This window comes from Pseudocitrobacter vendiensis (genome assembly GCF_943590815.1).
In the GTDB taxonomy this organism is placed as follows: Bacteria; Pseudomonadota; Gammaproteobacteria; order Enterobacterales; family Enterobacteriaceae; genus Pseudocitrobacter; species Pseudocitrobacter vendiensis.
This window is the reverse complement of the sequence record NZ_CALSBS010000010.1, coordinates 57,072-155,162: the sequence shown is the minus strand read 5'-3', so window position 1 is coordinate 155,162 and position 98,091 is coordinate 57,072. Positions and strand designations below refer to the sequence as shown.

Below are 98,091 nucleotides of genomic sequence, written 5' to 3'. Positions count from 1 at the left end.
TCTCCCTCTCTCTTAGGATGAGGGGACCAACCGAACCGATTTTGCAGATCTGCGCTGGTTTTCTCCCTCTCTCTTAGGGTGAGGGGACCGACCGAACCGATTTTGCAGATCTGCGCTGGTTTTCTCCCTCTCCCTGAGGGAGAGGGCGGGGTGAGGGTGCTTTACTTCGCCGTCTGCACCGGCGCATCCGGCACCGTATCGCATGGTTTCTCTTTCGGGCAAATCAAATCCAGCATCTTCAGCGTCACGCCGTTGGTCCAGCCAAAGCCATCCTGCAACGGATATTCACCGCCACCACCGCCCGTCCCGGTGGAGGTAATATCATATTTTTCCACCAGTTTTTTCTCTTTATCGTAAGTGTGCTGAACGTTGCTCAGGAAGCGCCAGGTGACATCCATTGCCACTTTCTCCTGACCATAGTTCTGCAACCCTTCTACGGCGACCCACTGCAATGGCGCCCAACCGTTTGGCGCATCCCACTGTTGCCCGCTGTTAATGGTGGTAGTGGTAATGCCGCCAGGTTTTAACAACCGGCTATTCGTCACCGCTGCCATCTTCGTCGCTCGCTCATGTGAGGCGGCATTCACGTACAGCGGGAACAGGGCGGCAGCAGTGAGCTGATTACGCACCTTGTGCGACTTCAGATCGTAATCGGCGTACCAGCCCTCTCTATCGTTCCACAGATATTTTTCGATAGCCTTCTGGCGTGCGTTAGCTTCCGTATCATACTGTTGACTTTTCGCCGTATCGCCCGCGGCTTTACTCCCCTCAGCGATCAATTTTTCCATTTTAAACATCAGCGCGTTCAGATCGACGGGCACGATGCTGGTGGTACGAATGGTGTCCAGTTGTTGCGGGTTATCCATCCAGCGTGAGCTGAAATCCCAACCTGATGCAGCGGCGGAGCGCAGGTCACGGTAGATTTCCGTAGCGGGTCGATTCGGGTTTTTCTTCGCGGTGGTCACATCATCAAGCCACGATTCTGGTCGGGGTGTATCGTTATCATCCCAGTAGCGGTTGAGCAGGGTGCCGTCGCGCAGTTTAACCACCCGCTTATTGGCGTCGCCAGGCTGAAGACTTTCCGCGCCGTCCATCCAGTACGCGTGCTCTTTTTCCATCTGCGGCAGATAGGTTTTCAGCGCGTCGCTGTCATGTTTTGCCAGTAACTCAACCATCAACGAGAAAAACGGCGGTTGTGAACGGCTTAAGTAGTAGCTGCGGTTGCCATTGGGGATATGCCCCCAGGTGTCGATTTCATAAGCGAAGTTCGCCACCATATCGGCCACTTTATCCCAGTGCCCGCTCTCCGCAAGGCCAAGCATGGTGAAGTAACTGTCCCAGTAATAAACCTCACGAAAGCGCCCGCCGGGCACGACATAGGGTTTTGGCAGCGGCAGCAGGGAGCTCCACTTTTCCGCCGTTTCACTGGTGCGGGTCAGCACCGGCCAAAGGCCATCAATGTGCTGGCGCAGCGTTTGCCCTTTGGGCGGCACATAGGTTTCGCCCGCCTGCGGTAGCGCAAAGTTCATCTCTACAAAGTGGCGCAGATCAAAGCTGGTCTGGCTCTTCTGCATGCGGTAATCCGCGAGGATCATCAACGGGTCGCTTTTAGGCACCGCGTCGGCGAAGGTTTTTTGATCGGGAAAGAGTTTCGCGCTTTGCACATCATTAAACAGCGGCCCAAGCAGAATATCAGGGGAGGCCGGGTACTCCTCCTGCGCCTGGACGGCAAAGGCCAGCAGCAGAGCGCTTAAGGTCAGGGTATGGCGCGCAACAGGATGCGCAGCAACGTTCTTCATCGGTTTTCTCCATTTCGACAAACAGCAGGAGCGCTGAAATCAACCTGATGAAAACCTTAGTTGAAATTCCTCTTCACCGTGGCGGTTTACGTGATTAATTGCGGTTTTTTCAGCGCGGATCGCATTGCGTCAGGTTAATAAGGTGAGCTCTTTGCTCATTGGAATATCTTTTCGCTGCCCGTATTGGTCATTATTTTTACTGATGAATATTTGCACAGTTATCGCTCGTGGATGTTCTGAAAAGGTGCAGCTAATTCTTATAAACAATAAAGAAAATTATTTAATTTGTTTTAAAACAATGCATTAATTATTTGGCATGCCAGTTGCTATATGAATTCCATCTTGTATACCAACAGGAATTCCAACATGGCAGTGATGACCGGAAAAACACTTGGCGAATGGCAACAGGCCATTGCGCGTAATAGTGACAACGTATTTGCCTTATTAAATGACCATCTTCAGTCGCTGACTGCGCAGGATAATGCGTGGATCGTGCTTGCCAGCGAAACGCAGCTTCGCGAACAAATTGACGCCCTGTTGCCGCATTACCAACAGCAGCCAGAACGGTATCCGCTGTTTGGTATTCCCTTTGCGATTAAAGACAACGTTGATGCCGCGGGGTGGCCAACGACAGCCGCCTGCCCGGCGATTGCCAACGTCGCAACACATGACGCCACCGCCGTAGCGAAACTGAAAGCGGCGGGCGCGATTCTGATCGGCAAAACGAACCTGGACCAGTTTGCGACAGGTCTGGTGGGCACGCGCTCTCCCTACGGGGCCGTCGCGAATACATTTAATCCGGCTTACGTGAGCGGCGGTTCCAGCTCTGGCTCTGCGTCGGTGGTAGCGCGCGGGCTGGTGCCGTTTTCATTAGGTACCGACACTGCCGGTTCAGGCCGCGTTCCTGCCGGGTTTAATAATATTGTCGGCCTGAAGCCGACCAAAGGCTGGCTCTCAGCGACCGGGGTATTCCCGGCCTGTCGTCTGAACGATACGCTTTCGGTGTTTGCCCTGACAGTAGATGACGCCTGGCAGGTCGCCACGATCGCCGGAGGGTTCGACGCCGAGGATGCCTATTCCAGAATCAACCCGGCCACTGCGCCTGCGACTTTTTCGCAAAATCCGGTACTCGCCATTCCGGATGCGCTGGTGTTCTTTGACGATTGCGCGGCAGAGCAGGCGTGGCAGGCGGCGCTCGGCGCGCTGCGCGAAAGCGGCGTGACCCTAAAGCCCATCGATTTCTCGGCGTTTTATCAACTGGCGGAACAACTTTACCAGGGCCCGTGGGTGGCCGAGCGCACCGCCGCGGTGGGTGACACGCTGAATCATCCCGACCAGATGGACCCTACGGTTCATACCATCATCGCCGCTGGCCTGAACTACAGCGCTGTTGAAGCTTTTAAAGCCGAATATCTGCGGGCAGAGCTGGCACGCAAAATTCAGACCGCGCTCGCCGGGGTTGATGCACTGGTGGTGCCGACGTCACCGACCATACACACCCTGGCGGATATGGCGCGCGAACCCATTCGCTTTAATTCGCAGTTTGGCACGTACACCAATTTCACCAACCTTGCCGATCTCAGCGCCCTGGCGCTGCCGGCCCCGTTCCGTGCGGATGGCTTACCTGCTGGCATCACGCTGCTCGCCCCGGCCTGGCATGACCGTGCACTGGCCGATTTTGGCCGCCGCTGGCAGCAACAGCTGGCTCTGCCGCTTGGCGCAACCGGGCATGCCTTCCCGGCTATCTCTCCATCGTTGCCGCCGTCCGCGCATCACGTTCGCGTTGCTGTTGTCGGCGCACATCTGCGCGGCATGCCGCTCAACTTCCAGTTGACTCAGCGCGATGCCGCCTTTGTTGAGGCGACAGAAACCGCCGCTCGCTACCGACTCTATGCACTGGCCAACACGCAGCCGCCAAAACCAGGCATTGCGCGTGACGCCGACGGCGCGGCGATTCAGGTGGAACTGTGGGATATCCCGCTGGCGCGCTTTGGCGAGTTTGTCGCTGAAATTCCCGCCCCGCTAGGTATCGGCTCGCTGGAACTGGCCGATGGGCGCTGGGTGAAAGGCTTTATCTGCGAACCGGCGGCGTTATGTGACGCCATCGATATCACTGAATTTAAAGGCTGGCGCCACTGGGTTGGCCGCAAGGAGACGCATCATGTTTAACACCGTCCTGATTGCCAACCGGGGGGAAATTGCCTGCCGTGCGATTCGTACCTTAAAGCGGCTCGGCGTGACCAGCGTCGCGGTCTATTCCGATGCGGATAAAAACGCGGAACACGTTAAACAGGCGGATATTGCGATGGCGCTGGGCGGAGAGAAAGCCAGCGACAGCTATCTGCGCATCGACAAAATCATCGCCGCCGCGCAGGAAAGCGGGGCGCAGGCTATCTGGCCGGGTTACGGTTTTCTCTCGGAAAGCCTGGCGTTTGCTGATGCCTGCGAGCAGGCGGGTATCGCGTTTGTCGGCCCGACGGCGCAGCAGATTGGCGAGTTCGGGTTAAAGCACCGGGCGCGTGAACTGGCAGCACAGGCGGGTGTGCCAATGACGCCCGGTACCGCGTTGCTGGACACTATTGAAGAGGCGCTAAACGCGGCGCAGAAAATTGGCTATCCGGTGATGCTTAAAAGCACGGCGGGCGGCGGCGGTATCGGCCTGACGCGCTGCGCTGATCGCGAGGCGCTGGTACAGGCGTGGGAAAGCGTGCGTCGTCTTGGCGAACAGTTTTTCAGTGATGCAGGCGTGTTTATTGAGCGCTGTATCGATCGCGCTCGTCATATCGAAGTGCAGATTTTTGGTGATGGCAACGGTAATGTTGTCGCCCTGGGCGAGCGCGACTGCTCTCTTCAGCGGCGCAATCAGAAGGTGGTTGAAGAGACGCCTGCGCCGAATTTGCCGCAGGCCACGCGCGAAGCATTACTGAAGGCCGCCGTTGAGCTGGGCAAGCTGGTGAATTACCGCAGCGCAGGTACGGTGGAGTTTATTTACGACCCCGAACAGGACGCGTTCTACTTCCTCGAAGTGAACACCCGTTTGCAGGTGGAGCATCCGGTAACCGAGTGCGTTACCGGGCTTGATTTGGTGGAGTGCATGCTGCGCGTCGCCGCGGGCGAAAGCATCGACTGGGCTCGTCTGGCGCAAGCCCCGCAGGGCGCGGCGATGGAAGTGCGCATCTATGCGGAAAACCCGCTGAAAAACTTCCAGCCGAGCCCCGGCGTGCTGACCGAGGTGGTCTTCCCGGACGGCGTTCGTATCGATAGCGGCGTGGCGACGGGCAGTGAAGTCTCAGCATTTTACGACCCGATGATCGCCAAACTGATTGTGCATGCGGATACCCGCGAGGCGGCGCTGGCGAAACTGACGCAGGCGCTGAATGCCACGCGGTTGCACGGTATTACCACCAATCTTGATTATCTGCGTCAGATAACGTCAAGCGTGGCATTCACGCAGGGCAGTGTCTGGACTCGCTGGCTTGATAACGTGGCAGCAGAATCGCCGGTGATTGAAGTGCTGCAACCGGGCACCTGGAGCAGCATTCAGGATTATCCGGGACGCCTCGGTTACTGGGATATTGGCGTACCGCCGTCCGGGCCGATGGATGATTATGCCTTTCGACTGGCGAACCGCATTGTCGGCAACCATCATACCGCCGCCGGGCTGGAGTTCACGCTTCAGGGGCCGGTATTACGTTTCCACACGGACGCGGTGATCGCCCTTACCGGGGCAGATTGTCAGGCTCTGCTTGACGAGACCCGCGTGCCGCTCTGGCAGCCGGTCACGGTTAAACGTGGACAAACCCTGAGCCTTGGGCGCGCCAAAGCGGGGTGTCGTGCTTACCTCGCGGTGCGTAACGGTTTTGATGTGCCGGAGTACCTGGGAAGCCGTTCCACCTTCGCCCTGGGGCAGTTTGGCGGCCACGCCGGACGCACGCTGAAAGTTGCCGATCTGCTGCCCGTTTCGCGCCCGGAACTGACTGCCTGCACTACGCCTGCGCCGGTGAGCGAACCGCAGGCGCTGGCGGCGTCGCTGGTGCCAGAGTATGGCGATAGCTGGCGTATCGGCGTGCTATATGGCCCGCACGGCGCACCGGATTTCTTCAGTCAAAAGTCGATTGATGACTTTTTCGCCAGTGAATGGCAGGTGCATTACAACTCTAACCGCCTTGGCGTGCGCCTGGTGGGGCCAAAACCGGAATGGACCCGCCCGGACGGCGGCGAAGCCGGGCTGCATCCCTCCAATGTGCATGACTGCGAATACGCCATTGGTGCGATTAACTTTACCGGCGACTTCCCGGTGATCCTGACGCGCGATGGACCAAGCCTGGGGGGATTTGTCTGCCCGGTCACCATTGCCAAAGCGGAGCTGTGGAAAGTGGGGCAGGTGAAGCCGGGCGACACGATTCGCTTCTACCCGATAAGCGTGGCCGATGCCGTCGCACGGGAAAAGGCGATGGATCGCACGATCGATACACTCCAGTCCAGCCAACAGGCGACATTTGCCGTGCCATCGCTGGCCGCGCGTGATGGTGTCTCGGCGGCGGCGCTGGTGTCGCTGCCTGCCAGCGCGACCACGCCCGCCATTGTCTATCGCCAGGCGGGGGATAATTACATCCTGATTGAATACGGTGACAACGTCCTCGATCTGGCGCTGCGCCTGCGGGTGCATCTGCTGATGGCGCGACTTAACGATTTATCACATCCGGGCATTAAAGAACTTTCGCCGGGCGTGCGCTCATTACAGGTGCGCTACGACAGCCGTGAAATCAGTCAGCAGGCGCTGGTGGCGATACTGCTGGAGCAGGAGTCGCACATGGGCGATGTCAGCGAAATGAAAGTCCCGTCGCGCATCGTCTGGCTGCCGATGGCTTTTGAAGACACCGCCACGCTGGATGCCGTCAGCCGCTATCAGGATACGGTTCGCGCCAGTGCGCCGTGGCTGCCGAATAACGTTGATTTCATTCAACGCATCAATGGGCTGGCGAGCCGCGAGGCAGTGCGTGACACGATTTTCGATGCCAGCTATCTGATCCTCGGGCTGGGCGATGTTTACCTCGGCGCACCTTGTGCGGTACCGATTGATCCGCGCCACCGCCTGTTGAGCTCGAAATACAACCCGGCGCGCACCTTTACCGCTGAAGGTACGGTCGGCATTGGCGGCATGTATATGTGTATCTATGGCATGGACTCTCCCGGCGGTTATCAGCTGGTGGGGCGCACGCTACCTATCTGGAACAAATTCCTCAAAAACCGTCAGTTCGCGGCGGGCGAACCGTGGCTGCTGCGCTTCTTTGACCAGGTGCGCTTCTATCCGGTCAGCGAAAGCGAACTCAATCAACTGCGTGATGATTTCCGCGAAGGCCGCGCCGCCGTGCGCATCGAAGAGAGTGAATTCGATTTTGCTGAACATCTGCGCTTTCTCGACGTCAACGCCGAAGCGATCCGTGACTTCCGTGAGAAGCAAGCACTGGCCTTTGAAAGCGAAGTGGCGCGCTGGCAACAAGATGAACAGATCACCGAGGCGGAACGCCCACGCCAGCCCGTCAGTGAGGACGCCGATGATGATGCGTTTGCCGTGACTGGCGATATGAACGGCAACATCTGGAAAGTGCTGGTGAAACCGGGCGATGAGGTAACGGAAGGGCAGCCGCTGATCATCGTCGAAGCGATGAAAATGGAACTGGCTATTCACGCACCTCAGGCGGGAACCGTGAAACGCATCGGTTGTCAGCCGGGGCATCCGGTGAGCCCCGGTGATGCGCTGCTGTGGCTGGCGTAAGGAGGCGTCATGGACAGCAGCAAACGTAGCCCCGGCCTGGGCGAGCGCATTTATCACGCGCTGAAAAACGACATCTTCGATTTTCGCCTGATGCCCGGTGAGCATTTCAGCGAAAACGAAATTTCAGAGCGAATGTCCGCCAGCCGTACACCGGTGCGCCAGGCCCTGTTTCGTCTCGAGCAGGAGGGCTACGTGCAGGTGTACAGCCGGAGCGGTTGGCAAGTGAAGCCGTTTGATTTCGCGTGGTTCGAGGCGCTGTACGACTTTCGTATCGTACTGGAGTGTGAAGCGGTAAAGCGCCTGTGCGACATGCCGCTCGCGATATGCAAGGACCACCTCGCGCCGCTGGTGGATTTCTGGATAGACGCCCCGCGCATGGCGCCGGGCAAAACCCTTTCACGTCAGGATGAAGCTTTCCACACCACGCTGGTGCGCGCCAGCGGCAATGAAGAAATGGTGCGCGTGCATATCGAGCTGACGGAAAAGATTCGCATTATTCGCCATCTCGACTTCACCCGCGAGGACCGCGTAGAGGCCACCTATCAGGAGCACGCGCGCATTTTGCAGGCGGTGCTGCGTCAGCAAAGGGAAGAGGCGCAGCGGCTGCTGACGGAACACATTTCACAGAGTAAAGCCGAGGTCAGGAAAATTACCCTGCACCGGCTCCAGCAGGCCAGGTTGTAAGACGTTCCCGCTCCGCATATGCGGAGATATTAATCAATATTATTTAGGGGTTTAGTGATGAAAAGACGTTCTTTACTGAAAGCTTTTGCCCTCTCCGCGACTTTTTTGAGCATGGGCTTCTCGTTACAGGCATACGCAGCAGACACCATTAAAGTCGGCATCATGCACTCGCTCTCCGGCACGATGGCGATTTCAGAAACGCCGCTGAAAGATATGGCGCTGATGACCATTGATGAAATCAACGCCAAAGGCGGCGTGCTGGGTAAAAAACTGGAACCGGTGGTGGTTGACCCGGCGTCTAACTGGCCGTTGTTCGCGGAAAAAGCGCGCCAGTTGCTGAGCCAGGATAAAGCTGCCGTGGTGTTTGGCTGCTGGACGTCGGTGTCGCGTAAATCGGTGCTACCGGTATTTGAAGAACTGAACGGCCTGCTGTTCTATCCGGTGCAGTATGAAGGCGAAGAGATGTCGCCAAATGTGTTCTACACCGGGGCGGCGCCGAATCAGCAGGCGATCCCGGCAGTCGAGTACATGATGAGCGAAGATGGCGGCGGAGCGAAGCGCTTCTTCCTGCTGGGCACTGACTACGTTTATCCGCGTACCACCAATAAAATTCTGCGCGCTTTCCTGCATTCAAAAGGTATTCAGGATAAAGACATTGAAGAGGTGTATACGCCGTTTGGTTACAGCGACTATCAAACCATTGTCTCCAGTATCAAAAAATTCTCCGCAGGCGGTAAAACGGCGGTGATCTCTACCATCAACGGCGACTCCAACGTCCCGTTCTACAAAGAGCTGGCAAATCAGGGCATTAAATCTACCGATGTGCCTGTGGTGGCTTTCTCCGTCGGCGAAGAGGAACTGCGTGGCATCGACACCAAACCGCTGGTGGGCCACCTTGCCGCATGGAACTACTTTGAATCGGTCAGCAACCCGGTGAACACCAAATTCGTGGCGGATTATCGCGCCTATGCCAAAGCGCATAAATTACCGAACGCCGATACCGTGGTGACCAACGACCCGATGGAGGCGACCTATGTCGGTATCCACATGTGGGCGCAGGCGGTGGAGAAAGCGGGCACAACCGATGTCGATAAAGTGCGTGAAGCGATGGCGAACCAATCCTATGCCGCGCCGAGCGGTTTCACCCTCACCATGGATGCCACCAACCACCACCTGCATAAACCCGTGATGATTGGTGAAATCGAAGATAACGGGCAGTTCAATGTGGTGTGGCAGACCGAACAACCGGTGCGCGCGCAGCCGTGGAGCCCGTACATTCCGGGCAATGATAAAAAATCGGAAAGTCCGGTGAAGACGGGCGGTAAATAATCGCAGCGGCAGGGGCGGATGGCGCCTCTGCCAACGGTTGGCTGGCCCGATGCAGTCGGGCCACAAAAGAAGACACCGACACGATGAAAATTTTAGGCTCTCTTTTTATTAGCTGTCTGTTGATAGCAACCTCGGCGCTGGCCGGTCCCGCCGAAGATTACGGCAAGGCGAACCGCAGTCAGCAGGCGCAATTGCTGCAGCAATGGGCGCAAACGCCGGACGCCTCTCGCCTGACGCTGTTACAGGCGTTGAGCCGTGAAACGGTGGTGATGGACACCCAGGGGCAGCTTTTTTCACAGCGACAGGGCAAGCTTACGCCGCTGGAGGGCGATGCGGTGCCGGTAGGTAATACGAAAAAAGTGTTCATGAATAACCGTCTGCGTGGGCTGGTTGCCAGCGCGCTGTCGGCACATCAACTGGTGAGCCCGGACGATAACGTGCGGCTACAGGCAGCGCAGGCGTTGCAGACCAGCGCGCAGGCGGATCAACTGCCGTTCCTCAGCCAGCGTCTGGCCGCAGAGAAGAATGACGATGTACATCAGGCGCTGGGGATCGCGGTCGCCGGATTACAGTTAACCGATAGCCGCCCGGCTCAGCGCTTACAGGCGGTGAAATTACTGGGCGAGGCCAGCGACCCGCAGGTACAGGCGAGTCTGTATCGTCTCACGCAGCCAGAAAACGAACCGGATGCGGCGGTACGCGATGCGGCGGCCGATAGCCTGAAACAGATCCAGCAGCGCCTGAAATGGGGCGAGTGGCTGGGGCTGGCGTTTAGCGGCTTATCGCTGGGCTCAATTCTGCTGCTGGCGGCGCTGGGTCTTGCCATTACTTACGGCCTGCTGGGCGTCATCAATATGGCGCACGGAGAAATGCTGATGCTGGGCGCATACGCGACCTGGCTGGTGCAGGACGTGTTTGCCCGTTACGCACCGGACTGGCTGGCGCTTTATCCGCTGGCGGCGCTGCCGGTGGCTTTCGCCATCACCGCCGTCATGGGGATGCTGCTGGAGCGCACAATTATTCGCCATTTATATGGGCGTCCACTGGAAACGCTGCTGGCGACGTGGGGAATCAGCCTGATGCTTATCCAACTTGTGCGCGTGATATTTGGTACGCAGAACCTGGAAGTGGCGAACCCGGCGTGGTTGTCCGGTGGCTGGAACGCGCTACCGAATATGGTGCTGCCGTATAACCGTATCGCGGTGATCATTTTCGTGGCGGGCGTGCTGGGGCTGACCTGGCTGCTGCTCAATAAAACGCGTCTCGGGATGAACGTGCGTGCGGTCACCCAGAATCGTCGGATGGCAGATTGCTGTGGCGTGCCGACCGGGCGCGTGGATATGCTGGCGTTTGGGCTGGGTTCCGGCATCGCCGGGCTGGGCGGCGTGGCGTTATCACAGTTGGGCAACGTGGGGCCGGAGCTGGGGCAGGGTTACATTATCGACTCTTTCCTGGTGGTGGTGACCGGCGGGGTTGGGCAACTGGCGGGCACCGTGGTAGCCGCGCTGGGTCTGGGCGTGTTGAATAAGTTTCTCGAACCGCAGCTTGGAGCGGTGCTGGGGAAAATCGCCATCCTGGTGATGATCGTGCTGTTTATCCAGAAGCGTCCACAGGGGCTGTTTGCCTTCAAAGGGAGGGTGATTGACTGATGTGCCAGCCACTGACACTGACTTTAGCCCGCCGCGCGCCGCGTGTGTCGGGCGCACTCGGCGCGTTGATTTTCATCGCGCTGCTGATTCTGCCCTTTCTGGCGCTGTTGCCTGCGGCACATCCGCTGGCGGTTTCAACCTACACCCTTACGCTAATAGGCAAAATTCTGTGCTATGCGATTGTCGCCGTGGCGCTGGATCTGGTGTGGGGCTACGCCGGGCTTTTGTCTCTCGGGCACGGGTTGTTCTTCGCCCTGGGCGGCTACGCGATGGGCATGTACCTGATGCGCCAGGCCTCGGGCGACGGTTTACCCGCCTTTATGTCGTTTCTCTCGTGGACGGAACTGCCGTGGTTCTGGGCCGGTACGCAGCATTTTGCCTGGGCCCTGTGCCTGATCATTCTGGTGCCTGGCCTGCTGGCGCTGCTGTTTGGCTACTTCGCTTTCCGCTCGCGTATCAAAGATGTTTACTTCTCGATCATGACCCAGGCGCTGACCTACGCTGGAATGTTGCTGTTCTTCCGTAACGAAACCGGTTTTGGCGGCAATAACGGCTTTACGGGATTCACCACTCTCTTGGGCTTTCCGGTATCGGCGACGGGCACGCGCATCGCGCTGTTTATCGCCACCGTGTTGCTGCTGGCGGGAGCGCTGGCGATCGGTGTGGCGATCACCCGCAGCAAGTTTGGCCGGGTGCTGACCGGCGTGCGCGATGCGGAGAATCGCCTGATGTTTTGCGGATACGATCCGCGTGGATTCAAATTGTTTGTCTGGACGCTGTCTGCGGTGCTGTGTGGCCTGGCGGGGGCGCTGTATGTGCCGCAGGTGGGCATTATCAACCCCAGCGAAATGTCGCCCACTAACTCTATCGAGGCGGCGATTTGGGTGGCGCTCGGCGGACGGGGTTCGCTGATTGGCCCGGTACTGGGCGCGGGCATCGTAAACGGCGCGAAAAGCTGGTTTACCGTCGCATTCCCGGACTACTGGCTCTTTTTCCTCGGCCTGATGTTTATTCTGGTGACGCTATTTTTACCGCGCGGCGTGATTGGCCTGCTCAAACGGAGGAAGCATGACTGATTCCCTTTTTACCCAGCCGCTGCCACAGGACCGCTATCGCGAAAAAACCGACCCGGTGCTGCAACTGGAAAAGATCAACGTCACCTTTGACGGCTTTCGTGCGTTAACCGATCTCTCGTTGTCCATCGGCGTGGGTGAGCTGCGCTGTGTGATTGGCCCTAACGGCGCGGGAAAAACCACGCTCATGGATGTTATCACCGGAAAAACCCAGCCTGATAACGGGCGGATTTTTTACGATCAGACTATCGATCTGCGCACCTTATCCCCTGTTGAGATTGCCCGTGCGGGGATTGGCCGCAAGTTTCAGAAACCCACTGTTTTTGAAGCGCTGACGGTGCTGGAAAACCTCGAAATCGCGCAGAAAAACGATAAATCCGTGTGGCACAGCCTGCGCGCTAAACTGAGCGGCGAGCAGCGGGATCGCATCCATGAGGTGCTGCATCTACTGCGTCTTAACGACGCCAGCCAGCGCGCCGCGGGGTTGTTATCTCACGGGCAAAAGCAGTTTCTGGAAATTGGCATGCTGCTGGTGCAGGAGCCGCATCTGTTACTGCTGGATGAACCCGCCGCCGGGCTGACGGATGCGGAAACAGAGTACATCGCCGAACTGTTTCGGACGCTGGCAGGAAAGCATTCACTGATGGTGGTTGAGCACGATATGGGGTTTGTCGAAAGTATTGCCGACCACGTGACGGTGCTGCATCAGGGGCAGGTGCTGGCGGAGGGATCGTTGCGTGACGTGCAGGCCAACGAGCAGGTTATCGACGTTTATCTGGGGCGCTAATATGTTGCAGGTTCAGGATCTTAATCAATATTACGGCGGCAGCCACATTCTGCGTGGCTTATCGTTCGACACCACGCCGGGGGAAATCACCTGTCTGTTAGGGCGAAACGGCGTGGGCAAAACCACGCTACTGAAATGTCTGATGGGCGTCATTCCGGCAAAATCTGGCGAAATCCGCTGGAAAGGGAAGGTGATTAACGGGATGAGGCCTCATCAGCGCGTGCAGCAGGGGATTGCGTATGTGCCGCAGGGGCGCGAAATCTTCCCGCGTTTGACGGTAGAGGAAAACCTGTTGATGGGGCTGGCGCGTTTCTCCGGGCGTGACGCAAAAGCGGTACCGGAAGAGATCTATGCGCTCTTTCCTGTGCTCCGTGAAATGAAGCAGCGACGCGGCGGGGATTTATCTGGCGGGCAACAGCAGCAGTTGGCAATTGGCCGCGCGCTTGCCTGTCGCCCGGAACTGCTGATTCTTGATGAACCTACCGAAGGGATTCAACCGTCGGTGATCAAAGAGATTGGCACGGTGATCAGAAGTCTCGCCAGGCGCGGTGACATGGCGATTCTGCTGGTGGAGCAGTTTTATGACTTTGCCGCTGAGCTTGCAGATAACTATCTGGTGATGTCTCGCGGGGCGATTATCCAGCGCGGGCGCGGTGATGAAATGGAGGCGCAGGGGGTTCGCGGGCTGGTGGCGATTTAGCGCGCCTGTTCCTCTTTCAGCCGTCGCCAGAAGGTGGTGCGGCTGACCCCCAGATAACGCGCGGCGGCGCTGCGATCGCCGCCACACTGCGCCAGTGCGTCAATGGCTGATGGTGAAACTGTGAGCGTATTTTCCGCGTCATACAGTTCTGGCAGAAGTGCGGGAAGGTCCCGCTCATCGCCGATCATGTCACTGCTGAGCAGCAGCGCCAGCCGCTCGCAGAGGTTGCGAAGTTCGCGAATATTGCCCGGCCAGGCGTAGCGCAACAACGGCGGCAGGCAGAGCGCGATGCGTCGCTGCAGGGCGTCGCTCAGCGGTGCATCCAGCGCCGCCAGCGATTGCGTCAGGTAGCGCCGCGCCAGCAGCGCGATATCGTCGCCACGCTCGCGCAGGGCGGGTAAGCGCAGACGCAGAGCGCTGAGGCGGAAAAAGAGATCGGCGCGGAAACGACCCTCGGCGACGGCTTGTTGCAGGTCGCAATGCGTCGCGCTGATAACACGAAACTCAACGTTCAGCGGCTGCTGCCCGCCGACGCGCGTCACCCGTTTTTCCTCCAGCACGCGCAGCAGGCGCGTTTGCAGATGCAGCGGCATTTCGCCGATTTCATCGAGGAACAGCGTGCCGTCGTTGGCGGTTTCCAGCAAGCCGCTGCGTCCGCCGCGCCGTGAGCCGGTAAATGCGCCTTCTTCATAGCCAAACAACTCAGCTTCCAGCAACGACTCCGCTATCGCCCCGCAGTTAATCGCCACAAAGGGCGGCGAGCCACGGCCCGCGCGTGGGCGATGGTGAGCAAAATACTCCTGATGCAGTGCCTGCGCTGCCAGCTCTTTCCCGGTGCCGGTTTCGCCTTCAATTAACACCGCCGCCGGGGATCGCGCATAAAGCAGAATCGTTCGGCGAAGCTGTTCCATTATCCCTGATTCACCCACCAGATCGCCCAGGCCGTAGCGGGTACGCAGGGTGTCGCGTTGAGCGCTGCTGCGGACGGTAGCGGAAAATCGGGTCATATCCAGCGCATCGCTGAACGCCTGGCGCACCGTGGCAGCAGAATAGAGAAAGACCGCCGACAGCCCCGCTTCTTCGGCGAGCTCTGTGACTAACCCTGCGCCGACCAGCACGCGGATCCCGGAGGCCTTCAATTCGGTTATCTGGCTACGGGCATCTTCTTCAGTGACGTAGCTGCGCTGTTCAAGCGGCAGCTGAAAACTTTTCTGAAACTCCTGTAGCGCAGGCAGCGGCGCTTTGTAAGTAATGACGCCGATCCGGTCGGCTACGCGGCGTGCTTTGCCCAGCGCCTGCAACAGATCAAACCCGCCGGGACGGATCAGAATGACCGGCACCGAGAGGCGGCTTTTCAGATACGCGCCGTTCGAACCGGCGGCAATAATCGCGTCGCAGTGTTCGGTGAGCAGTTTCTGGCGAATGTACTGCACGGCTTTCTCAAAGCCGAGTTGAATCGGCGTAATCGTCGCCAGATGGTCGAACTCAAGGCTGATATCGCGGAACAGATCAAACAGGCGCGTCACTGAGACGGTCCAGATAACCGGTTTCGCAGCGGGCGTGAAGTTATCGGTCATGATAACGCACTCAAATGGGGGAGACCTGATCTGTTGTAGTTGTGTTTCATTGATGTTTCAAAAACAGAGGGTGAAACAATCTCTTAAACGTTAGCTGAAGCGCTTTACCCTCATGCTTAAGCGATATGGCGAGAAAGAATATATTCAACGGCATGATTTTATTATCAATATTCTTCTGTTTTTATTTTTGTGAACTGACGCGGTCGTTCTGGCACATCGCTTGCTCTTTTGTTGTTACGCAAAAATAACATTTAAACAACAAAGAGGTGTGCATGAGCACTCAATCACCGGGTCAGGCATTCCGACAGGCGCTGAGCAAAGAATCCCCGCTACAAATTGCAGGCACCATCAACGCTAACCACGCACTGCTGGCGCAGCGGGCCGGGTTTCAGGCGATTTATCTCTCCGGCGGCGGCGTGGCGGCGGGATCGCTTGGCCTGCCTGATTTAGGCATCACCGGGCTGGACGATGTGCTGACCGATATCCGGCGTATTACGGATGTTTGCTCGCTGCCGCTGCTGGTGGACGTCGACAGCGGGTTTGGCGCCTCGGCGTTTAACGTGGCGCGCACGGTGAAATCGGTGAGTAAAGCCGGTGCGGCAGGGCTGCACATCGAAGATCAGGTGGGGGCGAAACGCTGCGGCCATCGCCCGAATAAAGAGATTGTCTCAACCGAAGAGATGGTCGATCGCATTAAAGCCGCCGTGGATGCCCGTACCGACCCGGACTTTGTGATTATGGCGCGCACTGACGCCCTGGCGGTGGAAGGCCTGGACGCCGCCATTGAACGCGCCCGTGCGTATATCGAAGCCGGGGCTGACATGCTGTTCCCGGAAGCCATCACCGAACTGTCGATGTATCGCCAGTTTGCCGATGCGGTGCAGGTGCCGATTCTTGCCAACATCACCGAATTCGGCGCGACGCCGCTGTTCACCACCGACGAACTGCACAGTGCGCACGTGGCGATGGCGCTCTATCCGCTGTCGGCGTTTCGCGCCATGAACCGCGCCGCGGAACAGGTCTACAACGTACTGCGTCAGGAAGGCACGCAGAAGAGCGTTATCGACATCATGCAAACCCGCAGCGAACTCTACGAAAGCATCAACTACTACCAGTTTGAAGAGAAACTCGACGCCCTGTTTGCCAGCAAACGCGGCAAGTAATCGGTTTTACCCTACACATCCATAATAAGACGAGGCCAGTATGAGCGAAGCGACCATTTTGCAAAACACGACTGCCACAAAACCGAAAAAATCCGTGGCGCTTTCCGGTGTGCCTGCCGGAAATACCGCCCTTTGTTCCGTGGGCAAAAGCGGCAACGATCTTCACTATCGCGGCTATGACATTCTCGACCTCGCGAAGCACTGCGAGTTTGAAGAGGTGGCGTATCTGCTGATTCACGGCAAACTGCCCAATCGCGATGAGTTGCATGCGTATAAGACACGGCTGAAAGCATTACGCGGTCTGCCTGCCAACGTGCGCATCGTGCTGGAATCGCTGCCGGCGGCATCGCACCCTATGGATGTACTGCGCACCGGCGTCTCTGCGCTGGGCTGTACATTGCCAGAGAAAGAGGAACACTCGGTTTCCGGGGCGCGCGATATTGCGGACAAGCTGCTGGCGTCGCTCGGCTCTATTCTTCTCTACTGGTATCACTACAGCCACAACGGCGAGCGGATCCAGCCGGAAACCGATGACGACTCCATCGGCGGCCATTTTTTGCACCTGTTACACGGCCATAAACCGCCGCAAAGCCAGGTGAAGGCGATGCACGCGTCGCTCATTCTCTACGCCGAACATGAGTTTAATGCCTCAACGTTCGCCTCGCGGGTGATTGCCGGAACAGGCTCGGATATCTATTCCGCTATTATCGGTGGGATTGGCGCGCTACGCGGGCCGAAGCACGGCGGGGCCAATGAGGTGTCGCTCGATATTCAGCAACGTTATGAAACGCCGGACGAAGCCGAGCAGGATATTCGCCGTCGCATTGAAAACAAAGAGGTGGTGATCGGCTTCGGTCATCCGGTGTATACGATTTCCGACCCGCGCCATGAGGTGATCAAAACCATAGCCTATCAGCTCTCCCGTGAAGCAGGCTCCATGAAGATGTATGACATCGCCGACCGCCTGGAAACGGTGATGTGGGAAACTAAGAAGATGTTCCCCAACCTCGACTGGTTCTCGGCGGTCTCCTACAACATGATGGGCGTCCCCACCGCGATGTTCACGCCGCTGTTTGTGATGGCGCGCGTGACGGGCTGGTCGGCCCACGTCATTGAACAGCGCCAGGACAATAAAATCATCCGCCCGTCTGCCAACTATACCGGGCCGGAAGATAAACCTTTTGTCACGCTGGAAAATCGCCAGTAATTCATCTGCTTACCTCTGACAATAACCAAAACAGGAAAACAAACATGTCTCAGCCGATTACCCATCTTCGTGCGGAATTCGATCAGGAAATCGTCGATATCGTGGATTACGTGATGAATTACCAGATTGATTCCACCGTGGCGTGGAACACCGCGCATTATTGCCTGCTCGATACGTTGGGCTGCGGGCTGGAAGCGCTGGAATATCCGGCGTGTAAAAAAATGATGGGGCCGATTGTGCCGGGAACGGTCGTGCCCAACGGCGCGAAAGTGCCGGGCACGCAGTTTCAGCTCGACCCGGTGCAGGCAGCATTCAATATTGGTGCGATGATCCGCTGGCTGGATTTCAACGATACCTGGCTGGCGGCAGAGTGGGGGCATCCTTCTGACAATCTGGGCGGTATTCTGGCGGTGGCCGACTGGCTGTCGCGTAATGCCGTGGCGACGGGTAAAGCGCCGCTCACCATGCAGAAAGTGCTGGCTGGCATGATTAAAGCGCATGAAATTCAGGGCTGCATCGCGCTGGAAAACGCCTTCAATAAAGTTGGGTTAGACCATGTGCTGCTGGTGAAAGTGGCCTCGACGGCGGTGGTGGCAGAGATGCTTGGCCTGAATCGAGAAGAGATCTTAAATGCCGTTTCTTTGGCGTGGGTTGACGGGCAGTCACTGCGAACCTATCGCCATGCGCCCAATACCGGCACGCGTAAATCCTGGGCGGCAGGTGACGCCACGTCGCGCGCGGTACGGCTGGCACTGATGGCGCAGACCGGTGAAATGGGGTATCCCACGGCACTGACTGCCAAAACCTGGGGCTTCTACGATGTCTCCTTCAGGGGCGAGACGTTCCGCTTCCAGCGTCCTTACGGTAGCTACGTGATGGAGAACGTGCTGTTTAAAATCTCCTTCCCGGCAGAGTTCCACTCGCAGACGGCGGTTGAAGCCGCGATGACGTTGCATCAAAAAATGGTCGCTGAGGGGAAAACGGCGGCGGATATTGAGCGCGTGAGTATTCGCACACATGAAGCCTGTATTCGCATTATCGACAAAAAAGGGCCGCTCACCAACCCGGCCGACCGCGATCACTGCATTCAGTATATGGTCGCCATCCCGTTGCTGTTTGGCCGCCTGACGGCGTCGGACTATGAAGAGAATATCGCCAGCGACCCGCGCATTGATGTTCTGCGCGCCAAAACCCATTGCCATGAAGACCCGGCATTTACCCGCGATTATCACGACCCGCAAAAACGCTCAATTGCCAATGGCTTAACCGTCGAGTTTTCGGACGGTAGCCGCTTTGAGGAGGTGGTGGTGGAGTACCCGATTGGTCACGCGCGTCGCCGCGAAGAAGGGATCCCGCTGCTGATTGAGAAATTTAAAACCAACCTGGCACGCCAGTTCCCGGCCCGTCAGCAGCAACGCATTCTGGAGGCCTCCCTGGACAGACAGCGCCTGGAGCAGATGCCGGTAAACGCGTTCCTTGATCTGTTCGTCATCTGATCCGTTCAGAAGGAGACTTCTATGTCTTATGAGACGTTCTATCAGCGGTCGATTAACGACCCGGAGGCATTCTGGGCCGAGCAGGCCCGGCGCATCGACTGGCAGATGCCGTTTACGCGTACGCTCAACTATGACAATCCACCGTTTGCCCGCTGGTTTTGCGGCGGCACGACCAACCTGTGCCATAACGCTATCGATCGCTGGCTAACGACCCAACCTGAGGCGCTGGCGCTGATTGCCGTGTCGGCGGAAACGGGCGAGGAGCGAACATTTACCTTTCGCGAACTGCACGCCGAAGTGAATCGCACAGCAGCGATGCTGCAAACGCTTGGCGTCTCGCGCGGTGACCGGGTGCTGGTGTATATGCCGATGATCGCCGAAGCGCATATTACGCTGCTGGCCTGCGCCCGCATTGGTGCGATCCACTCAGTTGTGTTTGGCGGTTTCGCCTCGCACAGCCTGGCGGCGCGGATTGATGATGCGCGCCCGGTGCTGATCGTCTCAGCGGATGGCGGATCGCGCGCCGGGAAAGTGATCCCTTACAAAAAGTTGCTCGACGATGCGATTTCGCTCGCAGAACATCCGCCGCAACGGGTGCTGCTGGTTGACCGTGGGCTGGCACCGATGCAGCGCGTAGCTGAGCGTGATGCCGATTACGCGATACTGCGTGAGCAGCATCTTGATGCCCGGGTGCCGGTTGTCTGGCTGGAGGCGAGTGAAACCTCCTGCATTCTTTATACCTCTGGCACGACGGGAAAACCGAAAGGCGTTCAGCGCGATGTCGGCGGTTATGCCGTGGCGCTGGCGACGACGATGGCGACGATTTTTGGCGGTAAAGCGGGCGGCGTGTTCTTCTGCACCTCCGATATCGGCTGGGTGGTGGGGCATTCGTATATCGTTTATGCGCCGCTGCTGGCGGGGATGGCGACAGTGGTTTTTGAAGGCACGCCGACCTGGCCGGATTGCAGCGTCTGGTGGAAAATCGTTGAAAAATATCAGGTCAGCCGGATGTTCTCCGCGCCGACTGCCATTCGCGTGCTGAAGAAATTCCCCACCGCGCAAATACGCAATCATGATATTTCATCGCTGGAAGTCCTGTATCTCGCCGGAGAACCGCTGGATGAACCGACCGCCAGTTGGGTGACCGAAACGCTGGGCATCCCGGTCATCGACAACTACTGGCAGACTGAATCTGGCTGGCCAATTATGGCTATCGCCCGCGAGTTGAGCGATCGCCCGACACGCCTCGGCAGCCCTGGCGTGCCGATGTTTGGCTATCACGTCAAACTGCTCAATGAACATACCGGGCAGCCATGCGGTGCGAATGAAAAGGGCATGGTCGTGATTGAAGGGCCGCTACCGCCGGGCTGTATTCAGACCATCTGGGGCAATGATGAGCGTTTTGTGAATACCTACTGGTCACTGTTCGAGCGCCCGGTATACGCGACTTTTGACTGGGGCATTCGGGATGAGGACGGCTATTACTTTATCCTTGGGCGCACGGACGACGTGATCAACATCGCCGGGCATCGGCTCGGGACGCGCGAAATTGAAGAGAGCATCTCGGGCTACGGTAACGTCGCGGAAGTGGCGGTGGTCGGCGTGAAGGATGCGGTGAAAGGGCAGGTAGCCGTGGCGTTTGTTATCCCCAAACAGGGCGACAGCCTGCTGTTGCGCGATGTGGCGCAGGAGGAAGAACAGGCTATCCAGCATCGGGTGGATGACCAGATTGGTCACTTCGGGCGACCGGCGCGGATTTACTTTGTTTCACAGTTGCCGAAAACGCGATCCGGCAAAATGCTCAGGCGCGCGATGCAGGCGATTTGTGAGGGGAGAGACCCGGGGGATCTTACGACGATTGAGGACCCGAATGCATTGGTGGAGATCAGGCGGGCACTGGGGGAATAGGGTTAGTTTGCGAAAAATCCACGTGGTGGCGTGGATTTTTTACAGTGAGATTTTCCCTCGGTCTGACGTGCAATATCTGAAAGTAGACAAGAAGCTCTATACATATCTTTACAGTTAAGAAGTTTTAGGAATACTATCTTAAGATGAGATTAATACGATCACTTTCAATGGAAGAAATATGAATATATTTGAACAGACTCCACCAAACCGTAGACGTTATGGCCTCGCTGCTTTTATCGGTTTGATTGCCGGTATCGTGTCAGCATTCGTGAAATGGGGGGCTGAGGTGCCATTACCTCCACGCAGTCCTGTTGATATATTCAATGCTGCGTGTGGCCCTGAATCATTAATTAGAGCGGCGGGGCAAATTGATTGCTCACGCAATTTCCTTAATCCTCCTTATGTTTTTCTTCGTGACTGGGTGGGGCTTGCGGATCCTAATGCGGCAGTTTATACCTTCGCCGGTCATGTATTTAACTGGGTTGGTGTCACGCATATTATCTTTTCAATTGTATTCGCTTTGGGCTACTGCGTCGTTGCTGAAGTTTTCCCGAAAATTAAACTCTGGCAGGGGTTATTGGCTGGTGCATTAGCGCAGCTTTTTGTGCATATGATCTCTTTCCCATTAATGGGGCTGACTCCTCCATTGTTTGATCTTCCCTGGTATGAAAATGTCTCTGAAATTTTTGGGCATTTAATCTGGTTCTGGTCTATTGAAATTATCCGTAGAGACCTGCGTAACCGAATAACGCACGAGCCTGATCCGGAAATTCCGCTCGGCACTACTCGCTAATACGTTTCTCAAAATGAAAAACTGGCGTTGAAAAGGCGCCAGTTTCCTTAAAGCACGGCTAATGTTAAACCTCAATGTTGCGCTGTCACTTTTCTCGCTCAGCCGCAAACAAAAAAATCCACGCAAATGCGTGGATTTTTTATTGTGTTCATTGAGACCAACAGGCCTGACAAACCACCTTACACGTTAAACAAGAAGTTCATCACATCGCCATCTTTCACGATGTACTCTTTCCCTTCTGCACGCATTTTACCGGCTTCTTTCGCGCCTTGTTCACCCTTGTAGGTGATGAAGTCTTCAAACGCGATAGTCTGGGCGCGGATGAAGCCTTTTTCGAAGTCGGTGTGGATTTTACCGGCAGCCTGCGGTGCGGTCGCGCCGACAGGAATGGTCCACGCGCGCACTTCTTTCACGCCTGCGGTGAAGTAAGTTTGCAGATTCAGTAGGGCGTAACCGGCGCGAATCACGCGGTTCAGACCTGGCTCTTCAAGTCCCAGTTCCTGCATAAATTCGTCACGCTCTTCATCGTCGAGTTCGGCGATATCAGATTCAACGGCAGCACACACCGGAACCACCACGGAACCTTCGGCGGCGGCGATTTCGCGTACTTTGTCCAGGTATGGGTTGTTCTCGAAACCGTCTTCATTGACGTTAGCGATGTACATGGTTGGCTTCAGGGTGAGGAAGCTCAGGTAGCGGATGGCGGCCTTGTCTTCTTCTGTGAGATCCAGCGCGCGCAGCATACCGGCGTTTTCCAGTTGCGGCAGGCATTTTTCCAGTGCAGCCAGTTCAGCTTTCGCGTCTTTATCGCCGCCTTTGGCTTTCTTCTGCACGCGGTGGATAGCGCGTTCGCAGGTATCAAGGTCAGAGAGCGCCAGTTCGGTGTTGATGACGTCGATATCTTCTGCCGGATCAACTTTGCCAGAAACGTGGATGATATTGTCGTTTTCGAAGCAACGAACGACGTGGCCAATGGCTTCGGTTTCGCGGATGTTGGTCAGGAACTGGTTACCCAGACCTTCACCTTTGGACGCGCCTTTTACCAGGCCTGCGATGTCCACGAATTCCATGGTGGTTGGCAGGATGCGCTGCGGTTTAACGATTTCAGCCAGCTGGTCCAGACGCGGGTCGGGCATGGGTACAACACCGGTGTTCGGCTCAATGGTACAGAACGGGAAGTTCGCCGCTTCAATACCTGCTTTCGTGAGCGCATTGAACAGGGTGGATTTGCCCACGTTAGGCAAACCGACGATACCGCATTTAAATCCCATGTTTAAATCACCTTAATCTTTTGATAATCAACCTGTTATTGATAACAGGTATCAGAAAAGTAAATAACTCTGCCTATTATACACGGCATGCGGAAAAAATGCCGCAGTTCAACGGTTATTGCGCCTTAAAGGCGTGCAAACGGTTGGTGGCTTTGGTTAAGCCATCCTTCAGCCAGATCTCGGTACAGCGCGCCGCTTCGTCTACCGCTTCGTCGATTAGCTTCTGTTCAGAAGCCTGCGGTTTGCCGAGAACGAAACCGACAACTTTGTTTTTATCCCCCGGATGGCCAATTCCGATGCGTAAGCGATGAAAATTGGGGTTATTGCCCAGTTTGCTGATGATATCTTTAAGCCCATTATGGCCGCCATGACCACCACCCAGCTTAAACTTTGCGACGCCTGGAGCCAGGTCGAGCTCATCGTGCGCCACCAGAATTTCATCCGGATTAATACGATAGAACGTCGCCAGCGCGGCAACCGCTTTTCCACTCAGGTTCATAAAAGTGGTGGGGACCAGCAGGCGCACATCTTCACCCGCCAGATTAATGCGCGAGGTGTAGCCAAAAAATTTACTTTCTTCTTTCAGCGGCGCACGGGCGCGCTCCGCCAGCAAATCGACATACCAGGCACCCGCGTTATGGCGCGTCGCAGCATACTCTGCGCCGGGGTTAGCCAGGCCGACAATCAGTTTAATCGTCACGTTATTATTCCTGAACAGGTCGTATTTCTGGCGCGTAGTTTACGTGGTGATCGCGCACTTGACAAAAATAAGCGCCCAAAGGGGCAAAAACCGAATAGTTCATTCGAGTGACCATTTGGACTTGATGTAATTCAGTAACTTAAATGTAAAGTTTTGTTGCGTTAATGTTCGTAATTGCGATCGCCATCGCACAAATTGCCAAAAGTGGTGTCTATACTTTACACACAAGGAGAAGGGATATTTCCCTTAAGCCCAAAAGCTCGGAGGTGACATATGAAACGTAAAAACGCTTCGTTACTCGGTAATGTGCTCATGGGTCTGGGCCTGGTCGTAATGGTGGTCGGCGTCGGCTATTCTATTTTAAACCAGTTGCCACAGTTCAATTTGCCACAGTTTTTCGCGCACGGTGCTGTCTTAAGCATCTTTATTGGCGCAATCCTCTGGCTTGCCGGGGCGCGTGTCGGGGGACACGAACAGGTCTGCGACAAATACTGGTGGGTACGCCACTATGATAAACGTTGTCGCCGGGACAAACGCACCAGTCACTGATATCTGACGAAAAAAATGGCTCCCGCAGGAGCCATTTTGCTATTTGATATCGTCCAGCGCCGCTTCTTTATTCGGGAAGAAGGTCAGGCGGCCCGGAATCGGTTTAATTCCGGCGCGTGCCATCGTGCGCAGCGGCTGGAATTCCATATTTGACACTCGCAGTTCACATCCTTCCGGTAGCTTACTCACAAATCGCTGGAACGCATCCAGCCCACCTGCATCGAGCACCGGTACGGCATCCCACTTCAGCACTACGATACGCTTGCCTTCGATACGTGATTCAAGGTCAGTAAACAGATTTTCGGCAGCGGCAAAGAACAGCGGGCCAATCACGCGTAGCACCAGCACGTCATCCGGTACATCCACATTGACCGGTGACAGGCGGGTCATTTGCGCGATACGGCGCATAAACAGCAGCGATGCGAGTACAATCCCCACGCTAATGGCGATAACCATATCGAACAGTACCGTTAGCGACATACAGATAAGCATCACGATGATGTCATCTTTCGGCGCGCGGCGAAGCAGGTTAACCACTTTATGCGCTTCACTCATGTTCCAGGCCACCATCAGCAGCAGTGCGGCCATTGCCGAAAGCGGCAGCCAGGAGAGCAGTGGCGCGAGGATCAGCAGCGCCAGAATAACCAGGACCGCGTGGATGACCGCAGAAACCGGTGAAGTCGCCCCGGCACGCACGTTGGCGGCGGAACGGGCAATGGCGGCGGTCGCGGTGATGCCACCAAAGAACGGCGCGGCAATATTTCCCAGACCCTGACCAATCAGCTCACTGTTGGCTTTGTGTTTGGTGCCGGTCATGCCGTCCAGCACCACGGCGCAGAGCAGCGATTCAATTGCTCCTAACATAGCCATGGAGAACGCGGCGGGTAGCAGAGCGCGCAGCGATGCCCAGCTCAGTGTGAAGTCGGAGCCCGGCATATCCCATGGCAGCACCAGTTGCGGTAGCAGTTGCGGAATACCGTTACCCTGCGAGCCGTCCGCCAGCACGTAGTGGAACTGAGAGCCAATGGTGGCGACGTGGCCGCCCAGCATATTAACAATAAACATCACCACGCAGCCTGCAATCAGCGCGGGCAGGTGACCCGGCAGGCGAATGCCAAGGCGAGGCCAGAAAATAAGCGTGCCGAGGGTGACGATACCAATCGCAGCATCGCCCATATTGATGGTCGGCAGCGCCATCACCAGCGCCCCGACTTTTTGCAGATAATGTTCCGGCACGTGCGTCAGTTGCAGGCCAAGGAAGTCTTTAATCTGCATCGTCCCGATGGTGATACCAATACCGGAGGTAAAGCCCAGCGTGACGGAGAGGGGAATGTATTCAATTAAGCGGCCAAAACGCGCAAGGCCAAAAAGAATCAAAAATACCCCGGACATCAACGTGGCGACCAGCAACCCGGCAAGGCCAAACTGTTGTGATACAGGGTAAAGAATGACGACAAAGGCGGCCGTCGGCCCGGAGACGCTAAAGCGTGAGCCCCCGGTCAGGGCGATAACAATCCCCGCAACGGCAGACGTATACAGACCATACTGCGGAGCGACGCCGCTGCCGATCGCCAGCGCCATCGCCAGCGGGATAGCAATAATACCGACAGTGATCCCGGCGATAACGTCGCGAGTAAAGCGGGATACGGTGTACTTCTCTTTCCAGCACGCGTCGATGAGAGCGCGGAAAGGCATCACCTGTGAGGAGAAGATCTTATTCACAATAATGTTTCATCCGTGAGCGCATCATCTGTCATGTGAATGGCAGGTGAAGGAGGCATAGGTCATACAAATAGTTACTATAGACAAAAAAACCCGCCGCAGCGGGTTTTTTAACCAGGCTCGATTAATGCTCGAACATGGCGGAAATGGATTCTTCGTTGCTGATACGACGAATCGCTTCGGCCAACATCCCGGACAGCGTCAGTGTACGAACGTTAGGCAGCGCTTTGATTTCATCCGACAGCGGGATGGTATCGCAGACGACCACTTCGTCGATGACTGAATTGCGCAGGTTGTTTACCGCATTGCCAGAGAAGATCGGGTGGGTTGCGTAAGCGAATACGCGTTTTGCACCACGCTCTTTCAGGGCTTCAGCTGCTTTGCACAGTGTGCCGCCGGTATCGATCATGTCGTCAACCAGAACGCAGTCACGGCCAGCAACGTCACCGATGATGTGCATCACCTGAGAAACGTTCGCACGCGGGCGGCGTTTGTCGATGATAGCCATGTCGGTATCGTTAAGCAGTTTAGCGATGGCGCGAGCACGAACAACGCCGCCGATATCCGGGGAAACCACAATCGGGTTGTCCAGATTCAGTTGCAGCATATCTTCGAGCAGGATTGGGCTACCGAATACGTTATCTACCGGTACGTCGAAGAAGCCCTGAATCTGTTCAGCATGCAGGTCAACGGTCAGTACGCGGTCAACGCCGACGCTGGACAAGAAGTCAGCGACAACTTTTGCCGTAATTGGCACACGCGCGGAACGCACACGGCGGTCCTGACGGGCATAACCAAAGTAAGGGATAACGGCTGTGATACGGCCTGCGGAAGCACGACGCAGAGCATCAACCATAACAACCAATTCCATCAGGTTGTCGTTGGTGGGAGCACAAGTGGACTGGATGATGAAAATATCACCACCGCGTACATTTTCGTTAATTTGTACGCTGACTTCACCATCGCTAAAACGACCGACAGCGGCGTCGCCAAGAGAAGTGTACAGGCGGTTGGCAATACGTTGTGCTAGTTCCGGGGTGGCGTTACCAGCAAAAAGCTTCATATCAGGCACGAGAAGAACCTCAGGCATGCGTCCATTGGTGGAAAGAATCAGCCAAAAACTGTGCGGGCCAGGCTATATTCTTCCCAGGCGGTGTATTAAAGAGCGCGATGCAACGTCTGGAACAGGGTGACGTTGTCACCGAAACTCAGCTTGCCCGGCTAAAGCATGGATTGATGGAGTGGAGAGAGGTTTACACCCTTAGCCACAAAGCCATTAAACCATTCCGGGGCTTGCTCCAGCACCTGACGAGCAGCGAGTTCTGTGTCAAATTCAGCAAAAACACAGGCCCCTGTGCCAGTCAGGCGCGACGGCGCGTATTCTAACAGCCAGGAAAGCACCTCATCAACCTCGCGAAAACGTTTTCTTGCGATAACCTCGCAATCATTGCCAAATTCACATTTTAATAACGTGTCTATTGACCTTTTTGGCGTATTTCGGGGCAAGTCAGGATCGTTAAAAATCACCGGCGTGGGAATGCTGACGCCAGGATGAACCACCAGGTACCATTTTTCAGCCACATTTATCGGCGTGAGCTGCTCGCCAACGCCTTCGGCAAAGGCGGCGTGGCCGCGAACGAAGACCGGCACATCGGCGCCCAGCGTTAAGCCAATCGCTGCCAGCTCATCTTCCGATAAACCACACTGCCAGAGCTGATTCAGGGCGACCAGTACCGTAGCGGCGTTAGACGAACCACCGCCCAGGCCACCGCCCATCGGCAGCCGCTTTTCGATACTGATGTCGGCGCCGCTGCCTTTTGGCAGGCGCTGCGTTTGCGCCGCCGCTTTCATCAGCAGACGCGCGGCACGTACAATCAAATTCTCTTCGTCCGGCACGCCCTCAAGCGGCGTTAACAGGCGTAGTTGCCCATCCTGACGCGGTTCGATGGTTAACGTATCGCCGTAGTCAAGAAACTGAAACAGGGTCTGCAACTCATGATAACCGTCAGCGCGTTGCCCGGTGATATATAAGAACAGGTTCAGCTTTGCGGGAGAGGGCCAACGGGTCATCATTTCACGATCCAGTTATCCATTTTCAGCTTGATGCGCTGGGAACCTTCGGTCAATTCCATATTCGCAGGCAGCGCCGGTTTCTGGTCGTTATAGCCGCCGTACACCACTTTCCAGGTTTTGCCGTTTTGCGTGTAATTCACTTCGCGCAGGCGATACTGGTCGTCAAGTTTGTAATCGGTCGCGTCGCCTGGCAGGCCTAAAATCCACTGACGCAGGCTGTTAAGCGGAATCGGCATACCGGTGAGCTTGCCAATCATCTCTTCGCCGTCCACGTCGGTGTAGGTTTTGCCCTGGTTATCGACTAACTGCGCCGAGCCTGGCTGCGCGGTGAGCGACAGTTCGGTACTGCCCAGCGGGTTAGTCAGCAGCAGTCGGTAATGATCCTGACCGGTCTGCTGCCAGAAGAAGCGTGCATAAACTTTTTGTTCATCAGAGAGATAGGCGAATGCGCCGCGGGTTTGATACTGGTTCAGCTTGCGAATTTCCTGCTGATGCTCACGCCACTGAGGCGAGTCCGGGCTTTTCCCCGGGCCTTGTGGTGTCGTGGTCACACAGGCGGTTAGAACGAGGCTTGCCAGCGGCAGCAGACGAATCAGGCGAAAGTCAGACAGGGTCATGATAATGACAATCCTTGCGATAGGTAGCAGTTATAACCCTTAATGCTAGCGTCGCGGCGAAGCAGCGTCTACGCTCAAGTTGTCTTAAATCATTAAATTATCTTGGCTAACCGTTTGTTCACAAGGTGAGCGATGGCACTACCCCAAAAGGGGAGCGTCTCTTTTATTGATCTCGCGCATCCTGTATGATGCGCTCAGACTAACCTTATCAACGCTGGTACTACTCCCGCAACATGACCCTTTTAGCGCTTGGCATCAACCACAAAACAGCTCCGGTAGCGCTGCGAGAACGTGTTTCGTTTTCGCCGGATACGCTTGACCAGGCGCTGCAGAGCCTGCTGGCTCAGCCAATGGTGCAGGGGGGCGTGGTGTTGTCGACCTGTAACCGCACCGAGCTATATCTGAGTGTGGAAGAGCAGGACAACCTACACGACGCCATCGTGCGCTGGTTATGCGACTACCATCAGTTGAACGAAACCGAGCTACGTGAAAGCCTGTACTGGCATCAGGATAATGATGCCGTCAGCCACCTGATGCGCGTGGCCAGCGGCCTCGATTCGCTGGTGCTGGGCGAGCCGCAAATTCTCGGACAGGTTAAGAAAGCTTTCGCGGATTCCGCGCAGGGGCATCTGCATGCCAGCGAACTGGAGCGCATGTTCCAGAAATCGTTCTCGGTCGCCAAACGGGTGCGCACCGAAACCGATATCGGCGCCAGTGCGGTGTCTGTGGCATTTGCGGCCTGTACACTGGCGCGACAGATTTTTGAATCACTTTCTACCGTTACCGTGTTGCTGGTTGGCGCAGGCGAAACCATTGAACTGGTGGCGCGTCATCTGCGTGAACATCACGTCAAGAAAATGCTGATTGCTAACCGTACCCGCGAACGTGCGCAGGTACTGGCGCAGGAAGTGGGCGCGGAAGTGATTGCTTTAAGCGACGTCGATGAGCGCTTAAAAGACGCGGATATCATCATCAGTTCTACCGCCAGCCCGCTGCCGATTATCGGTAAAGGGATGGTCGAGCGTGCATTAAAAGCCCGCCGTAATCAGCCAATGCTGCTGGTGGATATCGCCGTACCGCGTGACGTCGAGCCCGAAGTGGGCAAACTGGCGAACGCCTATCTGTACAGCGTGGATGATTTGCAAAACATCATTCAGCACAACCTTGCCCAGCGCAAAGCCGCTGCGGTGCAGGCTGAAACCATTGTTGAGCAGGAAACCAGCGAATTTATGGCCTGGCTGCGCGCGCAAAGCGCCAGCGATGTCATTCGCGAATACCGTTCACAGGCCGAAATGGCGCGTGAAGAGCTCACCGCAAAAGCGCTCGCTGCGCTGGAGCAGGGCGGCGACGCCCAGGCTATTTTGCAGGACCTGTCGCGTAAGCTGACCAACCGCCTGATCCACGCCCCAACCAAATCTCTTCAGCAGGCCGCCCGTGACGGGGATGATGAACGCCTGCATATTCTGCGCAACAGCCTCGGGCTGGAGTAGCACAACTCTTTTTATTACAAGGTGCATTTACGCCAATGAAGCCTTCTATTGTTGCCAAACTGGAAGCTCTGTACGAGCGCCATGAAGAAGTTCAGGCGCTGCTGGGCGATGCGGAGACTATCGCCGATCAGGAGCGATTCCGGGCGCTGTCGCGTGAGTATGCGCAACTGAGCGACGTTTCACGCTGTTTTACTGACTGGCGTCAGGTTCAGGACGATATTGAAACCGCCCAGATGATGCTGGACGACCCGGAAATGCGCGAAATGGCGCAGGAAGAATTACAGGACGCCAAAGCGCGGGAAGAGGAGCTGGAACAACAGCTTCAGGTTCTGCTGCTGCCGCGCGACCCGGATGACGAACGTAACGCCTATGTTGAAGTGCGTGCCGGTACCGGCGGCGACGAAGCTGCGCTGTTTGCGGGTGATCTCTTCCGGATGTACAGCCGCTATGCAGAAGCGCGCCGCTGGCGTGTGGAAATCATGAGCGCCAACGAAGGCGAGCATGGCGGATTTAAAGAAGTGATCGCCAAAATCAGCGGCGAAGGCGTGTATGGCCGTCTGAAATTTGAATCTGGCGGGCACCGCGTGCAGCGTGTTCCGGCAACGGAATCGCAAGGGCGTATCCACACTTCGGCGTGTACCGTTGCGGTGATGCCGGAGCTACCGGAAGCCGAGCTGCCCGATATCAACCCGTCAGAGCTGCGTATCGATACTTTCCGTTCCTCAGGCGCGGGCGGTCAGCACGTTAACACCACCGACTCGGCAATCCGTATTACCCACTTGCCAACCGGTATTGTGGTGGAGTGTCAGGACGAACGTTCGCAGCACAAAAACAAAGCCAAAGCGCTGTCCGTGCTGGGTTCGCGTATTCGTGCCGCTGAAATGGCCAAACGCCAGCAGGCGGAAGCGTCCACGCGTCGTAACCTGCTGGGTACGGGCGATCGTAGCGACCGTAACCGTACCTATAACTTCCCGCAGGGGCGCGTGACCGATCACCGTATTAACCTGACGCTCTACCGTCTGGATGAAGTGATGGAAGGCAAACTGGACATGCTGATCGAACCTATCGTTCAGGAATATCAGGCTGACCAGCTTGCGGCGCTATCTGACTAGGAATGATGAGTTACCAACAGTGGCTGAAACAGGCAATTGCACGGCTGCGGGAGAGCGAAAGCCCGCGCCGTGATGCCGAGATCCTGCTCGGGCACGTCACCGGCAAAACGCGAACGTTTATCATGGCGTTTGACGAAACAGTATTAACGCCCGCCGAACTGGCGCCCCTTGATGCGCTGCTGACGCGCCGCGAGCGCGGTGAACCGATCGCGCATTTAGTGGGTATGCGCGAATTCTGGTCGCTGCCGCTGGCGGTGTCTCCCGTCACCCTGATTCCTCGCCCGGACACCGAATGTCTGGTCGAGCAGGCGTTAGCTCGCTTGCCTGGAGAACCCTGTGAGATCCTCGATTTAGGCACCGGCACTGGCGCGATAGCACTGGCCATCGCCAGTGAAAGACCGGATTGCCGTGTGACGGCTGTCGATTTTATCGCCGATGCCGTCGCCCTGGCGCAGCAGAACGCGCAAACGCTGGGCATAGACAACGCTACCTTTCTGCAAAGTGATTGGTTCAGCGCACTGGCCGGGCGACAGTTCGCCATGATCGTCAGTAATCCTCCCTATATTGATGAACAGGATCCGCATCTCTCTCAGGGCGATGTCCGCTTCGAACCAAAAACGGCGTTGGTTGCCGCCAATGAAGGGCTTGCCGATCTCGCGCATATTATCCGTGAAGGCCGACAGGCGTTGTTGCCGGGTGGCATCATGCTACTGGAACATGGTTGGACGCAGGGTGACGCGGTACGTCACCTGTTTACCGACGCAGGTTATCTTCAGGCGCAAACCTGCAAGGATTACGGTGGAAACGATCGTCTGACGCTTGCCATCTGGCCAGGAGCCGCGCAATGAGCCTGTTTAGCGTTATTCTGCCGATACACGTCGTCAGTGCTATCTTTTCGGTCGCACTATTTGCGCTACGCTACTGGTGGACGTGGAACAATGATTCACGTCTGAAATTGCGTTGGGTGCGTATATTACCGCACACTATTGATAGCGTGCTGCTGCTGAGCGGTATCACGCTGATGGTAATGGCCCATGTTTATCCATTCACCCCACAAGGTACGTGGCTGACGGAGAAACTGTTTGGCGTTATCATCTACATCGTTTTGGGTTTTGTTGCGCTCGGACGTCGCTGTCCGCGCAGTCAGCAGCGAGGCTTTATTGCCTTTCTACTGGGGCTGGTGGTGTTGTGCATCATCGTTAAACTCGCCATCACTAAAGTTCCGTTGTTGGGGTAAGGTATGAAGTCATTGGCTGATTTTGAATTTAATAAAGCGCCGCTGTGCGAAGGCATGGTCCTGGTGTCAGAGTTAATCCGTGATGATTTCCCGACACAGCGCGTAAATGAGCAACTGGAGTGCCTGCTGGCGCTGGCGCAGGAGGAGATCAGCCCTTCCTGGACGCTGACCCGGCAGATGGAGCGCTTGATTGAACTCTTCTACCACGAATGGCATTTCAGCGATTCCAAAGGCGTGTACCGTCTTTCGGACGCGCTATGGCTGGATCAAGTATTGAAAAATCGCCAGGGCAGCGCCGTCTCGCTTGGCGCAATTATGCTTTGGCTCGCCGAGCGCCTTTCCATTCCCGTGGTACCGGTGATTTTCCCGACGCAGCTGCTGCTGCGGGCGGATGTCGACAACGAAGAGTTATGGCTCATCAATCCGTTTAACGGCGATACGCTGGATGAACACACGCTGGAAGTGTGGCTGAAAGGCAATATCAGCCCAATGGCTGAACTGTTTAATGAAGATCTCGATGAAGCCGATAACGCAGAAGTGATCCGCAAACTTTTGGATACGCTGAAATCGGCATTAATGGAAGAGCAGCAGATGGAACTGGCGCTGCGTACCAGTGAAGCGCTGTTGCAGTTTAATCCGGAAGATCCGTATGAAATTCGCGATCGCGGGCTTATCTATGCTCAACTTGAATGTGAGCATATTGCATTGAATGACCTGAGTTATTTCGTCGAACAGTGCCCGGAAGATCCGATTAGCGAGATGATTCGCGCGCAGATAAACACTATCGCGCAAAAACAAATTACCCTTCACTAAAATCCAGGGATTCCGGTTATACTCGCGGGCAATTATGTAACGTCATTATTGGCAGGACTGCCTGGACGCATCCCGAGATAACTGGAGTATTTACCCTAATAAGGCGATCTTATGAAACAGAAAGTGGTCAGTATTGGTGATATCAACGTAGCAAACGACTTGCCGTTCGTGCTGTTTGGCGGCATGAACGTGCTGGAATCGCGCGACCTGGCAATGCGCATCTGTGAGCACTACGTTACCGTTACCCAGAAACTGGGTATCCCTTACGTCTTCAAAGCGTCGTTTGATAAAGCTAACCGTTCCTCCATTCACTCTTACCGTGGCCCGGGCCTGGAAGAGGGGATGAAAATTTTCCAGGAATTGAAACAGACCTTCGGCGTAAAAATCATTACCGACGTACATGAAGCCAGCCAGGCGCAGCCGGTTGCCGACGTGGTGGACGTGATTCAGCTGCCTGCATTCCTCGCTCGCCAGACCGATCTGGTGGAAGCGATGGCGAAAACGGGTGCGGTTATCAACGTCAAAAAACCGCAGTTCGTCAGCCCGGGTCAGATGGGCAACATCGTCGATAAGTTCATCGAAGGCGGCAACGACAAAGTGATCCTCTGCGATCGCGGCGCGAACTTCGGTTACGACAACCTGGTCGTTGATATGCTGGGCTTTGGCGTGATGAAAAAAGCGTCTAACAACTCTCCGGTTATTTTCGACGTTACCCATGCGCTGCAGTGCCGCGACCCGTTTGGCGCAGCCTCTGGCGGTCGCCGCGCGCAGGTCGCTGAACTGGCACGCGCCGGTATGGCGGTCGGTATCGCCGGTCTGTTTATCGAAGCGCATCCGGATCCGGACCACGCTCGCTGCGACGGCCCGTCCGCGCTGCCGCTGGATAAACTGGAACCTTTCCTGAAGCAGATGAAAGCGATCGACGACCTGGTGAAAGGGTTCGACGAGCTGGATACCAGCAAGTAATCACGCTGTACTGCATTTTATCGAAGCCTTACCGTTGTGCGGTAAGGCTTTTTTGTTTCTGGCACGAACAAAAAAGGCCGCAGGCGATTACCCCTGCGGCCTGTTTCGGGCGCATGTTGTCATCACGACAGCCTGACGCCCGCCTTCACGTTACTTCCTGTTACGCTACCAGCCAACAATCGCTGCGGTGATAATACCCGCAAGAATTGGGGCTGCCAGGTCGTGCCAGAACATCACGCTAAACTGCACGAGCGTCATATAGCCGCCTATTGTCATGACAACGTTTCGCGGCTATTCTTGACTTGTCTGGGTTCAAGATTAGCCCCCGTAATGTTGTCAGGTTTACGCCTTACAACGTGCGGGGGTTTTCTCTTTCCAGCAACCAACGCCGCCGGGGATCAAGCCCCCGCAACATTGCGCCTCACCGGAAGAGTCCGGCTTGGTGCGGATTCTACGTCGCCTGCTTTATATTCTTCACTGGCGAAATACGGACGCTGCGTGACGTCTTCCGATCTTTCGTCATTTTTGCAGCCGTTTCGGTCGCATTCTCGCTGATGGTCGCAATTACGGCTGCCGACATGCTTATCAGGCGAATATGGTCATCAGATAGGCGGCAAACAGCGCCAGATGCGCGGCTCCGTTCAGCACATTGGTACGCCCTGTGGAGAACGAGATATGGCACAGCACCAACGAGGCGACCATCACGATCATTTCTGGCGCGCCGAGACCAAACACCAGTTCATTGCCCGTCATCCAGGCGATCAGCGTCACGACCGGAACGGTCAGTGAAATGGTGGCCAGCACGGAACCAAAGAACAGGTTCATCGCACGCTGCACCTGATTATTCAGTACCGCTTTCAGCGCACCCAGGCCTTCAGGAGAGAGAATCAACAGAGCCACCAGGAAACCGGTAAATGCGACAGGCGCATTCATTGTGGTGAGCAGCGTCTCCAGCGGGTTAGCGTTCATCTTGGTGACCGCAATAACGGCAATCAGATGCACAATCAGCCAGGCAGCGTGCCAGGCGTTACTGTGAGCGGACGGTTTACCGTGGTGCGGGTCATCGTCGTCGCCATCGTCTTCATGTTCGTACACAAACAGGCTCTGGTGCGTTTTGGTCTGAATCAGCAGAAACACGCCGTACATCGCGGCAGAAATCAGCGCCACCAGCAGAGATTGACCGATAGTGAAATTCGCTTCAGGCAGCGCCATCGGGAACACCAGTACGATAATCGCCAGCGGGAAGAGGGCAATCAGATACTGTTTGATGCCGAACAGATTGACGTACTGCGTCGCAAATTTGCGCCCACCCAGCAATAGCGAGAAGCCTACCAGGCCGCCGGTCACAATCATAATGATGGAGTAGAGCGTGTCGCGCATCAGCGTAGGGGCGGCATCGCCCGTCGCCATCAGTGCGGAAATCAGGCTCACTTCCAGAATGACCACGGAAAGACTTAAGATAAGCGAACCGTAGGGTTCGCCGAGGCGATGCGCCAGCACGTCGGCGTGGCGAACAACACTAAATGCGCTGCTGAGAATACCGATAAGCGCCAGGATATTAATCCCGACAACAACTGGCAATGATTGACTACTTCCCCAGAAGAACAATATTGCCAGTGCAATAACCGGGAAAATGAGAGAAGTCTCCTTATGGCGGGTTTTTACCGCCTCTTGTACATGCGTCATGTCCATCTCCGTTAGTGCAGGTGTTTATAATTATATACTTAGAATATTTCTAATCGTCACAGCATAAGTCTATAAATTAACAGATTGTGGCTTATATATAACGATTTTTTACTAAAGTTTACCCTGATTGATAACTTTTATATGAAGCTATTGAAAAGTGTTGTTATGTTATTTTATCCATTAATTAACATCATGTTATGTGTTGAAGGTGAGTAATATTCTTAATTAAGTTTTGTCTGCGGTTCAGTGAGCCATACTTATCATGAAGCCACTAACAGGAGGACTTATGCCCTATAACAGCAAATCTGATTTACCCGACAGTGTGCAACATGTTTTGCCAGCTCACGCCCAGGAGATATACAAAGAAGCCTTTAACAGTGCGTGGGAACAATACAAAGATAAATCTGACCGTCGGGACGATGCCTCCCGCGAGGAGACTGCTCACCGTGTGGCCTGGGCCGCAGTGAAACATGAGTATGAAAAAGGTGACGATGACAAATGGCATAAAAAGAAATAGGCCAATAGCACGATTATCCTAAAGCCCTTTGTCACGGTTTAATACTCTTGCCGTCAGATGCGCAATTGCATATTGCTTAATAAAGCTGGATAATATTTAAGCAATAAAAACTCAGGGAAAGGCAAATGCAGATGAGAATTTGCCTGGTTCGCTATTAGCCAAAACCAGAGGTCTGAATAATACGCACGGACGTGATGTAGTGGCGGAGGTTGAGAGTGATTACACGTGATTTCTTAATGAAGGCAGATTGTACAACAGCGTTTGGCGCTATTGAGGAATCGCTGCTCTGGTCTCCAGAGCAACGCGCGGCATCCCTGGCCGCTACGCTTGCGTGTCGGCCAGATAACGGGCCGGTGTGGATATTCGGCTACGGCTCGCTGATGTGGAATCCGGCGCTGGAATTTACCGACTCCTGTACCGGTACGTTGGTCGGCTGGCATCGGGCATTTTGCCTGCGCCTGACCGCCGGGCGCGGGACGGCCTGCCAGCCAGGCCGCATGCTGGCGTTGAAAGAGGGCGGGCGCACCACCGGTATCGCCTATCAGTTGCCCGAGACGACGGTTGAAGATGAGCTTTCGCTGTTGTGGAAACGTGAGATGATCACCGGCTGCTATTTGCCCACCTGGTGCAAGCTGGAACTCGACGACGGGCGCAAGGTTAACGCGCTGGTCTTTATTATGGATCCCCGCCACCCGCAGTACGAAGCTGACACCAGCGTACAGGTGATAGCACCGTTAATTGCGGCAGCGAGCGGCCCGCTGGGCACCAATGCGCAGTATCTTTTCTCGCTGGATGAAGAGTTACAGAAACTCGGTATGCCCGATGAAGGGCTCAATGAATTGATTAAATATGTTCGCGGTTTACTGGGGATCAACCCACAACCGGGGCTGGCATAAAAAACGCCCGGAAGTTTCGGCTTCCGGGCGCTTAATCAGGCTGCAACATAGCTGATTGAGTGTTCAAGCGACTGGCTGTGGCTGTCAATCAACACATTCCAGGTACCGCTGTAAGGCACCGTAAGATAGGCGCTCTCTCTGTTTTGTACGCTCAGAATATCGCTGTTGCTGCTTTGTGCGCTCATTAAATGAATATGGCAGCGCTCTGAGCAACGCACCACCACCGTATCCCCACCAAATAACGTCAAACTTGCCTTAACCATCGCCATCTCAACCCCGAATCTTTCTGTGAATGCACTCCCTGCGACGGATATCCTGCATGTGATGTTGTTCACAAATCACTCATTGATAACACCAAATAGGGAGGGGGAAGATGATGATTTCGATCAACAAATCTGACAACGATTCAACAAAAGTGAGAATTCTCCTGAAACCATTCAGCCTGGCGCGTGATTGACCAGATAACGCGCGCCAGCCGGGAAGAATCTGCGGCAATCGACGGTAATTTCAGTAAAGTCGACTAAATAAACGCTTAAAACGTCAGCACCTTGTCAGCGGCCAGCGTCCATTGGGCCAGTTCGACCAGCGTACCAATTTCCACCCCATCAATCAGCGGCAGCGCGGTAATGCCCCGGCCATCGGTGCAGGTTTTACACAGTTTTACGGGGACGTTTTGCGCGGTGAGGATCTCCAGCATCTGCTGAATGTTGTAGCCTTCCGCAGGTTTTTGCCCACGTAACCCGGCGGTGACCGCATCAGACATTAAAAACAGTTTCAGGTCGAGGTCACCCTGCTGTTCGCGCAGGGCAATGGCCAGGCGCAGGCTGTTGAACAGGGATTCACTGCCGTAGGCGGCACCGTTAGCGACGATCACAATATGTTGCATCTCTACTCCTTCAAAAAGGCACGTTTATTGCTTTGGTTAATAAAAGAGACGTTACCGGGAGGGAGCATGATCAATCGTGCTGACACGACACCCGGCGCAATCGAGTGGTTTCGTTATGCGCGCCAGGTTCAGAAAGGTAAGCTTCAACAGCTGGCGCAGCAGGGCCAACTGGTAAGCCAGTTGAGCCATCTGGTACACATGTTACAGTGCGAACGCGGCGCGTCCAATATCTGGTTATGCTCGGGTGGACGTTTATATGAACCTGAACGCCGGGCGAGTGCGGCACTGGTGGATGAGCGGGTGCGCGAATTCTTGCAGTTGCTTGACCCGCAGGCGGTACCTGCCGCATCCGGGCTGTGCCAGCGCATCGCCAGCGCCGTCTGGTCTCTGGAGCAGTTGCCCGATTTGCGCCATGCCATTAACACCCAACGTGTGGATGCCGGTACCGCTACCGCCCGTTATAGTCGGGTGATACGTCATCTGCTGAGTATTATTCCCCAACTTAATGACACCATCGACAACCCCGCGCTGGTCGGGCGACTCGTGGCACTTTACAGCTTTATGCAGGGCAAAGAGCTGGTGGGGCAGGAACGTGCGCTGGGGGCGCTGGGCTTTACGCTCGGGCAGTTTAGCGACGATCTTCGCCAGCAGTTGGTAGACAGAATTGATGGTCAGCAGCCCTGCTTTGACGGGTTTATAAGTCTGGCAAGCCAGACATTGAAAACGTTGTTCAATGAACACGGGCAGGCGGGCATTGCTATTGAACAGTTGCGTCGCATCGCCTGCACGCGTCAGCCCGCGCCTGACGGCGGCGAGGCGGCACTGCGTTGGTTTAGCCTACAAACTCAGCGTCTGGAGCAACTTCGCAGCCTTGAGGAATCACTGATAAGCGATCTCATTGCGGAGGTCGTGATATTGCTGCGCGACGATGACGCGCAGGCGCAACACGCTGCACCGCTCGATGATCCTGCCAGCGATAACCTGCTATTCACCCTGGATCGGCAACTGCTGCCGTTGGTGCGCCAACAGGCGCGAGAACTGGAAGTACTCACCGGGCAACTGGCGTCGCTAAAAGAGATGCTCGAAGAGCGCAAAGTGATCGATAAAGCGAAAAGTGTGTTGATTGCGCATCAGCAAATGAATGAAGAGCAGGCATGGCACTGTCTGCGCAAAATGGCGATGGATAAAAATCAGCGCATGGTGGAAGTGGCGCGCGCTCTGTTAACGGTCAGTGCACTCTGGCAGCGCGATCTTTCTGCCTGATTGCACTCTTCGCGAGCAGAGCATGCCTGCTGAAAGTGCATTGAAGGCAGTCGCTCAGCCACGTCAGGCCGATTTCACGGTCATTTACGACCTGGCATCTGAATTGCATTATCACCTGTAAATCATCGGTAGCGGGCCAACGGCGGCCTCAAACCATCAGGATAACGGCGTCCCGCAGTGCGTAAGCACTGCCGGGCGCTTTTTTTTTACATGTGGGAGCAGCTATGGGCGATGCATTTTCACTCTCTCGACGGCGTTTATTGCAGGCCGGGGCGGCATTGGGGGGCGCGATGTTGCTGCCGGGTTTGATGCATTCGGCGTGGGCGGCGGGCTCAGACAAGCCCGAGCAGGAGACGGTAAGAGTGGGATTTATCCCGCTAACCGATTGCGCACCGCTGGCAATTGCCTCGCTGAAAGGCTTTGACAAAAAGTACGGTATTACGCTGGTTCCCAGCAAAGAGGCGAGCTGGGCGGCAGTACGCGACAAACTGGTCAATGGCGAGCTGGATGCGGCGCATGTGCTTTATGGGCTGCTTTACGGGCTGGAACTGGGAATCGCCAGTAAGCCGCAGGCGATGGCAAACCTGATGACCCTCAACCGCAACGGGCAGGCCATTACGCTTTCTGCTGAGTTACAGGAGAAAGGGGTGACTGATCTTCCTGCGCTGAAAAAGCTGATAGGTCAGAGCGCGCCGGGCGCTTATACCTTCGCCCACACCTTCCCGACCGGCACCCACGCCATGTGGCTCTATTACTGGCTGGCGAGCGGCGGTATTCATCCCTTTGACGATGTGCGCACCGTAGTCGTACCGCCGCCGCAGATGGTGATGAACATGCGTATAGGCAACATGGTGGGCTTTTGTGTCGGCGAGCCGTGGAACGCGCGGGCGATTAATGACCGCATCGGCTTCACGGCGGCCACCACGCAGGATATCTGGCCGGAGCACCCGGAGAAAGTGCTTGGCACGCGTCGCGAGTGGGTTGAGCAAAACCCCAATACCAGTCGCGCGTTGGTCGCGGCGCTCATTGACGCCGCCCGCTGGATTGAAGCGTCAGCGGAAAACAAACGTGAAACCGCACAGATCCTCTCGCGTCGTGGCTGGCTGAACACCAAAGAACAGTACCTCACAGGCCGCATGCTGGGTGAATACGATAACGGCATCGGTCGTCGCTGGCAGGATGCACATCCGATGCGTTTTTACGCCGAGGGCGAAGTGACCTTCCCGTGGATCTCTGACGGGATGTGGTTCTTAACCCAATTTCGCCGCTGGGGACTCCTCAAAACGGAGCCCGATTATCGGGCCATCGCGCAACGCATTAATCGCACGGATATCTGGAAAGACGCGGCACAGGCGGTCGGCGGCATTACGCCGCCTTCCAGCCTGTTTCGCAGCAGCACACTGATGGACGGAACAGTGTGGAACGGAAGCGACCCGGAAGGGTATGCCCGCAGCTTTGCCATTCAACGTAGAGGAGCCTGAGATGAAACAGACGCAAAATGTCAAACCGGCTGCCGCACCGGCTGTTCCGGGTGAAGTGATTACGCTGCCGCCGGTACAGGTGCGCCGACGTGCACCTGCTTCGGGGCGCATGCTGCGCAATATCGCCGAATGTACCATTCCTGCGGTGCTGGGGCTGGGGTTGTTGGTGCTGGCCTGGCAACTCGCCGCCATTAACAGCAAAGGTTTCCCGACGCCGCTTAGCACACTGGATTCCGCGCTGACGCTGTTTGCTGACCCGTTCTATAACAATGGGCCGAACGATGTGGGTGTGGGTTGGAATGTGCTGGCCTCTCTTCAGCGCGTGGCGGTGGGTTTTGGCCTCGCGGCGCTGGTGGGTATTCCTCTTGGCTTCCTGATTGGGCGCTTTGTCTTTTTTTCTCGCATGTTTTCGCCGCTGATTGCGCTGCTGCGCCCGGTAAGTCCACTTGCCTGGCTGCCGATTGGCCTCCTTCTGTTCCATAAAGCGGAGCCTGCGTCCAGCTGGACCATTTTTATCTGCTCGATCTGGCCGATGGTTATTAATACCGCGGAAGGTGTGCGTCGTATTCCGCAGGACTACCTCAACGTCGCGCGCGTGTTACAGCTCTCAGAATGGACGGTAATGCGCAAGATCCTGTTCCCGGCGGTGCTGCCAGCGGTACTAACCGGCGTGCGTCTCTCCATCGGTATTGCCTGGCTGGTGATCGTCGCCGCCGAAATGCTCACCGGTGGGCTGGGGATCGGTTTCTGGATCTGGAATGAGTGGAACAACCTCAACGTCGAAAACATTCTCATTGCCATCGTCATTATTGGCGTGGTTGGGCTGGTGCTGGAGCAGGGGTTGATGCTCATCGCCCGCCGTTTCAGCTGGCAGGATAAATAAGGAGCGCATGATGAAACCCTTAATTCAGGTTCAGGCCGTCAGCCAACGATTCCATACCGCCAGCGGTGAGTTTCTGGCGCTGCAAAACGTGTCATTCGATATCCACGAAGGTGAAACGGTAAGCCTTATCGGTCACTCCGGCTGCGGTAAATCGACGCTGCTTAATCTGATTGCCGGAATAACGCTCCCGACAGAAGGTGGCCTGATTTGCGACAACCGTGAAATTGCGGGCCCGGGCCCGGAGCGCGCCGTCGTTTTCCAGAACCACTCACTGCTGCCGTGGTTAACCTGCTTCGACAACGTGGCGCTGGCGGTAGATCACGTGTTTCACAAAAGCATGAGCAAAGCCGAACGCCGCGACTGGATCGTACACAACCTTGAGCGGGTGCAGATGGGCCATGCGCTGCATAAACGTCCGGGAGAAATCTCGGGCGGGATGAAGCAGCGCGTCGGCATTGCCCGCGCGCTGGCGATGAAGCCGAAAGTGCTGTTGATGGATGAGCCGTTTGGCGCACTGGACGCGCTTACCCGCGCACATCTCCAGGACTCGGTAATGCAGATTCAGCAGGCGCTGAATACTACCATTGTGCTGATTACCCACGACGTTGACGAAGCGGTACTGCTTTCTGACCGGGTGTTGATGATGACGAATGGCCCGGCGGCGACGGTCGGTGAAATTCTCGATGTCAACCTTGCGCGCCCGCGCAATCGCGTACTACTGGCCGATGACAGTCGTTACCACCATTTGCGCCAGCAAATTCTCCATTTCCTTTACGAAAAACAGCCCAAAGCGGCGTAAGGGGACGCGTGATGCGAAAACTGGTGATGATTGGCAACGGCATGGCGGCAACCCGGCTGGCTGAGCGGTTGGTGAAGGTCGCGCCCGGGGCGTTTGCCATCACCATAATCGGTGATGAACCCTGTCAGGCCTATAACCGCATCCAGCTTTCACCCGTGCTGAGCGGCGAAAAAGCCTTCAGCCAGACGCTGCTGCAATCGCCTGCCTGGTATACGGAGCACGATATTCACGTGCGGCAGGGCGAGACGGCGCTGCAGGTCTGCACGCAAACGCGGCGTGTAGTTACCACTCATGGTGAGTTGCCGTGGGATGAGCTGGTTTTTACCTGTGGTTCGCTGCCGTTTATGCCGCCGTTTCCGGGCATTGCTTTGCCGCATGTCCACACTTTTCGCACGCTGGCGGATGTGCAGGCCATGCTGGCGACACCCGGTGATACCGTGGTCATCGGCGGCGGTGTGCTGGGCGTGGAAGCGGCGGCGGCACTGGTGCTGAGAGGTGACAACGTCACGTTAGTGCATCGTGGCGACAAATTAATGGAACAGCAGCTCGACAGTCAGGCGAGTCAGTTACTGGTGCAAAACCTGCAAGCGCGAGGGATCCGCTGCGAACTCAACGCGAACGTACGCGCGATTCGCGAGCAGTTTGTTGAACTTAATGATGGCCGTTGTCTGCCCGCTGTGCGCGTCGTTATTGCAGCCGGTGTCCGTCCTAATATTGCCCTGGCAGCACGAAGCGGGATGCATTGCCAGCGTGGGATTGTGGTCAATCGCCAACTGGCAACGGCGGTGCCAGGTGTGAGCGCTATCGGTGAATGTTGCGAAATCGACGGGCAAACCTGGGGATTAGTCGCACCTTGTTTGCGACAGGCCGAGGTGCTCAGTGCGCGTCTGGCGGGCACTGAGCAGGCGGATTTTCACTGGCAGGATAACGGTACTCGCCTGAAAGTGACCGGTATCGATCTCTTTAGCGCCGGCCCGATAGAGGCGGTTGAAAATGACGACGTCTGGTCTTCATTTGACCCACAAAGCGGCCATTATCGCCGCCTGCTGCTGCGCGATGGCAGGCTTCGCGGCGTATTACTGATGGGCGATTGCACCGCTGCCGCCACGTTTACCGATCTTATCCAATCTCCCCAACCCGCACAGCCGGGCTGGATCTTCGACCAATTCACAGCGCAGCCAACGGCTGAAGGAAGACAAATAATGATCAAACCAACGCTTGCGGTAGTAGGGCACGGCATGGTCGGCCACCATTTTCTGCAACAATGTGTGCAGCAAAATCTTCATCAGCGCTATCAGATTGTGGTTTTCGGCGCTGAGCGTTATGCCGCCTATGACCGCGTACATCTCTCTGAATACTTCTCCGGGCGCGATGCGGCGTCATTGTCGCTGGTGGAAGACGATTTCTTCACCGTAAACGGTATTGAATTACGCCTTTCGCAGGCGGTGACGGCCATCGACCCGCAAACGCACCTGATTCGTGATGCGCTGGGGCATGAGCTGCACTGGGACAAACTGGTGCTGGCGACCGGCTCCTGGCCATTTGTTCCGCCGATCCCCGGCAATGATTTGCCGGGCTGCTTTGTCTATCGCACGCTGGACGACCTGGACGCGATTGCTGCGCACGCAAAAACAGCGACGCGGGGCGTGGTGATTGGCGGCGGGTTGCTGGGGCTGGAGGCCGCCAATGCGCTGCGTCAGTTAGGGCTGGAAACGCACGTGGTTGAGTTCGCGCCTAATTTGATGGCGGTACAGCTCGATAACGGCGGTGCGGCGATGCTGCGCGAGAAAATCAGCGAACTCGGCGTGGGCGTCCACACCAGTAAGACGACGACCGCGATTGAACACACGGCGGAGGGCCTGACCCTGCGTTTTGCCGACGGCGAAACGCTGCTGACCGACATGGTGGTTTTTTCGGCGGGCATTCGCCCACAGGATACGCTGGCCCGCAGCGCGAACCTGAGCGTGGGAGAACGCGGGGGCATTATCGTGGATAACCACTGCCGCACCTCGGACGCTGATATGTTTGCCATTGGTGAATGCGCGCTGTGGGAGAACAAAATCTTCGGCCTGGTCGCGCCCGGTTACCAGATGGCGCGCACCGTGGCGGCGGTGCTTGCCGGTACAGAACTGCCGTTTACTGGCGCGGATATGAGTACCAAACTGAAGCTGCTGGGCGTGGATGTGGCGTCATTCGGCGACGCGCAGGGGCGCACAACGGGTTGCCAGTGCTATCAATGGGTAGATGGCCCGGCGCAGGTGTACAAAAAAATTGTGGTGAGCGCCGACGGCAAAACGCTGCTCGGCGGTGTGCTGGTGGGTGACGCCAGCGATTACCCTACGCTGCTGCAAATGATGCTTAACGCGATTGCCCTCCCGGCGCAACCCGCATCGCTGATTTTACCGGCGCAGGAAGGCAGTGCGCCGAAAGCGTTGGGCGTAGCGGCATTACCGGATAGCGCGCAAATATGCTCCTGTCATAACGTCAGTAAAGGTGATATCTGCCATGCGGTCGTGGCGGGCGCAACGGAGATGGGGGCCATCAAAAGCTGCACTAAAGCGGCAACGGGCTGCGGCGGATGCAGCACACTGGTGAAACAGGTGATGGAATTTCAGCTTGCACAGCAGGGTGTTGAGGTTAAAAAAGATGTTTGTGAGCACTTTGCGTATTCACGACAGGAGATTTATCACCTGGTACGGGTTAACCGTATCCATACCTTTGAGCAACTGATTATCCGCTACGGTCATGGCGACGGTTGTGAAATCTGTAAACCGCTGGTGGCCTCTGTTCTCGCCTCTTGCTGGAATGACTATTTGCTGAAACCGGCACACTTACCGTTGCAGGATACCAACGATCGTTACTTCGCAAATATCCAGAAAGACGGTACCTATTCCATTGTGCCGCGTATGGCGGCGGGCGAAGTCACGCCGGATGGGCTTATCGCTATCGGAGAGGTGGCTAAACGTTATCAGCTGTACAGCAAAATTACCGGCGGCCAGCGCATTGACCTTTTCGGCGCACGGCTTGAACAGTTGCCCGCCATCTGGCGCGAACTGATTGATGCCGGATTCGAAACCGGTCACGCCTACGGGAAATCCTTACGCACGGTGAAATCATGTGTGGGCTCGACCTGGTGTCGCTACGGCGTGCAGGACTCAACTGCGCTCGCCGTGACGCTGGAGCATCGCTATAAGGGGCTTCGCGCGCCACATAAGATCAAAATGGCGGTGTCGGGATGCACCCGGGAATGCGCGGAAGCACAGGGTAAAGATGTGGGCGTGATTGCTACCGAAAAAGGCTGGAATCTCTATTTGTGCGGCAATGGCGGCATGAAACCCCGTCATGCCGACCTCTTCGCCAGCGACCTCGATGACGCCACGCTGCTGCGCACCATCGACCGTTTTCTGATGTTCTATATTCGCACTGCCGACCGTTTGCAACGCACCAGCACCTGGATGGATAACCTGGAAGGGGGAATCGACTATCTGCGCGAGGTGATTCTTAACGATAGCCTCGGTATTGCCGACGATCTGGAACGGGAAATGGCGCGCGTCATCGACAGTTATCAGTGTGAATGGCGTACCACGCTGAACGACCCACAGCGGCTGGCGTTGTTCCGCTCATACGTTAACAGCGACATGCCGGATGAGGCCGTACAGCGCCATGATGTGCGTGGGCAGTTGCAGCCGGTACAAATGCCGGTTATGCCGACGCTTAATGTCAGCACAAAGCCGTGGCAGGCGATTTGCGCGCTGACCGCGATCCCCGCTCAGGCCGGGATTGGCGCGCGCCTCGGTGAGATGCAAATTGCGTTGTTCCGCTTTGGCGAAAACGTCTATGCCCTTGATAATCTTGAGCCCGGTAGCCAGGCTAACGTCCTGTCACGCGGCCTGCTGGGGGATGCGGCGGGCGAACCCATTGTTATTTCGCCGCTCTACAAACGGCGTATTCGTCTGCGTGATGGCCGACAGTGCGATAGCGGCGAAGCCGTGGTGCGCGCCTGGCCGGTGAAAGTGGAGAACGGCACCGTGTGGGTCAGTAATCAGCCGTTACTGCTGCGTGCGGAGGCCTCATGACTGAAACCCGAACCACATGCCCCTACTGCGGCGTAGGCTGCGGGGTGATTGCTAGCGAAGAGGTGGGCGTGGTCAGCGTGCGCGGCGATGACGCGCATCCAGCCAATTTTGGTCGCCTGTGTGTGAAGGGGGCGGCGCTTGGTGAAACGACGGATCTTGCGGGAAGGTTGTTGCACCCGGAAGTGGCAGGGCAGCGCGTCAGTTGGCAGCACGCGATCGATGAGGCGGGGGGACGACTGCGGACGATTATTGAGGAACACGGGCCGCAGGCGGTGGCGTTTTATGCCTCCGGGCAACTGCTGACGGAGGATTATTACGCGGCAAACAAGCTGATGAAGGGATTTATCGGCGCGGCCAATATCGATACCAACTCTCGTCTGTGTATGTCCTCGGCGGTGACGGGCTACAAACGCGCCTTCGGGGCGGATGTGGTGCCGTGTAGCTATGACGATGTTGAAAACAGTGACCTGGTGGTGCTGGTCGGCTCAAATGCCGCGTGGTCGCATCCGGTGCTGTATCAGCGTCTGGCGAAAGCAAAGCAGGCCAATCCGCAGATGCGAGTGGTGGTTATCGATCCGCGCCGCACGGCGACCTGTGATATCGCGGATAGTCATCTGGCCATCGCACCCGGTAGTGACGCCGGGCTGTTTGTGGGTTTGCTGCGCGAAATTGCGCAGCAGGGGAAATTCGCCCGGCAATATGCGGATGCGCAGGCGGCAAGGGATTCCGCCGAACCCTGGACCGTGGCGCGGGTTGCGGCATTTTGCGGCCTGACGGAGCAGGAAGTTAACGATTTTTATACGGCGTTTATCACCGCACCGCGCGCCATTACGCTCTACACGATGGGCATTAATCAGTCCGCCAGCGGCAGCGATAAATGCAATGCAATTATCAATGTCCACTTGGCCTGTGGGAAATTCGCTCGCCCCGGATGTGGGCCATTTTCGCTGACCGGGCAGCCGAATGCGATGGGCGGTCGGGAGGTTGGCGGCCTGGCGACGATGCTGGCGGCGCACATGAACTTTGAGCCCGACGATTTGGCACGTGTTGCCCGCTTCTGGGGAACGGAACGGTTGGCGCAAACGCCGGGGTTGATGGCGGTCGATCTGTTTGCCGCGATTGGGCGCGGTGACGTCAAGGCCGTGTGGATTATGGGGACTAACCCGGCCGTTTCGTTACCCGATAGCCACGCGGTCTGTCAGGCGCTGGCGGCGTGTCCGCTGGTCATCGTTTCTGAGGTGGCCGCCGATACCGACACCTCGCGTTACGCGCATGTTCGTTTTCCAGCCCTGAGCTGGGGCGAGAAAAACGGCACGGTGACCAATTCAGAACGACGCATTTCGCGTCAGCGTGCGTTTCTTCCTGCTCCCGGCGAGGCAAAAGCCGACTGGTGGATTATCGCCCAAATGGCGCGCGCGCTGGGCTATGGCGATGCGTTCCGTTGGCAGCATCCCCACGCGGTATTTTGTGAGCACGCCGCACTTTCCGGATTCGAAAACCATGGCAAGCGCGCGTTTGATATTAGCGGTCTGGCGAACCTTACCCGCGCCGAGTGGGACGCACTGGCCCCTGTGCGTTGGCCTGTGCGTGCTGGCGGTGACTCACTGGATCTCCAGCAGGGCTGGCGGGCGGATAAGCGGCTGCGAATGGTGCCCGTGGAACCGCAAACGACCCGGGCGCGCATCGGGCCGCTTTATCCTCTGTTGCTCAATAGCGGTCGTATTCGCGACCAGTGGCACACCATGACCCGCACAGGCACCGTGCCGCGTTTGATGCAGCATATCGCGCAGCCGACGGTCGATGTTTCCGTGCAGGATGCGGAACATTTTCAGCTTCGCGAAGGTGGTTTCGCCCGAATCACCTCGCGACAGGGGGTCATGGTGGCCAAAGTGTCGATTCAGGCAGGACAGCGGCCGGGCGCGCTGTTTGTGCCAATGCACTGGAATGCCTGCTTCGCGCGTCAGGGAAAAGTGAATGCGCTGGTTGAAGCGGTGACCGATCCGCACTCCGGGCAACCAGAAAGCAAACAGGTTGCGGTACGCATTGCGCCCTGGCAACCGGTGTGGCAAGGGGAATTGATTTCCCGTGAGCCGGTTCTGTTACCGAATCACGTGCAGTGGTGGCGTAAGGCGATCGACGGCTTACATCACCTGACGCTATGCGGCGATAAGGTTATCTATGATGAGCTGCTGCTGTTTTGCCAGCAGCGCAACTGGCAGGTGCATACCGCGCGGGCAGGAGCACTTTGTCATTTTCTGGCATGGCATGAAGGCAGATTGATGCTCGGGCTGTGGAGCGCTGAAACTTTGCCTGTTATCGAACTGGCGCTGATTACGGCGGCATTTGACAGCGCGCCACAAACGCCAGCCGATCGGCATGCGTTATTAAATGGCCGCGTCAATGGGCAACCCGCGCAGGGGCGAATTGTCTGTAGCTGCTTTAGCGTGGGGGAGACGCGAATTCGCCAAGCCATCGCCGGGGGATGTACGTCTGTCGATGCATTAGGGCAAAAGCTGAAGTGTGGGACAAACTGTGGGTCATGTGTGCCGGAGTTGAGAGGGTTTATTGGTGATGTGAGCGGACACCCTCACCCCGGCCCTCTCCCTGAGGGAGAGGGAGAAAACGATGCAGATCCTAAACATAAGTGCGATCGGTCCCCTCTCCCTCAGGGAGAGGGTATAGAACCAGAATTTTCCCGAAATCCCCCTTAAAGCTGAAATGGTTAAGCAAACGCGATAAACTAAAAAAATGCTTTTAGTCTCACGTTTTCGTTCTCCATTCTGGTTGTTATTGCTGCTGGCGAGTGCCAGCGGCGCTGCACGTTCATCTTTTATCCAGCAGGCTGAAAACCCTTTCAATAATAATCAGGATAACCTTCCCGATCTCGGGATGGCGAAAGAGAGTAACGAGGGCGAAAAGCACCTTGCCGAAATGGCGAAAGCCTTTGGTGAAGCCAGTATGGTGGACAACGGGCTGGATACCGGCGAGCAGGCGCGAATGTTTGCGCTGTCTAAAATCCGCGATCAGGTGAGCGGTGAGGTGAATCAGGCGCTGGAAAACTGGCTGTCGCCGTGGGGCAATACCAGCGTAGCGCTTCAGGTCGATGATGACGGCGGGTTTACCGGTAGCCACGGCAGCTGGTTTGTGCCGTTGCAGGATCAATGGGATTACCTCACCTGGAGCCAGCTTGGTGTGGCGCAACAGGATGAAGGACTGATCGGCAATGTGGGCCTGGGTCAGCGCTGGGTGGCCGGTAAATGGTTGCTGGGGTACAACACCTTTTATGACAACTTGCTGGATGAAAATCTCGATCGCGGCGGATTAGGCGCGGAAGCCTGGGGCGAGTATCTGCGTTTCTCCGCGAACTACTACCAACCGCTGCGTACATGGTCCAACACAGAAGAGACGCTGCAGCAGCGCATGGCGCGCGGCTACGATGTCACCGCGCAGGCGTGGATCCCCTCTTATCATCACATCAACACCAGCCTGAGTCTGGAGCAGTATTTTGGCGATAATGTCGATCTGTTCCACAGCGGTACGGGGTATCACAACCCGGTCGCTGTTTCACTTGGGCTCAACTATACGCCGGTGCCGCTGGTCACTTTCAGCGCCCAGCATAAGCAGGGCGAAAGCGGCGTCAGACAGAATAATCTGGGGATGAAACTCAACTACCGTTTTGGTGTGCCGTTGAAGAAACAGCTTCAGGCGGACGAAGTCGCGATGACGCGCTCGCTGCGCGGTAGCCGCTATGACAGCCCGGAACGTAATGCGTTACCGGTGATGGAGTCGCGTCAACGCAAAGATTTAACTGTGTACCTGGCGACACCGCCGTGGGATCTCAGCGGTGGCGAAACGGTGCAACTTAAGCTGCAAATCCGCAGTCTGCACGGGATTAAATCACTGAGCTGGGAGGGCGATACCCAGGCGCTGAGTCTCACGCCGCCAGCCTCACGCGATAGCGCGGATGGCTGGAGCATTATCATTCCCGCGTGGGATTACAGTGAGGGCGCCAGCAACCGCTGGCATTTGAAAGTGGTGGTTGAGGATAAACACGGTCAGCGTGTGTCGTCGAATGAGATTACTTTGTCACTGACCGAGCCGCTTGTCAGCTTCCCTGAAGAGGGGAACAGCTGGCAAGCAAATCCTTAGAAAATACGTTCCTGATGCACCCAGACGGCCGCTTCGACGCGTGATTTCAGCTTCATTTTCTTCAGCATATGCTTCACGTGAACCTTTACCGTGCTTTCGGTAATGTCGAGGCGACGGGCGATCATTTTATTGGGCAGACCCTGCGCAATCAGTTTCAGGATATCGCGCTCGCGTGGGGTAAGCTGATTGATGTCGCGGTCTGACGTGGCACGGTTAGCACGAAGGCTGGCAGCCAGCACTGGCGTTAAGGCTTCGCTTAATACCATCTCACCGGCTGCGGCCTGTTGCAGCGCTTTCAGCAAGTCTTCCGGTTCCATATCTTTTAGCAGATAACCATCTGCGCCGCGCTTCAGGGCGGTGACCACATCTTCTTCATGGTTTGAGACACTGAATACCACCACGCGGCCAGAAAGGCTTTTCTCGCGCAGTTTGTCGAGTGTTTCCAGACCATTCATGCCGGGCATGTTGAGATCGAGCAGGATCAGATCGGGATCGAGCGCTTCAGCCAGTTCAATGCCTTGCTCGCCATTGCTGGCTTCGCCAACGACCTGAATATCCGGCGCCATACTGATGAGCTGTTTTACGCCAGTACGGAGCATCGGATGATCGTCAATTAACAGGATAGTTGCCCGTTCCTGATTACTCATGGATATCTCCTTCTTGAGTTGAGAGGGGTTTTTCAGGGATAAACGTGACCACCACTTCAGTGCCGCCGCTTTCGCGACGTCGTACCTGGCAGTCGCCGCGCAGGCTCTGCGCGCGGTCACGCATAATAATGAGTCCATAATGGTTGCTGCGCTCGGCGTGAACCGGTACGCCGCAGCCGTTGTCCGCCACCACCAGTTTGACCTGATTATCCTGCTGCGTGACGGTCACTTTAACGTCACTGGCCTGCGAATGCTTAAGGGAATTACTCAACGCTTCGCGGGCGATTTGTAAGACGTGGATCGCCTGGTGAGACGGTACATAGCGCGGTGGCAGCTGATAATCGAGCTGCACCGGGAAACCAAAGTGCGCGCTGTATTCCTGACAGCTGGCTTCCAGCGCCGGGCGTAAACCTGGCTCGGTGAGCTTTAGTCGGAATGTGGTGAGCAGTTCACGTAATTGCGCCCACGATGTGTTCAGTTCGTTGCGGATTTGCCCCAGCAGCTCGCGGCTCTCTGGCGTCAAATCTGCGCCCTGCATTTGCAGGCAGCTCACCTGCATTTTCATACAGGAGAGCGATTGGGCGATGGAGTCATGCAGTTCGCGGGCGATGGTGGCGCGCTCTTCCATGACGATAAGCTGTTGCTGGCGCTCCTGGTGTCGGTCGAGCGCCAGCGTTGCGGTCAGCTGTTCCAGCAGTGTGTCGACCAGTTGTTGTTGATCGTGACTGAGCTGGCGGCCATGCGGCAGCGTCGCCAGTAAAATACCGTATTGATTATGGCTATCGGTTAAGCGCCATTTCAGCGTGCTGCCGCCGTCCGGCGTCAGGAGATCGTCACGCGGACACAGATAGCAGCCTTTATCATCGCAGGCCATACCGGAATGGCAGCTGAATTCCTGATGATTCTCTTCATCTTCAATATCATATACCCGTACTTCGATTTCGCGCAGCGGCGTCAGGCCCTGCAAACCATTCAACACGGGAGAAATGCGTTCACACAGTGGGGCATTGGCGTGCAGGCGGCGATTGGCCTGCCACAGGAACGCGAGAATGGCATTTTTCTGTTCCAGCCCGGCGGTTTTTTCCTGGACCCGGCGTTCGAGCGAAGCGTAACTTTCCGCCAGCTCTTCCGACATATTGTTCAGCGCCATGCCGAGGGTCGCCATTTCATTGCGGCCGCTGATTTGCGCGCGCTGGGTAAAATCGCGATGACTTACCGCGCGCGCCATGCTCAGCAGTTGCTGCCACGGACGCAGCAGGCGGGCGCGCAGCCAGATAACGGTAAACAGCAGCAACAGCGCCATGATCGCCGCCATCGCACGGTGAACCCAAACCACGTGGTGAATACGTTTTTCAGTGGTGTGGTCAAACGCCGTCACCAGTTGGTCGATACGGCCAACAAAATTCGCCACTTCTCCCGCCACGACATCCTGGCTTTGCGCCTGGCGAATCCCCGGGGCGAGGCTGGATTGCCAGTATTGCTGCAGCGCGATCAATTGCTCCTGTTGACCATCGCGGCGGGCGGCTTCTATCAGTTCCGGGCTGAATACGGTGGTGCGCATCTCATCAAATAGCGCGTTGTCATTCTCATTAATGGGAATCGCAGCAAGCAGGCGATAGCTCTGCATACGCAGCGAGCCGGCTTTATTAATGGCGTGCGCGCTGCCCTGGACGCCGTCAACCAGGCGACCAGAGGTGATCATGCCCGCTACGCCAATGGCGGTAGAAAGCAGGACAATGAGTGCCAGTTGATTAACCAGCGTCAGTGGTGTAAACAGACGTTTAAACATATACAGCAGGATCCCTGACGGGGTGGCTCCCCAAGCGGCGCTGTTATTACTGAATGGCGCCCGGAAGATCCCGAATTTTGGCAGTCGCGCGGTCACCGTGTCGCCAGCCGAAATTTATGGATTTCCGTCCCGTGCTTGCTGTTGGCGTTCTGTGTGTGGATGTTGTTTAGTGCCGTGGCGGTGAATCTACCGAAAGTCGGCTTCCAGTTTACTACCGATCAATTGTTTATGCTGACGGCGCTACCCTCGGTGTCGGGCGCGCTGCTGCGTGTGCCTTACTCCTTTATGGTGCCGCTGGTGGGCGGTCGCCGCTGGACGGCGTTCAGTACCGGGATCCTGATAATCCCTTGCGTGTGGTTAGGTTTTGCGGTGCAGGATACTTCTACGCCATTTAGTACCTTTATCATTATCTCTTTGTTGTGTGGTTTTGCCGGCGCGAACTTCGCTTCCAGCATGGCGAACATCAGCTTCTTCTTCCCGAAAGAGAAACAGGGCGGGGCGCTGGGTATTAACGGCGGCCTGGGTAATATGGGCGTGAGCGTCATGCAGTTGGTTGCACCGCTGGCGATCTCCCTTTCTATCTTTGCGGCGTTTGGCAGCCAGGGCGTTGAACAGCCGGATGGCACTCAGCTTTATCTGGCGAATGCGGCGTGGATTTGGGTGCCGTTCCTGGCAATCTTCACCCTCGCGGCCTGGTTTGGCATGAACGAGCTGGCGGCGTCGAAAGCGTCTTTGCGCGAGCAGTTACCGGTTCTGAAACGCGGCCACCTGTGGATCATGAGCCTGCTGTATCTGGCAACCTTCGGCTCGTTTATCGGTTTCTCTGCCGGTTTCGCGATGCTGTCGAAAACCCAGTTCCCGGAAGTGCAGATCCTGCATTACGCCTTCTTCGGTCCGTTTATCGGCGCGCTGGCACGTTCTGCGGGCGGGGCGATTTCCGACCGTCTGGGCGGGACGCGCGTGACGCTGGTTAACTTTATCCTGATGGCGGTCTTCAGTGCGCTGCTGTTTATGACCCTACCTGCTGATGGTGTGGGCGGTAACTTCACCGCGTTCTTCGCCGTCTTCCTCGTGCTGTTCCTGACGGCCGGGCTGGGTAGCGGTTCCACCTTCCAGATGATCTCCGTTATCTTCCGTAAGCTGACGATGGAGCGCGTTAAAGCGGAAGGCGGTTCTGAAGAGAAAGCGATGCGTGAAGCCGCAACCGATACGGCGGCTGCACTGGGCTTTATTTCAGCGATTGGCGCAATCGGCGGCTTCTTTATTCCAAAAGCCTTCGGTACGTCTCTGGAATTAACCGGTTCCCCTGCTGGGGCGATGAAAGTCTTCCTCGTGTTCTATATTGCCTGCGTATTTATTACGTGGGTGGTATACGGGCGTAAAACTAAAAAATAAGTATGACTTTTTGATTATCAGGCGCGAGGAATCGCGCCTTTTTTTTGACCAGATAAAAGGCGGTATGCCGACGGATAAAAATCATCTACCCCTTAATACCATTAACATCTCTACATGGGATGTTAAATCGCAAAATACCCATAAAAATACTTATATAACAGTAAGTTAAAAAACAAAAAATACTACCACCAAGGTGGTACATGTAAAATTTCGTGTGATTATTAAGCCGATTCATCTTGATCCCTATCAATTCCCTTCCTCTTTCAGAGCGTTAATTTCGCTGCAAATTCAGCAATGTCGATTTATCAGAGAGCCGACAGGCTCCAAACAGGAGAGACCCGATGAGTAAATTCCTGGACCGGTTTCGCTACTTCAAACAGAAGGGTGAAACTTTTGCCGATGGGCACGGACAGATTCTGAATACCAACCGGGATTGGGAAGATGGATACCGCCAACGCTGGCAGCATGACAAAGTTGTACGTTCTACCCATGGGGTGAACTGTACGGGTTCATGCAGTTGGAAAATCTACGTAAAAAATGGCCTGGTGACCTGGGAAACCCAACAAACCGATTACCCGCGCACTCGCCCGGATTTGCCTAACCACGAGCCACGCGGCTGCCCTCGCGGCGCCAGCTACTCCTGGTACCTCTACAGCGCCAACCGCCTGAAATATCCGTTGATGCGTAAACGCCTGATGAAAATGTGGCGTGAAGCAAAAGTGCAGCACAGCGATCCGGTTGATGCATGGGCGTCCATCATCGAAGATTCTGATAAAGCCAAAAGCTTCAAACAGGCGCGTGGTCGCGGCGGTTTCGTGCGCTCCTCCTGGCAGGAAGTGAATGAGCTGATTGCGGCGTCTAACGTCTATACCGTCAAAACCTACGGCCCTGACCGTGTAGCAGGCTTCTCGCCGATCCCGGCGATGTCGATGGTTTCTTACGCCTCTGGCGCGCGTTATCTGTCGCTGATTGGCGGTACCTGCCTGAGCTTCTACGACTGGTACTGTGACTTACCGCCAGCGTCTCCGCAGACCTGGGGTGAGCAGACGGACGTACCGGAATCGGCCGACTGGTATAACTCTAACTACATCATCGCCTGGGGCTCTAACGTGCCGCAGACGCGTACCCCGGACGCTCACTTCTTCACTGAAGTGCGTTACAAAGGGACCAAAACCGTTGCCATTACCCCGGACTACGCTGAAATCGCCAAACTGTGCGATCTGTGGCTGGCACCGAAGCAGGGTACCGATGCCGCAATGGCGCTGGCGATGGGTCACGTGATGCTGCGTGAATTCCACCTCGACAAACCGAGCCAGTACTTCACCGACTACGTTCGTCGCTATACCGACATGCCAATGCTGGTGATGCTGGAAGAGCGTGACGGTTACTACGCGGCGGGCCGCATGCTGCGTGCCGCCGATCTGGTTGATGCGCTGGGTCAGGAAAAGAATCCGGAATGGAAAACCGTCGCCTATGATGAACAGGGTGACATGACCGCGCCGAACGGCTCTATCGGTTTCCGCTGGGGCGATAAAGGTAAATGGAACCTCGAACAGCGTGACGGTAAAACCGGTGAAGACGTTCAACTGCGTCTGAGCCTGCTGGGCAGCCACGATGACATCGCACAGGTTGGTTTCCCGTACTTTGGCGGCGAAGGCACCGAGCACTTCCAGAATGTTGAGCTGGAAAATATCCTGCTGCACAAACTGCCGGTCAAACGCGTTCAACTGGCCGATGGCAGCACCGCGCTGGTAACCACCGTTTATGACCTGACGCTGGCGAACTATGGCCTGGAACGCGGTCTGAACGATGAAAACTGCGCCACCAGCTACGACGACATGAAGGCTTACACCCCGGCCTGGGCGGAGAAAGTGACGGGCGTTTCTCGTGCACACATCATCCGCGTCGCGCGTGAGTTTGCAGATAACGCCGATAAGACCCATGGCCGTTCGATGATCATCGTCGGTGCTGGTCTGAACCACTGGTATCACCTGGACATGAACTACCGTGGCCTGATCAACATGCTGATCTTCTGCGGTTGCGTGGGTCAGAGCGGCGGCGGCTGGGCACACTATGTGGACCAGGAAAAACTGCGTCCGCAAACCGGCTGGCAGCCGCTGGCGTTTGCCCTTGACTGGCAGCGCCCGGCGCGTCACATGAACAGCACCTCGTACTTCTATAACCACTCCAGCCAGTGGCGTTACGAAACTGTTACGGCGGAAGAGTTGTTGTCTCCGCTGGCGGATAAATCTCGCTATACCGGCCATATGATTGACTTCAACGTGCGCGCCGAACGTATGGGCTGGCTGCCGTCTGCACCGCAGTTAGGCACTAACCCACTGCGTATTGCCGAAGAAGCGGAAAAAGCGGGCATGAATCCGGTGGATTACACCGTGAAATCCCTGAAAGAGGGCTCTATTCGCTTTGCGGCAGAACAGCCGGAAAACGGTAAAAACCATCCGCGTAACATGTTCATCTGGCGTTCTAACCTGCTGGGCTCTTCCGGTAAAGGCCATGAGTTCATGCTGAAATATCTGCTGGGTACCGAGCACGGTATTCAGGGGAAAGATCTCGGCAAACAGGGCGGCGTGAAACCGGAAGAAGTGGAATGGCAGGACAACGGCCTCGACGGCAAACTGGATCTGGTGGTAACGCTGGACTTCCGTCTGTCGAGCACCTGTCTCTACTCTGACATCGTGCTGCCAACCGCGACCTGGTATGAAAAAGACGACATGAATACCTCGGATATGCATCCGTTTATTCATCCGCTGTCTGCCGCGGTTGACCCGGCCTGGGAGTCCAAAAGCGACTGGGAAATCTACAAAGGTATCGCGAAGAAATTCTCGGAAGTGTGCGTGGGGCATTTAGGCAAAGAAACCGACGTGGTGACGCTGCCAATCCAGCACGACTCCGCTGCCGAACTGGCGCAGCCGCTGGATGTAAAAGACTGGAAAAAAGGCGAGTGTGACCTGATCCCAGGGAAAACCGCGCCGCATATTCTGACCGTTGAGCGTGACTACCCGGCAACTTACGAGCGCTTCACCTCTATCGGCCCGCTGATGGAGAAAATCGGTAACGGCGGTAAAGGCATTGCCTGGAATACCCAGAGCGAGATGGATCTGCTGCGTAAGCTCAACTACACCAAATCGGACGGCCCGGCGAAAGGTCAGCCGATGCTGAATACGGCGATTGATGCGGCAGAGATGATCCTGACGCTGGCGCCGGAAACCAACGGCCAGGTTGCCGTGAAGGCATGGGCCGCACTGGGTGAGTTTACCGGTCGTGACCATAAACATCTGGCGCTGAATAAAGAAGACGAGAAGATTCGCTTCCGCGATATTCAGGCGCAACCGCGCAAAATCATCTCCAGCCCGACCTGGTCAGGCCTTGAAGATGAGCACGTTTCTTATAACGCCGGTTACACCAACGTTCACGAGCTGATCCCGTGGCGTACGCTCTCTGGCCGTCAGCAGCTGTATCAGGATCACCAGTGGATGCGTGATTTCGGGGAAAGCCTGCTGGTTTACCGCCCGCCGATCGATACCCGTTCGGTAAAAGAAGTGATGGGCCAGAAATCTAACGGTAACCCGGAAAAAGCGCTCAACTTCCTGACGCCGCACCAGAAGTGGGGGATCCACTCCACCTACAGTGACAACCTGCTGATGCTGACTTTGGGTCGCGGTGGCCCGGTGGTATGGATGAGCGAAGTTGATGCTAAATCGCTGGGGATTGCCGATAACGACTGGATTGAAGTCTTCAATAGCAACGGCGCGTTAACTGCCCGTGCGGTTGTCAGCCAGCGTGTGCCGGAAGGGATGACCATGATGTACCACGCGCAGGAACGTATCGTGAACCTGCCGGGTTCAGAAATCACCAGCCAGCGCGGCGGTATTCATAACTCGGTAACGCGTATTACGCCGAAACCGACGCACATGATTGGCGGCTATGCGCAGTTGGCCTACGGCTTTAACTACTACGGCACTGTCGGCTCTAACCGCGATGAGTTTGTTGTGGTACGTAAGATGAAGAACATTGACTGGTTGGATGGCGAAGGCAATGACCAGGTACAGGAGAGCGTAAAATGAAAATTCGTTCACAAGTCGGCATGGTGCTGAATCTGGATAAGTGCATCGGTTGCCACACCTGTTCAGTCACCTGTAAAAACGTCTGGACCAGCCGTGAAGGCGTGGAGTACGCGTGGTTTAACAACGTGGAAACTAAGCCGGGCCAGGGCTTCCCGACCGACTGGGAAAACCAGGAAAAATATAAAGGCGGCTGGATCCGCAAAATCAACGGCAAAATCCAGCCGCGCATGGGTAACCGTGCATTGCTGCTGGGTAAAATTTTTGCTAACCCGCATCTGCCGGGGCTTGATGATTATTACGAGCCGTTTGATTTTGATTACCAGAATCTGCATACCGCGCCAGAAGGCACAAAAGTGCAGCCTATTGCTCGCCCGCGCTCGCTGATCACCGGTCAGCGTATGGCGAAAATCGAAAAAGGCCCGAACTGGGAAGATGACCTGGGCGGCGAGTTTGAGAAGCTGTCGAAAGACAAAAACTTCGAAAACATGCAGAAAGCGATGTACGGCCAGTTCGAAAACACCTTCATGATGTACCTGCCGCGTTTGTGCGAGCACTGCCTTAACCCGGCCTGTGCGGCGACCTGCCCGAGCGGTGCTATCTACAAGCGTGAAGAAGACGGCATCGTGCTGATCGACCAGGACAAATGCCGTGGCTGGCGTATGTGTATCACCGGCTGCCCGTACAAAAAAATCTACTTCAACTGGAAGAGCGGCAAGTCTGAGAAGTGCATCTTCTGCTACCCGCGTATCGAAGCCGGTCAGCCGACCGTGTGCTCCGAAACCTGCGTGGGGCGTATCCGCTATCTGGGCGTGCTGCTGTATGACGCGGATGCGATTGAACAGGCGGCAAGTACGGGAAGCGAAAAAGATCTCTATCAGCGTCAACTGGAGGTGTTCCTCGATCCGAACGATCCGAAAGTGATTGAGCAGGCGCTGAAAGATGGCATTCCGCAGGGTGTGATCGAAGCGGCACAGCAGTCACCGGTTTACAAAATGGCCGTTGACTGGAAGCTGGCGCTGCCGCTGCACCCGGAATATCGCACGCTGCCAATGGTGTGGTACGTGCCGCCACTGTCACCGATTCAGTCGGCTGCCGATGCGGGCGAGCTGGGCAGCAACGGTATCCTGCCGGATGTCGAAAGTCTGCGTATTCCGGTTCAGTATCTGGCGAACCTGTTGACTGCTGGCGATACCCAGCCAGTACTGCTGGCACTGAAACGTATGCTGGCGATGCGCCACTTCAAACGTGCGGAAAACGTCGATGGCGTAGTAGATACCCGCGCGCTGGAAGAAGTTGGCCTGACCGAAGCGCAGGCGCAGGAGATGTATCGCTACCTGGCTATCGCGAATTACGAAGATCGTTTCGTGGTGCCGAGCAGCCACCGTGAGCAGGCGCGTGAAGCCTTCCCGGAAAAAAGCGGTTGCGGTTTCAGCTTCGGCGACGGTTGCCACGGTTCAGACAGCAAATTCAACCTGTTCAACAGCCGCCGCATTGATGCTATCGATGTGAGCAGCAAAACGGAGCCGCACGCATGATTGAGCTACTCGTCATTTCGCGTCTGCTCGAATACCCGGATGCTGCCCTGTGGCAGCATCAGGACGAGGTTTTCGAGGCTCTCGCGTCTTCAGCAAAACTCGATAAAGAGGATGCCCAGAAACTGGGCGTTTTCCTGCGCGATTTGACCGCGCAGGATCTTCTCGATGTCCAGGCGAACTACAGCGAGCTCTTTGACCGTGGTCGCGCCACTTCGCTGCTGCTGTTCGAACACGTTCACGGGGAATCCCGCGATCGCGGTCAGGCGATGGTTGACCTGATGAACCAGTATGAGCAGCACGGTTTGCAGCTGGACAGCCGCGAGCTGCCGGATCATCTGCCACTGTATCTGGAATATCTTGCTCAGTTGCCGGAAAGTGAAGCCATTGGTGGATTGCAGGATATTGCGCCGATTCTGGCGCTGTTAAGCGCGCGTCTGACGCAACGAGAAAGCCATTATGCGGTGCTGTTTGATACGTTGCTGAAAATGGCGCACAGCGAAGTGGACAGCGACAAAGTCGCCGAAAAAATCGCTGATGAAGCGCGCGATGATACCCCGCAGGCGCTGGATGCTGTCTGGGAAGAAGAGCAGGTGAAATTCTTCGCCGACCAGGGCTGCGGCGAGTCTGAAATAGCGGCTCACCAACGCCGGTTTGCGGGGGCTGTCGCGCCACAATATCTGAATATCTCTAACGGAGGAGAGCGATAATGCACTTCCTGAATATGTTTCTCTTCGATATCTATCCATACATTGCGGGTTCGGTATTTCTGATTGGTAGCTGGCTGCGTTATGACTATGGCCAGTACACCTGGCGAGCGGCATCCAGCCAGATGCTGGATCGCAAAGGAATGAACGTGGCGTCGAACCTGTTCCACCTCGGCATTTTGGGGATCTTCGCGGGTCACTTCCTCGGAATGCTGACACCGCACTGGATGTATGAAGCATGGCTGCCGATTGAAGTGAAACAGAAAATGGCGATGTTTGCTGGTGGCGCAAGCGGCGTGCTGTGTCTGATTGGCGGCGTATTGCTGCTGAAACGCCGTCTGTTTAGCCCGCGCGTGCGTGCAACCTCTACCGGTGCGGATATTCTGATTCTGACACTGCTGGTGGTGCAGTGTGCGCTGGGTCTGCTGACCATTCCGTTCTCTGCGCAACATATGGACGGTAGCGAGATGATGAAACTGGTCGGCTGGGCGCAATCGGTGGTGACCTTCCACGGCGGTGCGTCTGCGCATCTGGATGGCGTGGCACTAATCTACCGCGTTCACCTGGTGCTTGGCATGACGCTGTTCCTGCTGTTCCCGTTCTCGCGTCTGGTACACATCTGGAGCGTGCCGGTAGAATATCTGACGCGTAAGTATCAGATTGTGCGTGCGCGTCACTAAGCGCGTTTGCATTGACGACAAACCCTGCTTCGGCGGGGTTTTTTTATGGGTGCGGTGTGAAGTGTCGGATGCGCTTCGCTTATCCGACCTACGGGCGGTGTGTATGTCATGTTAACCACAAACCCGGCATCGGCGGTTTTTATGGGCATGGTGCGGTGTGAATTGTCGGATGGCGCTTCGCTTATCCGACCTACGGGCGGTGTGCATGTCATGTTAATAACAAACCCTGCTTTGGCGGTTGTAATGGGCACGGTGCGGTGTGAATTGTCGGAAGGCGCTTCGCTTATCCGACCTACGGGTAACGTGCATTTGTAGGCCCGGTAAACGCAGTGCCACCGGGCAAAAATCAGCTCGGAGTAACAGGTTTTGAGTATTTAAGAAAGTGATGGTGGTGGGGGAAGGATTACTCAGCGCTACGCGCTTCGCCCTTCGGGTCGTTGCCTGCGGCAACGCTTTCTCGCTACGCTCGAATCGAACCTTGGTCGAAGCTTCTCATCCTTCCCGCATGGGCAGAATATGAAACGATATCGATAAGTTTAAATTAGGCTTTATCAGAAAGTGATGGTGGTGGGGGAAGGATTCGAACCTTGGTCGAAGCTTCTCATCCTTCCCGCATGGGCAGAATATGAAACGATATCGATAAGTTTAAATTAGGCTTTATCAGAAAGTGATGGTGGTGGGGGAAGGATTCGAACCTTCGAAGTCGATGACGGCAGATTTACAGTCTGCTCCCTTTGGCCGCTCGGGAACCCCACCAGGGGTAATTCTAATTTTGAGGTAATGCTTGAGATGGTGGTGGGGGAAGGATTATTCGTCGCTTCGCTCCTCACCCTTCCCCGATGAGTGCAAACATTAACAATCTCACCGAAGTTACCACATCGCTGTGGTGAATAATGGTGGTGGGGGAAGGATTCGAACCTTCGAAGTCGATGACGGCAGATTTACAGTCTGCTCCCTTTGGCCGCTCGGGAACCCCACCACGGGGTATTGCTTGGTACTGGCCTGCTTCCTTGTGGGGAAGCGGGGCGCATCATATCAAATGACGCGCCGCTGTAAAGCTTTCGTTTGAATAAAATGAACCGTTTGCGTACTTTTCATCCGTAACGCGTTAAAGGCAACCAGTTCATTTTGTTAGTGATTAAAGAATAATCGTCCGATTGCCGTACACGAATACGCGCTGGGCCAGCACCTGGTACAATGCGCGGCTTAATACATTCTTCTCGACGTCGCGACCGGCGCGCATCATATCTTCCGCTGTATAGGTGTGATCAACGTGAATCACGTCCTGCATGATGATCGGGCCTTCATCCAGATTATCATTCACGTAATGCGCGGTGGCGCCGATGATCTTCACGCCGCGCTCATAAGCCTGGTGATAAGGACGAGCACCAATAAAGGCCGGCAGGAATGAGTGGTGAATATTGATAATTTTATTCGGGAAACGTGACACAAAGTTTGGTGTCAGGACGCGCATATATTTCGCCAGCACCACGTAGTCCGGCTCGTATGCATCGATGGCATCTGCCATCTGCTGGTCATGTTCATCGCGCGTCAGCCCTTCGTGGCTTACCAGTTGGAACGGAATATCAAAACGTTCAACCAGCGTGCGCAGGGTTTCATGGTTGCCAATCACGGCGGCAATTTCCACATCCAGACCACCGTAATTCGCTTTCATTAGCAGATCACCCAGGCAGTGCGCCTCTTTGGTGACCAGAATAACAATACGGCGGCGACCTGCCGGGTTCAGTTCACGGATAGAACCTTCCGGTAATGCGCTGTCTAAATCTGCCAACAGCGTAACATCGTTAAATATGCCTTCCAGTTCGGTACGCATAAAAAAGCGTCCGGTACGGTGATCAACGAATTCATTGTTCTGCACGATATTCAGTTCATGCTTGTAACAAATATTGGTAATTCGTGCGATCAGGCCTTTTTGATCGGGGCAGATTGTGCGGAGAACTTTTCGTTGTAATGAGTGCATTGCCGGGTAAATCCTGTTGATGATGTTTGCGAAACTGAGCGGGGCGAATTACTGCCCGCAGCATTTTTTAAATTTTTTCCCTGAACCACAAGGGCAGGGGTCATTGCGGCCAAATACGGGGCGTGTGCCATCAATATAGTACCATTGACCGTTTTCTTTTAAGAATCTTGAACGCTCAATGATAGCGCCATTCTTGTTATGGTCGTGAAAACGCGCCACGAAGCTCACAAACCCTTCGTCGCCATGCGCGCCGTCTTCGGTCGCGAAGACGGTAAGCCCAAGCCATTGCGTTGTGGTAAAGCCGTTTTCAATATCCTGGCGATAATCGCCAGCCTGACAAGACGGATGCCAGGTTTTGATTAAATAATCTGCGTTTTTCATCACAAAAGCGCTGTAACGAGAGCGCATAAGGTGTGACGGTGTCGGTGCAACCTGTGCACCAGACAGATAACGTTGGCAACATGCGCTATACTCGACAGCGCTGCCACAGGGGCAAAGTTCAGACAAAATCGTCTCCCTGTACAATAATGAATGGCGCGATTGACGCCGGGTGGCACTATGTTAACCGAGCGGTGGCAATGTTGCCACGATGAAGCGAGAGGATGTCCACCGGTACGAATGAGAAAAGTTAAAATTGGTTTGGCTTTGGGATCGGGCGCAGCGCGTGGCTGGTCTCATATTGGTGTCATTAAAGCACTACAGCAAATGGGAATTGAGGTCGATATCGTCGCGGGATGTTCCATCGGCTCGCTGGTGGGCGCCGCCTACGCCAGTAATCGTCTCCCCGCACTCGAAAAGTGGGCCTGCTCCTTTAGCTACTGGGACGTGCTACGCCTGATGGATCTCTCCTGGCGTCGCGGCGGATTGTTGCGCGGCGAGCGTGTGTTCAGTCACTATAGACAGGTGATGCCCAACGATACCATTGAGCGTTGCGAAAAACGCTTTGCCGCCGTTGCGACAAATCTCAGTACCGGAAGAGAGCTGTGGTTTACCAAAGGCGACCTGCATATGGCTGTGCGTGCATCCTGCAGTATTCCTGGTCTGATGTCACCGGTGCTACATAATGGCTACTGGCTGGTGGATGGCGCGGTGGTTAACCCCATTCCCGTTTCGCTGACGCGCGCTCTCGGCGCAGATATCGTGATAGCCGTTGATTTGCAGCATGATGCGCATCTGATGCAGCAAGATTTAATGTCGGTCAATATTCAGCCCGACCCGGAGGAGAGCGATAATCCTGATACGCTCTCCTGGCGTGAGAGACTGCGCGTGCGTTTAGGCCGGGTAGCATCACGCCGCACGTCCGTGACACCCACGGCGATGGAAATCATGTCCACCTCGATTCAGGTGCTGGAAAACCGTCTGAAACGTAACCGTATGGCGGGCGATCCACCGGATATCCTGATTCAACCGTTTTGTCCGCAGATCTCGACACTTGATTTTCACCGAGCCTCTTCTGCAATTGCCGCAGGTCAGTTAGCGGTAGAAAAAAAGACAGATGAGCTCTTACCCTTAGTTCGTGCCTCAATTTGAGACACTTTTAAGACTACTTAAGCAAAATCTGACAGGCGATTGTGTGAATAGCATGCCACTATTTATTTATCGTCAGCCAGGGGAGATATCATGACGCAGCCATTGGCGGGAAAACAGATCTTGATTGTTGAGGACGAACCCGTTTTCCGCTCCCTTCTGGATTCGTGGCTCACATCGCTGGGCGCTGAAACCTCGCTCGCTCAGGACGGCGTGGCGGCGCTTGAAATCCTGGCGACGCTTCAGCCTGATTTGATGATTTGCGATCTTGCCATGCCGCGTATGAATGGCCTCACGCTGGTAGAGCACGTGCGCAACGGCGGGGCAAAATTACCTATTCTCGTCATCTCGGCCACAGAGAATATGGCCGATATCGCCCGGGCATTAAGGCTCGGAGTCCAGGATGTTCTGTTAAAACCAGTAAAGGATCTGAACCGGTTGCGAGAAACCGTTTTTGCCTGCCTCTATCCCAATATGTTTAATTCTCGGGTAGAGGAGGAGGAGCGATTATTTGAAGACTGGGATGCCCTCGTGAACAATCCGTCTGCCGCGGCAAAATTGCTTCAGGAGTTGCAGCCACCTGTTCAGCAGGTTATCTCGCATTGCCGTATTAACTATCGTCAACTGGTGCTCGCCGATAAACCGGGTCTGGTACTGGATATTGCACCGCTCTCCGATAACGATCTCGCGTTTTACTGTCTTGATGTGACGCGGGCAGGAGATAATGGTGTATTGGCGGCGCTGTTATTACGTTCGCTGTTCAATGGCCTGTTGCAGGAACAGCTCGCCCATCAGGGTCAACGACTGCCAGAATTGCGTAGCCTGCTTAAACAAGTGAATCAGCTTTTGCGTCAGGCTAATCTGCCCGGGCAATTTCCTCTGTTGGTGGGTTATTATCATAGTGAGTTAAAAAATCTGATTCTGGTTTCTGCCGGGCTTAATGGCACATTAAATACCGGAGAGCATCATATACAAATAAGTAATGGTGTACCTTTAGGCACGCTGGGCAATGCATACCTCAACCAAATTAGCCAGCGCTGCAGTTCCTGGCAGTGTCAGATTTGGGGAAATGGGGGGCGATTGCGTTTAATGTTGTCTGCAGAATGAGCAAACGCATTTTTCCCGCAGGATAGCTTTAACGGCTTATCTTTCACGGTGGTACTATCAGCAAGTCTGATACGTATAAATCTTAATTCAAGGTCAGCGCGTCCTTTTCGGAGCAGCCCCACCTGGCTGTGATGATATACTCAACGCGTTATTAATTAACGAGCAAGTTCAAAGTTTGAACAGTTCAGGAGATTTGAATGGCTGCCCTAAATTCGAAAGTGACTAAGGCCGTTATCCCCGTGGCGGGATTAGGTACCAGGATGTTACCTGCTACGAAGGCAATTCCTAAGGAAATGCTGCCGCTGGTAGATAAACCATTAATTCAGTATGTGGTAAATGAATGTATCGCCGCAGGTATCACTGAAATTGTGCTGGTCACTCACTCTTCCAAGAATTCGATTGAAAACCATTTTGACACCAGCTTCGAACTTGAAGCTATGCTGGAAAAACGCGTTAAGCGTCAGTTGCTGGAAGAAGTGCAATCTATTTGCCCGCCGCACGTAACCATTATGCAGGTACGTCAGGGCCTGGCGAAAGGTCTGGGACACGCTGTATTATGCGCGCATCCAGTTGTGGGTGATGAACCCGTCGCGGTTATTCTGCCAGACGTTATTCTGGATGAATTTGAATCCGATCTGTCCCAGGACAACCTGGCAGAAATGATCAAACGCTTTGATGAAACGGGTTCAAGCCAGATTATGGTTGAGCCGGTTGACGATGTTACCGCTTACGGCGTGGTTGACTGTAAAGGTGCCCCATTGGCACCGGGCGACAGCGTACCGATGGTTGGCGTGGTTGAGAAACCGAAAGCTGATGTCGCACCGTCAAACCTGGCCATTGTAGGGCGTTATGTCCTGAGCGCTGATATTTGGCCGCTGCTGGCAAAAACACCTCCGGGAGCTGGCGATGAAATTCAGTTGACCGATGCTATTGATATGCTGATCGAGAAAGAAACGGTTGAAGCCTATCATATGAAAGGCAAAAGCCATGACTGCGGTAATAAACTGGGTTATATGCAGGCCTTCGTTGAATATGGCGTTCGTCATAAGACACTCGGTGAAGAATTCACTGCATGGCTTAAAGACACGCTGGGCGTAGCGAAGTAATTTTTCGTGTGACCCTGAGCCGGGATACCGACCGTTCGGTAACCCGGCTTTTTTATTGCTGTGATTTGACTAATGCATAAAAAAACAGCAGGGCAGTAACGTACCCATAAAAAAAATCCCGCCGGAGCGGGATTCTTAAAGCAATTTCGGGATTAGTCCTTAATCAGGAAATCATCCAGAGATTTACCTTGCTCGTCCATTGCTTTTTTGATTACTGCAGGAGTACGACCCTGGCCGGTCCAGGTTTTCGTTTCGCCATTTTCATCAACATAGCTGTATTTAGCCGGACGCGCAGCGCGTTTTGCTTTGGTGCCGGTTTTAGCAGCTGCAATGCTGTTCAGCAATTCGTTCGGATCAATGCCGTCAGCAATCAGCATTTCACGGTATTGTTGCAGTTTACGAGTACGTTCTTCAACTTCAGCCGCTGCCGCGTTTTCTTCTTCACGACGCTCGTTAACAACAACTTCTAATTTTTCCAGCATTTCTTCAAGCGTTTCAAGGGTGCATTCTCTTGCCTGCGCACGAAGAGTACGGATGTTGTTCAAAATTTTAAGTGCTTCGCTCATTGTAGTATTCTCAAACTTATATTGGGGTGGTTTGTTGAAGTAATAATAGAGCGTTAATTTCAGTTGTGCAATAGGGAGGAATGTAAGGAATTCAAAATAACGTGTTATTTGGTGCTTTTATTAATATCTAAAAGTTAAATTTTTAGTGCTGCTTCACAACTTTACCCGTTCTATTGTCGAGGAAGTCTGAACTATAACACGCCAGAGAATGCAGCACGTCAGGACTGAAAGGCAGGTGGCCTATACTCCGTATGGATAAATATCAACCTTATGTATTAGTTGGTCCGTATCAATTTTATGCGCTTCTTTATAGGTTATGAATGGTTACTATGCTAAATCAAACCTGACGTGATACAGGGTGAACCGTTGTCCTTAGGTGATAGTAACATTGCCGACCGGGCGATAGAGCAGGGATAATAACGAACCTATGCTGCTTTATGCCTTCATCCCTTACAGAAGAAACCTGGGCGTTATTACCCCTGGCTTTCCTATTAAACCCATAGTTATGACGATGTTATTTACATGCTATTCAAATTGGCAGCCAGGTTGCTGTAAGCCGTTGAGGTTACTGAAGTACGGTGTGCGGATTTTAACGATATTTCTTATTTATTGATGTCGCTGTTATTTTTGCTGCACAAAGCCCGGAGAAAATTGGTTGACGGGTTAATGCGGCGAAGGCCCATCTGTCGGGCTCTGCAAGCCAATATAGACAATTTGTAACCTGATAAATCGTGTTTTAAGCAACAATTCATCATTCTTAATGTTTATGGTAGTTATACAAAAACCGCATGTTTTGTATGTGCGAGCGTAGGGCAGGATAAAATATGGTACACTGCCGGCGTCTGAAAACGTATTGATTAGGGTTTCGCGGCCAATGGCACAACTTTATTTCTACTATTCTGCAATGAACGCGGGTAAGTCTACGGCGCTATTGCAGTCATCATACAATTACCAGGAACGTGGGATGCGTACCGTGGTTTATACCGCCGAAATTGATGACCGTTTCGGTGCAGGCAAAGTCAGCTCGCGTATTGGGCTCTCCTCGCCAGCAAAGCTGTTTAACCAGGGTAGTCAGCTCTTTGATGAGATAAGCGCTGAGAACGCGCGTGAGGCGGTTAACTGCGTGCTGGTGGATGAATGCCAGTTCCTGACGCGTGAACAGGTCTACGCGCTCTCAGACGTCGTCGATCAGCTCGATATTCCTGTTTTATGCTACGGCTTACGTACTGACTTCCGCGGTGAGTTATTTGGCGGTAGCCAGTATTTGCTGGCGCTCTCCGACAAGCTGGTGGAATTAAAAACGATTTGTTTCTGCGGACGTAAAGCCAGCATGGTGTTGCGTCTTGATCAAGAAGGCCGCCCTTATAATGAAGGCGAGCAGGTGGTTATTGGCGGAAATGAGCGTTACGTCTCTGTCTGTCGTAAGCACTATAAAGAAGCGCTGGAGGAGGGCTCGCTGGCCGTCATTCAGGCTAAACATCGTCACTGCCGTCACCCTGCCTGATTGCGCTCTCGCGCATTCTCCGCTCACGTCTGCTGCTAATCTGGCGTGAGTGGAGCCCTTACTTTGCTCCATATTGTTCCTTCTTTGACGCACGCCTGTGAGCTAAATCGGAAGTAAAAAAAAGCCCCATCCTGAGATGGGGCTTGCTATCAGAGCGTTAGCTCAGCGGCTGATTAAGCAGATTTCTTCGCTTTTTTCTCAGCTTTTGCTGGTGCAGCTTCTTTCTTCACTTCAACTTCGCCTTCGTGGTACTCACGTCCATAGAAGGTATCCAGCAGGATTTGTTTCAGTTCAGAAATCAGCGGGTAGCGCGGGTTAGCACCGGTGCACTGGTCGTCAAACGCATCTTCAGACAGTTTGTCGACGTTCGCCAGGAAGTCAGCTTCCTGAACGCCAGCTTCACGGATAGATTTAGGAATACCCAGTTCAGCCTTCAATTCTTCCAGCCATGCCAGCAGTTTCTCGATCTTAGCAGCAGTACGGTCGCCCGGTGCGCTCAGACCCAGGTGGTCAGCGATTTCAGCGTAACGACGACGTGCTTGCGGACGGTCGTACTGGCTGAATGCGGTCTGTTTGGTCGGGTTGTCGTTCGCGTTGTAGCGAATAACGTTGCTGATCAACAGGGCGTTCGCCAGACCGTGAGGAATGTGGAACTGAGAACCCAGTTTGTGCGCCATGGAGTGACATACACCCAGGAAGGCGTTCGCAAACGCGATACCCGCGATAGTTGCTGCACTGTGAACGCGCTCACGTGCTACCGGGTTTTTAGACCCTTCGTGGTAGGACGCCGGCAGGTTTTCTTTCAGCAGTTTCAGCGCTTGCAGAGCCTGACCGTCGGAGAACTCAGATGCCAGTACGGAAACATATGCTTCCAGGGCGTGAGTGACAGCGTCAAGACCACCGAAAGCACACAGGGATTTCGGCATGTCCATGACCAGGTTGGCATCGACAATCGCCATATCCGGGGTCAGCGCGTAGTCTGCCAGCGGATATTTCTGACCTGTAGCGTCGTCGGTTACAACCGCAAACGGTGTGACTTCAGAACCGGTACCGGAAGTGGTAGTGACGGCGATCATTTTCGCTTTCACACCCATTTTCGGGAACTTGTAGATACGTTTACGGATGTCCATAAAGCGCAGTGCCAGTTCTTCGAAGTGAGTTTCCGGATGTTCGTACATAACCCACATGATTTTCGCAGCATCCATCGGGGAGCCGCCGCCCAGCGCGATGATCACGTCTGGTTTGAAGGAGTTCGCCAGCTCTGCGCCCTTACGAACGACAGTCAGGGTTGGGTCTGCTTCAACTTCGAAGAACACTTCAGTTTCAACGCCAGCCGCTTTCAGAACAGAGGTGATCTGGTCTGCATAGCCGTTGTTAAACAGGAAGCGGTCAGTCACGATGAGCGCACGTTTGTGGCCATCAGTAATCACTTCATCCAGCGCGATTGGCAGTGAGCCACGGCGGAAGTAGATAGATTTCGGAAGTTTGTGCCACAACATGTTTTCAGCTCGCTTAGCAACGGTTTTCTTGTTGATCAGGTGTTTTGGACCAACGTTTTCAGAGATGGAGTTACCACCCCATGAACCACAACCCAGAGTCAGGGAAGGTGCGAGTTTGAAGTTATACAGGTCACCGATACCACCCTGAGATGCCGGGGTGTTAATCAGGATACGCGCGGTTTTCATCATCTGACCGAAGTGAGCGACGCGTTCCGGCTGGTTGTCCTGGTCGGTGTACAGGCAAGAGGTATGACCGATACCGCCCATAGCAACCAGTTTTTCTGCTTTCTGTACAGCGTCTTCGAAATCTTTGGCGCGATACATTGCCAGCGTCGGAGACAGTTTTTCGTGTGCAAATGGTTCGCTTTCGTCGACAACTTTCACTTCACCAATCAGAATCTTGGTGGTTGCCGGTACGGTGAAGCCTGCCAGTTCTGCGATTTTAGCCGCAGGCTGACCTACAATTGCTGCGTTCAGTGCGCCATTTTTCAGGATGATGTCCTGAACGGCTTTCAGCTCTTTGCCCTGCAGCATGTAGCCGCCGTGGCTGGCGAAACGTTCACGAACGGCGTCGTATACGGAATCAACCACAACAACAGACTGTTCAGACGCACAAATTACGCCGTTATCGAAGGTTTTAGACATCAGTACGGATGCAACAGCACGTTTGATATCAGCGGTTTCATCGATAACAACCGGGGTGTTACCTGCGCCTACGCCGATTGCTGGTTTACCGGAGCTGTATGCTGCTTTAACCATGCCAGGACCACCGGTCGCGAGGATCAGATTGATGTCCGGGTGGTGCATCAGGGCGTTAGACAGTTCTACTGACGGTTGGTCAATCCAGCCGATCAGATCTTTCGGCGCGCCAGCAGCGATAGCCGCCTGCAGGACGATGTCTGCTGCTTTGTTCGTTGCATCTTTAGCGCGCGGATGCGGGGAGAAGATGATGGCGTTACGCGTCTTCAGGCTGATCAGTGATTTAAAGATAGCGGTTGAAGTCGGGTTGGTCGTCGGGACGATCCCACAGATAATGCCGATAGGTTCAGCGATGGTGATGGTACCGAAGGTGTCGTCTTCAGAGAGCACGCCACAGGTTTTTTCATCTTTATAGGCGTTATAGATGTATTCAGAAGCAAAGTGGTTTTTGATCACTTTATCTTCAACAATACCCATGCCGGATTCGGCAACAGCCATTTTTGCGAGAGGAATTCGAGCATCTGCGGCAGCCAGAGCGGCAGCGCGGAAGATTTTGTCGACTTGTTCTTGAGTGAAACTGGCATATTCACGCTGGGCTTTTTTTACGCGCTCGACGAGTGCGTTAAGTTCAGCGACATTAGTAACAGCCATAATGCTCTCCTGATAATGTTAAACTTTTTTAGTAAATCATCTGCTCGACAAGTCAGTATAGACAGAGCGCTACCTGCTTGCTTAGACCTTAAAGGAACAATCCGCAACCCGTTCCCGATTCACTGATTTACTAAAAGAGCTTTGAACTCAAAGAGCCTTGCCTGAACGGCTTTCAGAGAATTTCCCTGAAATCTGTCGGCGTCATCAAGATTACTCACTTCTGAGTATGAAATATGTGATCGGCGTCAAAAATATGCCAAGCTGACACCTTTCAGCAGCCCCATTTTAGTAAAGATTGTAAATTGTTAACTATGGGTTGTGGTGATTGATATGCACATTAGCATAATTTAAATTAATATATAACATTCTGTATTTGCGTGATTTTTGCAGAATTCTGGTGAAGTATGCCGCCAAACAGCGTATCTTCTGCAGAGTTTTTGTATTCATTTTTCGTCAACTACCACTTTTTATGGTGTTTCGGAGTTCACGTGACTCAGGCTCTGTTTGATTTTCCGATTTTTGTGAAGTTTTTTATTGGGCTATTCGCGCTGGTCAACCCGGTCGGGATTATCCCCGTCTTCATCAGTATGACCAGTTACCAGACGGCGGCCGCGCGTAATAAAACCAATATGACGGCGAACCTCTCCGTCGCCATTATTTTGTGGACCTCGCTGTTTCTCGGCGATGGCATTTTGCAACTCTTCGGGATCTCCATCGACTCCTTCCGTATTGCGGGCGGTATCCTGGTGGTCACCATCGCAATGTCGATGATCAGCGGTAAGCTGGGGGAAGATAAGCAGAACAAACAGGAAAAATCGGAGACGGCGATTCGCGAAAGTGTTGGCGTCGTACCCTTAGCGCTGCCGTTGATGGCAGGGCCTGGCGCAATCAGCTCCACTATCGTATGGGGGACGCGCTTTCATACGCTTCCTTATCTCGCCGGTTTTACGGTGGCCATCGCGCTGTTTGCTTTCTGTTGTTGGGGGCTCTTTCGCATTGCGCCCTGGCTGGTACGCTTATTAGGGCAGACAGGTATCAACGTCATCACCCGTATTATGGGTTTATTGCTGATGGCGCTGGGGATTGAATTTATTGTGACCGGAATAAAAGCCATTTTCCCAGGGCTTGTGAACTAACCTCCTTCCTTAGCTGGCAGGGTAGCAGACTCTGCCAGCTGCTTCATTATTCGCAAATCATATCAAATATAGTGCTAATGGCATGAACGATAAGTCTTAGTGATGATAGATAAAATACAATAATATCATTGCGTTAGTGATATATCCTCTGTCGGGCATGGCCATCTCTTATGTTATTTCTCTCACACTATACTGTTACGCTTGCTGTCGGATTATCGAAATGATATTAGTAATTTTGACCATCCGACAGATTAATGTACTAAATAATGAACAAATGTTAATTGTTTGTATATAAAGTGAGCTGGTGTTTCATTGATACGCTGATTGTCTGAGATAACGTCGCTATCTCTTTGAACAATAACGAGTTGTCTTAAATCAGCTGAGCGTTGAATTCACTGGTAAAGCGGCCGGATGTCGATGAAAAGAGAATTGCTTAACAAATTTGCAAATTATATTGGCGGCGAAGAAGGGCATTTGGTACTTTCCGGCCTTATACCGTCGCGGGTAATGAAGAGATAACCCAGGTGGCTCGACAGGGGAGACACCTTGAATGAATCGACGACAGGCTGCCAAAGAGCGGCCGTAATAAAAAAGTCGGTGATAGCAAGCAGTACCCAAAAAACTGGCAGACGCAAAAGCTCCTGCGCTGTACAGAGACCCCAAAGGGGATAACAGGCTGGCAAGATCCAGTAATTATAATGAGCGGAGTATCAACACAATGTCCATCATCACGAAGAAAAGCGTAATCGCTGCGGGAATTTTCACGGCGCTATTGGCAGGGAATGCAGCAATGGCTGCTGATGTGCCCGCAGGCGTACAGTTGGCAGAAAAACAGACGCTGGTGCGTAATAACGGCTCTGAAGTACAGTCTCTTGATCCGCACAAAATTGAAGGCGTTCCTGAATCGAATATCAGTCGCGATCTGTTTGAAGGCCTGCTGGTCAGCGACCTCGATGGTCACCCGTCTCCGGGCGTGGCGGAATCCTGGGACAATAAAGATTTTAAAGTCTGGACCTTCCATCTGCGTAAAGATGCAAAATGGTCGGATGGCTCTCCGGTAACTGCACAAGATTTCGTCTATAGCTGGCAGCGTTCGGTTGACCCGAAAACGGCATCCCCATACGCCAGCTATCTGCAATATGGCCATATCGCCAATATTGATGGCATCCTCGAAGGGAAAAAACCGATTACCGATCTGGGTGTGAAAGCCGTTGATGACCACACCTTAGAAGTCACCTTAAGTGAACCGGTTCCGTACTTTTATAAACTGCTGGTGCACCCGTCAACCTCTCCGGTTCCTAAAGCCGCCATAGAGAAATTTGGGGAGAAATGGACCCAGCCTGCGAACATCGTGACCAACGGCGCTTATAAATTAAAAGACTGGGTGGTCAACGAGCGAATTGTACTTGAACGTAGCCCCACCTACTGGGATAACGCCAAAACTGTCATTAATCAGGTTACCTACCTGCCTATTTCTTCTGAAGTGACCGACGTTAACCGCTATCGCAGCGGTGAAATTGACATGACCTATAACAACATGCCGATTGAACTGTTCCAGAAACTGAAAAAAGAGATCCCTGACGAAGTTCACGTCGATCCGTATCTGTGCACCTATTACTACGAAATTAATAACCAACGGGCGCCATTTACCGATGTGCGCGTACGTACCGCGTTGAAGCTGGGTATGGACCGCGACATTATCGTCAATAAAGTAAAAGCGCAGGGCGATAAACCGGCATTTGGCTTCACTCCGCCATACACCGATGGCGCGAAATTAACGCAGCCAGAGTGGTTTAGCTGGAGCCAGGATAAACGTAATGAAGAAGCGAAAAAACTGCTGGCGGAAGCGGGCTATACGGCAGACAAACCGTTAACCATTAACCTGCTGTACAACACGTCCGATCTGCATAAGAAACTGGCTATTGCCGCCTCTTCAATCTGGAAGAAAAATATCGGCGTCAATGTTAAACTGGTCAACCAGGAGTGGAAAACCTTCCTCGATACACGTCATCAGGGAACCTTTGATGTAGCGCGTGCGGGCTGGTGTGCCGATTATAACGAACCGACATCCTTCCTTAATATGATGCTTTCTAATAGCTCGATGAATACCCCGCACTATAAGAGCCCGGCATTCGACAGCATTATGGCGGAAACGCTGAAAGCTACCGACGAGGCACAGCGTACGGCGCTGTACGATAAAGCAGAGCAGCAACTGGATAAAGACAGTGCGATAGTTCCGGTTTATTACTACGTGAACGCCCGTCTGGTGAAACCGTGGGTTGGCGGTTATACCGGCAAAGACCCAATGGATAATACGTATACTAAAAATATGTACATTGTGAAGCACTAATGGCAATACGTGAGGCAGGCTCGTCCTGTCTCACGGTGTCTCGCTTATCGCATTATTGAAGGCACTGGCCAAAAGGTACGGGCAATGTTGAAATTTATACTTCGTCGCTGTCTGGAAGCGATTCCGACGCTATTTATTCTTATTACCATTTCATTCTTTATGATGCGCCTTGCGCCGGGAAGTCCCTTCACCGGTGAGCGCACCTTACCGCCAGAAGTCATGGCGAACATTGAAGCGAAATACCACTTAAACGATCCCATCACCACGCAATACTTCAGTTACCTGAAGCAACTGGCGCACGGCGATTTCGGACCCTCTTTTAAATATAAAGATTATTCGGTTAACGATCTGGTGGCGAGCAGCTTCCCGGTATCGGCGAAATTAGGAGCAGCCGCCTTTATTCTGGCGGTGGTATTAGGCGTTACAGCGGGTGTGATTGCGGCGCTTAAACAAAACACCAAATGGGACTATTCGGTAATGGGTATCGCCATGACCGGAGTGGTGATACCCAGTTTTGTCGTTGCGCCGTTGCTGGTGATGATCTTCGCGATTACGCTGAAATGGCTTCCCGGCGGAGGCTGGAACGGCGGGGCGCTGAAATTTATGATCCTGCCGATGGTGGCGTTGTCTCTGGCCTATATCGCCAGTATCGCGCGTATCACCCGCGGCTCGATGATCGAAGTGCTGCACTCCAACTTTATCCGCACCGCGCGCGCCAAAGGCCTGCCGATGCGGCGGATTATTTTTCGTCACGCCTTAAAACCTGCGTTGCTGCCGGTGCTCTCCTATATGGGGCCCGCGTTTGTCGGCATCATCACCGGTTCAATGGTCATCGAAACCATATATGGCCTGCCGGGGATTGGGCAACTGTTCGTCAACGGGGCGCTGAACCGCGATTATTCGCTGGTGCTGAGCCTGACCATTCTGGTCGGCGCGCTGACTATCTTGTTTAACGCGGTCGTGGATGTGCTTTACGCCGTGATTGACCCTAAAATCCGTTACTGAGTCTGGAGTTCGCCATGATATTGAGTAAGAAAAATAGCGAGGCGCTGGAGAACTTCAGTGAACAACTGGATGTTGAAGGTCGCAGCCTGTGGCAGGATGCGCGCCGTCGCTTTATGCATAACCGTGCAGCGGTTGCCAGCCTGGCGGTATTAGTGCTGATCGCTCTGTTCGTCAGCCTGGCGCCGATGTTGTCGCAGTTCTCCTATTTCGATACGGACTGGGGCATGATGTCGAGTGCGCCAGATATGGAGTCCGGTCACTACTTTGGTACTGACTCCTCCGGGCGTGACCTGCTGGTGCGTGTGGCGATTGGTGGACGTATCTCTCTGATGGTCGGAATTGCCGCGGCGCTGGTGGCGGTGATTGTCGGCACACTATACGGTTCGCTGTCCGGTTACCTTGGCGGCAAAGTCGACTCGGTCATGATGCGCCTGCTGGAAATCCTTAACTCCTTCCCGTTTATGTTCTTCGTTATCCTGCTGGTGACCTTCTTTGGTCAGAACATCCTGTTGATTTTCGTGGCTATCGGTATGGTCTCCTGGCTGGATATGGCGCGTATCGTCCGTGGGCAAACGCTCAGCCTGAAACGCAAAGAGTTTATCGAAGCCGCACAGGTCGGCGGTGTTTCTACTGGCAGCATCGTAGTGCGCCACATTGTGCCGAACGTGCTTGGCGTGGTGGTGGTTTACGCATCGCTGCTGGTTCCGAGCATGATTCTGTTTGAATCTTTCCTTAGCTTCCTGGGGCTGGGTACCCAGGAGCCGCTGAGCAGCTGGGGCGCGTTGCTGAGCGACGGCGCCAACTCGATGGAAGTGTCTCCATGGTTGCTGCTGTTCCCGGCGGGTTTCCTGGTGGTCACTTTGTTCTGTTTCAACTTTATCGGCGATGGCCTGCGTGATGCCCTCGACCCGAAAGACCGTTAAGGAGAGCCGTGATGAGCGTAATTGATACGGCTAAAGCGCCGCAAACGCAGGCGCAAACGGGCCTGCTGCTGGATGTAAAAGATCTGCGCGTGACGTTTAAAACGCCCGATGGCGATGTGACGGCGGTGAACGACCTCAACTTTAATCTGCACGCCGGGGAAACTCTGGGCATCGTCGGTGAGTCCGGTTCCGGCAAATCGCAAACCGCCTTTGCCCTGATGGGGCTGTTGGCGGGCAATGGGCGAATTGGCGGTTCGGCCACCTTTAACGGTAAAGAGATCCTTAACCTGCCTGAACACGCGCTGAATAAACTGCGTGCCGAGCAAATCTCGATGATCTTCCAGGACCCCATGACCTCACTGAACCCGTATATGCGTGTCGGTGAGCAGTTGATGGAAGTCCTTGTGCTGCACAAAAACATGAGCAAGGCCGAAGCGTTTGAAGAGTCGGTCAAAATGCTTGATGCAGTAAAAATGCCGGAAGCGCGTAAGCGCATGAAAATGTATCCGCATGAGTTTTCTGGCGGCATGCGCCAGCGCGTGATGATCGCAATGGCATTACTGTGTCGGCCTAAGCTGCTGATTGCCGATGAACCCACTACTGCGCTGGATGTTACAGTACAGGCGCAAATCATGACGCTGCTCAACGAGCTAAAGCGCGAGTTCAATACCGCGATTATCATGATTACCCACGATCTCGGCGTCGTTGCGGGTATCTGCGATAAAGTGCTGGTGATGTACGCCGGGCGCACCATGGAATATGGCAACGCGCGTGATGTGTTCTATCACCCGGCGCATCCTTACTCTATTGGCCTGCTGAATGCGGTACCGCGCCTTGATGCCGAAGGCGAATCGTTGCTGACCATTCCGGGTAACCCACCGAACCTGCTTCGTTTGCCGAAAGGGTGTCCATTCCAGCCACGCTGCCCACATGCTATGGAAATTTGCAGCAGCGCGCCGCCGCTGGAGCCATTTGCGCCGGGTCGCTTGCGCGCCTGCTTTAAGCCTGTGGGGGAACTGGTATGAACGCCGTCATTGAAGATAGAAAAATTCTGCTCGAAATCGCCGACTTAAAAGTCCACTTTGATATTAAAGATGGTAAACAGTGGTTCTGGCAACCGTCCAAAACCCTGAAAGCCGTTGATGGTGTGACGCTGCGATTGTACGAAGGGGAAACGCTGGGCGTGGTGGGGGAGTCTGGCTGCGGAAAATCGACCTTTGCGCGTGCGATTATCGGCCTGGTGAAAGCCACCGATGGCCGCGTGGCCTGGCTTGGGAAAGATTTGCTGGGCATGAAGCCGGAAGAATGGCGCGACGTGCGTAGTGATATTCAGATGATTTTCCAGGATCCACTCGCCTCGCTCAACCCGCGCATGACCATTGGTGAAATTATTGCCGAGCCGCTGCGCACTTATCATCCGAAAATGCCGCGCCAGGAAGTGCGCGATCGGGTGAAAGCGATGATGATGAAAGTGGGGCTGTTGCCGAACCTGGTTAACCGCTATCCGCATGAATTCTCCGGCGGTCAGTGTCAGCGCATTGGCATCGCGCGTGCGCTGATCCTTGAACCAAAACTGATTATTTGCGATGAACCCGTTTCGGCGCTGGATGTGTCGATTCAGGCGCAGGTGGTGAATCTGTTGCAGCAGTTGCAGCGCGAAATGGGCCTGTCGTTAATTTTTATCGCCCACGATCTGGCGGTGGTGAAACATATTTCCGACCGCGTGCTGGTGATGTATCTGGGTCATGCGGTGGAACTGGGGACCTATGACGAGGTGTACCACAATCCGCTGCATCCTTATACCAAAGCGCTGATGTCGGCGGTGCCGGTGCCCGATCCGGATCTGGAAAAGCAGAAAACCATTCAGTTGCTGGAGGGGGAACTGCCGTCGCCGATTAACCCACCGTCGGGCTGTGTCTTCCGCACCCGCTGCCCGATAGCCGGGCCGGAGTGTGCGAAAACCCGACCGGTGCTGGAGGGCCGCTTCCGGCACGCGGTTTCCTGCCTGAAGGTAGACCCGTTATAATCGCAAGGGCTGACAATTGTCAGCCCTTTTTCTTATGAGGTTAAAACGTGTTGGTTATGCAAACATTTCGTCGACGGATATATCACGCGCTATTCGACCATAATCGGCGTTCTGCCCGGCGTTTTGAAGCGCTGTGCGGGTTATTTGCCCTGTTAAGCGTATTGGTGATTTTTATTGAATCAGGCGTCGGAACCACTTATCACCTGACGTACGATGAATGGCACCTTTTTGTATGGGTGGAAGTCTTCTTCACGCTGGTATTTACCCTCGAATATTTGTTGCGTGTATTCAGTTGGCCGCAGCCTGCGCGCTATGTTTTTAGTCTCTGGGGGGTTATCGACCTTGCCACTATTTTACCGTTTTACGTGATAATGCTCTGGCCGCAAATTGGCATCGATTACCTTTTTGCCTGGCGAGCAATGCGCGTTATTCGCGTGCTGCGTATTCTGAAATTATTACGCCTGATGCCCGCATTAAGTGGCATCTGGGGAGCGATTGTAAAATCGCGTCATCAGCTCATTCTGTTCTACGCATTTATCTCGATTGTGATGGTTGTCGCGGGCGCATTAATGTACGGCATTGAAGGGCCGGCGAATGGCTTCACTACCTTAAGCACCTCGGTTTACTGGGCTATTGTTACTGTAACAACCGTAGGTTACGGTGATATCACGCCGCATACGGCGCCTGGTCGGGCCGTCGCATCGCTGCTGATTTTGATTGGTTATTCCGTTATTGCGATTCCGACTGGCATTATTACCTCGCAAATGAGCGGTGAAATCGCTAAACGTCAGTTGGCAAGAATTTGCCCGGATTGCCAGCAGAGTGGGCATGAAACCGCCGCGAAATATTGTAAAGCATGCGGTGGGAAACTACCGGAAGCATAAAAAAGGGGCAGCGCTGGCTGCCCCTTCACACATCTTATTCGCGCCAGAGAATGTGGCACAACTTGTGGTCTTTCTCGCGACACAACAGGACGCGCGCAAAGATATCGTTAATTTCGCCACCGTCGGTATCGGCAAGGCCAATGACCACTTCGGCGAAGAAGTCCGGATTCAAATCGAAATCAACGTGATCCTGCCAGTCTTCTGACGGGTCAAATAACTCTGCACCGCCACGCTCTTCAAACTGTAAGTTAAACAGAATGACATCCGCGGGATCGAGGTTATCAACCGCCAGTTCGAGAAAAATATCGTAAGCCTGTTCGAGCGTTTCGTCTTCGGTCAGGCGATTGTTTAAATCCATATCCATGATGATTACCTGTTTAACATCTGATGGGCACGTTTTACAGCAACGGGCTAAAGAAGTAAAACAGTCGCTCGGCGATGCGGTGCCAGAACGGGCGTTTTACCCATAAACGGGCATCCAGCAGGCGAGAGCGGGAGATATAATCATCCTGTACCGCCGCGAGATCGCCACCGAAACCGGCGTCATCGATCACCAGCGTAATTTCGAAGTTAAGCCACAGGCTGCGCATATCCAGGTTAACGGTCCCCACGAGGCTTAATTCGCCATCGACCAGCACGCTTTTCGTGTGCAACAGGCCGCCTTCAAACTGATAAATTTTAACGCCAGCCGCCAGCAGCTCGGTAAAGAATGCGCGGCTGGCCCAGCCGACAAGTACCGAGTCATTCTTACGCGGCAGGATAATGCTGACGTCCACACCGCGCTGTGCGGCGGTACAGATAGCATGCAGCAGGTCGTCGCTCGGCACAAAGTAGGGGGTGGTCATAATCAGATACTCGCGCGCCGCGTAGGTGGCGGTGAGCAGCGCCTGGTGGATCAAATCTTCCGGGAAACCCGGGCCAGAGGCAATGGTGTGAATCGTGTGCCCGCTGGCTTCTTCGAATGGCATGATATTGGTATCGGGCGGAGGAGGCAGAATACGCTTGCCTGTTTCGATTTCCCAGTCGCAGGAATAAACAATACCCATTCCGGTGGCGACCGGGCCTTCCATTCGCGCCATAAGATCAACCCACTGACCCACGCCGGAATCTTGTTTAAAGAAGCGCGGATCGACCATATTCATACTGCCGGTGTAGGCAATGTAGTTGTCAATCATGATCATTTTGCGATGCTGGCGTAAATCCATGCGGCGGAGGAAGACACGCATCAGGTTAACTTTCAGCGCCTCAACCACTTCGATACCTGAGTTTCGCATCATTGCCGCCCATGGGCTGCGAAAGAAGGCGACGCTGCCCGCAGAATCGAGCATCAATCGGCAGTGAACGCCGCGTCGCGCCGCCGCCATCAGTGATTCCGCAACCTGATCGGCCATGCCACCAGGCTGCCAGATGTAAAAGACCATCTCAATATTGTGGCGTGCCAGTTGGATATCGCGGATCAGCGCCTGCATTACGTCGTCCGAACTGGTCAGTAGCTGAAGCTGGTTTCCCTTCATGCCCGCAATGCCCTGGCGACGTTCGCAAAGCTTAAATAAAGAAGAGGCGACCGGACTGTTATCTTCCGCGAAAATATGTTTGCAAGCCTTGAGATCGTTCAGCCATTTCGCGGTGGAAGGCCACATCGCACGTGCGCGCTCGGCCCGGCGTTTCCCAAGATGAAGCTCGCCCACCGAGAGATAGGCGATAATACCGACCAGCGGTAGAATGTAGATGACCAGCAACCATGCCATTGCCGAAGGAACCGCGCGGCGTTTCATCAGAATACGCAGCGTTACCCCCGCAATTAACAACCAGTACCCCAGAATAGCCAGCCAACTCACGACGGTGTAAAAGGTTGTCATAGTCAGAAAGTCCTTTTGAAAGCGTTTGTTATGAGTTTACGCATCAGGATTCATCTGGCAAATAAAAACGCGAGGGAAAAGCGCTGGTAAGCCGATTTACCGGGGGTATAATGACGGCTCTTCTTCGATAAGAGCGGTAGAAATGAAGCGTAGTAGACCGGAAGTGGGGCGTTGGCGAATGTTGCGTCAGGCGAGCCGCCGCAAAGCCCGTTGGCTGGAAGCGCAATCGCGCCGTAATATGCGTATCCACTCCATCAGAAAATGCCTGGTCGGGCGACAGCGTAATTGCTTGCTGTACGCCATATACGATCTTTAATGGCAAAAAGGGCACCGCTTGCGGTGCCCGATGTTTTTCTGGACTCAGAATACTTTTTTGTACGGACGCACGGTCACGCGTTCATACACGCCCGCCGCCACATACGGGTCGTCCTGTGCCCAGGACTGCGCCGCTTCCAGTGATTCGAACTCAGCAATGACCGTTGAGCCGCTGAAACCTGCAGCGCCAGGATCGTTGCTATCAACTGCAGGCATCGGGCCCGCTGTCAGCAGACGACCTTCATCATGCAGCAGTTGTAAACGGGCCAGGTGAGCCGGGCGGACGGACAGACGTTTCTCAAGGGTGTCGGCGTAATCTTCAGCGTAAATGACGTAAAGCACGGGCAGAACTCCTGTTTTAGTTAGCTGTAAATTACGGTAAGTGAAAGCGGCAACGACTGCAATGCAAAGTTAAAACAATGATAAAGCAGGGTGGACGGGCGTGCTTTTTTTCAGCAAAAGCGGCGGAAACTTGACGGAAGATAAGATGCCTTATTGAATATGATTGCTATTTGCATTTAAAATCACACTCATCATTTTTCAACAGTAACGATTATGACTTCAATGACCCTTGATTTACCTCGCCGCTTTCCGTGGCCAACATTGCTGTCCGTTGGTATTCACGGTGCCGTCGTGGCGGGCCTGCTTTACACCTCGGTACATCAGGTTATTGAACTGCCCGCACCCGCTCAGCCGATTTCCATTACTATGGTTGCGCCTTCCGACCTCGAGCCGCCTCAGGCCGTTCAGCCGCCACAACCCGTAGCCGAACCTGAACCCGAGCCCGAACCGGAAGTGGTTCCCGAACCGCCAAAAGAAGCGCCGGTGGTCATTGAAAAACCGAAACCTAAGCCGAAGCCAAAACCGAAACCTAAGCCGGTGAAAAAGGTTGAAGAGCGTAAGCCGGAAGTGAAGCCGGTTGAAAACCGTCCATTATCGACGACCACCAACGATGCGCCACCAGTACGCTCTGTTGCCAATAACCAAACGGGCACCAGCAAGCCGACGATCACGGCACCGGCGGGGCCGAAAGCGTTAAATCGCTCACAGCCAAGCTATCCGTCTCGCGCACTGGCGCTACGTATTGAAGGTAAAGTCCGCGTGAAATTTGATGTGACGGCAGATGGTCGAGTGGAAAACGTTGAAATTCTTTCCGCGCAACCGTCGAATATGTTCGAACGTGACGTGAAAGCGGCGATGCGGAAATGGCGCTACGAAGCCGGCAAGCCAGGTAACGGTTTGATCATGAACATTGAATTCCGTCTCAAAGGCGTACAGATGAACTAATCATAAAGCCCCCGATAATCGGGGGCTTTCGCTTTTGGGTCTACGCGGCCAGTACGTTATCCAGCGCTTTCTGTGCAATCACCAGATGCTGCCCTCCGAACAGAATTGCCCGGTTGAACAAAGTATAAAGTTGATAGACCGACTGGCGTTCAAGAAAATCGGCCGGCAGCGGTGAAACGGACTGGTAGCCGTCATAGATTTGCGGCGGCTGCTCCGGATGCAGCGGCAGCATCGCCAGGTCGCATTCACGGTCACCCCAATAGCAGGCAGGATCGAAGATATAAGGGCCGTTCGGGCCGAGCGCGCAGTTGTTGGACCACAAATCGCCATGCAATAACGCAGGCTGCGGCTGATGTGAGCTCAGGCGTTGCTGAACGTGATCGACAATGGCATCAATATCGCCAAACTCCATCCCTTTTTCCGCAGCCAGTTCCAGCTGCCAGCCAATTCGCTGCTCGGCGAAAAAGGTCGACCAGCGGCGCTGCCAGGCGTTCGGCTGTGGCGTGGTGGAGAGATCGTTATCAAAGTCGAGGCCAAACTGCGGCTGGTCGCTCCATTGATGGAGGCGCGCTATTTGTTGCCCCAGTAAGAATGCGTTGTGTGCGTCTAGCGGACGGGGAGGGAGATATTCCATCACCAGGAAGCTGTAATCGCGGTCTGAACCGACGGCGTAAACTTTCGGCACCGCCACGGTTTTACTACGGGACAAGAGTTCGAGCTGATCAGCTTCCGCCGTGAAGATGGGCAGTAGCTCGCGTTCATCGCATTTTACAAAGAGATCGCGGCCTGCGTAGCGAATATGCCATGCGGCGTGGATTTCTCCGCCTGGCAGTTCGTCGCGCTGCTCGATTTCACCTTTGCCGAGTTGTTCACTTAACAGGTTACCGATCGCTTGCCACATGATGTCTCTCCCCATGTTTTCTGCCAGATCATAAGGTTAGCGCACAAATGCGGTGCAAAAACTCGAACTAACGCACAACCAGGAGTTAAAATGCCGCAACAGCATTTATTGATCTTTCAGCCACTGCTCGAATGTGATTACGTCAATATCAACAGGTTTGTCGATAGCCGCATCGGCAAGGCCGCTCACTAACTCCTTAATTTCCTGATCTTTTAGCGGGCTAACCAGTCCGAATGTGTTGGTGCCCAGTTCATGTACTTTTCCGTCATCATCCGTGAGTGTAAGCGTAAATCCGGCTCGGGTCAGATGATTATTGAGTTCATTAAGCTCAGTCAGCGTCTCTTCCTGAAATTTAATCGTCACGACGTAACGGGCGATATCACCGCTCATAATTCACCTCATTGTTAACAATAGAATTTTTTTAGCATAGTCGATTGGCGCGATTTCGCGACCCGGCCGGAGATTCCGGGCCGGATGCTATTATTTATTCTGCGACAGATAATCAAAGATTCGCTGCGTGTTTTCATGAGAGCAGAGACGCGTGCCCTGATTAATCGTGGCTGCACTCCCGGCGGCAACGCCGTAACGCACCATCTCCTCAAGCCCGGCATTTTCCGCCAGTTTTAATACCATTGCACCGACCATGCTGTCACCCGCGCCAACGGTACTCTGACTCTTTATCGGCGGCGGTACGACCTGAACGCAGTTTTTTGCATCGACGGCAAGTGCGCCCTGAGCGCCGAGGGACACGACTACCCGTGCAGCTTTTCCACTACGAATAATCTCTTCAGCTGCTTTGCGCACATCATCTGGCTGAGTTAAATCGCGTTGCACCAATGCGCTAAGCTCTTTCTGATTCGGTTTGACTAACTCAATGTTGCCGATATCCAGCGCGGCGGCCAGTGCATCGCCGGAGCTATCAACAACGCAACGTACGCCATGCTGTTGTGCTGACTTAATTAATGCGACAAAGCGTTCAAGGCTAACGCCGGGGGGAAGGCTGCCGCTTATCACTAGCAGTGAACCGGCTTCAATTTGGGTGACTTTCTCTTCGAGCTTACGAATTTCGTCCTCATGCAGCGTAGCGCCAGGCATGACGAAGCGGTATTGCTCCCCGCTGGTGTTCACATGGACGTGGAGATTCTGGCGTGTCCATTCTCGCGCCTCAACACATTCTACCGGAACGTGTTCTTCAGTTAGCAGGGTGGCGAGATGTTCACCCGTCGCGCCGCCTATGGGAAAAATCGCCGTAGCCTTTCCACCTAAAAAAGTAATCGCGCGGGCGACGTTAATTCCACCGCCGCCAGGTTCAAAGACCGGTGAGCTACAACGGAGTTTCCCTTCTGGGTAAATTTGCGGCGTCTGAGTGGCGCTGTCGAGAGAAGGGGCGAATGTGAGCGTATAAATCTTAACCATTACTATTACCTCCCTTTATGACCCTAAGGCCAGACTTGTCTCAGCAAGAATGTAAGTCTGGCACCGAACAGGCGAGAGTGAAAGTTACAACACTATAATTTTCAATAAAATGGAAAGCTTTACGTGCGAATATCTATATGAAATAAAGCACGTTTTGAGATCGTTCTTATTCAAAAAATGAAAGAAGAATTCATTGCTATGTTATGCGGCGCTTTTTATAATTTGTTACCTTTCAATGGACCGCCTGTCGTTGATCCTCACGAAAGTTTCCGGGACCGTAAAGGTCTCTTTTTTTGTTGTACGGACTCTTAATAAATGAAGCTTTTGAAGACAGTACCCGCGGCTGTGATGCTGCTGGGTGGCGTGTTTGCGTCAATGTATGCAGCTGCCGATGATTCCGTTTTTACTGTCATGGATGACCCTTCCTCCGCGAAGAAGCCTTTTGAAGGCGCTGTTAATGCGGGCTATCTCGCCCAGTCGGGTAACACCAAGAGTTCCTCACTGACCGCTGACTCCACTTTAACCTGGTATGGTAATACCACCGCCTGGTCTCTGTGGGGGAATGCCAGCAATACCTCTTCTAATGATGAGCGATCTTCTGAAAAATATGCTGTAGGGGGACGTAGCCGTTATAACATGACGGATGCAGACTATTTATTCGGACAGGCCAGCTGGCTGACCGACCGCTATAATGGTTATCGCGAGCGCGACGTGTTTACGGCCGGTTATGGTCGTCAGTTCCTCAATGGGCCAGTGCACAGTTTCCGTTTTGAATTCGGTCCGGGTGTTCGTTATGACAAGTACACCAATGATGAAACTGAAACCCAGGCCTTAGGCTATGCTTCAGGCTCTTATGCCTGGCAGATGACCGATACGGCGAAATTTACGCAGGGTGTTTCTGTGTTTGGTTCAGACGACACAACGGTGAACTCTGAAAGCGCCCTGAATGTCGCCATCAACGAGCACTTTGGTCTTAAGGTTGCCTACAACGTTACCTGGAACTCAGAGCCACCAGCGACGGCGCCAGAACACACAGACAGACGGACCACGCTTTCCCTCGGTTATAAAATGTAATTTTAAACAGGCCGGGTTCCACCGGCCTGTTTGCCAGAAATATCGCCCCTCTGTATTATTAAATTATCAACAGCGTTTTAAATTTAATAAAAAATAAGATTTCTTCATAATATCTCCATAATTAACCTTGTTGATATATTTTTACCTGATTTGACACGAAAAGCTAAATAATGGGGCTGGTCAAAAATGTGATCTGGATCTACACTTGTTAACAAGGGCGATAATGACGCCTGGATTCAAAAGTGCTAATCAAACCAGAGAATAACCATTATGAAAAATATTAAAATCGCAACAGCAGCAGCTGTGCTGTCTGCACTTTCATTCGGTGTATTTGCCGCTGAACCTGCAACGCCTTCTGCCAGTACACCTGCAACCCAGCAAATCGGAATCACTTCCGCACACGACGTTGAAGCCGGCTCAAACATCGCGCCAGGCTCTCAGTCCACTGGCCATTCAATGGATGATGCTTTCAATGTGCATACCCTGGTCGCGGGTGAGTGGTCCTGATAACATCACGCCTTATTAATAAGCATTCCTTATTATTTGGTGGTCTGAAAAAACCGGGTAGAGATGTACCGGTTTTTCTTTTTTTTGAGTTTTAGCTTATCTGTGGTTAATCTTCAGAGTTATCCGTAAATAAAGGTTTGCTAAATTTTTTATTCCCAACCATTAGTCAGCCAGGGTTATTACTCCGATTGAAGTGTTAATCGCGCGCTTTGCCAGCAGTACCGATCAGACCAATTTATGACGCATTAAAGCCGTTGTGTTGAAGTGATGCCTGAAACCGCCTGGAAAAATCCTGTTTTTTTCAAAAATCATGCAATTTTCATTTTGTGTGCCAGAATTATTTTTTTGACCAAATCACTGGGGATAAATGATGAAAATTTGGATTGTGTTAACGCTTGTGGCTGCTGCGAGTTGTTCGGTTATCGCTGAACAAGGTGGGTTTGGCCCCACTACACAGGAAAAATCATTTAATGTCTCTCCTGATTAAAGTGAGCATATCAACGCTGTAGTCATTAACAATCTCAATTTTTGCTCAGGAGAGAACGGGCATTGGTATAAGCTCAACGAGTTACGTCACGGCACTCTTTTGGTCCACCGCTTCCTGCGAAGTTTTGGTATGCATGAAATGGCAGTGAGTTGTGTTCCACAAAGAGAACATACTGCACCATGAGGTTGGTTTGAATCAGCTTTAAACGTGGTGAACAAGAACGTTTTTCCTGAGCAAACCGGACACTTAAATTTGATGTCGGGGATAACCCCTCCAGTCAGGCGAGTTGGGACGTAATGATAACGCATTCATATCGGAAAGTATATTTCCCAACATAAAATAAACACATTCGCAATGTGAAAATGTTGTCAAAGGAACGCATTACGCTACAGCAATAAAACGATTATTACTATAGTGCCTTGTTTTTGTTGTAAAATCTTAATCGCGCCGCCATGCAGCGGCAGGGAAGTGTTGATGATGAGAGAAAGCCGGGTATTGATTTCACTTGAGTTGTTTCCACATTTGCAAACCTTTGCTTGTGACGAAAAACAGACTCATTAAGAAACATGGATCTCGTATGCACTGCCATATATCGTCGCTTTTTGAAACATTTGCGTTCTCGTTATGTAAATTTTTAGTTAATTCTTCTCAGATTTTTCAATGTAGGTTACAGTTAACTAAAGAAGCATAAAACTGACTGAATGTACTGCTTCCATTCACCTTGAGAGGGAAGCATGAAAGATGTCACGAATGAGTATCTGCTGTTATCTGCATTGCGACATTGTATTGACTTACGTGATTCGTTAAATGCAAATGGTTTGGGTGATGAGTCTGGTGCCCTCGTCTCTGTCGAGCACCTGCTCGATCTCCTTAGCGTTAAAAGAAAATATGGTATTTCTAAAGTCATAGAGATGAAATCATATCCCTATGCTGAAAGGACTGTCGGTGTCACCTGTGCAATAAATGCGGGTAATCCTATCCGTGTCGAGCACGTCAACCAAACTCGCGCGTGGACGCTATCTTTTATAAAAAAAGTTCATAGCGGCTTGAGTGGCGATGAATTACTTGGTTTTATTGATAATAACTATAGGTTAATATTGGTTACGCTTCTTCAGTCTCGCGCGTTAAGATGTCATTACGTTACAGGCATTGGGATTGAAAGATTTGATTACATTGGCTTGAGAATTGACTCAATGCATAACTACTTATCTTTTTCTAACAAATACTCTATTCATTAATGCGGCTAATTTACCATGCATAATGTGCTAAGGGATTATTGATTTTCTTGTTCAGATAGAAATGTATAGAAGCTTTTTCGAAATAAATAAGAGGTAAAGGTTAACTCTCACCATTCAAATCTCATTTCCCAGGCTCTCCGGTCCATCTTTTTTCTCACGGCTTATCAAGAGTTTCCTATAATTTCAATCATGACAAATAAGTATCTTTCGCAGAAGGAATTCACAGGTGCGTATAGCTACCATTACTAACTGGGCTTACGGCGCGACGGTCTGTCTAACTCTGGCTTCAGGGATAGTAATGTTCATGGCCTCCTCCGCAGACAATCGAGAGCGTGAAGCGGTTGCGCAAAGGCAATTGTTTGATCAGTTAACTAACGAATTAGCTGTTGATGTCTGGTCACTGTCCGACTTAGCTCGATTATATGTTGTCGCCAAAGATCCTGATGCCCTAAGTGCCTATAATAAAAAGAAACAAACGGAAGTAACGGTTCAGGATCGTCTGGCAAAACTTAGGGACGTTGGCGCATCAGGTGAAGAATTGACGCAACTCCATGAGGGGCTTCAAATCATTAACTCGCTCAAAGATGAGCAGCGAACGGCTCTTGATTACATGGACCGAGGTGCAGAGCCGCAAGCGGTTGCCTTGCTGTACTCCAAAGTCTATGAACAACAATTGGACCGGGCACAAGACAAAATCGATAGATTCAGGCAGATGATAGACAATCGCGCGATAGATGCCATAGTCGATGCCACCCAGATTTCCCGCACGTTACGCGTCGTATCAGAAGTCATGGTGGGATTAACGGCTCTCCTTTTTTTATTCGTACTCGGCTTTATCTTGAAATATCGCGTATTACGCCCGGTTGTGCGGCTTAGTGACGTAGTCAATCGTCTGGCATCCCAGGATTATGCCGTTGAAACACCTGACTTCAACCAGATTGATGAAATCGGCGATATGGCACACGCTATTCGAATTTTTCGTGAGAATGGACTTGCGCGGCAACAATTAGAGAAGGAACGCGATGCCAACTGGGCGATAAGAGAATTACTTGCTCGCATGACTCAACGTTTACAAGGTTGCGAGAACTTTGCTGACGTTATCAATGTTGCACAACGCTTTGCGCCTAACATCGCGCCAAATGTCCCTGGGCGTCTATATATTCTTAAACCAGAGTCTCGCCAGACTCACTGTGTAGCCGAATGGCTTTCACCTAATGGTAAGGCCAGTGCTTTCCATCCGGACCAATGCTGGGCGATACGCCGCGGACAGAGTCATCCGCCAGTGAGCGGAGGGCCGGATATTGCGTGTTATCACCTGCAAGGCGCTTGTCAAAATGACAGCTTATGTATCCCATTGATTGCTCAGGGTGAGGCTATAGGCCTGCTTTCTTTCCAGAATATCGACGCTGGAACCGCGCCTTACCGTGCGTATCTTGAGTTGATGGCTGAAGCGCTCGCACTTGCGCTTGCGAATCAACGTTTACGCGATGAGCTGCTTGAGAAAGCACTCTACGATCCGCTCACCGGTTTACGTAATCGACACCATCTCGATGATACATTGCGTACCCAGATTAGCGCGGCTGTTAACAATAAGGCGCCTGTTAGTTGTTTGATGATAGATATCGATCATTTCAAAAGCATTAATGATCGATTTGGCCACGAAGCGGGCGATGCGGTCATCAGGAGTGTTGCCTCAGTCATTAAACGCGTTATCAATGATAACGGTCTGGCTTTTCGTTACGGTGGTGAAGAATTTTTGGTGCTGCTGACGGGTATAGATGAAGATGGGGCTATAAAGGTCGCAACAGAAATTTTCAATGGCGTTCGCGAGCAGTCATTGCGTTCCGGTGTCACAGATCTCGGTCATGTAGATGTATCGATAGGTATATCCAGTTATCCGAAACATGTCCAGAGCGACAACCTGCTGCGTGCTGCTGATGTGGCTCTTTATCGCGCCAAGGAACTCGGTCGTTCGCAGATAGTGAGCTTTGGTATGCTGGAATCGAGTTGTGGAGGATGTATTAAGCAGACCTGAGCTTATTACATGTGCCTTTTAGCCGGATGAGAAAAAGAGAACCGTGTGGATTTCACAGATACTTCAGGGGGGAGGGTTGAAATTGGTTAATATGGCAGCATATAGATTAACCACGTGAAATGTATGCGGTAGATAGCTTCACTGCGCTTTTACAAATTATCAATGGCGTGTACTATTGAGGCTCGTTATCAGCAGGTGATGGTAGGTACATTTTGGATGTTGTATACACCGATGTACACAGTTTGCAGAGTGAAGCAAATAAAGCCATCTAACTTGCTGATATAGTTAATTTATTTAATTTTGTATGTGCTCTTTCGTGTGGGGCACCACTGCAAATAAGGACATAACATGCCTGTAATTACTCTTCCTGATGGCAGCCAACGCCATTACGACCACGCAGTAAGCCCAATGGATGTGGCTCTGGATATCGGTCCAGGGCTGGCAAAAGCCACTATCGCCGGTCGCGTTAATGGTGAACTGGTCGATGCGTCTGATGTGATTGAAAACGATGTAACCCTTTCTTTGATTACCGCGAAAGATGAAGAAGGGCTGGAGATCATTCGTCACTCCTGCGCGCACCTGCTCGGTCATGCTATTAAGCAGCTCTGGCCGAATACAAAAATGGCGATCGGTCCGGTTATCGACAACGGCTTCTACTATGACGTTGATCTTGACCATACCCTGACCCAGGAAGACATCGACGCGCTCGAAAAACGTATGCACGAGCTCGCCGAGAAAAACTACGATGTCATCAAGAAGAAAGTCAGCTGGCATGAAGCCCGCGAAACTTTCGTGAAACGGGGTGAAATCTACAAAGTTTCCATCCTTGATGAAAACATTGCGCATGATGACAAGCCTGGCTTGTATCATCACGAAGAATACGTCGACATGTGCCGCGGTCCGCACGTGCCGAATATGCGTTTCTGCCATCACTTCAAACTGATGAAAACCGCAGGCGCGTACTGGCGTGGCGACAGCGACAATAAAATGTTGCAGCGTATCTACGGTACCGCGTGGGCAGATAAAAAAGCGCTGAACGCGTATCTGCAACGTCTGGAAGAAGCGGCGAAACGCGATCACCGTAAAATCGGTAAGCAGCTCGACCTGTATCATATGCAGGAAGAAGCGCCGGGTATGGTCTTCTGGCACAACGACGGCTGGACTATCTTCCGTGAACTGGAAGTGTTCGTTCGTTCGAAGCTGAAAGAGTACCAGTACCAGGAAGTAAAAGGTCCGTTCATGATGGACCGTGTGCTGTGGGAAAAAACCGGCCACTGGGATAACTACAAAGACGCAATGTTCACCACCTCTTCTGAGAACCGTGAATACTGCATCAAACCAATGAACTGCCCAGGCCACGTTCAGATCTTCAACCAGGGTCTGAAATCCTACCGCGATCTGCCGCTGCGTATGGCAGAATTCGGTAGCTGCCACCGTAACGAGCCGTCAGGCGCGCTGCACGGCCTGATGCGTGTACGTGGGTTCACTCAGGATGATGCGCATATCTTCTGTACTGAAGAGCAAATCCGCGATGAAGTGAACGCCTGTATTCGTATGGTCTACGATATGTACAGCACCTTTGGCTTCGAGAAAATCGTCGTCAAACTCTCCACTCGCCCGGAAAAACGTATCGGTAGCGACGAGATGTGGGATCGTGCTGAGGCGGACTTAGCGGTTGCGCTGGAAGAAAATAACATCCCGTTTGAGTATCAACTGGGTGAAGGCGCTTTCTATGGTCCGAAAATTGAATTTACCCTGTATGACTGCCTCGATCGTGCATGGCAGTGCGGTACTGTACAGCTGGACTTCTCCTTGCCGTCTCGTCTGAGCGCTTCTTATGTAGGCGAAGACAACGAACGCAAGGTTCCGGTAATGATTCACCGCGCAATTCTGGGGTCGATGGAACGCTTTATCGGCATCCTGACTGAAGAATTCGCTGGCTTCTTCCCAACCTGGCTCGCGCCAGTGCAGGTCGTCGTCATGAATATTACTGATTCTCAGGCTGAATATGTTAACGAATTGACCCGTAAACTACAAAATGCAGGCATTCGTGTAAAAGCAGACTTGAGAAATGAGAAGATTGGCTTTAAAATCCGCGAGCACACTTTACGTCGTGTCCCTTATATGTTGGTCTGTGGTGATAAAGAGGTGGAAGCAGGCAAAGTGGCCGTTCGCACCCGCCGCGGTAAAGACCTGGGCAGCCTGGACGTAAATGAAGTGATCGAGAAGCTGCAACAAGAGATTCGCAGCCGCAGTCTTCAACAACTGGAGGAATAAGGTATTAAAGGCGGAAAACGAGTTCAAACGGCACGTCCGAATCGTATCAATGGCGAGATTCGCGCCCAGGAAGTTCGCTTAACAGGTCTGGAAGGCGAAGCACTGGGAATTGTGAGTCTGAGAGAAGCGATCGAAAAAGCTGAGGAAGCTGGAGTAGATTTAGTTGAAATCAGCCCTAACGCCGAACCGCCAGTTTGTCGTATTATGGACTACGGCAAGTTCCTTTATGAAAAGAGTAAGTCTTCTAAGGAACAGAAGAAAAAGCAAAAAGTTATCCAGGTTAAGGAAATTAAATTCCGTCCTGGTACCGACGATGGCGATTATCAGGTAAAACTCCGCAGCCTGATTCGCTTTCTGGAAGATGGCGATAAGGCCAAGATCACGCTGCGTTTCCGCGGTCGTGAGATGGCCCACCAACAGATTGGTATGGAAGTGCTGACGCGCGTTCGTGACGATCTGAGTGAACTGGCAGTAGTCGAATCCTTCCCTACGAAGATCGAAGGCCGCCAGATGATCATGGTGCTCGCTCCTAAGAAGAAACAGTAAGGCCATCAAGTAATCATTCCTGTGGGCCTCGGCTCACAGGGTGATTCGCCTTTGTTTCGTTTATTAACAATGCGAAGTGGAAGTTATTAAAATGCCAAAAATTAAGACCGTACGCGGTGCTGCTAAGCGCTTCAAAAAAACCGGTAAAGGTGGTTTTAAGCACAAGCACGCTAACCTGCGTCACATTCTGACCAAAAAAGCGACCAAACGTAAACGTCACCTGCGTCCGAAAGCCATGGTTTCCAAAGGCGATCTGGGCCTGGTAATCGCGTGCCTGCCGTACGCATAAGTCGTTAACGTTTTTTAACTTTTTAATTAGAATAGATACAGGAGAGCACATATGGCTCGCGTAAAACGTGGTGTAATTGCACGTGCACGTCACAAGAAAATTTTGAAACAAGCTAAAGGCTACTACGGTGCGCGTTCTCGCGTATACCGCGTTGCCTTCCAGGCTGTTATCAAAGCAGGTCAGTACGCTTACCGTGACCGTCGTCAACGTAAGCGTCAGTTCCGTCAACTGTGGATTGCACGTATCAACGCTGCAGCACGTCAGAACGGTATTTCTTACAGCAAATTCATCAACGGCCTGAAAAAAGCCTCTGTTGAAATCGACCGTAAGATCCTGGCTGATATCGCCGTATTCGACAAAGTAGCGTTCACCGCTCTGGTTGAAAAAGCGAAAGCAGCTCTGGCTTAATCTGAGTCCTTCAGGTTAAGAAAAGGGGGATAAGCCGAAAGGTTTATCCTCTTTTTTTTGCAAAGCAGGTCATCAAATGCAAAAGTTTTTAGTAAATGGAATTACTCTGCTCTACGCCGGAATGTTGTATGGTCACGCTTTTGCGCAACATTCGCCGCAGCCGCGTTCCACAATAACCGATTTTGTGCAGCAATGTAGCGATAGCGGACTTATCACAGAATCTAAAGAGCACCCACGGCTTTATGAAAAGAGTTGCGCCAATGCACTGCGCAGCGTGATTTTCCCAAAATCCAGGGAGACTAAGAACTGGCCACCAGAGATGCTGGGAATGCTTAATGGTGAAAACGCGTATTACGTTGCGTTATCTCAGGCTATGGATGCTGATTTTGATGGTGAACAGCAATATGGCGGGCGTGTTGAGATGGCTGATTTCGATACATCAGAGGCCGGTATTTATGGCGCAGTACCCATTTTTCATCCCATATCACGCGGTCGTTTTTTAATCCAAATGTGGTGCAACGTCTCAGCTTACAATGAATTTAGCCTGTTTATTGATTATGACGAGACCCATTTACCCGCTACGGCAAAATTAATTCCTTTTGCGCATGAAAGCGGTGAACAACGTTATTGTATTTCCGCGCGTTTAGTTGATACCCGCAATGCGTTAATTTATGTAAACCTTCGGCAAAATGGTAATGGCGACGGCGGATATTACGCTCGCTACCAGTATAATCGCCAGACGCTTAAACCGCGCTTACTGGAGGTAATATATAAGAATGCCATCACTTCCGATGCACCTTACATCTTTGATGATGATCATCCTTTGCGTAAACCGCATGGTCCAGGTTGGGAGAGGCTTTATCCAACGCAGGCACAATAATCCTGTTGACATTTTCACGTTTTACCTTTCCAATAAAGGGCTTACTGAACACCAAATGCATCAAGGTAACGCAAGCAATGAATGCTGCTATTTTCCGCTTCTTTTTTTACTTTAGCACCTGAAACCAGGAGGCTAGCGCGTGAAAGAAGAAACGAAAAACAGCGCCTGAAAGCCTCCCCAGTGGAGGCTTTTTTCGTTTGTGCAGCACAAAAATTAAGTCCAACGAACCAGTGTCTTCACCGACACAATGAGGAAAACCATGTCACATCTCGCAGAGCTGGTTGCCAGTGCGAAGGCAGCCATTAACCAGGCCTCGGATGTCGCCACGTTAGATAACGTTCGCGTCGAGTACCTTGGCAAAAAAGGGCATCTGACCCTTCAGATGACAACACTGCGTGATCTGCCGCCAGAAGAGCGCCCGGCAGCAGGTGCGGTCATTAACGAAGCAAAAGAGCAGGTTCAGCAGGCGATGAACGCCCGCAAAGCTGAGCTGGAAAGTGCAGTACTGAACGCCCGTCTGGCTGCCGAAACCATCGACATCTCCCTGCCGGGGCGTCGTATTGAAAACGGCGGTCTGCACCCGGTTACCCGTACTATCGACCGTATTGAAAGTTTCTTCGGTGAGCTCGGCTTTACCGTGGCGACCGGTCCGGAAATCGAAGATGATTACCACAACTTCGATGCGCTGAATATTCCAGGACATCACCCGGCACGCGCTGACCACGACACTTTCTGGTTTGATGCCACGCGTCTGCTGCGCACCCAAACCTCCGGCGTACAGATCCGCACCATGAAAGATCAACAGCCGCCGATTCGTATCATTGCTCCGGGCCGCGTATATCGTAACGATTACGACCAAACGCATACCCCGATGTTCCATCAGATGGAAGGTTTAATCGTTGATAAAAACATCAGCTTTACCAACCTGAAGGGCACGCTGCATGACTTCCTGCGTAACTTCTTTGAAGAAGATCTGCAGATTCGTTTCCGTCCGTCCTATTTCCCGTTCACCGAACCGTCTGCAGAAGTTGACGTAATGGGTAAAAACGGTAAATGGCTGGAAGTGCTGGGCTGCGGGATGGTTCACCCGAACGTGTTGCGCAATGTCGGCATTGACCCAGAAGTTTACTCTGGTTTTGCCTTCGGTATGGGTATGGAGCGTCTGACCATGCTGCGTTACGGCGTCACCGATTTACGTGCATTCTTCGAAAACGATCTGCGTTTCCTCAAACAGTTTAAATAAGGGCAGGGCAAAACAATGAAATTCAGTGAACTGTGGTTACGCGAATGGGTTAACCCGACCATCGATAGCGAAGCGCTGTCCGGTCAAATCACCATGGCAGGCCTGGAAGTCGATGGTGTTGAGCCAGTAGCGGGCAGCTTCAACGGTGTGGTTGTGGGTGAAGTGGTTGAGTGCGGTCAGCACCCGAACGCCGACAAACTGCGCGTAACAAAAGTGAATGTAGGCGGCGAACGCCTGCTTGATATCGTCTGTGGTGCGCCGAACTGCCGTCAGGGCCTGCGTGTGGCAGTTGCCACCATCGGTGCTGTTCTGCCGGGTGATTTTAAAATTAAAGCCGCAAAACTGCGCGGTGAGCCATCTGAAGGCATGCTGTGCTCGTTCTCTGAGCTGGGTATTTCCG

84 protein-coding genes, 2 tRNA genes, 1 other RNA gene and 1 other annotated feature (1 of these 88 cut by a window edge) are annotated in these 98,091 nt (G+C 53.8%); of the genes, 59 read left to right on the top strand and 28 right to left on the bottom strand.

Annotated elements, in window-relative coordinates:
* Nucleotides 1–161: 161 nt before the first annotated feature.
* Complete coding sequence (locus NMC31_RS12990) at nucleotides 162–1,799, bottom strand: alpha,alpha-trehalase (RefSeq protein WP_253898171.1); 1,638 nt, start codon at nucleotides 1,797–1,799, stop codon at nucleotides 162–164.
* A 366-nt stretch (nucleotides 1,800–2,165) separates the two neighbouring features.
* Between NMC31_RS12990 and atzF the strand changes: the two genes are divergently transcribed.
* The 8 genes from atzF to urtE all read left to right on the top strand — a co-directional run bounded on the left by atzF (nucleotide 2,166) and on the right by urtE (nucleotide 13,800).
* Nucleotides 2,166–3,968 (top strand): allophanate hydrolase, encoded by a 1,803-nt coding sequence (gene atzF / locus NMC31_RS12985; RefSeq protein ID WP_253898170.1) that lies wholly within the window; start codon nucleotides 2,166–2,168, stop codon nucleotides 3,966–3,968.
* Nucleotides 3,961–7,578 (top strand): urea carboxylase, encoded by a 3,618-nt coding sequence (gene uca / locus NMC31_RS12980; RefSeq protein WP_253898169.1) that lies wholly within the window; start codon nucleotides 3,961–3,963, stop codon nucleotides 7,576–7,578. Before atzF ends, uca begins: the two co-directional genes overlap by 8 nt.
* Before the next feature lie 9 nt (nucleotides 7,579–7,587).
* Nucleotides 7,588–8,262, top strand: coding sequence for a GntR family transcriptional regulator (locus NMC31_RS12975; RefSeq protein WP_253898168.1), 675 nt, complete (start codon nucleotides 7,588–7,590; stop codon nucleotides 8,260–8,262).
* Nucleotides 8,263–8,319: 57 nt separating this feature from the next.
* Nucleotides 8,320–9,591, top strand: a complete 1,272-nt coding sequence (gene urtA, locus NMC31_RS12970; RefSeq protein ID WP_253898167.1) for an urea ABC transporter substrate-binding protein — start codon at nucleotides 8,320–8,322, stop codon at nucleotides 9,589–9,591.
* Between the two features lie 83 nt (nucleotides 9,592–9,674).
* Entirely contained in the window at nucleotides 9,675–11,240 is a 1,566-nt protein-coding gene (gene urtB, locus NMC31_RS12965; RefSeq protein ID WP_253898166.1) for an urea ABC transporter permease subunit UrtB, read from the top strand.
* Nucleotides 11,240–12,316, top strand: a complete 1,077-nt coding sequence (gene urtC, locus NMC31_RS12960; RefSeq protein ID WP_253898165.1) for an urea ABC transporter permease subunit UrtC — start codon at nucleotides 11,240–11,242, stop codon at nucleotides 12,314–12,316. The genes urtB and urtC overlap by 1 nt, the downstream gene beginning before the upstream one ends.
* Entirely contained in the window at nucleotides 12,309–13,100 is a 792-nt protein-coding gene (gene urtD / locus NMC31_RS12955; protein WP_253898164.1) for an urea ABC transporter ATP-binding protein UrtD, read from the top strand. Before urtC ends, urtD begins: the two co-directional genes overlap by 8 nt.
* A 1-nt stretch (nucleotide 13,101) precedes the next feature.
* Nucleotides 13,102–13,800, top strand: coding sequence for an urea ABC transporter ATP-binding subunit UrtE (urtE, locus tag NMC31_RS12950; RefSeq protein ID WP_253898163.1), 699 nt, complete (start codon nucleotides 13,102–13,104; stop codon nucleotides 13,798–13,800).
* Here urtE and prpR read toward each other — a convergent pair.
* Nucleotides 13,797–15,377, bottom strand: coding sequence for a propionate catabolism operon regulatory protein PrpR (prpR, locus tag NMC31_RS12945; protein ID WP_253898162.1), 1,581 nt, complete (start codon nucleotides 15,375–15,377; stop codon nucleotides 13,797–13,799). The genes urtE and prpR overlap by 4 nt on opposite strands.
* A gap of 272 nt (nucleotides 15,378–15,649) precedes the next feature.
* Here prpR and prpB point away from each other — a divergent pair, with 272 nt between their 5' ends.
* The 5 genes from prpB to NMC31_RS12920 all read left to right on the top strand — a co-directional run bounded on the left by prpB (nucleotide 15,650) and on the right by NMC31_RS12920 (nucleotide 21,944).
* Complete coding sequence (gene prpB, locus NMC31_RS12940) at nucleotides 15,650–16,540, top strand: methylisocitrate lyase (protein WP_253898161.1); 891 nt, start codon at nucleotides 15,650–15,652, stop codon at nucleotides 16,538–16,540.
* A 40-nt stretch (nucleotides 16,541–16,580) separates the two neighbouring features.
* Nucleotides 16,581–17,747 (top strand): bifunctional 2-methylcitrate synthase/citrate synthase, encoded by a 1,167-nt coding sequence (gene prpC, locus NMC31_RS12935; protein WP_253898160.1) that lies wholly within the window; start codon nucleotides 16,581–16,583, stop codon nucleotides 17,745–17,747.
* Nucleotides 17,748–17,791: 44 nt separating this feature from the next.
* Nucleotides 17,792–19,243: a bifunctional 2-methylcitrate dehydratase/aconitate hydratase gene (locus NMC31_RS12930; RefSeq protein WP_253898159.1), complete on the top strand. Its 1,452-nt coding sequence runs from the start codon at nucleotides 17,792–17,794 to the stop codon at nucleotides 19,241–19,243.
* A gap of 21 nt (nucleotides 19,244–19,264) precedes the next feature.
* A complete protein-coding gene (gene prpE, locus NMC31_RS12925; protein WP_253898158.1) occupies nucleotides 19,265–21,151 on the top strand; it encodes a propionate--CoA ligase in 1,887 nt (628 codons plus the stop codon).
* Between the two features lie 178 nt (nucleotides 21,152–21,329).
* A complete protein-coding gene (locus NMC31_RS12920) occupies nucleotides 21,330–21,944 on the top strand; it encodes a YagU family protein (protein WP_149462741.1) in 615 nt (204 codons plus the stop codon).
* A 179-nt stretch (nucleotides 21,945–22,123) separates the two neighbouring features.
* On the opposite strand, the gene ychF is transcribed toward NMC31_RS12920, so the two are convergent.
* Together ychF and pth are read right to left on the bottom strand one after the other, a co-directional pair.
* Nucleotides 22,124–23,215 (bottom strand): redox-regulated ATPase YchF, encoded by a 1,092-nt coding sequence (ychF, locus tag NMC31_RS12915; protein ID WP_253898157.1) that lies wholly within the window; start codon nucleotides 23,213–23,215, stop codon nucleotides 22,124–22,126.
* A gap of 115 nt (nucleotides 23,216–23,330) precedes the next feature.
* On the bottom strand, nucleotides 23,331–23,915 hold the full coding sequence (gene pth, locus NMC31_RS12910) for an aminoacyl-tRNA hydrolase (protein ID WP_253898156.1): 585 nt from the start codon (nucleotides 23,913–23,915) through the stop codon (nucleotides 23,331–23,333).
* Nucleotides 23,916–24,188: 273 nt separating this feature from the next.
* Between pth and ychH the strand changes: the two genes are divergently transcribed.
* Nucleotides 24,189–24,464 (top strand): stress-induced protein YchH, encoded by a 276-nt coding sequence (gene ychH, locus NMC31_RS12905; RefSeq protein ID WP_149462739.1) that lies wholly within the window; start codon nucleotides 24,189–24,191, stop codon nucleotides 24,462–24,464.
* Nucleotides 24,465–24,503: 39 nt separating this feature from the next.
* Here the strand turns inward: ychH and dauA are convergent, their stop codons facing one another.
* The 4 genes from dauA to lolB form a co-directional block, all read right to left on the bottom strand.
* Nucleotides 24,504–26,186: a C4-dicarboxylic acid transporter DauA gene (gene dauA, locus NMC31_RS12900; protein ID WP_253898155.1), complete on the bottom strand. Its 1,683-nt coding sequence runs from the start codon at nucleotides 26,184–26,186 to the stop codon at nucleotides 24,504–24,506.
* 124 nt (nucleotides 26,187–26,310) lie between these two features.
* The gene (prs, locus tag NMC31_RS12895; protein ID WP_003856663.1) at nucleotides 26,311–27,258 is read right to left on the bottom strand and encodes a ribose-phosphate diphosphokinase; all 948 of its coding nucleotides are present in this window, start codon (nucleotides 27,256–27,258) and stop codon (nucleotides 26,311–26,313) included.
* 149 nt (nucleotides 27,259–27,407) lie between these two features.
* Nucleotides 27,408–28,259, bottom strand: coding sequence for a 4-(cytidine 5'-diphospho)-2-C-methyl-D-erythritol kinase (gene ispE / locus NMC31_RS12890; RefSeq protein WP_253898154.1), 852 nt, complete (start codon nucleotides 28,257–28,259; stop codon nucleotides 27,408–27,410).
* Complete coding sequence (gene lolB / locus NMC31_RS12885) at nucleotides 28,256–28,876, bottom strand: lipoprotein insertase outer membrane protein LolB (RefSeq protein WP_149462736.1); 621 nt, start codon at nucleotides 28,874–28,876, stop codon at nucleotides 28,256–28,258. Before lolB ends, ispE begins: the two co-directional genes overlap by 4 nt.
* Nucleotides 28,877–29,109: 233 nt before the next feature.
* On the opposite strand from lolB, the gene hemA reads away from it, so the two are divergent.
* The 6 genes from hemA to kdsA all read left to right on the top strand — a co-directional run bounded on the left by hemA (nucleotide 29,110) and on the right by kdsA (nucleotide 34,494).
* Nucleotides 29,110–30,366 (top strand): glutamyl-tRNA reductase, encoded by a 1,257-nt coding sequence (hemA, locus tag NMC31_RS12880; RefSeq protein WP_108477117.1) that lies wholly within the window; start codon nucleotides 29,110–29,112, stop codon nucleotides 30,364–30,366.
* Nucleotides 30,367–30,401: 35 nt separating this feature from the next.
* Nucleotides 30,402–31,478 (top strand): peptide chain release factor 1, encoded by a 1,077-nt coding sequence (prfA, locus tag NMC31_RS12875; protein WP_253898153.1) that lies wholly within the window; start codon nucleotides 30,402–30,404, stop codon nucleotides 31,476–31,478.
* Nucleotides 31,479–31,483: 5 nt separating this feature from the next.
* Nucleotides 31,484–32,326, top strand: coding sequence for a peptide chain release factor N(5)-glutamine methyltransferase (gene prmC / locus NMC31_RS12870; RefSeq protein ID WP_253898178.1), 843 nt, complete (start codon nucleotides 31,484–31,486; stop codon nucleotides 32,324–32,326).
* Entirely contained in the window at nucleotides 32,323–32,715 is a 393-nt protein-coding gene (locus tag NMC31_RS12865; protein ID WP_253898152.1) for a SirB2 family protein, read from the top strand. The genes prmC and NMC31_RS12865 overlap by 4 nt, the downstream gene beginning before the upstream one ends.
* Before the next feature lie 3 nt (nucleotides 32,716–32,718).
* Complete coding sequence (gene sirB1 / locus NMC31_RS12860) at nucleotides 32,719–33,528, top strand: invasion regulator SirB1 (protein ID WP_015964130.1); 810 nt, start codon at nucleotides 32,719–32,721, stop codon at nucleotides 33,526–33,528.
* Between the two features lie 111 nt (nucleotides 33,529–33,639).
* The gene (gene kdsA / locus NMC31_RS12855; RefSeq protein ID WP_015964131.1) at nucleotides 33,640–34,494 is read left to right on the top strand and encodes a 3-deoxy-8-phosphooctulonate synthase; all 855 of its coding nucleotides are present in this window, start codon (nucleotides 33,640–33,642) and stop codon (nucleotides 34,492–34,494) included.
* A gap of 165 nt (nucleotides 34,495–34,659) precedes the next feature.
* On the opposite strand, the gene NMC31_RS12850 is transcribed toward kdsA, so the two are convergent.
* Together NMC31_RS12850 and chaA are read right to left on the bottom strand one after the other, a co-directional pair.
* Nucleotides 34,660–34,752 carry a type I toxin-antitoxin system toxin Ldr family protein gene (locus NMC31_RS12850; RefSeq protein ID WP_149462731.1) on the bottom strand — a complete coding sequence of 31 codons (93 nt, stop codon included), beginning with the start codon at nucleotides 34,750–34,752 and terminating at the stop codon, nucleotides 34,660–34,662.
* A gap of 327 nt (nucleotides 34,753–35,079) precedes the next feature.
* On the bottom strand, nucleotides 35,080–36,180 hold the full coding sequence (gene chaA / locus NMC31_RS12845) for a sodium-potassium/proton antiporter ChaA (protein WP_253898151.1): 1,101 nt from the start codon (nucleotides 36,178–36,180) through the stop codon (nucleotides 35,080–35,082).
* A 286-nt stretch (nucleotides 36,181–36,466) separates the two neighbouring features.
* On the opposite strand from chaA, the gene chaB reads away from it, so the two are divergent.
* Together chaB and NMC31_RS12835 are read left to right on the top strand one after the other, a co-directional pair.
* Nucleotides 36,467–36,697 (top strand): putative cation transport regulator ChaB, encoded by a 231-nt coding sequence (gene chaB / locus NMC31_RS12840; RefSeq protein WP_253898150.1) that lies wholly within the window; start codon nucleotides 36,467–36,469, stop codon nucleotides 36,695–36,697.
* Nucleotides 36,698–36,912: 215 nt separating this feature from the next.
* Nucleotides 36,913–37,593, top strand: a complete 681-nt coding sequence (locus NMC31_RS12835; protein ID WP_253898149.1) for a gamma-glutamylcyclotransferase — start codon at nucleotides 36,913–36,915, stop codon at nucleotides 37,591–37,593.
* Between the two features lie 35 nt (nucleotides 37,594–37,628).
* Here the strand turns inward: NMC31_RS12835 and NMC31_RS12830 are convergent, their stop codons facing one another.
* Nucleotides 37,629–37,862: a DUF1883 domain-containing protein gene (locus NMC31_RS12830; RefSeq protein ID WP_149462869.1), complete on the bottom strand. Its 234-nt coding sequence runs from the start codon at nucleotides 37,860–37,862 to the stop codon at nucleotides 37,629–37,631.
* 263 nt (nucleotides 37,863–38,125) lie between these two features.
* Nucleotides 38,126–38,479, bottom strand: a complete 354-nt coding sequence (locus tag NMC31_RS12825; protein ID WP_015964137.1) for a DsrE/DsrF/TusD sulfur relay family protein — start codon at nucleotides 38,477–38,479, stop codon at nucleotides 38,126–38,128.
* A 66-nt stretch (nucleotides 38,480–38,545) separates the two neighbouring features.
* On the opposite strand from NMC31_RS12825, the gene nasR reads away from it, so the two are divergent.
* The 7 genes from nasR (at nucleotide 38,546) to NMC31_RS12790 (ending at nucleotide 51,130) form a co-directional block, all read left to right on the top strand.
* Nucleotides 38,546–39,742 carry a nitrate regulatory protein NasR gene (nasR, locus tag NMC31_RS12820; RefSeq protein WP_253898148.1) on the top strand — a complete coding sequence of 399 codons (1,197 nt, stop codon included), beginning with the start codon at nucleotides 38,546–38,548 and terminating at the stop codon, nucleotides 39,740–39,742.
* Nucleotides 39,743–39,966: 224 nt separating this feature from the next.
* Complete coding sequence (locus NMC31_RS12815; protein ID WP_253898147.1) at nucleotides 39,967–41,223, top strand: CmpA/NrtA family ABC transporter substrate-binding protein; 1,257 nt, start codon at nucleotides 39,967–39,969, stop codon at nucleotides 41,221–41,223.
* A 1-nt stretch (nucleotide 41,224) separates the two neighbouring features.
* Nucleotides 41,225–42,106 (top strand): nitrate ABC transporter permease, encoded by an 882-nt coding sequence (gene ntrB / locus NMC31_RS12810; protein ID WP_253898146.1) that lies wholly within the window; start codon nucleotides 41,225–41,227, stop codon nucleotides 42,104–42,106.
* Nucleotides 42,107–42,116: 10 nt separating this feature from the next.
* Nucleotides 42,117–42,905: an ABC transporter ATP-binding protein gene (locus NMC31_RS12805; protein ID WP_253898177.1), complete on the top strand. Its 789-nt coding sequence runs from the start codon at nucleotides 42,117–42,119 to the stop codon at nucleotides 42,903–42,905.
* An 11-nt stretch (nucleotides 42,906–42,916) separates the two neighbouring features.
* Entirely contained in the window at nucleotides 42,917–46,981 is a 4,065-nt protein-coding gene (gene nirB, locus NMC31_RS12800; RefSeq protein WP_436650244.1) for a nitrite reductase large subunit NirB, read from the top strand.
* Entirely contained in the window at nucleotides 46,978–49,692 is a 2,715-nt protein-coding gene (locus NMC31_RS12795) for a nitrate reductase (protein WP_253898144.1), read from the top strand. Before nirB ends, NMC31_RS12795 begins: the two co-directional genes overlap by 4 nt.
* Before the next feature lie 37 nt (nucleotides 49,693–49,729).
* The gene (locus NMC31_RS12790) at nucleotides 49,730–51,130 is read left to right on the top strand and encodes a YchO/YchP family invasin (protein ID WP_253898143.1); all 1,401 of its coding nucleotides are present in this window, start codon (nucleotides 49,730–49,732) and stop codon (nucleotides 51,128–51,130) included.
* On the opposite strand, the gene narL is transcribed toward NMC31_RS12790, so the two are convergent.
* Both narL and narX read right to left on the bottom strand, forming a co-directional pair.
* Nucleotides 51,127–51,777, bottom strand: coding sequence for a two-component system response regulator NarL (gene narL, locus NMC31_RS12785; protein WP_108477100.1), 651 nt, complete (start codon nucleotides 51,775–51,777; stop codon nucleotides 51,127–51,129). The genes NMC31_RS12790 and narL overlap by 4 nt on opposite strands.
* Nucleotides 51,770–53,566: a nitrate/nitrite two-component system sensor histidine kinase NarX gene (gene narX, locus NMC31_RS12780; protein WP_253898142.1), complete on the bottom strand. Its 1,797-nt coding sequence runs from the start codon at nucleotides 53,564–53,566 to the stop codon at nucleotides 51,770–51,772. The genes narL and narX overlap by 8 nt, the downstream gene beginning before the upstream one ends.
* Before the next feature lie 45 nt (nucleotides 53,567–53,611).
* Here narX and NMC31_RS12775 point away from each other — a divergent pair, with 45 nt between their 5' ends.
* From NMC31_RS12775 to narI, 5 genes are all read left to right on the top strand, one after another.
* Nucleotides 53,612–54,961, top strand: coding sequence for a NarK family nitrate/nitrite MFS transporter (locus NMC31_RS12775; protein ID WP_253898176.1), 1,350 nt, complete (start codon nucleotides 53,612–53,614; stop codon nucleotides 54,959–54,961).
* A 341-nt stretch (nucleotides 54,962–55,302) separates the two neighbouring features.
* Nucleotides 55,303–59,046, top strand: coding sequence for a nitrate reductase subunit alpha (locus NMC31_RS12770; protein WP_253898141.1), 3,744 nt, complete (start codon nucleotides 55,303–55,305; stop codon nucleotides 59,044–59,046).
* Nucleotides 59,043–60,581 carry a nitrate reductase subunit beta gene (gene narH, locus NMC31_RS12765; RefSeq protein WP_253898140.1) on the top strand — a complete coding sequence of 513 codons (1,539 nt, stop codon included), beginning with the start codon at nucleotides 59,043–59,045 and terminating at the stop codon, nucleotides 60,579–60,581. The genes NMC31_RS12770 and narH overlap by 4 nt, the downstream gene beginning before the upstream one ends.
* Nucleotides 60,578–61,288: a nitrate reductase molybdenum cofactor assembly chaperone gene (narJ, locus tag NMC31_RS12760; protein ID WP_253898139.1), complete on the top strand. Its 711-nt coding sequence runs from the start codon at nucleotides 60,578–60,580 to the stop codon at nucleotides 61,286–61,288. Before narH ends, narJ begins: the two co-directional genes overlap by 4 nt.
* Nucleotides 61,288–61,965 (top strand): respiratory nitrate reductase subunit gamma, encoded by a 678-nt coding sequence (gene narI / locus NMC31_RS12755; RefSeq protein WP_108477093.1) that lies wholly within the window; start codon nucleotides 61,288–61,290, stop codon nucleotides 61,963–61,965. The genes narJ and narI overlap by 1 nt, the downstream gene beginning before the upstream one ends.
* A gap of 386 nt (nucleotides 61,966–62,351) precedes the next feature.
* Here the strand turns inward: narI and NMC31_RS12750 are convergent.
* The 5 genes from NMC31_RS12750 to NMC31_RS12730 form a co-directional block, all read right to left on the bottom strand.
* Nucleotides 62,352–62,482, bottom strand: a non-coding RNA gene (locus tag NMC31_RS12750) — RtT sRNA.
* Between the two features lie 154 nt (nucleotides 62,483–62,636).
* A tRNA-Tyr gene (locus NMC31_RS12745) sits at nucleotides 62,637–62,721 on the bottom strand.
* 138 nt (nucleotides 62,722–62,859) lie between these two features.
* A tRNA-Tyr gene (locus NMC31_RS12740) sits at nucleotides 62,860–62,944 on the bottom strand.
* Nucleotides 62,945–63,103: 159 nt separating this feature from the next.
* Complete coding sequence (gene purU, locus NMC31_RS12735; protein WP_149462714.1) at nucleotides 63,104–63,946, bottom strand: formyltetrahydrofolate deformylase; 843 nt, start codon at nucleotides 63,944–63,946, stop codon at nucleotides 63,104–63,106.
* A gap of 48 nt (nucleotides 63,947–63,994) precedes the next feature.
* Nucleotides 63,995–64,453, bottom strand: a complete 459-nt coding sequence (locus NMC31_RS12730; protein ID WP_149462713.1) for a YchJ family protein — start codon at nucleotides 64,451–64,453, stop codon at nucleotides 63,995–63,997.
* A 111-nt stretch (nucleotides 64,454–64,564) separates the two neighbouring features.
* Between NMC31_RS12730 and rssA the strand changes: the two genes are divergently transcribed.
* The 3 genes from rssA to galU all read left to right on the top strand — a co-directional run bounded on the left by rssA (nucleotide 64,565) and on the right by galU (nucleotide 67,686).
* Nucleotides 64,565–65,476 carry a patatin-like phospholipase RssA gene (gene rssA / locus NMC31_RS12725; protein ID WP_253898138.1) on the top strand — a complete coding sequence of 304 codons (912 nt, stop codon included), beginning with the start codon at nucleotides 64,565–64,567 and terminating at the stop codon, nucleotides 65,474–65,476.
* 90 nt (nucleotides 65,477–65,566) lie between these two features.
* A complete protein-coding gene (rssB, locus tag NMC31_RS12720; RefSeq protein ID WP_253898137.1) occupies nucleotides 65,567–66,580 on the top strand; it encodes a two-component system response regulator RssB in 1,014 nt (337 codons plus the stop codon).
* 197 nt (nucleotides 66,581–66,777) lie between these two features.
* Complete coding sequence (gene galU / locus NMC31_RS12715) at nucleotides 66,778–67,686, top strand: UTP--glucose-1-phosphate uridylyltransferase GalU (protein WP_149462710.1); 909 nt, start codon at nucleotides 66,778–66,780, stop codon at nucleotides 67,684–67,686.
* Between the two features lie 152 nt (nucleotides 67,687–67,838).
* On the opposite strand, the gene hns is transcribed toward galU, so the two are convergent.
* Entirely contained in the window at nucleotides 67,839–68,252 is a 414-nt protein-coding gene (gene hns, locus NMC31_RS12710; RefSeq protein WP_015964157.1) for a histone-like nucleoid-structuring protein H-NS, read from the bottom strand.
* 874 nt (nucleotides 68,253–69,126) lie between these two features.
* Here hns and tdk point away from each other — a divergent pair.
* Nucleotides 69,127–69,756, top strand: coding sequence for a thymidine kinase (gene tdk, locus NMC31_RS12705; protein WP_149462709.1), 630 nt, complete (start codon nucleotides 69,127–69,129; stop codon nucleotides 69,754–69,756).
* Between the two features lie 173 nt (nucleotides 69,757–69,929).
* Here the strand turns inward: tdk and adhE are convergent, their stop codons facing one another.
* On the bottom strand, nucleotides 69,930–72,605 hold the full coding sequence (adhE, locus tag NMC31_RS12700; RefSeq protein WP_149462708.1) for a bifunctional acetaldehyde-CoA/alcohol dehydrogenase: 2,676 nt from the start codon (nucleotides 72,603–72,605) through the stop codon (nucleotides 69,930–69,932).
* Nucleotides 72,606–73,093: 488 nt separating this feature from the next.
* Here adhE and NMC31_RS12695 point away from each other — a divergent pair, with 488 nt between their 5' ends.
* The 7 genes from NMC31_RS12695 (at nucleotide 73,094) to NMC31_RS12665 (ending at nucleotide 80,929) form a co-directional block, all read left to right on the top strand.
* A complete protein-coding gene (locus tag NMC31_RS12695; RefSeq protein ID WP_015964160.1) occupies nucleotides 73,094–73,741 on the top strand; it encodes a YchE family NAAT transporter in 648 nt (215 codons plus the stop codon).
* Between the two features lie 718 nt (nucleotides 73,742–74,459).
* Nucleotides 74,460–76,091 (top strand): oligopeptide ABC transporter substrate-binding protein OppA, encoded by a 1,632-nt coding sequence (gene oppA, locus NMC31_RS12690; RefSeq protein WP_253898136.1) that lies wholly within the window; start codon nucleotides 74,460–74,462, stop codon nucleotides 76,089–76,091.
* A gap of 84 nt (nucleotides 76,092–76,175) precedes the next feature.
* Entirely contained in the window at nucleotides 76,176–77,096 is a 921-nt protein-coding gene (oppB, locus tag NMC31_RS12685) for an oligopeptide ABC transporter permease OppB (protein ID WP_108476864.1), read from the top strand.
* Nucleotides 77,097–77,110: 14 nt separating this feature from the next.
* Complete coding sequence (oppC, locus tag NMC31_RS12680; protein ID WP_253898135.1) at nucleotides 77,111–78,019, top strand: oligopeptide ABC transporter permease OppC; 909 nt, start codon at nucleotides 77,111–77,113, stop codon at nucleotides 78,017–78,019.
* An 11-nt stretch (nucleotides 78,020–78,030) separates the two neighbouring features.
* Nucleotides 78,031–79,044, top strand: coding sequence for an ABC transporter ATP-binding protein (locus NMC31_RS12675; protein WP_253898134.1), 1,014 nt, complete (start codon nucleotides 78,031–78,033; stop codon nucleotides 79,042–79,044).
* Nucleotides 79,041–80,045, top strand: a complete 1,005-nt coding sequence (gene oppF, locus NMC31_RS12670; protein ID WP_253898133.1) for a murein tripeptide/oligopeptide ABC transporter ATP-binding protein OppF — start codon at nucleotides 79,041–79,043, stop codon at nucleotides 80,043–80,045. The genes NMC31_RS12675 and oppF overlap by 4 nt, the downstream gene beginning before the upstream one ends.
* A 56-nt stretch (nucleotides 80,046–80,101) precedes the next feature.
* On the top strand, nucleotides 80,102–80,929 hold the full coding sequence (locus tag NMC31_RS12665) for an ion transporter (protein ID WP_253898132.1): 828 nt from the start codon (nucleotides 80,102–80,104) through the stop codon (nucleotides 80,927–80,929).
* Nucleotides 80,930–80,963: 34 nt separating this feature from the next.
* Here the strand turns inward: NMC31_RS12665 and NMC31_RS12660 are convergent, their stop codons facing one another.
* Together NMC31_RS12660 and cls are read right to left on the bottom strand one after the other, a co-directional pair.
* The gene (locus tag NMC31_RS12660) at nucleotides 80,964–81,293 is read right to left on the bottom strand and encodes an HI1450 family dsDNA-mimic protein (RefSeq protein ID WP_149462703.1); all 330 of its coding nucleotides are present in this window, start codon (nucleotides 81,291–81,293) and stop codon (nucleotides 80,964–80,966) included.
* A gap of 34 nt (nucleotides 81,294–81,327) precedes the next feature.
* Nucleotides 81,328–82,788: a cardiolipin synthase gene (gene cls, locus NMC31_RS12655; protein WP_015964168.1), complete on the bottom strand. Its 1,461-nt coding sequence runs from the start codon at nucleotides 82,786–82,788 to the stop codon at nucleotides 81,328–81,330.
* Between the two features lie 142 nt (nucleotides 82,789–82,930).
* Here cls and NMC31_RS12650 point away from each other — a divergent pair, with 142 nt between their 5' ends.
* Complete coding sequence (locus NMC31_RS12650; RefSeq protein ID WP_146745496.1) at nucleotides 82,931–83,104, top strand: YciY family protein; 174 nt, start codon at nucleotides 82,931–82,933, stop codon at nucleotides 83,102–83,104.
* A 44-nt stretch (nucleotides 83,105–83,148) separates the two neighbouring features.
* Here NMC31_RS12650 and NMC31_RS12645 read toward each other — a convergent pair whose 3' ends face one another.
* A complete protein-coding gene (locus NMC31_RS12645; protein ID WP_015964170.1) occupies nucleotides 83,149–83,445 on the bottom strand; it encodes a YciI family protein in 297 nt (98 codons plus the stop codon).
* Nucleotides 83,446–83,667: 222 nt separating this feature from the next.
* On the opposite strand from NMC31_RS12645, the gene tonB reads away from it, so the two are divergent.
* Complete coding sequence (gene tonB / locus NMC31_RS12640; RefSeq protein ID WP_253898175.1) at nucleotides 83,668–84,390, top strand: TonB system transport protein TonB; 723 nt, start codon at nucleotides 83,668–83,670, stop codon at nucleotides 84,388–84,390.
* 40 nt (nucleotides 84,391–84,430) lie between these two features.
* Here tonB and NMC31_RS12635 read toward each other — a convergent pair whose 3' ends face one another.
* The 3 genes from NMC31_RS12635 to pfkB all read right to left on the bottom strand — a co-directional run bounded on the left by NMC31_RS12635 (nucleotide 84,431) and on the right by pfkB (nucleotide 86,707).
* Nucleotides 84,431–85,291: a fructosamine kinase family protein gene (locus NMC31_RS12635; protein WP_149462700.1), complete on the bottom strand. Its 861-nt coding sequence runs from the start codon at nucleotides 85,289–85,291 to the stop codon at nucleotides 84,431–84,433.
* A gap of 105 nt (nucleotides 85,292–85,396) precedes the next feature.
* Nucleotides 85,397–85,681: a type V toxin-antitoxin system endoribonuclease antitoxin GhoS gene (gene ghoS, locus NMC31_RS12630; RefSeq protein ID WP_436650233.1), complete on the bottom strand. Its 285-nt coding sequence runs from the start codon at nucleotides 85,679–85,681 to the stop codon at nucleotides 85,397–85,399.
* A gap of 90 nt (nucleotides 85,682–85,771) precedes the next feature.
* Nucleotides 85,772–86,707 carry a 6-phosphofructokinase II gene (gene pfkB / locus NMC31_RS12625; RefSeq protein WP_149462698.1) on the bottom strand — a complete coding sequence of 312 codons (936 nt, stop codon included), beginning with the start codon at nucleotides 86,705–86,707 and terminating at the stop codon, nucleotides 85,772–85,774.
* A gap of 315 nt (nucleotides 86,708–87,022) precedes the next feature.
* Between pfkB and NMC31_RS12620 the strand changes: the two genes are divergently transcribed.
* Nucleotides 87,023–87,781 (top strand): DUF481 domain-containing protein, encoded by a 759-nt coding sequence (locus tag NMC31_RS12620; protein WP_253898131.1) that lies wholly within the window; start codon nucleotides 87,023–87,025, stop codon nucleotides 87,779–87,781.
* 270 nt (nucleotides 87,782–88,051) lie between these two features.
* Nucleotides 88,052–88,288: a YdgH/BhsA/McbA family protein gene (locus NMC31_RS12615; RefSeq protein WP_253898130.1), complete on the top strand. Its 237-nt coding sequence runs from the start codon at nucleotides 88,052–88,054 to the stop codon at nucleotides 88,286–88,288.
* Between the two features lie 573 nt (nucleotides 88,289–88,861).
* Here the strand turns inward: NMC31_RS12615 and ymcF are convergent.
* Nucleotides 88,862–89,083, bottom strand: a complete 222-nt coding sequence (gene ymcF, locus NMC31_RS26370) for a cold shock small protein YmcF (protein WP_495553253.1) — start codon at nucleotides 89,081–89,083, stop codon at nucleotides 88,862–88,864.
* Nucleotides 89,084–89,509: 426 nt separating this feature from the next.
* Here ymcF and NMC31_RS12610 point away from each other — a divergent pair, with 426 nt between their 5' ends.
* The 10 genes from NMC31_RS12610 to pheT form a co-directional block, all read left to right on the top strand.
* On the top strand, nucleotides 89,510–90,013 hold the full coding sequence (locus NMC31_RS12610; RefSeq protein ID WP_253898129.1) for a hypothetical protein: 504 nt from the start codon (nucleotides 89,510–89,512) through the stop codon (nucleotides 90,011–90,013).
* A gap of 226 nt (nucleotides 90,014–90,239) precedes the next feature.
* Entirely contained in the window at nucleotides 90,240–92,048 is a 1,809-nt protein-coding gene (locus NMC31_RS12605) for a diguanylate cyclase (RefSeq protein WP_253898128.1), read from the top strand.
* A 348-nt stretch (nucleotides 92,049–92,396) separates the two neighbouring features.
* Nucleotides 92,397–94,325 carry a threonine--tRNA ligase gene (gene thrS, locus NMC31_RS12600; RefSeq protein ID WP_149462693.1) on the top strand — a complete coding sequence of 643 codons (1,929 nt, stop codon included), beginning with the start codon at nucleotides 92,397–92,399 and terminating at the stop codon, nucleotides 94,323–94,325.
* 3 nt (nucleotides 94,326–94,328) lie between these two features.
* On the top strand, nucleotides 94,329–94,871 hold the full coding sequence (infC, locus tag NMC31_RS12595; RefSeq protein WP_071843507.1) for a translation initiation factor IF-3: 543 nt from the start codon (nucleotides 94,329–94,331) through the stop codon (nucleotides 94,869–94,871).
* 91 nt (nucleotides 94,872–94,962) lie between these two features.
* A complete protein-coding gene (gene rpmI / locus NMC31_RS12590) occupies nucleotides 94,963–95,160 on the top strand; it encodes a 50S ribosomal protein L35 (protein WP_001124225.1) in 198 nt (65 codons plus the stop codon).
* Nucleotides 95,161–95,211: 51 nt separating this feature from the next.
* Nucleotides 95,212–95,568 (top strand): 50S ribosomal protein L20, encoded by a 357-nt coding sequence (rplT, locus tag NMC31_RS12585; protein WP_000124850.1) that lies wholly within the window; start codon nucleotides 95,212–95,214, stop codon nucleotides 95,566–95,568.
* Nucleotides 95,569–95,644: 76 nt separating this feature from the next.
* Nucleotides 95,645–96,448, top strand: a complete 804-nt coding sequence (locus NMC31_RS12580; RefSeq protein WP_253898127.1) for a hypothetical protein — start codon at nucleotides 95,645–95,647, stop codon at nucleotides 96,446–96,448.
* 71 nt (nucleotides 96,449–96,519) lie between these two features.
* Nucleotides 96,520–96,645 (top strand) — a sequence feature (Phe leader region).
* On the top strand, nucleotides 96,526–96,570 hold the full coding sequence (gene pheM / locus NMC31_RS12575) for a pheST operon leader peptide PheM (RefSeq protein ID WP_001386830.1): 45 nt from the start codon (nucleotides 96,526–96,528) through the stop codon (nucleotides 96,568–96,570). (Overlaps the previous feature by 45 nt.)
* Before the next feature lie 62 nt (nucleotides 96,646–96,707).
* Nucleotides 96,708–97,691: a phenylalanine--tRNA ligase subunit alpha gene (pheS, locus tag NMC31_RS12570; RefSeq protein ID WP_149462691.1), complete on the top strand. Its 984-nt coding sequence runs from the start codon at nucleotides 96,708–96,710 to the stop codon at nucleotides 97,689–97,691.
* Nucleotides 97,692–97,706: 15 nt separating this feature from the next.
* Nucleotides 97,707–98,091: the beginning of a phenylalanine--tRNA ligase subunit beta gene (pheT, locus tag NMC31_RS12565; RefSeq protein ID WP_253898126.1), read on the top strand. Its footprint extends 2,003 nt past the window's final position; only the first 385 of its 2,388 coding nucleotides appear in the window; its start codon is at nucleotides 97,707–97,709; its stop codon lies beyond the right edge, outside the window.

Bases quoted from the DNA above. Each gene is read 5' to 3' on its own strand.
- ychF (WP_253898157.1), bottom strand. From the start codon at position 23,215: ATGGGATTTAAATGCGGTATCGTCGGTTTGCCTAACGTGGGCAAATCC.
- pfkB (WP_149462698.1), bottom strand. From the start codon at position 86,707: ATGGTTAAGATTTATACGCTCACATTCGCCCCTTCTCTCGACAGCGCC.
- urtD (WP_253898164.1), top strand. From the start codon at position 12,309: ATGACTGATTCCCTTTTTACCCAGCCGCTGCCACAGGACCGCTATCGC.
- oppB (WP_108476864.1), top strand. From the start codon at position 76,176: ATGTTGAAATTTATACTTCGTCGCTGTCTGGAAGCGATTCCGACGCTA.
- NMC31_RS12635 (WP_149462700.1), bottom strand. From the start codon at position 85,291: ATGTGGCAAGCGATCGGTAACCTGTTAAGTGAACAACTCGGCAAAGGT.
- lolB (WP_149462736.1), bottom strand. From the start codon at position 28,876: ATGACCCTGTCTGACTTTCGCCTGATTCGTCTGCTGCCGCTGGCAAGC.
- nasR (WP_253898148.1), top strand. From the start codon at position 38,546: ATGATCAATCGTGCTGACACGACACCCGGCGCAATCGAGTGGTTTCGT.
- purU (WP_149462714.1), bottom strand. From the start codon at position 63,946: ATGCACTCATTACAACGAAAAGTTCTCCGCACAATCTGCCCCGATCAA.
- thrS (WP_149462693.1), top strand. From the start codon at position 92,397: ATGCCTGTAATTACTCTTCCTGATGGCAGCCAACGCCATTACGACCAC.
- NMC31_RS12580 (WP_253898127.1), top strand. From the start codon at position 95,645: ATGCAAAAGTTTTTAGTAAATGGAATTACTCTGCTCTACGCCGGAATG.
- NMC31_RS12795 (WP_253898144.1), top strand. From the start codon at position 46,978: ATGACTGAAACCCGAACCACATGCCCCTACTGCGGCGTAGGCTGCGGG.
- urtE (WP_253898163.1), top strand. From the start codon at position 13,102: ATGTTGCAGGTTCAGGATCTTAATCAATATTACGGCGGCAGCCACATT.
- NMC31_RS12815 (WP_253898147.1), top strand. From the start codon at position 39,967: ATGGGCGATGCATTTTCACTCTCTCGACGGCGTTTATTGCAGGCCGGG.
- prfA (WP_253898153.1), top strand. From the start codon at position 30,402: ATGAAGCCTTCTATTGTTGCCAAACTGGAAGCTCTGTACGAGCGCCAT.
- NMC31_RS12650 (WP_146745496.1), top strand. From the start codon at position 82,931: ATGAAGCGTAGTAGACCGGAAGTGGGGCGTTGGCGAATGTTGCGTCAG.
- NMC31_RS12990 (WP_253898171.1), bottom strand. From the start codon at position 1,799: ATGAAGAACGTTGCTGCGCATCCTGTTGCGCGCCATACCCTGACCTTA.
- kdsA (WP_015964131.1), top strand. From the start codon at position 33,640: ATGAAACAGAAAGTGGTCAGTATTGGTGATATCAACGTAGCAAACGAC.
- rssA (WP_253898138.1), top strand. From the start codon at position 64,565: ATGAGAAAAGTTAAAATTGGTTTGGCTTTGGGATCGGGCGCAGCGCGT.
- NMC31_RS12930 (WP_253898159.1), top strand. From the start codon at position 17,792: ATGTCTCAGCCGATTACCCATCTTCGTGCGGAATTCGATCAGGAAATC.
- hemA (WP_108477117.1), top strand. From the start codon at position 29,110: ATGACCCTTTTAGCGCTTGGCATCAACCACAAAACAGCTCCGGTAGCG.
- atzF (WP_253898170.1), top strand. From the start codon at position 2,166: ATGGCAGTGATGACCGGAAAAACACTTGGCGAATGGCAACAGGCCATT.
- oppC (WP_253898135.1), top strand. From the start codon at position 77,111: ATGATATTGAGTAAGAAAAATAGCGAGGCGCTGGAGAACTTCAGTGAA.
- narI (WP_108477093.1), top strand. From the start codon at position 61,288: ATGCACTTCCTGAATATGTTTCTCTTCGATATCTATCCATACATTGCG.
- chaB (WP_253898150.1), top strand. From the start codon at position 36,467: ATGCCCTATAACAGCAAATCTGATTTACCCGACAGTGTGCAACATGTT.
- NMC31_RS12615 (WP_253898130.1), top strand. From the start codon at position 88,052: ATGAAAAATATTAAAATCGCAACAGCAGCAGCTGTGCTGTCTGCACTT.
- narL (WP_108477100.1), bottom strand. From the start codon at position 51,777: ATGAGTAATCAGGAACGGGCAACTATCCTGTTAATTGACGATCATCCG.
- prpR (WP_253898162.1), bottom strand. From the start codon at position 15,377: ATGACCGATAACTTCACGCCCGCTGCGAAACCGGTTATCTGGACCGTC.
- NMC31_RS12830 (WP_149462869.1), bottom strand. From the start codon at position 37,862: ATGGCGATGGTTAAGGCAAGTTTGACGTTATTTGGTGGGGATACGGTG.
- uca (WP_253898169.1), top strand. From the start codon at position 3,961: ATGTTTAACACCGTCCTGATTGCCAACCGGGGGGAAATTGCCTGCCGT.
- tonB (WP_253898175.1), top strand. From the start codon at position 83,668: ATGACCCTTGATTTACCTCGCCGCTTTCCGTGGCCAACATTGCTGTCC.
- chaA (WP_253898151.1), bottom strand. From the start codon at position 36,180: ATGACGCATGTACAAGAGGCGGTAAAAACCCGCCATAAGGAGACTTCT.
- oppA (WP_253898136.1), top strand. From the start codon at position 74,460: ATGTCCATCATCACGAAGAAAAGCGTAATCGCTGCGGGAATTTTCACG.
- cls (WP_015964168.1), bottom strand. From the start codon at position 82,788: ATGACAACCTTTTACACCGTCGTGAGTTGGCTGGCTATTCTGGGGTAC.
- ispE (WP_253898154.1), bottom strand. From the start codon at position 28,259: ATGATGACCCGTTGGCCCTCTCCCGCAAAGCTGAACCTGTTCTTATAT.
- ymcF (WP_495553253.1), bottom strand. From the start codon at position 89,083: ATGCGTTATCATTACGTCCCAACTCGCCTGACTGGAGGGGTTATCCCC.
- prpE (WP_253898158.1), top strand. From the start codon at position 19,265: ATGTCTTATGAGACGTTCTATCAGCGGTCGATTAACGACCCGGAGGCA.
- NMC31_RS12825 (WP_015964137.1), bottom strand. From the start codon at position 38,479: ATGCAACATATTGTGATCGTCGCTAACGGTGCCGCCTACGGCAGTGAA.
- urtC (WP_253898165.1), top strand. From the start codon at position 11,240: ATGTGCCAGCCACTGACACTGACTTTAGCCCGCCGCGCGCCGCGTGTG.
- NMC31_RS12805 (WP_253898177.1), top strand. From the start codon at position 42,117: ATGAAACCCTTAATTCAGGTTCAGGCCGTCAGCCAACGATTCCATACC.
- galU (WP_149462710.1), top strand. From the start codon at position 66,778: ATGGCTGCCCTAAATTCGAAAGTGACTAAGGCCGTTATCCCCGTGGCG.
- urtA (WP_253898167.1), top strand. From the start codon at position 8,320: ATGAAAAGACGTTCTTTACTGAAAGCTTTTGCCCTCTCCGCGACTTTT.
- ychH (WP_149462739.1), top strand. From the start codon at position 24,189: ATGAAACGTAAAAACGCTTCGTTACTCGGTAATGTGCTCATGGGTCTG.
- NMC31_RS12610 (WP_253898129.1), top strand. From the start codon at position 89,510: ATGAAAGATGTCACGAATGAGTATCTGCTGTTATCTGCATTGCGACAT.
- NMC31_RS12770 (WP_253898141.1), top strand. From the start codon at position 55,303: ATGAGTAAATTCCTGGACCGGTTTCGCTACTTCAAACAGAAGGGTGAA.
- sirB1 (WP_015964130.1), top strand. From the start codon at position 32,719: ATGAAGTCATTGGCTGATTTTGAATTTAATAAAGCGCCGCTGTGCGAA.
- NMC31_RS12790 (WP_253898143.1), top strand. From the start codon at position 49,730: ATGCTTTTAGTCTCACGTTTTCGTTCTCCATTCTGGTTGTTATTGCTG.
- rpmI (WP_001124225.1), top strand. From the start codon at position 94,963: ATGCCAAAAATTAAGACCGTACGCGGTGCTGCTAAGCGCTTCAAAAAA.
- prpB (WP_253898161.1), top strand. From the start codon at position 15,650: ATGAGCACTCAATCACCGGGTCAGGCATTCCGACAGGCGCTGAGCAAA.
- narJ (WP_253898139.1), top strand. From the start codon at position 60,578: ATGATTGAGCTACTCGTCATTTCGCGTCTGCTCGAATACCCGGATGCT.
- narX (WP_253898142.1), bottom strand. From the start codon at position 53,566: ATGTTTAAACGTCTGTTTACACCACTGACGCTGGTTAATCAACTGGCA.
- rplT (WP_000124850.1), top strand. From the start codon at position 95,212: ATGGCTCGCGTAAAACGTGGTGTAATTGCACGTGCACGTCACAAGAAA.
- NMC31_RS12920 (WP_149462741.1), top strand. From the start codon at position 21,330: ATGAATATATTTGAACAGACTCCACCAAACCGTAGACGTTATGGCCTC.
- NMC31_RS12665 (WP_253898132.1), top strand. From the start codon at position 80,102: ATGCAAACATTTCGTCGACGGATATATCACGCGCTATTCGACCATAAT.
- NMC31_RS12675 (WP_253898134.1), top strand. From the start codon at position 78,031: ATGAGCGTAATTGATACGGCTAAAGCGCCGCAAACGCAGGCGCAAACG.
- NMC31_RS12660 (WP_149462703.1), bottom strand. From the start codon at position 81,293: ATGGATATGGATTTAAACAATCGCCTGACCGAAGACGAAACGCTCGAA.
- hns (WP_015964157.1), bottom strand. From the start codon at position 68,252: ATGAGCGAAGCACTTAAAATTTTGAACAACATCCGTACTCTTCGTGCG.
- ghoS (WP_436650233.1), bottom strand. From the start codon at position 85,681: ATGAGCGGTGATATCGCCCGTTACGTCGTGACGATTAAATTTCAGGAA.
- tdk (WP_149462709.1), top strand. From the start codon at position 69,127: ATGGCACAACTTTATTTCTACTATTCTGCAATGAACGCGGGTAAGTCT.
- NMC31_RS12865 (WP_253898152.1), top strand. From the start codon at position 32,323: ATGAGCCTGTTTAGCGTTATTCTGCCGATACACGTCGTCAGTGCTATC.
- oppF (WP_253898133.1), top strand. From the start codon at position 79,041: ATGAACGCCGTCATTGAAGATAGAAAAATTCTGCTCGAAATCGCCGAC.
- rssB (WP_253898137.1), top strand. From the start codon at position 65,567: ATGACGCAGCCATTGGCGGGAAAACAGATCTTGATTGTTGAGGACGAA.
- pheS (WP_149462691.1), top strand. From the start codon at position 96,708: ATGTCACATCTCGCAGAGCTGGTTGCCAGTGCGAAGGCAGCCATTAAC.
- adhE (WP_149462708.1), bottom strand. From the start codon at position 72,605: ATGGCTGTTACTAATGTCGCTGAACTTAACGCACTCGTCGAGCGCGTA.
- prpC (WP_253898160.1), top strand. From the start codon at position 16,581: ATGAGCGAAGCGACCATTTTGCAAAACACGACTGCCACAAAACCGAAA.
- NMC31_RS12850 (WP_149462731.1), bottom strand. From the start codon at position 34,752: ATGACGCTCGTGCAGTTTAGCGTGATGTTCTGGCACGACCTGGCAGCC.
- urtB (WP_253898166.1), top strand. From the start codon at position 9,675: ATGAAAATTTTAGGCTCTCTTTTTATTAGCTGTCTGTTGATAGCAACC.
- nirB (WP_436650244.1), top strand. From the start codon at position 42,917: ATGCGAAAACTGGTGATGATTGGCAACGGCATGGCGGCAACCCGGCTG.
- NMC31_RS12620 (WP_253898131.1), top strand. From the start codon at position 87,023: ATGAAGCTTTTGAAGACAGTACCCGCGGCTGTGATGCTGCTGGGTGGC.
- NMC31_RS12975 (WP_253898168.1), top strand. From the start codon at position 7,588: ATGGACAGCAGCAAACGTAGCCCCGGCCTGGGCGAGCGCATTTATCAC.
- ntrB (WP_253898146.1), top strand. From the start codon at position 41,225: ATGAAACAGACGCAAAATGTCAAACCGGCTGCCGCACCGGCTGTTCCG.
- prmC (WP_253898178.1), top strand. From the start codon at position 31,484: ATGAGTTACCAACAGTGGCTGAAACAGGCAATTGCACGGCTGCGGGAG.
- narH (WP_253898140.1), top strand. From the start codon at position 59,043: ATGAAAATTCGTTCACAAGTCGGCATGGTGCTGAATCTGGATAAGTGC.